Below are 115,343 nucleotides of genomic sequence, written 5' to 3'. Positions count from 1 at the left end.
CGCGAACGTCGACTGGTTGCGCCAGACCATGTCGGTCACCATGGCGATTCCCGAATCCGGTGGCCTGATGACGCATTCCAAGGTGCTGCTGTCGGGAGTGCAAGTGGGCGAGGTCGTTTCGGTCACCCATGCCGAGCAGGCCGTCCGGATCGGGCTCCGGATCGATGCGGGGTACCGGGTCCCGGCGGCGAGCCCGGCCCGCATCGAGGCCCTGTCCGGGCTGGGCGAGCCCTATCTCGACTTCCGTCCCACCAGCGGCGACGGGCCGTATCTGCGCGACGGTCAGAGCGTGCGGGCCGACCGGGTCGTCACCCCGCTGTCGATTCCGGAGGTCGCCAAGACCACCACGGAACTGTTGCGGCAGCTGGATCCGGCCGCGCTGACGTCGATTGTCGACACCTTCGATCAGGCGACGGACGGCACCGAGGCCATCGTGCCGCCGCTGTCGCGGGCCACCGATCTGCTGGCGGCCACCCTGCTCAGCCGGACGGTCGTGCTGCGGGAGATGCTGACAGCGGCGCAGGCGCACGCGCACGATATGGGGTGGACCGAACCGGCATTGCGGCGCGCCGCACAGCCCTGGGCCGATTTCGGGCCGGCTTTGTCCGACGTCGCCGCGGCCGTCGGCCGGTTCGCGCGGATCGGCACCGTCCCCGACGACTACCTGGTCGACAACGAGAACACCCTCGGCGCGCTTCCGCTGCTGCGCGAAATCGCCGAGATCATGAAAAAGACGGGGCCCCAGACGGAATCGATGATTCCGATGCTGCGGCCGGTGCTCGAATCGGCCACCCGGGCCGTCGGCACGCTCGACCTGAGCAGTCTCATCACGCAAGCGTTGCAGACCGTCGACCCCGACGGGGCGCTGCGGCTGCAGATTTCCGTCAAATAGCACCGATCACCGGGAATGCCCATGGATACCGATACTGACACCGCCCGGCCGGACGCCACGGAGGCGAGCAAGGCCGGCGAGACGACTACGGCGGACGACACGGCGGCCGCCGGAGCGGACCGCGAGCAGGCCCGCGACGAAGAGCGGCGCTCCGATGCCGCACCGGCCCGTCGGACTCCGAAATCACCGGCGCGCCGGTCGATCTCGATCTCGTTGCGCGGCGCGGTGTGGGTCGCGGCCGTCGCCGTGCTGGCCGTCACCGTGGTCACCCTGGCGGCCTTCCTGATCGCCGCCAGGCACGAGATCTCGGACCGTGCCGCCACCGACGCGGCCCATCGGCGCGCCGAACAGGTCGCCACCGATTACTCCGTCGGCGCCGCCACCGTCGACCCGGGTGACTTCAACGCGTGGGTGGCCCGCCTGAAGAACAACACCGCGCCGCCGCTGGCGAACAAGTTCGATGCGACGGCGCCGAAACTGCAGGAGATCCTCACACCGCTGAAATGGACCTCCACCGCCGGACCCATTGCCGCCAAGGTGATGTCGGACGCCGGCGGGGTGTACAAGGTCGACGTCTTCGTCAACGTCAGCTCCACCAACGTGCAGAACCCCGACGGCGCGCAGACCACCGTCACCTACAACATCACCGTCGACGGCAACGCCGACTGGAAGATCACCGACGTCGGCGGCATGGACGCCGCGCTACCCCAGAAGTAAGTGCCGACCGCACCTTTGGAGATACCTATGACTACACACCGTGTGCACGCCTTTCGCGACGATGCGCTGGCCGAGCACGACGCGGTCGCGCTGGCACAGCTGATCCGGACCCGCGACGTCAGCCCCGAGGAACTCGCCGCCGCGGCGGCCGAGCGCGTCGCCGCCGTCGAACCCTGCGTGCGGGCCATCGAATGTTCTTACGACACACCGCGATTCGCCGCCGACGGGCTCGGCTGCTGGTACGGCGTGCCGACCTTCGTCAAGGACAACACCGATATCCGCGGCCTGCCGACCACGCACGGCAGCGCCGCGTTCCGCGCCCACACCGTGGACCGGGACGACGCCTACACCCGGCAGTTCCTCAGCACCGGCGTGACCGTGCTGGGCAAGTCCCGGCTGCCGGAGTTCGGGCTGATCCCGACCACCGAATTCCGCGACGCCGATCCCGCCCGGAATCCCTGGAACCCCGAATATTCCGTCGGTGGCTCCTCCGGCGGCGCGGCGGCGCTGGTGGCCGCCGGCGTTGTGCCGGTCGCGCACGGCAACGACGGCGGTGGCTCCATCCGGATCCCCGCCTCCTGCACCGGCCTGGTGGCGCTCAAACCGAGCCGGTCTCGCCACCTCGACAACGCCCAGAATCGCCATCTGCCGATCCGGGTGATCTCGGAAGGTGTGCTCACGCGCACGGTCCGCGATACCGCCACCTATGTCGCGGCGGCCGAAAAGTATTGGCGCAACCCGGATCTGATCCCGATCGGCATGGTGGACGGGCCGGCCGAACGGCGCATGCGGGTCGCCCTGCTGACGACGACACCGACCGGTGACGAACCGGATACCGAGACCCGTGTCGCGGTCGAGCGCGCGGCCGATCTGCTGGAGAAGGCCGGGCACGAGGTCGAACCGATCGCGCAGCCGTTCTCGCCGCAGGTGGCCGAGGACTACATCGCCTACTTCGGCCTGCTCATGCAGGTGACCATGCTGGCGGGCAAGTACCTGCACGATCCGAGTTTCGACCGGAACCGGGTCGAGGACATCACCAGCGGGCTGGCCCGTTACTACCGCCGGCGCATCGCCCGGATGCCGGGCGGATACCTCCGGCTGCGCCAGTCGGCGCGGACCTACGCCGGTATCTTCCGGCGCTACCAGGTGCTGTTGTCTCCGGTACTGGCCCAGGCGGTTCCGCCGCTGGGGCAGCTCGGTCCCAACGGGCCCGCCGACGAACTGATCGAACGGCTGCTGCACTACATGGCCTATACGCCGGTCAACAATGTCACCGGGACGCCCTCGATCGCCGTGCCGATGGGTCTCGCGGAGAGCGGAGTTCCCTTGGGCGCCATGCTCAGTGCCGCCTACGGTGACGAGCGGACGCTCATCGAGCTGGCCTATCTGTTCGAGGAGGAGAACCCGTTTCCCCGGATCACCGACGGTGCGGGCGATCCCGCGCCGCCGGCCCGTGGTTCGTCGCCGCGCCGCCGCCCGTCCACCCGCCATCGCTGACCCGTTCCGCCGCGGTCCGATCGGAAGGGGCATGCCGGATGTCACGATTGTTTCCCGACTATCGAGCGGCCTGGGAGACCGACCAGCACTGTGAATTGCGCAGGCACGTCGCCGAATTCCTGCGCAAGGAGTCGACGCCGCAGCAGCAGCGCTGGGCCCGGCAGCACGCGGTCGATCGGGAGTTGTGGACCAAGGCCGGCGCCGCGGGCCTGCTGGGGGTGGAGCTGCCCCCGGAATTCGGTGGCACCGGCGGGGATTTCGGCCTGTGCGCGGTGATCGCCGAGGAGCTGCCGCTGGCTCACGACTCGGCGTTCGGGTGGATCGTGCACACCCCGATCGCCGCGCACTACATCGACTCCTACGCCGCCGCCGATCGCCGGCGCGCCTGGCTGCCCGGCATCATCAGCGGCGAGTCGGTGCTGGCCATCGCCATGACCGAGCCGGGCGCCGGATCGGACCTGCAAGGGGTGCGGACCACGGCGGTGCGCGACGGCGACCATTACGTCGTCAACGGCTCGAAGACCTTCATATCCAATGCGACGCATTGCGATCTGCTGGTGGTCGTGGCGAAAACCGATTCGTCCCAAGGTGCTTCGGGCGTCTCGCTGATCGTTGCCGAGACGCGCGACCTGGCCGGATTCGAGCGCGGCAGAATACTCGAGAAGATCGGGCAGCACGGCCAGGACACCCGCGAACTGTTCTTCTCGGATATGCGGGTACCGGTCTCGAACCTCCTCGGTGCGCAGGAGGGACTCGGATTCACCCAGCTGATGGCGCAGTTGCCGCGCGAACGCCTGATCATCGCCGCGATGTGCGCGGGTATGGCCGAGGCGGCGGTGCTCGAGACGATCCGCTACGCCAAGGAGCGGCACGCCTTCGGCAGGCCGCTGATCAAGTTCCAGCACACGAAATTCGAACTGGCGGAGCTGAAATCGGAGGTGCTGGGGATCAAGACGCTGGTCGACTACGCCATCGGGGAGTACATCGAGGGGCGGCACGACCATGCCGTCGCCTCGATCGCGAAACTGGCGGCGGCCGATCGGGCGGTGGCGGTGGTCGACCGGGCGGTGCAGATCTTCGGTGGCTACGGGTACATGGCCGAATACCCGATCGCCCGGATGTACGCCGCGGCACGAGTGAACAAGATCTACGGCGGCACCAGCGAGATCATGAAGGAGATCATCTCTCGCACGCTGTAGGAGTCGGGTGGAGTCAGGAGCCACCGCATCCGCTCGCTCGCGGGCAGCATCGACCTCCCGTACTGATCTGGTACCAAGTCGGCGGGAACGCGAAACACACTGTTTCACAACCGGTTTCCGTCGTTGTCCGGTCATGCCGTGAACCAGGCGAGCAATCGGGCGTCCAGGGCGGACCACCCCGGATAGGCGCACCCCGCAGCCATCTCGATTGGGGCGCACTGTGTGCCCCCTCTCGACGTGGCCAGGAGCGAGGGTTTGTGCCGCTCCCGCCGCCGGTTCGATGCAACGGACCAAACCCTGCCCGTGGCTCCCGGCGGCGGGAGCGACCCACACAACGATAGGGAGCAGGGGATTGACCATGGACGAACCAACCGCGACCGATCCGGTGCCGCTCGGATTGGTGAACCTGTCGTTCGTGCCGGGGCCATCCGCTACAGGGTGTGCCATACCCTCTTACCCGCACTCACGATGCGCCGCTGCGGCGCTCCAGGGCGGTCGTGATCAGCTCTCGAGCTGCGTCACCGTGAACCGCCTGCGCCGCCAGCAGAGCGAATGACCTCTCATACAGCGCGATCTCGGACGGCCGGGTGATCGTCAGCTCAGCCGCTACGGTTTCGACCAAGACCACCTTGCGGTCATGAATCACGAAGTTGGTCGCAGGAGCGTGGTACTCGGCCGTACACGGCAGGATCGCGACCACCAGGCGGGGCAGCGTCATCACAGCCAGGAGATGGCGCAATTGTCCGACCATGACGGCATCGCTACCCATCGACGTATAGAGCGCCTGTTCCTCGATCGCGTAGTGAATGCGGTGGTCGCCGTGATGCAGCACGTCTTGCCGCGCTATCCGGGCGTCTACCGCCGCCGTCACGTCATCCGGGGCGCGGTAGAACGCGGCCGTGCGGCGGAAGATCGCTTCGGCGTAATCGCGGGTCTGCACCAGTCCGGGAATGACGCGCGGGTGGTAGCCGCGTATCGATCGGGTGCCGGACTCCAGGCTGATCGCCTGGCGCTGGCGGTGAGCGTGCCTGGAGACGACGACGCGCCGCCACTCCATGTAGGCGGCGGCAAGATTGCGAAGCGTCGCTATCAGGTCCGGTACGGCGTAGTCCGCGCGGCACCAGTGACACCACTCGTGGATATCGGTCTCGGTCGGTGTCTGTCGGCCGTGTTCGATCTTGGAAACCTTGGAGCCCTGCCAGCCCGCAACCGTAGCCAATGCGACGCCGGAGAGTCCGGCGTCGCGTCGTAGCTCCCGCAGCCTGGCACCGAGTGCGCGGCGTGCGTCGTCGGGCGGTCCTGTCACTGCCGCCCGGCGTGCTCGGTTCGTAGGTAGTCCTCGTGCCTGATCGCCTGTTTCCAGGCCCGGAGATAGATATCCCGGCAGAGCTGGACTTGCCGTTCCTCGGTAGTGACCGCGATCCCAGCGGGTCCGCCGTTCTCGCTGAACAAGGTGTAGGCGACAAGCCGCCCATCGATCAGCCAGCAGTCGTCCGCCGCCTGGTCTTGCGGATCGGCGAGGTGTCGCGGCAGCCAGCGGATGTCTTCGCCGTTGGCGACGGCGTTGCCGGTCCGCGACAGCAACCACTCGACATACGCGCTGTGCGGTGTGGTGACGATCCGGGTCCGCTGAATCTGAACCCCGCGTGCCACGGTGGCTTGCACGAGCGGTGACCAGGGGTCATAGCTCGCGCCCTCGGCAGCACCGTAGTCGTCCTGGGTCTCCAGGTGCCAGGCGTAGGTGTGTGCTTCGGCGAACAGTCGGGTGAAGGTGTCCGGTGTATCCCGATGGATCATGCGGCGTCACGCCTCACCTGCCGACCGATCGGCACCTCTACTGCTGACTCGTGGCTCGGAAGCCCCATTCGTTCCAGCGCTTCGGCATCCGTGACCAGTTCACCGGAGAGCAGGAATGTCCCGCGGCCGGTGTCTTGCAGCAATGCACCCAGACAGGTTCGAGGCTGGAGGTAGGACAGCAGACCATGCGGAATCTCGATGGTGTCCGGCCGGTCCGTGCTCCACCCCTGCACGATGTACGCTGGCGGATTCGTGTCGCTGACGAAGAGTGTTGGCGAATGCCCGGATTCGGAATCTCCGCCCAAGCGCGTGAGTCTCATGTGCCTGCCTCCTGATTTGCTCGGCCTCTCATGATGCCGTCAATCGTCACTGGTCACACGAGACAGGGTCAATATCGGAAGCAAGATGGAGCAAGAAACTAGGCTGGGCGAACTTCGCACTCGTAGCGTGCTTTTCAGGTTCCCGCCGCTAGACCATTGCCGATCACCCCCGATCCGGCACCTTCCCCGGCACGGCGGGAGCCCCGGCACACGACGGAGGGGCACGCGATGCGACACCGGCCGACCGCGCTCGGATGGGTCGATCCGGCTGTGAGTTCCTGGCTGGAATGGGATGCGGCGCAGGTGCGGCGGTTGGCCCGTCGCCTGGGCTCTGTACTGGTGTGGCCTCCAGAAACAAGCCTGATTCCGCTGGTGGATCAGGTGCGGGCGGCAGGCGTCGATGCGGTGATCACGCCCGCGCCCAACCATCTGGACGTGATGACAATGCACGCGGTGATGTGCGTTGCGGATGTCGAAACCGTCTCTCCCCGAATGAGTTTCGCTCGCTGGGCAACGGTCCCGCCCCAAGGGGCGCGAGCGTGAATGCGGCGGACGCGGCGGTGCTGGTCGTGCTTGCGCCGAGCGGAATGCTGACCGCCCATCAGATACAGCGGGGCGCGCAGCTCACCAGTTGGTCCGTACGCCGAGCCATAGGACGGCTGGAATCACGTGGGCTCATCACCGCCAGTCCGATACGGGCACGGTGGTGGATCACAGCACCCGGCCGGGGCGTGCTAGCGGCGGCCACGGGAGGGCGGTAGCGGTGGGCGGTGATGGTTGGCGCGCTTTCGGATTCGTGATCGCGATCGGCTTGCCGCTGGCGGTACTGGTTGCGGCGATCTGCTGGCCCGTGCGAGTTCCGAAGGACCGCACCGTGGAAGCGATCCGACAGCGAATCGAGGACGGGCTGTAACAGACCACGCTCGGCGCGTGGTGTTGTTCTCCTGTGAGTTGCCCGGACGCTTGGCCTCCAGCCAGTTATGCGAAGACACGCACCGCCCCTGTACGCACTGCCAACCGCACTCCAGACCGCATGTGCGCTACCGACACCCCACCGTCAGCAACCGTCCGGCACGCCGACGGCACCCACACAACCAGCACCGCCACCCCGTAGTCCGGCTCCGTGCCGTCGCACGGAATTGAGTGCGTCCATCCCTGTGCGGCGTACGGACACGATGAATTCGGCCGTGACTCAGGCAGCTCGGGCGGCGTCGTGGGCACGGTATTGATCACCACACCACTGAAGACCGAGCACATCAACGAAATCCACCAGCTGATGGAACTCGGCGAACCCTACATCCGCGCCCGCGGCCTGTCCGACTACTGGCTCTACGCCACACTGTTCTCTTCGACCTGCCCGGTCGCATTCGGCGACAACAACACCATCACCGGAGCGGTGATCGCTTTCCGCAGTCAAGACGACCCCGCAGACGTGTACATCCAGGACGTCATGACCCATCCTCGGCATCGGCGGCGCGGCATCACCCGTGCGCTCATCGGCAGCGTGCGGTCACAGGCCGAGAAATGGGACTGTGAGCGGCTGTACCTGACATCCGAGCCGGACAACCGAGCAGCACACGCCAGTTGGGCCACGCTCGGTTTCGTCAATGTCCCGGGAGACCACGAGATCGACGGCATCTCGGTCATCACCGACTTCAAAGGCCCCGGCCGCAGCCGCGCGGTCTACGAATTGGCCCTCAGGCGCCCATGCTGAGTGGGGGTGCGCTCGACAACGAAATGGCGGTGGGTGTTCCTCGCCTCAGCGGCTCGTCACCATCCCCAAGAACTCGCGAACTTCCGGCACGCGAGTATGAGGCCGAACGCCACGCTCGATGCTGCCGAGGTGCGTCAAAGGCAGTCGTAGCCTGGCTATCCCCGCTCTGCCACCATCCCCAGAAACTCTCGCACCTCCGGCACCTTGTTATGCGGCCGCACGGTATGGGCAATACTGTTCAGCCTGGTATGTGACCTGGTGGAGGCAACGCTGCCGATCGCTTCAAAGTTCGTGCTCAGCAGGGCACATCCCTCGGCGACGTCACCGGCTTCGATCCAGTTCTCTGCAAGACCGAGCTGCCAACCGGTGCGTTGTCGCGGATAAGCGGTGGTGCCGTCAATGGCGGCTTGCAGGTGGGCGGCCGCCTCCTCATGGTCGCCTAGGCGCTTGAAAGCCAGGCCGATCAGCCCGTTCAGTGTGGTTTCTGGTAGCGATACAAGGTATTCGGGATCGTGTCCCCGGCTTGACGCGTACGCCCGATGCGCCCGGCTGACTGCGGCTCTCATGGCTTGTTTGTCGCCAACCGCCGCCTGGGCTTCAGCTTCACGGGTGGCGGCGAGTGCTCTCAGCTTCGGCCCGCCGTGACTCATGGCGGCCCGCTGAGCCGCCTCGGCCAGTTGGACACCTTCTCGTGGGCGGATGCCGTCCCGGTAGGAGAGCAGGCAGGCGTTGATCAGCGCATGCGAAACGGCGATGCCATCATTGGTGGCCGCCGCCGCTTGAGCAGCATCGGCGTAGTAGCGACGGGCTTGGTCCAGTCGGCCAGCGTCATAGCAGACCCAACCCGCGGCCGTCATCATCTCCGCTGCGGTGCTAGTGAGCTGGCGTCCAATGTCATCGTTGTAGCTGCCGGAATCGAGCAAATACTCGACATACCGGACTTTATGAGCAGCCAGTCGGCACAGTCGGTCGCCCCCAACGATCCGATCCAGTTCGTGAATCTGGGTGATATTTGCCGTGATCTCGGCAACATCGCCGGCACCAATTTTGACACTGTCCGAACGGGCAACGGCAGACGTGCTGCCCGCACCGTGACTGCCGCCGACCACTCCAGTACCGACAGCCGCTCCCGCCCCCATAGCCCCGGTTCGTAGGAAGTTGCGACGGTTCACATCCGCCTCCTCGTTCGACTCCACTACCAGTATGGCAAGCGGTACCTGCAGCGCTTTGGCCACACGACGTAGTACCCGCACATCGTGCACGGCGGCACCGTCGTGTTCCAGCTGCGAGATGGCGGGCTGGGTGTAACCGAGAACGGCCCCGAGTTCACTCTGGGTCATCCCGAGCGACTTACGAATCCGGCGGATGACCTCGCCGGTTGTCATGTGCATCCTGCTCTCCGCTCTTTTCTGATGAACGTGCCTACGCAAGATCGACGGAAACGCTCGGGACCCGTTGCCGGTCAAGAGGTTTCAACCCCCTGGGACGCACCTTATACGCCTCCAGCTATTTTTCAGAAGCTTTGCCGATTTCGGCCGGTAGCGGCCCGAAAACCGGGCTTACGGTCAGGCCGGTACCCGGCCCCAAGCTGACGCCGTAGCCCTCGGGCGGCGCACTGACCTCGGTGCCGGGGTTGGTGGCGAAAGAGCGCCGCACTCCACGTTCTCGTTGAAGCCGGCCGGGTCGTGTCCTCTTGTTGCTCGGGAATTGTCTCGCGCTGCTCGAGTCCCCGGCCACGGCGCCCCGGTCCCTTGAAGCCTCGAGTCGGCACCACGATGACGTCGGCAACTACGTGGCGGTCCTCGGCAAGCGCTGGGGCAGTGAACATGATCGTCATGCGCGGCGAGACTGTGTACTCTACCGGTGCGCGCGGTTGTGATTGCCGGCCCGGCGGGGCGGCCACGATGAAATCCGGTCCCGCACAGCAGAACTCATCGCAGATGCGGCACCGTGGCCTGGCGGCACGCTACCGTTCACGGGCGGGCATGCCCATCGAATCTGCGCGTCCGGCACTCGACGATTCGCACTGGAGGCTGATCCGACATGACAACCGCGGAAGACGAGACTGCCACACCGGTGACGGAGACGCTGCGCTCGGTGAATCCGGCGACCGGCGAGCCGATCACCGAATGGCCCGTCGACGACGAGGCGGCCGTGGTGGCCGCGGTCGAACGGGCCCGCGCCGCCGCCGCGCACTGGCGTGACCTGGGGTTCGACGCGCGCCGCACGGCGCTGCTGCGCTGGGCGAGCTATCTGGTGACACACACCGAGGAACTGCTGGCCCTGATGCGGCGGGAGAACGGGAAGCCGCGCGACGACGCCTCCATCGAACTGATCCTGGTGCTCGAACATCTCGACTGGGCGGCCCGCAACGCGAAGAAGGTGCTCCGGCCGCGGCACGTCGCGCCGGGGCTGTTCATGGCCAATCACGAAGCGGTCGTGGAACATCCGCCGCTCGGCGTGGTCGGGGTGATCGGCCCGTGGAACTACCCGATCTATACGCCCAACGGCTCGGTCGCCTATGCGCTGGCGGCCGGGAACACGGTGGTGTTCAAGCCGAGCGAGTACACCACCACGATCGGGGTGTGGTACGCCGAATCCTTCGCCCGGGCGAATCCCGAGCTGCCGGGCGGAATCCTCACCGCCGTCACCGGTTTCGGTGCCACCGGCGCCGCGCTGGTGCGGTCGGGCGTCGACAAGATCGCCTTCACCGGTTCGACGCCCACCGGCAAGCGCATCGCGGCCGCGGCCGCCGACAGCCTGACGCCGGTGCTGCTGGAATGCGGCGGGAAGGACGCCGCGATCGTCGCCGCCGACGCGGACATCCCTGCCGCCGCCGACGCGATCGCCTGGTCGGCCGTGTCCAACAGCGGGCAGACCTGCGTGGGCACCGAACGGGTCTACGTCGACCGGACCGTGTACGAGGAATTCCTCACCGAACTCCGGAACCGTGTGCGCACAGTGAAAGCGGGTGTCTCGTACGGCCCGATGACGATGCCCAAGCAGATCGATATCGTCCGCGATCATGTCGCCGATGCGCTCGCGCGCGGGGGACGGGCGGTGGTCGGCGGCCTCGATTCGGTCGGCGATCGCTATATCGAGCCGGTGCTGCTGGTGGATACCCCCGAGGATTCCCGCGCGGTGACGGAGGAGACGTTCGGCCCGACGGTGACGGTCACCGCGGTCGGCTCCGTCGACGAGGCGATCCGCCTGGCGAACGCGTCCGAATTCGGGCTCGCCTCCACCGTTTTCTCCCGGCGCCGCGGCATGGAGATCGCACGCCGGCTACGGGTCGGCGCGACGTCGGTGAACGCGGTGCTGTCCTTCGGCGCCATCTCCGCCCTGCCCTTCGGCGGTACCGGAGCCTCGGGCGTCGGGCGCATCCACGGCGCGGAGGGCCTGCTGGAATTCACCCGCACCCAGTCGATCGCCCGGCAGCGCTTCCCGATCGGCGTGGCGCTGTTGTCCTTTCGCCGCAGGGCGGCGGTGCTCGGGCTGATCGAGCGCGTGGTCAGGCTGCGGCACGGCCGCCATCGCTGAGGTCCGCGGGCGGTGGCGGCGACTCTTCGCCGGTTGCCGGCGCCGGGGCGGGGTCGTCGTCCGGAACGGCGGAACCGGGTGCGGTCACCAGATGCTGCTGGAGCCGGGCGTGCCGGTACTGGTAGACGGGCCCGGTTTGGCGCAGCACGCCGCGGCGGTGGGCGTCCTGCAGGAAGCGCATGATCCGCAGGGGAGCGTGGTGGCGCAGCGCCAACCAGATCCGGGCGAGCAGCAGGGCGCCCCAGGCGCGGGCGAAGACGATGGTCAACCCGCTCGCGACGCCGTAGAGGCCGCCGAGCAGCAGCCCGTGTTCGATCGTCTCCGCGCGCGGAATCACCGTGCTCGACGAGACGGCGACCGCGAGCCCGTAGGCCACGCAGCCGAGCCGGCCGAACACCAGGTAGCCGAGCAGCGCGCCGATCAGCCCGGCGGGCAGCAGGTATCCGAGGTTGAACATGCCGTCGAGCCCGGTGCTGATCAACTCGCCGTGGCTGGGGAGATCCGGTTTGTAGGTGGCCGCGGCGCCGTAGAAGGTCCCCAGGAACAACGCGCAGGACAGGGCGTGGGCCAGGGTCGCGAGGCGGTCCTGGCGGACGACATCGCCGGGGCCCGTGACCCGTTGGACGTCGGACGGGTCGGCCAGCCATCCCTGCAGGCTCAGGCCCAGTGCGAACAGGACGAACACCACCAGGAGCGGGCCGGCCGGTAGATCCCAGCCGAGGGCGAGGGCCGCGGCGGGGACGGCGCCGCGGGCGAACCGGCCGAGGGTGGCCCGGTTGAAATTCCATTTGGTGAGGCCGCTGTACCGGATCTGTACGCGCCGCGGGCTCGGCCGGGTACCGAACGCGTTGGTGACGCCGATGGACAGGCCGAAGGCCAGCGCATACACCAGCGCGACGCGCGGTCCGCCGGCGAGCCAGCCGGTGAGGGTGTAGAGCAGCGTGGGCAGCGCCGCGAAGAGGATGCCCCGGACCGGCCGGGGGATCGTGTCGACCAGGTGCCACCAGGTCAGATCCGGCGTCTGCCGGCGTTCCAGATGACCGGCGAGGAAGGTCAGCCAGCGCTGGGCCTGCCGCGGTGCGTAGGGGCGCCGCAGGCAGGTGCGGCTGCCGGGGGTCGGTGGCAGCGGATCCGGGGAGTACACCGCGGACAGATAGTTTCCGAGCAGGTGGTCCTCTATCGAGGCGCGATCGGCGAACCGTGTCGTATCGCAGAGTTCGGTGGGGTCGGTGCCGGGTGCGGCGTAGGCGGTGCTCGCCAGATCGACCATCAGCGGGGTCGACAGCGCTTGGGCGAGTGCGCCTTCGGGGTGTTGTTCGAGGTGGTCGATGACGGCCTGGCACCGGGTGTCGTCGCTGCGCTTGCGGGAGGCGAAGAAGCCGATGGCGTCCCGCACCGCGACCGGTTCGATCTCCACCACCGCGGCGCGCGCCAGGAAGGCGCCGCCGTGCCGGGCGGCCTGTTCGTATTCGGTGCTGCGGCAGGTGACCACCAGCGGACGCTCACCGGCGATCGCCTGGTCGAGCGCGTCGATCGCCGCGGCGCGCAGCTCGAGCGGCATCTCGTCCAGACCGTCGAGGATCGGGAGCACCCGGCTCTCGATCACCAGCCGGGTCGCGGCGTCGGGCCCGTAGGCGGCCGTATTCGCCAGGCCCGGATAGTTTTCCACGAGCTCGCGGGCCAGCCAGGTGTGCAGATGCTCGCGGCGCGGATTCCAGGACGACAGCGGCATCAGCACCGGAACCGGTTGGCCCGGCAGCGGATCGTCGAGCAGGCCGAGGGTAAGGAGTATCGCCAGGACCGTCTTACCGGCGCCGGCCTCGCCGAGCACCACCAGCTGCCGCGCGGGCAGCCGTCGGTACTGGTCGACCAGATCGCTGAGATCGCCGTACAGCTTCAACGGCCCGCCCCCGTCGGGGGCGGTCTTCTCGCCGAGCACCGCGGCGGCGGTGGCGCTGACCGGCCGGCTGGTGCTCGACCAGCGCAGGCGCACCGGCTCGGGCCGGCGCAGGGACCGGAACTCCGCCTCCGCCCGCCACTGCTGGGCCACCGCCGTCGCCAGTTCGCGGGCCGCCCGGTCCAGACGGGGATCGCTCAGGACGGTCGGTGGAAGCCCCTGGTCCGCTGAGGATTCGGTGGATTCCGACGATTCGGTGGATGCCGGTTCGGTGGATGCCGGTGGTTCGGTGGATGCCTGCGGATCGGAGGGCACCGGTTGCGGTTCGGATGTCTGTCGTGGTGCGCCGGCTGCCCGTGGTGCGCCGTCGACCGGTGGGTCGGGGACCGGCCTGGGGTCGGGGATCGGCCTGGGGTCGGGGATCGCCGGCATCCGGGCGGGTGCCCGTGCTTCGGCGGGCGCCGCCGGGGACGCAGCCGGCGCAGACTCGAGGACGGGCGGCCGTGCCGGCCTGGACGTATGGTCGGCCGGTTCGGGCATGCTCTCGAGGATGTGCTGATTCAGCCGGCGCAGTTCCGGTCCGGGATCGATGCCGAGTTCGTCGGCGAGGGCGCGACGGGCGTCGTGGAACTCGAGCAGGGCCTCGCTGCGCCGATCCGCGCGATACAGCGCGAGCATGTACAGCGCCCGAAACCGTTCCCGCAGAGGATGTTCGGACCGCAGGCGGGCCAGGTCGGCGATCGCCTCGAGATGCTCTCCCCGGTCCATCCGAAGCTGGGCGTTCAGCTCCACCGCGGTCAGGTACTCCTCGTGCAGCCGTTGCCGGTCGGCCTGGAACAGCGTGCTGTCGAGGCCGGTGAACGGTTCGCCATTCCACAGTGCCAGCGCCGCCTCGACCTCGCGCTGCGCTTGCCCGGACCGGCCGTGCGCCTGGTGATCTCGCGCCTGGGCGAGATGCCGCCGGAAGAGGGTGACGTCGACGGTGGCGGGGTGGCCGCGGAGCAGGTACCCGCCGTCGGCGAAGACCAGGGTCGCGTTCGGGGCGCCGGGGGCGCAGCCCGGCTGCAGCGTCTGGCGCAGCCGGCTGATGGTGGTCTGCACCGTATTGCGCGGGTCGCGCGGTGGGGAGCCCTCCCAGACCGCGTCGACGATCGTGGCCGGCGAAACCGGGCGGTTGATGTTGATCAGCAACACCGCCAACGTGATTCGTTGTTTGCCCGACCGTATCTCTATCTCCTGCCCGGCGCGCCAGGCCTTGAGCGGACCCAGCACTCGGTAGCGCAGGTCTTCCGCGTTCGCCGAATCGTCCATAGTGGTCGCCCCCTGGTCCCGATTCCGTGTGCGAACCCGAGTCGACCCCCTTGGCGTCGGGCTCCGGAAGATCATAACGACGAGCGGTGACACCTACGAGCCGAAAAAAATACGGGCAGGTGGCGGGCCTGGAAGGCGAGATGACAGCGATATGTACGCGGCCGTCACGATACTGCGATCGCGTGCTCAGCGCCGAGTCACCCCGCCGACATCCGCTAGGTGCCCCGCAGCCCGGGGCAGGATGGAGTCACCGATGCTCGACCGTCCGGACCGCACCTCTGGGTTATGCCCATCCGTGTTCGCTCACAATCACATTCAGGACATCGTTCGACGATCGACGTGCAGCCGAGCGTGCAGCGGCACGGCCGTTACCCGGCGGCACACGGCGGGCCGGCCCGGCGGGCGGGCAGAGGTGTGACAGCCGGCGGAGAGGTCTCACAGATCGGTTCGAATCTGGCCCATCTGCGGCCGGTGGACGGACCGAGCACGACGGAGTGGGTACGCATATCCGCGTTGGTGCTGTCGGATTCGCCTCGGCTGGCGGGGGAGGACCGGGCACACACGCTGCGCCTGGCCGAGACGGATGCCGAACTGCCGCCGATACTCGTGCACCGGCAGACCATGCGCGTGATCGACGGCGTGCACCGCGTGCACGCGGCCGTGCACAAGGGCTGGACGGAGATCGAGGCCCTCTTCTTCGACGGGTCGGCGGAGTCGGCCTTCGTGCTCGCCGTCGAGGCCAATATCGACCACGGGCTGCCGCTGTCGCTGGCCGACCGCCGCGCCGCGGCCGCCAAGATCATCGAGGCACACCGGGACTGGTCGGATCGGATGATCGCGCGGTCGACGGGCCTGTCGCCGAAGACGGTCCGGCACATCAGGGTGCGGCCAACCGAGGAAGATCCGCACTTGCACAACCGGATCGGTCAGGACGGACGGGTCCGGCCGCTGTCCGCCGCGGTCGGCCGGCGGCTCGCGGCCGAATTGATCGGTAACCGCCCGGATGCCTCGCTGCGAGAGGTGGCGCGGGCGGCGGGTATCTCGCCCGGCACCGTGCGCGACGTCCGGGAGCGCCTGCGGCGCGGCGAGGATCCGGCACTGCCGCGCGCGAACGGCGGCCGCCGCGCGGGCGGGGAGGAGGCGCAGCCGAGGCGACGGCAGTACGCCGAACCCGTCGAAATCGGCGAGGCGCTGCAGACGCTGGGCCGGGATCCGTCGTTGCGGCACAGCGATTCCGGCCGTCAGCTGCTGCGCTGGCTGCGCCTGCACATCGTCGACGCCGACGACTGCGCCCAGATCGTCGGTTCGGCGCCCGACCACAGCGTGCGGCTGATCGCCGACCTGGCCGGTAAATGTGCCGAGAACTGGGCGCACATATCGGCAGAACTCGAGAAGAGATTTCCGGACTGAGGGGGATCGGGACGTGGTAGCGACGAGTCAGCTGTTCATGCCGCAACTGCCGAGGCTGTTGCCGGTTGCCTACCATCCGAAGGCGGCGCAGATCGAGATCGCGTCCAACGGCTGGGTCCGGCGGATGCTGGGCGACTGCTTCGCCGGCGAGGGGGAGCTGCTGCGGTTCCTGCGGCAGCGCAACGGAATCTACGGTCCGCTGACGGTTCCGCACGCGGAGGCCCAGCGCGCACAGGACATCGCGGATTGGTACCAGTACGTCACGGTCATCGACAGTTCGGTCTCCGATCGTGCCGCGCTGGGGGAGAGCGATGAGCGGGCCGGTGCGGTCTTCGCCGGAATCGTGGCGGAATTCGGCGATCCTGTCGGCCCGGCCGATGCGGACGGTCCGGCCGATGCGCTCGCGTATCGGCGAGCGGCCAAGGACCTGTGGTCGCGGATCAGCCCGGGGCTCACCCCCGCCCAGGTGGGGCGCTTCGGGGAGAGCCTGGCGGCGTTCCTGCGGGGCTGCGCGGTGGAGATCCACGCCAAGCTGGCCGGGGAGGCGCCCGGCTACGAGGAGTGCCTGGCGGTGCGGCTGGACAGCTTCGGATGCGAATTCATCGAGCTGATGACGGAGTACGGCGCCGCCGTGGACATGAGCGAGCACCGAAAGGCCCTGGGGGAGGTCCATACCCACGGCATGCGGCAGATGATCATCGTCAACGATCTGCTGTCCTGGCGTAAGGAGCGCGCCCAGGACGACAAGATGACGGTGGTCCGCAGCCTGATCGAGCGGGAGGGCCTCGGCCCGCAGCGGGCCGTCGACAGGCTGGGCGAGCTCGTCGAGCGGCACGAGCGGGCGTATCTGCGGGCCCGGGACGAGATTCTGGCCGGGCCGCTCGGCGGCGATCGGGCGGTGCGCGCCTACCTGTCCGGGCTCGATCATCTGATCGGCGGCAGCCAGGAGTTCGAATATCTCACCCCGCGGTACTTCGGTGACGGGTCGGTGTGGGACGGAACCACGCACGGCTGGCTCGATCTCGACGCTCCGGTGACGCGCTTCCGGGAGACCCCGGAGCGGCCCGAGATCGCGCCCGAGATCGCCGCACCGGCGGAATGCCCGGTCTCCCACGGTGAGCCGAGCGTCCGGGAGAGGCCGTCCCCGCGGCCCGGCCGGAAGTCCCGGCGCGAGAACGCGGACCGGCACTGGACGTTCGCCACGGCGCCCGATGCGTTGCCGATGCTCGGTCACGCGCTGCGGCTGTGGCGCGATCCGCTGGAATTCGTTGCCTCCCTGCCCGCCCGGGGCGATCTGGTGGAGGTCCGGATCGGGCCCAAGCGGGCCTACCTCGCCTGCCATCCCGACCTGGTCAACCACGTCCTCACCGAATCGCGCACCTACGACAAGGGCGGCCCGCTGTTCGAGCGGGCCCGGATGCTGGTCGGGAACGGGCTGGTGAGTTCGAACTGGAGCGATCACCGGACGCAACGCCGGCACCTGCAGCCGGCCTTCCATCGGGCCCGGATCCCGGCGTACGCGGCCGTGATGGCCGAGGAGATCGATGAGCTGTCGGCGGAGTGGTGCGAGGGTGTGCCCTTCGATGTCAACGAGGCCATGCACGCGCTGACGCTGCGCGTTACCGCCCGGACCCTGTTCGGGATGACGGCCAGCCGTCGCGCGATTCAGGAAGTGGCGCACTGCATGCCGATCATCATGCGCGGCGTCTACCAGCGGATGGTCGCGCCGCTGGGGGTGAAGGAGCGGCTGCCCCTGGCGGAGAATCGGCGGTACGAGCAGGTTCGCGCCCGGATGCACGCCGTGGTCGGGGAGGCCCTCGGCAGCCTCCGCGCCGGCACCGGCGCATCGGACACCCTGCTGTCGATCCTGGTCGCGCCCCCGGAGCAGGACGCCGGGCCGGGCCTCTCCGACGACGAGATCTACGACCAGGTCATGACGCTGCTGATCGGCGGCACCGAGACCACCGGCAACATCCTGTCCTGGGCGTTCAGCATCCTGACCGAGCATCCGGTGGTGGAACAGCGCCTGCATGCCGAGCTCGATCGCGTACTGGACGGCCGCATTCCGACCGTCGACGACGTTCCCGCGCTCGACTACACCTGGCGCGTGCTCACCGAGGCACTGCGGATGTATCCACCGGCCTGGGTGCTGACCCGCACCACGACGCACGCCACCGAACTCGCCGGGCGCCGGCTCGAACCGGGCGCGATCGTCATGTACAGCCCGTACGCGATGGGCCGCAACCCGCGGTATTTCGAGGAGCCGGACCGGTTCGATCCCGACCGATGGCTGCCCGATCGGGTCCGGGCGCTGCCGCGGGGCACCACCGTCCCCTTCGGCGCCGGGTCCCGGAAATGCATCGGTGAGGATTTCGGTCAGGTCGAGACGACGCTCAGCCTGGCCATCATCGCGAGCCGGTGGTACCTGCGCCCGGTTCCGGGGCACGAACGCGGCGTATTACGTCCGCGGGCCTCGCTCGGCCCGGGCCCGCTGGTGATGCGCCCGTCCCGGCGCGTTCCCGGTCCCGTCCCGGCCGCGATCGGCTGAGGCCATGACGGAGCCCGAGACGCGGTACGCCGCATCGGAGCCGGCCTTCCCCGACACGCTCGAGCGCTGCCGCCGATTGGTGACGCCGGCGCTGGCCGAGGCCGTAGGGCGGCTGCATCCCGATCTCGGCCGCGTTGCCGGGTTCGCCTTCGGCTGGAACACCGTGGACGGCACTCGGCTGATCGGCAACGGCGGCAAGGGTCTTCGGCCCGCACTGGCGGTGCTGGCGGCGGAGGCGGTCGGTTCGCCGCCGGAGTCGGGTGTACCCGCCGCGGCGGCGGTCGAACTACTGCACATGTTCTCGCTGGTGCACGACGACATCATGGACGGCGACGAGCGACGCCGCCATCGCGCCACGGTCTGGAAGTCGTTCGGCGTCGAACCCGCGATCCTGGTGGGGGACGCGCTGCTCGCCCTCTCGATCGACGAGGTGGCGCGGAATCCGGCCGCGACGGTGCCGCCGGCGTTGCGCATGCTGTCCTCGACCCTGATCGCGGCGGTGAACGGGCAGGCCGAGGACGCCGCCTTCGAAGCCCGGCCGTGGCTGGGGCCCGAGGCGGTGACCGTCGAGCAGTACAACGCGATGGCCGCGGGCAAGACCGGTGCGCTGCTGGGATGTGCGATGGCGCTGGGCGCCCTGTTCGGTGGCGCGCCCGCGCCGACGGTCGCCGCGATGGACCGGCTGGGGCGCGACCTGGGGATCGCGTTTCAGGGTGTCGACGATCTCCTGGGCATCTGGGGCGATCCCGCGGTCACCGGCAAGCCGGTGTACAGCGATCTGCGACAACGCAAGAAGACGCTGCCGGTGGTCGCCGCGCTGTCGGGCGACGAGGCGACGGCACGGCGAATCATCCACTCGATCACGGCATCCGCGGGCGGAAACGAGGCGCTGCGCCGCGCGGCGGACCTGATCGGTGCGGCCGGCGGCCGCACCGTGGCCAGGGCTCAGACGCGGACGCATCTCCGTCGCGCGCTGGCGGCCGTCGACGAGATCGCGATCGATCCGGTCGCCGCGGCCGAACTGGTGCGGGTGGTGGAATTCGTCGGGCGGCGGGCGTGCTGACGGTCGCGCCGCCCGGGCCGAGCCGACCTCACGTCCGGTTGCGGAGGAAATTGTCCAGCGCGCGCGGGGCCACATAGCCCATCATCCGCATGAGCGCCGCATAGCGCGGGACCATTTCGGTGGGACGCGTCTCGACGGCCCGGACGAGCCATGTCGCCGCCTCCTCCGGGGTCAATTTCGCCAGCCTGTCGAAATCGCCGGTGGGTGCGCTCATCGGCGTGCTGACCAGCGGATAATGGATGGCGGTGACATATATTCCCCGGTTGCCGAGTTCGGCTTCGATGCACCGCCCGAATCCCGCCAGCGCCACCTTGGAGCTGTGATAGGCAGCGAATCTGGGGGCGGTATCGATGGCCACCGTCCAGGTGCCGACATTGATGATGTGACCCGTTTTCCGATCGAGCATCGCAGGCAATAGACCCATGGTCAGGCGCACGGCGCCGAAGTAGTTCACCGACATGGTTCGTTCGAAATCATGGAAGCGGTCGAACGAATCGACGAGCGGCCGCCGGATCGAGCGAGCGGCATTGTTGATCAGCACATCGATACCGTCGAAGGTGTCGATCACCCACTGCACGAGTTTGTCGACATCCGCCGTATCCGCGATATCGCAGGCGCGATATTCCGCCCGGCCGCCGGCCGCGACGATGTCGTCGCGCAACTCCTCCAGTTCGTTCTCCCGGCGGGCGACGAGAACGACCTCGGCACCCGCCTCGGCGAACCGCATCGCGGCGACCCGGCCGATGCCCGAGGAGGCGCCGGTGATCAGGATGCGCTTGCCGCCGATGGGTACGCGCGAGCGCGGGTTGATCGCCCCGGCGAGACGGCGCAGAGAGAACGTGGGCTCGAGATGTATCGCATTGGATCTCCCCATGACCTCAGTGAACCACAGCGATGGCGGTGATCGGGAGCGTGTCGATGCTCGCCGTTGACCTGTTAGTGAGTACTCGCTACCATCGGTCGCATGGCTCAGCGGAAGACCGCCGAACAGCGCCGCGCCGAGGTTGTCGAGGTGGCGTTGACCGAGTTCGCGCGCGGTGGCCTGCACGGCACGGCCACCCAGGTGATCGCGGATCGGGCGGGTATCTCGCAGCCCTATCTGTTCCGGCTGTTCCCCACCAAACACGCGATTTTCTGCGCGACGATCGAGTATTGTTTCGACCATATCGAGCGGGAATTGCGGGAGGCGGCCGGAAGTCTCGAGGGCGTCGAAGCGCTCAACGCAATTCGCGACCGTTATTGGATGCTGTTGAAGGATACGGCGCTGTTGCAATTCCAGCTGCACGTCTTCGCGCTGTCGGTCGAGGATACGGTGGTCCGGGATCGGGGCCGGGCCCGCCTTGCCGGATTGTGGCGATTGTTCTCCGAGGCCGACGAGGATCCGGAATTGGTTTTCACGTTCTTCAGTCGTGGCCTGCTGGCCAATTTGATGGTGGCCTTCGAGATTCCGTATCAGCACGGCGGCGATCTGGCGCTCGCGCTGCGGGACTGGGCCGACCGGAGCTGACGCCGGCGTCCGGCTGAACGACGTGCCGTAGGAAGGCAGGAGGGTGGGGGCGATGACAAAGACCCACGGCGGTGGCGTCACGAACGGCAGCGCCATCGGCGCCCTGATCGTGACGGGCATCGGCGTATTCATGGTCGGCCTGGACAATCTGGTGGTCACCAATGCGCTGCCGGTGATCCAGCGCGACCTGAATGCCGGGCTCGAGGGCCTGGAATGGACCGTCAACGCCTACACCCTGCCGTTCGCCGCGTTCCTGCTCACGGGCGCGGCCGTCGCGGATCGGTTCGGTCGCAAGCGGTTGCTGCTCGGTGGGCTGGTGGTATTCGTGGGTGCGTCCGCGGCGTGCGCGTCGGCGGGCACCATCGGTGAGCTGATCGCGGCCCGGGCCGTCCAGGGCGTCGGCGCGGCCGTCGTCATGCCGCTGACGCTCACCATGCTGTCGGCGGCGGTATCGCCGGAGCGGAGGACCCTGGCGATCGGCGGGTGGAGTGCCATGTCGGGGCTGGCCGCCGCGCTCGGCCCGGTGGTCGGCGGTGTCGTGACGGAACTCGCCAGCTGGCAATGGATCTTCTGGATCAATGTGCCGATCGGCGCCGTGCTCATCCCGATGACGTACCTGCTGCTGGCCGAATCCCACGGGCCGGCGAAGAAATTGGACCTGGTCGGCACGGCACTCGCCAGCATCGGACTGGCCGCCGTGGTGTACGGCGTGATCCGGGGCAACGGCGACGGCTGGACGAGCGTGAATGTGTTGTCCGCCTTGGTCGCCGGCGGCGTCTGCCTCGTCGCGTTCGTCGGTTACGAGATCATCCTCGACAACCGCGAGGGCGCCGATCCGATGATGCCGATGCGGCTGTTCCTCATCCGCGGCTTCAGCGCGACGAATGCCGCGTACCTGATCATGGGCTTCGCGATGTTCGGCGCGATCTTCCTGATCGTGCAGTTCCTGCAGAACGTGCAGGGCTACTCGCCGCTGGAGGCCGGCGTGCGTTCGCTGCCGTGGACCGCGGCGCCGGTCGTCGTCGCACCGCTGGCGGGGCTGCTGACCGGGTGGATCGCCGCGCGCACCGTGGTGGTGTGGGGGCTGGTGCTACAGACCATCGGAATCGGTTGGCTGGCAGCGATTGCCGTGCCCGATGTCGCCTACACGAGCCTCGTGCCCGCCTTCGTGGTCTGCGGCGCCGGCATGGGCCTGTTCTTCCCGCCGATGTTCGGGCTCGTGCTGGCCAACGCTCCGGAGAGGTTCGCCGGAGTGGCCTCGGGCGTCAGCAACTCCATGCGCCAGCTCGGTACCGTGCTCGGCATCGCGGTGCTGGGCAGCGTCTTCTCCGCCGCCGGAAGCCTCACCAGCAGACAGGGATTCGTCGACGGCATGGTGCCCGCGCTGTGGGTCGCCACGGCCGCGCTGGCCGTCGGCTCGGTCGTCGCCGTCCTCATCCCCGCCCGTCCGCTCGCGGCCGAGGAACCGGTCGCCGCGCCGGGTTCGGTTGTCGTCCGATGACTACCGGCGATCGCCGCCGCGGCTCAACGGGGGCGCAGCCCGTTGAGCAGCTGGCTGGTGACCTCCGCGACGAGTTCTTCGGCGCGGTCGGCGGTGACGAACCCGGACGTGACGAAGCTGACCAGCCCCTGCAGGTTGGCCACCGCGAGCAGTCCGATGGTGGTCGGGTCGCCGGGGGTGATCTCGCCGCGCTCCTGTGCCTGCGTGATCACCGCGAGCGGGGTCTGGAAGGCGCGCACCGCCGCGGCCGGCAGTTCGGCCGACGAGTCGTGCTTGCGGGCGAACATCAGATCGATGAGCGCGGGATTCTCCACGGCGAACCGCAGGTAGGTGCGGGCGAGGAGTTCGATGCGCCGGGCGGTGTCGGCTTCGGTGGCAGTGCCGGCCCCGGTAGCAGTGCCGGCTCCGGCGGCCGGGGCGGCCGCGGTGTCGGCCGGGTCGGCCACGGCCTCCACGGCCCGGTCGAATGCGGTACCGAGCCGCTCGAATCCGGTGAGCGCGAGGGCGTTCAGCAGCGCCTGGCGATCGCGGAAGTGCCGGCTCGGCGCCGCATGGCTGACGCCGAGGTCGCGGGCGATTTGCCGCAGCGAGAGGCCCTGGACACCGGTGGCGCGCAGCGCCACCTCGGCCTGTGCCAGGACGGCGTGGCGCAGGTCGCCACGCTGGTACCGAACGGGTCTGGACGGGTGCACGCTCATGACCACTGCACTGTAGCCCGGATTCGCCCCGGTCTGATGTCTGACCTGCTCCGGAGCTGATCAGCGGGCATTCGGGAACACCCTCTCATCATGTAGTCATTGCCTACAAAGTAGTCAGTGACTACACTGATGTCCGTGGCGACAACACGATGGACAGCATCCGACCTCCCCTCCCTTGCCGGTCGTACGGTCGTGATCACCGGTGCCAACAGCGGCCTGGGGCTGGTAGCCGCGCGCGAACTGGCCAGGGTCGGGTCCCGCGTCGTGCTGGCCGTCCGCGATCCCGACCGCGGTGCCGCCGCGGCGGCGACCATCTACGGCAAGACCGAGGTCCGCCCGCTCGATCTCGGCAATCTCGAGTCGGTGCGCCGCTTCGCCGACGGCTGGTCCGGGGAGATCGATGTCCTGATCAACAACGCGGGCATCATGATGGTCCCCCTGGGCAGGACGGCCGACGGTTTCGAAAGTCAGTTGGGCGTCAACCATTTCGGCCACTTCGCCCTGACGAATCTGCTGCTGCCGCACATCACCGACCGGGTGGTGACGGTCTCCTCGCAGGCGCACCGCCGCGGCGCGATCGACCTCGACGACCTCAACTGGGAGCGCCGGCCGTACGACAGGTCGGGAGCTTACGGGCAGTCGAAGCTGGCCAACCTGCTGTTCGGGCTCGAGTTGCATCGCCGGCTACAGGCGGCCGGGTCGCCGGTGCGGTCGGTGAACGCGCATCCGGGCTATGCCGCCACCAACCTGCAGAGCCATTCCGGCGACCGGATACTGCACTTCACCATGGCGATCGCCAATCGGCTCGTCGCGCAGAGCGCGAAGGCGGGCGCGCGGCCGCTCCTGTACGCCGCCAGTCAGGACATTCCCAGTGGTAGCTACGTCGGGCCGGACGGCCCGTATCAATGGCGTGGATATCCCGACCTGGTGGACCGGAGCGCGGCGGCCCAGGACATGACTCTCGCGGAGCGGGTCTGGGACGTTTCGGAGAAGTCGACCGGCGTGGCCTTCCCCGAGGAGCTTCAGGCGCGGTGAGATGATCCGCACACCGAGGCGGCGGCCGGGCGTGCAAGTGAGGAAGATCCTCGCTTGCACGCCCGGCCGCCGCGGTTGTCGAGTCGGCCGAATCCGCATCGTTCGAGCTGAGTGACGCGCGGCTGTTCAAAAACTGTTCAATAATCGGCACATCCGGCGGCTGCTCGAGGAATCGCGGTCGCCGGACAGTGCAGGTTGCGGACTGTTGACACCCCTATCCGCTGGCGTAGGGTGACCCTGTGAATTAGTTGCATGCCCGCCAATTCTTGGTATCGAGTTTTCCACTGATTTCGCGGCGATCCGCGCCCAGAGTCATGTCACGACGCACCTATGTGAAGAGTGTTATGCGAGAATTCAGAGATCTGGCAATTGTAGGTATGGCCTGCAGGTTCCCCGGCGCGTCGAATATCGACGAATTCTGGGCCAATCTCGACAACGGCCGTTCGGCCGTGTCGAACGCCTCGGCGGATCGGCTCCGTTTGATGGGCGATCCGGGCCTGATCAGTGCGTATGGTTCGGATCTGTGGCGCGGCGGGTTCATCGGGGAGGTCGACGAATTCGATGCCGATTTCTTCGGGATCTCGGCCACCGAGGCGAGGTATCTCGATCCGCAGCAGCGGATTCTGCTGGAACTGTGCTGGGAGGCGTTCGAGGACGGGAATATTCTCCCGGACAGTCTGCGCGGTGAACGCGTCGGCGTATATATGGGTGCGGCTACCGGGGATTATTCGCGCTATACCGACGGCTCCGTCTCGGATGCCTTCGCCTATATGTCGACCTCGCGTGCACTGATCGCGAATCGGGTTTCCTATTACTTTGATTTCAGTGGTCCCAGCATTTCCGTCGATACGGCACAATCGTCGTCGCTCACCGCATTCGATCTCGGGTGTAAGAGCCTGGCCCACGGCGATATCGACACGGCCGTCGTCGGCGGCGTCAATCTCATTCTGGCGCCCGAGTTCTCGGCGATCATGGCGGCGATGGGTGCGCTGTCGCCGCATTCCCGATGCGCCACCTTCGATGCGGCGGCCGATGGTTATGTGCGCGGTGAGGGCGCCGGCATCGTCGTGCTGAAGCGGCTGGACCAGGCCGTTGCCGACCGTGACGACATCTACTGCGTCGTGCGCGGCACCGCGGTCAACAACGACGGCAACGGGGAATCCCTGATCGCCCCGCGCATCGAAACGCAGAGCGCCGTCATCCGGGACGCATTGTCGGCGGCGCGGCTCGAACCCCACGAGATTCAGTACGTCGAGCTGCACGGCACGGGCACCCGGCGCGGCGACCCGGTCGAGGCGCGGGCGCTCGGCGCCGCCGTCGGAACCGCCGGGCGGTCCGGGCCGCTGCTGGTCGGCTCGGTGAAGACCGGTATCGGTCATCTGGAGGCGGCCGCCGGAATCGCGGGAGTGATCAAGACCGCGCTGTGCATCCGGCACGGGCGGCTGGTTCCGAGCCTGCATTTCCGTCAGGTCAATCCCGATATCCCGGTCGACGAGCTGGGATTGGAGTTGCTGACCGAGGCCCGGCCGTGGCCGGAGGGCGGCCGGCGGCGGGCCGGCGTGTCCTCGTTCGGTATTTCGGGCACGAATGCGCACGTCATTCTCGAACAGGCGCCCACGCCCGATCCGGCGCCGGCGGCGAAAACCGAAGTGGTGCCGGTGTTCTCGCCCGATGTCGAGACGGTGCCGTGGCCGGTGTCCGGAAAGAGCGCGGAGGCGGTGGCGGCGCAGGCACAGCGGCTGCGGTCGTTCCTGGAGGCCGGGGCGGATCTGTCGCCGGTGGACGTGGGGTGGTCGCTGGCCACCACGCGGGCGGCGTTCGACCATCGGGCCATCGCCGTCGGCGGCAATCGAGAAGAACTGCTGTCGCGGTTGACCGCGATCGCCGATGGCGGCGAGGCATCCGGTGTCGTTCGCGGGACGGCCGGGTCCGGTTCCGGGGGAGTGGTTTTCGTATTCCCGGGTCAGGGTTCGCAGTGGGTGGGCATGGGCCGGGAGTTGTTGATGTCGTCGCCGGTGTTCGCGGCGGAGATCGGGCGGTGTGAGGAGGCGTTGTCGCCGTTCGTCGACTGGTCGCTGACGGATGTGCTGACCGACGCCCCGGGCGCGGCGTCGCTGGAGCGTGTGGATGTCGTGCAGCCGGTGCTGTTCGCGGTGATGGTGTCGCTGGCGCGGGTGTGGCAGGCGTGTGGTGTGCGTCCGGCCGCGGTGGTCGGTCATTCGCAGGGTGAGATCGCTGCCGCATACGTGTGTGGCGCTTTGTCTTTGGATCAGGCGGCGCGTGTGGTGGCGTTGCGGAGCCGCGCGTTGACCGTCCTCGCGGGGACGGGCGGAATGCTGTCGGTGTCCCTGCCGCGGGAACGGGTGGAGGCATATCTCGGCCGCTGGTCCGGGCGGATCGCGGTCGGCGCGGTGAACGGCCCTGCGACCGTGGTGGTTTCGGGCGAGCAGGCCGCCCTGGACGAGTTGTTCGACGCGCTGTCCGCGGAGGAGGTGCGGGTGCGTCGGATTCCGGTCGATTACGCGTCGCATTCGCCGCAGGTGGATGCCGTTCGCGAGCGGCTGCTCGACGACCTCGCCGGAATCGCGCCGCTCGCTTCGGATGTTCCGTTCTACTCGACCGTCACCGCCGGGCTGTTCGATACGACGAACCTCGACGCGGGCTACTGGTTCACGAATCTCCGGCAGCCGGTGCGGTTCCACGAGACCGTCCGGTCGCTGGCCGAGCAGGGGGTGGATTGCTTTCTGGAGGCCAGTCCGCATCCGGTCACCACGCAGTCGGTGGAGGAGACCCTCGACGGTCTCCCCGCGACGATCCGGCCCGCGGTGGCCGGCACTCTGCGTCGCGATCAAGGCGGACCGGAGCGATTCATCACCGCGCTGGCCGAGATTTCGGTGCGGGGCATATCCGTCGACTGGGCCTCCGTCTTCGGCGGCCGCGGCGGCCGCGTCGTCAAGCTGCCCACGTATGCGTTTCAGCGGCAACGATATTGGCTCGAGCCCTCGGCCACCGCCGATGCCGGCGCGGTCGGGCTCGACACCGTCGACCATCCGTTCCTGAGCGCGATGCTGATCTCGGCCGACTCGCGCGAAACGGTGCTGACCGGCCGGCTCTCGCTGCGGACCCATCCGTGGCTGGCCGACCACGCGGTGCGGGGCACGGTCGTCGTGCCCGGTACCGCGCTGCTGGACACGGTGATCCGCGCCGGTGACGAAACCGGTTGCGGGACCGTGGAAGAGTTCACCGCCGAGACACCGCTCGTGGTTCCCCCGGCCGGAACCGTCCAGCTCCAGGTCGTCGTCAGTGCCGCCGACGCCCTCGGTCGCCGGGCGGTCGGCATTTTCGCTCGGGCCGAAGGCGAGCCGGAATGGGTTCGCCATGCCGGCGGCGTGCTGGTCGACGCGGCGCCGGTCGTCCCCGCGGACGAGAACAGATTGGCGGCCTGGCCTCCGGAGGGTGCGGAGACGATCGATGTCGATGCCGCGTACGAGCGCATGGCGGAGGCCGGCTTCGAGTACGGTCCGGCGTTCCGGGGCTTGCGTGCGGCGTGGCAGCAGGGCGGGGACCTGTACGCGGATGTGGCGCTGCCGGATTCGGCCCGCGCCGACGTCGCGCGGTACGGCCTGCACCCCGCGCTGTTCGATGCCGCGCTGCACGTACTGGTGGTGAGCGGATTCGGGTTTTCGCCGATCGCGTGGCGAGGCGTGTCGCTGTGCGCGACGGGCGCGGCGTCGCTGCGGGTGCGGTTGACCGTGGCCGGGGCGGATTCGGTGTCGGTGGTGGTGGCCGATCACACCGGCGGTGTGGTGGCGCTGGCCGAGGGGCTGACGGTACGGCCGTTGTCCGCCGCACCCGACTTCGTCGCCGAAATCGCTGCCGTGCAGGCAGATTCGGGCTACACGATTCCGGAACCGTCGACCGACGGCGTTCCCGCTCCGGCCTCCTCCCGGCGGGTCGTCGCCGACGCCGGCACCCCGGCCACCGGCTCGGAATGGGCGGCGAGGCTGGCCGCGACGGCCGAAGCCGATCGGCACGCCCGTGCCCTGGACCTGGTCCGCTCGCACGTATCCGTCGTGGCCGGGCGCGAACCGTCCCGAATCGACAACGATCTGGCGTTCACCGAACAGGGCTTCGATTCCCTCACCGGTGTCGAACTGCGTAATCGGTTGTCCGCCGCGACCGGGCTCGCCCTGGCAACGGGCCTCGTCTACGACTACCCGACACCCACCGCGCTGGCCGGACATCTGGTCGACCAGATCTGCGGCGGATCCGCCTCGGCCGCGCGCACGCCCGTGGCGGTCGCCGCGGACGAGCCGATCGCGATCGTGGCGATGGCATGCCGGTACCCGGGCGGGGTCACCTCGCCCGAGTCGCTGTGGGATCTGGTGGCGTCCGGCCGGGATACGGTGGGCCCCTGGCCGTCCGACCGTGGCTGGGACGCCGACGCGCTGTTCGATCCGGACCCGGACGCTTCCGGGAAGTCCTCTGTGCGCGAGGGCGGATTCCTCTACGACGCGGCCGATTTCGATCCCGGCTTCTTCGGCATGTCGCCCCGCGAGGCGCTGGCGACCGATCCGCAGCAGCGCCTGCTGCTGGAGACCTCGTGGGAGGTGCTGGAGCGAGCCGGAATCGACCCGTCGAGCCTGCGGGGCAGTGCGACCGGTGTGTTCGCCGGCGTCATGGATCAGCGCTATCTGGGCCGGGGGCACCGGATCGGCGAGGTGGACGGTTACGAGATCACCGGCGCGTCGACCAGCGTGGTGTCGGGGCGGGTGTCGTATTCGTTCGGGTTCGAGGGTCCGGCGGTCACGGTGGATACAGCGTGTTCGTCGTCGCTGGTGTCGATGCATCTGGCCGTGGGCTCGTTGCGGTCGGGTGAGTGTTCGCTGGCGCTGGCCGGTGGTGTGACGGTGTTGGCGACTCCGGGGTTGTTCGTGGAGTTCTCCCGACAGCGGGGCCTGGCCTCCGATGGCCGGTGTAAGTCTTTCGCTGCGGCGGCCGATGGTACCGGGTGGTCCGAGGGTGCCGGTGTCGTTCTGCTGGAACGTCTTTCGGATGCCAGGCGCAACGGCCATCCGGTGCTGGCGGTGCTGCGGGGCAGCGCGGTCAATCAGGACGGCGCGAGCAACGGATTGACGGCGCCGAACGGTCCGTCGCAGCAGCGGGTGATCCGGCAGGCGCTGGTCAATGCCGGAGTCGCGCCCGCCGACGTGGACGCGGTCGAAGCGCACGGTACGGGGACGACATTGGGCGATCCGATCGAGGCGCAAGCCCTGCTGGCGACCTATGGCCGTGATCGGGCGCCGGAGAACCCGTTGTGGCTGGGTTCGTTGAAATCGAATATCGGTCATGCGCAGGCGGCTGCCGGTGTGGCGGGTGTGATCAAGATGGTGATGGCGATGCGGGCTGGTGTGTTGCCGAAGACGCTGCATGTGGACGAGCCGACCTCGAAAGTGGAGTGGACCGGCGCCGTCGAGCTGCTGACCGAGGCGCGGTCGTGGCCGGAGGTGGATCGGCCGTGGCGTGCCGGGGTGTCGTCGTTCGGCATCTCGGGGACCAACGCCCACGTCATCCTCGAGCAGGCGCCGTCCGGTACGGCGGCCGAGCCCGAGGTCGTCCCCGGCACCATGGTTGTCGAGCCGGTGTTCGGCCCGGACACGATGGCCGTGCCGTGGGTGCTCTCGGCCCGGAGCGCGGCGGCGCTGGCGGGGCAGGCGCAGCGGTTGGCGTCGGTTGTCGATGCGGACGCGGGGTTGTCGGCGGTCGATGTGGGCTGGTCGTTGGTCTCCACTCGCAAGCTGTTCGAGCATCGGGCGGTCGTGTGCGGCGATGACCGGGAGGATCTGCTGGCCGGGTTGGCGGCGGTTGCTGGAGGCGGAGAAGCGGCGAACGTTGTCCGTGGTGTGGCGGGGTCCGGTTCCGGGGGCGTCGTTTTCGTGTTCCCCGGTCAGGGTTCGCAGTGGGTCGGCATGGGCCGCGAGTTGTTGATGTCGTCGCCGGTGTTCGCCGGGGAGATCGCCCGGTGTGAGGAGGCGTTGTCGCCGTTCGTGGAGTGGTCGCTGGCGGATGTGCTGACCGATGCGCCGGGTGCGGCGTCGCTGGAGCGTGTGGATGTCGTCCAGCCGGCGTTGTTTGCGGTGATGGTGTCGCTGGCGCGGGTGTGGCAGGCGTGTGGTGTGCAACCGGCTGCGGTGGTCGGTCACTCGCAGGGTGAGATTGCTGCCGCATATGTGTGTGGCGCACTGTCTTTGGAGGACGCGGCCCGGGTGGTGGCGTTGCGGAGCCGTGCGTTGACGGTGCTGGCGGGGTCGGGCGGGATGATGTCGGTGTCGTTGCCGCGGGACCGGGTGGAGGCGTATCTCGGTCGCTGGTCCGAGCGGATCGCGGTCGCTGCGGTGAACGGTCCGGCGACGGTGGTGGTTTCGGGTGAGAGTACCGCGCTGGACGAGCTGTTCGACGCGTTGACGGCCGATGAGGTCCGGGTGCGCCGGATCCCGGTGGATTACGGATCGCATTCGCCGCAGGTGGATGCCGTCCGCGAGCGGCTGCTGGACGACCTCGCCGGAATCGTGCCGGTGGCGTCGGATGTTCCGTTCTGTTCGACCGTCACCGGCGAACTGCTGGATACTGTGAACCTGAGCGCGGACTACTGGTTCACGAACCTGCGGCAGCCGGTGCGGTTCCACGAGACCGTCCGGTCGCTGGCCGAGCAGGGGGTGGATTGCTTCCTGGAGGTCAGTCCGCATCCGGTCACCACGCAGTCGGTGGAGGAGACTCTCGACGGCCTGCCGGGCGCCGCCCGCCCCGCGGTGGTCGGCACCCTCCGCCGCGACGAAGGCGGGCCGGCTCGTTTCCTGTCAATGCTGGCGCAGGTGTCGGTCCAGGGCGTGCCGGTGGCGTGGCAGGCGGTGTTCGCCGGCCGCGCCGTCCGTTCGGTGGTGCTGCCGACGTACGCGTTTCAGCGGCAACGGTATTGGCTGGACGCCGCCATCGAGGAACAGGCCGACGCCGGGGCGTCCGGCCTCGACAGCGTCGATCACCCGCTGCTGGGAGCAGCCCTGCTCGCCCCCGATTCCGACCGGCTGACCCTCACCGGCCGGTTGTCGCCGCACACCCATCCGTGGCTGGCCGACCACGCCGTGCGCGGCACGATCATCGTGCCCGGTACCGCGCTGCTGGAGATGGTGATCCGCGCGGGTGACGAAACCGGTTGCGGCGGCGTCGAAGAACTCATGCTGGAAGCGCCGCTGGTGATCCCGCCGACCGGCGCCGTACAGGTTCAGGTCGTCGTCGACGCCGCCGCGGACGGCCGCCGAGCGGTGAGCGTGTTCGCCCGCGTCGAAGGGTCCGCGGAGTGGGTGCGGCACGCCGGTGGCGTGCTCGCCGAGACCGCGGCGGGGATCGATGCGGCCGCCGCGGACGGGTTGGCGGTATGGCCGCCGGCGAATGCGGAGCGGATCGATGTCGACGGCGCTTACGAGCGCATGGCCGAGGGCGGATTCGAGTACGGGCCGGTCTTCCGAGGTCTGCGGTCGGCGTGGCGGCAGGGCGAGGATCTGTATGCCGATGTCGCACTGCCCGATTCGGCTCAGGACGAGGTCGAGCGGTTCGGCGTGCATCCGGCGCTGCTGGACGCGGCGTTGCACGTGCTGGTACTGAGCGGTTTCGGGGCCGGCGACGGGTTCGGATGCCTGCCGTTCGTGTGGCGGGGTGTGTCTCTGCACGCGACCGGTGCGGTGTCATTGCGCGTGCGTCTGGCGGCGACCAGCGGGGATTCGGTATCGGTCGTCGTGGCCGACCATTCCGGAGGCGTGGTGGCGGTGGCCGACGGGCTGACGGTACGACCGCTGCCGGCGACCTTCCGGACCGCACACGATCCGGTCGCCGACGCCCTGTTGCATACCGAATGGGTATCCATCGCGACACCGGACCGACCCGATACGGCCGGGTGGGCGGTGATCGAGACCGGAGGCGGACATCCGCCGATAGGCGAAATCGCGTCGCCGACCGGGGCATCTGCTTCAGGTACGGCTTCGTGCCCCGGGAGTTCGCCGGTCGCCGAGGAACCCGCCGACGAGCGGCCGTCCATAGCCGAGCGGTTGCGACATGCCGGGGTTTCGGTCTCGGCGCATGCGGGTCTTGCCGATGTTCAGGCGAACATTGATGCGGGACAACCGGTTCCGACTGTGTTGGTGGTGTCGTGTCCGGGCACCGAGAGTATGTCGCCGGACACCGCGCACCACGCGGTGGGCGAGGTGCTGGCGCTCGTCCAGCCGTGGCTCGCCGATCAGCGTTTCGGCGCATCGCGGCTGCTGGTGCTGACCCGCTCCGCGGTCGCGGCGGCGGACGAAACGGGGACAGACCTGGTGGCCTCGGCGGTACGTGGCCTGATCCGGTCGGCGCAGACGGAGAACCCGGGCCGGTTCGTCCTGGTGGACGTCGACGACGACGATCGCTCCTGGGCGGCGGTACCGGCCGCGGCGATGACGGGAGAGACCGAGGTCGCCCTCCGCGGCGGCGCACTGTCGGCCCCCAGATTGGCTCGCCGCGACGCCACCCGGCGGCCGCTGGTGCCCCCGGCCGCGGCCGAGTGGCGGCTGGACATCCCGAACAAGGGAACCATCGACAACATCCGGTTCGTACAGCCTTCCGGCAGTGGCGAATTGGCGTCCGGGCAGGTCCGTGTCGGTATCCGGGCGGCCGGGTTGAACTTCCGCGACGTCCTGATCGCGCTCGATATGTACCCCGGCGACGCACTGCTGGGCTCCGAGGGCGCCGGAATCGTGCTCGAGGTCGGCTCCGCGGTGACGAACCTGGCTCCCGGCGACCGCGTGATGGGGATGTTCACCGGCGCATTCGGCCCGGTCGCGGTCACCGATCACCGGATGCTCTGCCGGATGCCGGGCGACTGGTCCTTCGCGGTGGCCGCGTCGGCGCCGATCATCTTCCTGACCGCGTATTACGGGCTGGTGGACCTGGCCGGTCTGCGGTCCGGCGAATCCGTCCTCGTCCATGCGGCCGCCGGCGGTGTCGGCATGGCCGCCACCCAGATCGCACAGCATCTCGGCGCCACCGTCTTCGGCACGGCCGGACCGGCCAAGTGGTCGTACCTCCGCGACAACGGCCTGCCCGACGACCACGTGGCTTCCTCTCGCACCACCGAATTCAAGGACGCCTTCCTCGCGCTCACCGGCGGACACGGCGTGGACGTGATCCTCAACTCGCTCGCCTACGAGCTCGTGGACGCGTCGTTCGACACCCTGGCGCCCGGCGGCCGGTTCATCGAGATCGGCAAGACCGACATTCGCGACCCCGGGCAGCTCGGCGAACGCTACCCGGGCATCCTGTATCGCACCTTCGACCTGTTCGAGGTGGACCTCGACCGCATTCAGCAGATGCTGGCGGAGCTGTCGGCACTGTTCGAGCGCGGAATCCTGCACCCGATCCCGTTGACGACCTGGGACGTCCGGTACGCGCGCGACGCCTTCCGGTATCTGAGCCAGGCGAAGGGGGTCGGCAAGAACATCCTGGAAATGCCTCGGCCCTGGGGCGACGGGACGGTCGTGATCACGGGCGGGACCGGTGGCCTGGGCGCGGTGGTGGCCCGGCACCTGGTGGACACCTACGCGGTGCGCAGCCTGCTGCTGATCAGTCGCAGTGGTGACCGCGGTGCGGGTGTCGCCGAACTGGTGGCCGAGCTGTCCGGGCTCGGCGCGCGGGTCGAGGTGGCCGCCGGCGACGTGGCCGATCGTGCGGACCTGGCGCGGATCCTGGAACGGGTACCGGCGGAGATTCCGGTGACCGGAGTCGTCCACGCGGCGGGCGTCCTCGACGACGCGGTCGTGCAATCGCTGACCGTCGAGCAGCTCGAACGCGTTCTCGCGCCGAAGATCGCGGGGGCCTGGAATCTGCACGAGCTGACGCGGTCGGCGGATCTGGCCGCGTTCGTGATGTTCTCGTCGATCGCGGGCATCGTCGGCAATGCCGGACAGGCGAACTACGCGGCGGGCAACGTCTTTCTGGATGCGCTGGCGTCGCATCGCCGGTCGCTGGGCCTGCCGGCGGTGTCGATGGCGTGGGGCCTGTGGGAACAGGCCAGCGCCAGTGCGATGACCGGCGCCCTGCGGGATGCCGATGTGGCCCGGATGCGGCGGTCGGGGATCACCCCCCTCGCGGTCTCCGACGGGTTGGCGCTGTTCGATGCCGCCCTGGCCGGTGAGGATCCCGTGGCGGTGACCGCGCGGCTGAACCCGGTCGTCTGGGCGGGTTCGGAGGATTCCGGGCCGGTGCCGTCGATCGTGCGGGGGCTCGTTCGTACCCGGGCCCGGCGTGCCGCGGCCGACGTTCCCACCGCCGCCGGACCCGGGGGATGGGCGCGGCAACTCGTCGAAATCGCCGTCGGCGACCGCGAGGACCACGCACTGGAGTTCGTCCGTCACCACGTGGCGATCGTGCTCGGCCATCCCGATCCGTCCGGTATCGACACCGATCGCGCGTTCACCGAGCAGGGTTTCGACTCGCTGACCGCCGTGGAACTGCGCAACCGGTTGACCACCGCCACGAAGCTGACCCTGTCCGCCAGTACCGTTTTCGACTATCCGACCCCCCGGGCCCTGGCGCGGCACCTGGTCGAGGAGGCCTGCGGCGCCGAGGTGGCGGCGCCGGTGCCGCCGCCGGTCGCGGCGTCGGTCGCCGACGACGAGCCGATCGCGATCGTGGCGATGGCCTGCCGCTATCCGGGCGGCGTGACGTCGCCGGAGGACCTGTGGGATCTGGTGGCCTCGGGCCGGGATGCCATGGGGCCGTGGCCGTCCGACCGCGGCTGGGACGTCGACGCGCTGTACGACCCGGACCCGGACGCGATAGGCAAGTCGTATGTGCGCGAGGGCGGATTCCTCTACGACGCGGCCGATTTCGATCCGGCGTTCTTCGGGTTGTCGCCGCGGGAGGCGCTGGCGACCGATCCGCAGCAGCGGTTGCTGCTGGAGACCTCGTGGGAGGTGTTCGAGCGGGCCGGAATCGACCCGTCGAGCCTGCGAGGCAGCCAGACCGGTGTGTTCGCCGGGGTGATGTATCAGCACTACCTGACCCGGGGTCATCGCGCCGACCAGGTAGAGGGTTACGAGGTCACCGGCGGCTCGACCAGCGTGGTGTCGGGGCGGGTGTCGTATTCCTTCGGGTTCGAGGGCCCGGCGGTCACGGTCGACACCGCCTGTTCGTCGTCGCTGGTGGCCATGCATCTCGCGGCGGGATCGCTGCGGGCCGGCGAGTGCTCGCTCGCCGTGGCGGGCGGCGTCACCATCTACGCGACACCGAGCCTGTACGTGGAGTTCTCCCGCCAGCGGGGGCTGGCTCCCGACGGGCGTTGTAAGTCCTTCGCCGCCGCGGCGGACGGCACGGGCTGGGCCGAGGGCGTGGGAGTCCTTCTGCTGGAACGGCTGTCCGATGCCCGGCGCAACGGGCACCCGGTGCTGTCGGTGATGCGCGGTAGCGCGATCAACCAGGACGGCGCGAGTAACGGCCTGACCGCGCCGAACGGACCGTCGCAGCAGCGGGTCATCCGGCAGGCTCTCGCCAATGCGCGCGTCTCGGCCGCCGAGGTCGATGCGGTCGAAGCGCACGGCACGGGAACGACTCTGGGCGATCCGATCGAGGCGCAGGCGTTGCTGGCAACCTATGGCCGGGACCGCGCGCCGGACAACCCGTTGTGGCTGGGTTCGCTGAAATCGAATATCGGTCATGCGCAGGCGGCCGCCGGTGTGGCGGGCGTGATCAAGATGGTGATGGCCATGCGGGCCGGTGTGCTGCCGAAGACGTTGCATGTGGACGAGCCGACCGCCGAGGTGGACTGGTCCACCGGTTCGGTGGAACTGCTCACCGAGTCCCGGGCCTGGCCCGAGGCGAACCATCCACGCCGAGTCGGGGTTTCGTCGTTCGGTATTTCCGGCACCAACGCCCACGTCGTTCTCGAACAGGCGCCCGCGGTCGACATCGTCGATGCGGCACCGGTCGAGGACGAGCCGTCGGTCATCGGCGCCGGCGTGGTTCCGTGGCTGATCTCCGCCCGTAGCCCGGAAGCGCTGGCGGCACAGGCGCAGCGGTTGGCGGCACTTGTCGAGGCAGACCACGAGGTGCCGATCGCGGATATCGGATGGTCGCTGCTGAACTCCCGCAAGGTATTCGAACAGCGTGCCGTGGTGTGGGGCGACGGCCGCGAGGAAGTGCTGGCGGCGCTGTCCGCGCTCGGGCGGGGTGCGGAGGCACCGCGTGTCGTTCGTGGTGTGACGGGATCCGGCTCGGGGCCGGTGGTTTTCGTGTTCCCCGGTCAGGGTTCGCAGTGGGCCGGCATGGGCCGCGACCTCTACGAGTCGTCGGCGGTGTTCCGGGAGGCGTTCGACGAGGTCTGCGCGGGTCTGGACGCGAACCTGGCGGGGCACGTGCCTGCCGCCGTCCGGGAAGTCGTTCTCGCCGAGCCGGGTTCGGACCCGGCCGGACTGGTCGATCGAACCGTGTTCGCCCAATCCGGATTGTTCGCGGTGGGAGTCGCGTTGTTCCGGTTGTTCGAGCATGTGGGTGTCCGGCCGGATTATCTGCTGGGGCATTCGATCGGGGAGTTGACCGCGGCGCATGTGGCCGGTGTGCTGTCGCTGCGGGATGCGTGTGCGCTGGTGGCGGCCCGCGGCCGGTTGATGCAGGCGCTACCGGCCGGCGGCGCGATGATCGCGGTGGCGGCGGGCGAGGACGAGGTGCTCCCGCAGGTGGCCGGTGCCGAGGACCGGGTGGCCGTGGCGGCTGTGAACGGTCCGGCTTCCGTGACGATCTCCGGCGACGAGGCCGCGGTGGAAGAGATCGCGGCGCGGTTCGCGGACCGTAAGACCAAGCGGTTGCCGGTCAGTCACGCCTTCCATTCCCCGCACATGGCGCCGATGCTGGCCGAGTTCGCCGCGCTCGCTGCGGGATTGGCGTTCGAGGAGCCTCGCATCCCGATCGTGTCGAATCTGACGGGTTCCCCGGACGCCGACCACACCGACCCCGGGTACTGGGTGCGGCATGTGCGGGAGCCGGTGCGTTTTTCCGACAGTGTGCGCTGGTTGCAGCAGCGGCGGGTGGCCGGGTTCGTCGAGATGGGCCCGGGCGGCGCGCTGTCGGCGCTGATCCAGGAGTGCGTGACCGGGGAATCGCATCAGCCCTGGTGCGCAACGACCCTGCGCACCACCGATCCGGCCGTCGACACGGTCGTCTCGGCCCTGGCACAGCTCTCGGCGGCCGGAGTCCCGGTGTCCTGGAACGCTTTCTACCCCGGTAACCACCGCCGAGTCCCGTTGCCGACCTACCCCTTCCAGCGCCGGCGTTACTGGCTGGAAAGCCCCGCCCCCCAAGCGGACGAGGCCGGCCTGGAGACGGTCGACCATCCGCTGCTGGGATCCGCGCTGGCGGCCGGTACCGACTCGGTGATCCTGACCGGCCGGTTGTCTCTGCGCACCCACCCGTGGCTCGCCGACCATGCCGTCCGGGACACCGTCCTGGTGCCCGGCACCGCCCTGATGGAGATGGTGATCCGCGCCGGCGACGAAATCGGTTGCGGCGCCGTCGAAGAACTCACCATGGAGACTCCGCTCGCCCTGCCCGAATCCGGGGCCGTGCAGGTCCAGGTGGTTGTGGACCGGCCCGAGGGCGGCCGCCGTCCGGTCGGCGTCTACGCCCGCGCCGGGGACACTACGACGTGGACCCGGCACGCGAGCGGCATCCTGGCCGACGTGCCGCCCGCCGCTGTCGGAGGGGACGGCGACTCGGCGGTCTGGCCGCCGACGGGCGCGGAACCGATCGATGTCGACACCGCCTACGAACGCATGGCCGACGGCGGATTCGACTACGGGCCGGTATTCCAGGGACTGCGGGCGGCCTGGCGGCACGGCGAGGACCTGTATGCCGATGTCGCACTGCCGGATTCGGCGCGCGAGGACATCGAGCGGTACGGCCTGCACCCGGCGCTGTTCGACGCCGCGCTGCACGTCCTGGTGCTGGCGGGCGAGACCGGGCGCCTGCCGTTCTCCTGGCGGGGCGCCGCGCTGCACGCCACCGGGGCGACTTCGCTGCGGGCTCGGCTGACGGCGACCGGCGCGGACACGGTCTCGATCGTGCTCACCGACCCCGACGGTCGCCCGGTCGCCACCGTCGACGCCCTGACCGTCCGCCCGATACCGGAGACCCAGCTGCGGCCGGGCCGGGCCGTCCTGGCCGAAGCGCTGCTGCGTACGGAATGGCCGGCTCTGCCGGCCCCCACGCTGTCCGCGGAGGCCGAGTGGACTGTGCTCTCCGAGGATCCGGCGCTCCTGAGCCGCCTGTCGGGAGCCGGGGTGACGGTGGCGGGGTGCGCGGAGTTCGCCGACTTCCGGACGAGTATCGATGCCGGACAACGGATTCCGGATGTCGTCGCGGTGCCGTGCACCGATATCGACGGCGGCAGCGACTCGGCGGCTGCGGCGCGCCGGGCGGCCGGCCGAGTCCTGAGCCTGGTCCAGTCCTGGCTGGCCGACGAGCGCCTCGCCGAATCGGCACTGGTGCTGCTCACCAACTCCGAGGAGTCGGCGGGCCTGGTGGCCGCCACCGTGCGGGGCCTGATCCGCTCGGCGCAGACCGAGAATCCGGGCCGGATCGTCCTGGTCGACATCGACGAGGCCGAAGAGTCCTGGGCGGCACTGCCTTCCGCGGCGGCAGCGCAGGAGACCGAGGTCAGGATTCGCGGTGGCGAACTGTCGGCCCCGCGGCTGACCCGCGACCGTGGCGCACGGCCCGGGACACCGGGGCAGGCCTCGTGGGGCGACGGCACCGTGGTGATCACGGGCGGCACCGGCGGCCTGGGCGCCGTCGTCGCCCGGCACCTGACCGCCGCGCACGCCGTCCGCAACCTGCTGCTGATCAGCCGCAGCGGTGACCAGGGAGCCGGCGTCGCCGAGCTGGTGACCGAGCTGACCGAGCGGGGTGCCCGGGTGGAGGTCGCCGCGTGCGACGTGGCCGATCGAGCGGCGCTGGAACAGGCGTTGGCCCGGGTGCCCGCATCGGCACCGGTGACGGGGGTCGTCCATGCCGCGGGCGTCCTGGACGACGCGGTGGCGGCCTCGATGACACCCGAACAGCTGGAACGGGTGCTGGCGCCGAAGATCGCGGGCGCGTGGAACCTGCACGAGTCGACGCGCGGCGCGAACGTGGCCGCCTTCGTGCTGTTCTCGTCCGTCTCCGGCGTCATCGGCGGTGCGGGACAGGCGAATTACGCGGCGGCGAACGGATTCCTGGACGCCCTCGCGACCCACCGCCATGCCCTCGGGCTGCCCGCGGTGTCGATGGCCTGGGGACTGTGGGAACAGGCCGGCGGCATGACCGGCGCCCTGCGTGACGCCGATCGGGCGCGGATGCGGCGGGCCGGAATCGCGCCGCTCGCGGTCTCCGACGGTCTGACGCTGTTCGATGCCGCACTCACCCTCGGCGAGCCCGAGGTGGTGACCGCGCGGGTGAGCGCGTCGGTGTGGGACGATGCGGCACAGGTTCCGTCGATCCTGCGGGGCCTGGTCCGCGCCCGCACCAGGCGCACCGCCGCCGAGGCGACCGGAAGCGGCTCGTGGGCAGAGCAATTGACCGCGCTCGCCGAGCCCGATCGGGAACCGCGCGCCGTGGAACTCGTTCGCGGCCACGTCGCCGTCGTGCTCGGCCACACCGACCCGAACGGCATCGACGTCGAGCGCGCGTTCACCGAGCAGGGTTTCGACTCGCTGACCGGCGTCGAACTGCGCAACCGGCTGGCCGCGGCCACCGGAATCACGCTGCCGGCCACGACGGTGTTCGACTACCCGACCCCGCGCGCCCTCGCCGGTCACCTGGTCGACCGGATCTGCGGAACCGGCACGGCACGGGTCGCGGTCGCGGCGGCCTCGGCGGCCGCCGACGAACCGATCGCCATCGTGTCCATGGCCTGCCGGTATCCGGGCGGGGTGGCCTCGCCGGAGGATCTGTGGGACCTGCTGGCCGCGGGTGGTGACGGCATCGGGCTGTGGCCGTCCGACCGCGGCTGGGACGTGGACGGGCTGTACGATCCGGATCCGGACGCGGCCGGCAAGTCCTATGCCCGCGAAGGCGGATTCGTCTACGACGCGGCCGATTTCGATCCCGATTTCTTCGGCATGTCACCGCGTGAGGCCCTGGCCACCGATCCCCAGCAGCGCCTGCTGCTGGAGACCTCCTGGCAGGCGCTGGAGCGCGCGGGAATCGACCCGGCGAGCCTGAAGGGCAGCCCGACCGGTGTCTTCGCCGGTGTGATGTACGCGGAGTACGGTTCTCGGTTCTCGGGTGTCGGACTGCCCCCGGAGATGGAGGGCTTCTGGGGCAGCGGTACGCCGGCGAGCGTGGTCACCGGCCGGGTGGCGTACTCGTTCGGCTTCGAGGGCCCCGCGGTTACGGTGGATACCGCGTGCTCGTCCTCGCTGGTGGCGATACATCTGGCGGCCGGGGCGCTGCGGTCGGGCGAATGCTCGCTGGCATTGGCCGGCGGTGTGACCGTGCTGGCGACGCCCGGTCTGTTCGTGGAGTTCTCCCGGCAGCGCGGCCTGGCGCCCGACGGCCGGTGCAAGTCGTTCGCCGCGTCGGCGGACGGCACCGGGTGGTCCGAGGGCGCCGGAGTGCTGCTGCTGGAACGACTCTCGGACGCTCGCCGCAACGGCCATCCGGTGCTGGCGGTGCTCCGGGGCAGCGCGGTCAACCAGGACGGTGCGAGCAACGGCCTGACCGCGCCGAACGGTCCGTCGCAGCAGCGGGTGATCCGGCAGGCGCTGGCCAACGCGGGCGTCTCCGCCGCCGAGGTGGACGCGGTCGAGGCACACGGCACGGGAACGACTCTCGGCGATCCGATCGAGGCGCAGGCCCTGCTCGCCACCTACGGTGCGGTCCGGCCGGCCGAGCGGCCGCTGTGGCTGGGGTCGCTGAAATCCAATGTCGGCCACACGCAGGCCGCGGCCGGTGTGGGCGGCGTCATCAAGATGGTCATGGCCATGCGCGCCGGCGTATTGCCGAAGACGCTGCACGTGGAAGAGCCGACGCCGCAGGTGGATTGGGACTCCGGCGCGGTCGAGCTGCTGACCGAGCAGCGGCCGTGGCCCGAGGCGGAGTATCCGCGTCGCGCGGGGGTGTCGTCGTTCGGGATCTCCGGAACCAACGCGCACGTCATCGTCGAGCAAGCGCCGGAGAGCCAGAATGCCTCGGCCCGAACCGTTGTCGAGCCGGTGTTCGACACCGAGGTCGTGCCGTGGATGGTTTCGGCCCGCACCTCCGCCGCACTGGCCGACCAGGCGCGGCAGTTGCGGTCGATGCTCGAGGACGATCCAGAGTTGTCGCCGGTCGATGTCGGATGGTCGCTCGCACACAGTCGTACCGCGTTCGAGCACCGCGCGGTGGTGTGGGGTGACCGGCGGGAAGATCTGCTGGCCGGTCTGTCCGCGGTTGCCGGAGAGGAGGATTCGGCCGGTGTCGTCCGGGGGCTGGCCGGAACCGGCTCCGGGGGCGTCGTTTTCGTGTTCCCCGGTCAGGGGTCGCAGTGGGTCGGCATGGGACGCGAGCTGCTGGCGTCGTCGCTGGTGTTCGCCGCGGAGATCGCCCGGTGTGAGGAGGCGTTGTCGCCGTTCGTGGAGTGGTCGCTGACGGATGTGCTGACGGATGCCCCGGGTGCGGCGTCGCTCGACCGTGTGGATGTCGTCCAGCCGGCGTTGTTCGCGGTGATGGTGTCGCTGGCGCGGGTGTGGCAGGCGTGTGGTGTGCGTCCGGCTGCGGTGGTCGGTCATTCGCAGGGTGAGATTGCTGCCGCATACGTCTGCGGCGCACTGTCTTTGGAGGACGCGGCCCGGGTGGTGGCGTTGCGGAGCCGTGCGTTGACGGTGCTGGCGGGTACGGGCGGGATGATGTCGGTGTCGTTGCCGCGGGACCGGGTGGAGGCGTATCTCGGTCGCTGGTCCGAGCGGATCGCGGTCGCTGCGGTGAACGGTCCGGCGACGGTGGTGGTTTCGGGTGAGAGTGCCGCGCTGGACGAGCTGTTCGACGCGTTGACGGCCGATGAGGTCCGGGTGCGCCGGATTCCGGTCGATTACGGATCGCATTCGCCCCAGGTGGAGCCGATCCGTGAACAGCTGGCGCGGGATCTGGCCGGAATCGCGCCGCTCGCTTCGGATATCCCGTTCTACTCGACCGTCACCGCCGGCCTGCTGGACACGGCGAATCTGGACGCGGACTACTGGTTCACGAACCTGCGGCAGCCGGTGCGGTTCCACGACATCACGCAGGTACTGGCCGAACAGCGCATGCGCTGCTTCATCGAAATGAGCCCGCACCCGGTAGCGACCGCGAGCGTGGAGGAGACGCTGGACGCGCTTGCCACGACCGGTCCCCGGGCCGGTGTCGTGGGCACGCTGCGCCGCGACGAGGGCGGCGTCGGCCGGTTCGTGTCCGCGCTGGCGCAGGTGTCGGTCCGGGGCGTGCCGGTGGAATGGGACGCTCTGTTCGCCGGACGGTCCGTGCGGCGGGTGCCGTTGCCGACCTACGCTTTCCAGCGGCGGCGGTACTGGCTCGATATGACGGTGGGTGCGGACGCGGCCGCCTCCGGCCTCGATGGCGTCGATCATCCGCTGCTCGGTGCCGCGCTGGTGGCCGCCGGATCCGACAGCGTCACCCTCACGGGGCGGTTGTCGCTGCGGACCCAGCCCTGGCTGGCCGACCACGCCGTCGCCGGAACGGTGCTGGTGCCGGGGACCGGACTGCTGGAGATGGTCGTCCGCGCGGGCGACGAAACAGGATGCGGCGCCATCGAAGAACTGACGCTGGAAGCGCCGCTGGTGATTCCGGCGGCCGGATCCGTGCAGGTGCAGGTCACCGTGGAGCAGCCCGACACCGCGGGCCGCCGCCGGGTCGGCGTGTACGCGCGCACCGAGGGCGCCTCGGAGTGGACCCGCCACGCGAGCGGAACCCTCGGCGAGGCGACCGCGATGACCGACGGTGAGGATTTGGCGGCGTGGCCCCCCGCGGGCGCGCAACCGGTCGACGTCGACGCCCTCTACGACGCGATGGCCGACGCCGGGTTCGAGTACGGGACGGCGTTCCAGGGCCTGCGGGCGGCATGGCGCCAGGGCGACCAGCTGTATGCCGATGTGGCGCTGCCGGATTCGGCCCGGGCCGACCTCGAGCGGTTCGGGCTGCACCCGGCGCTGTTCGACGCCGCCCTGCACGCCCTCGCGCTGACCGGAACCGAGCCCGCGAGCGGCAACGGTAATGGCAATGGGAACGGCAACAGCAATGGACATGCCCCCGCACCCGGTCCGGTGCGGGCCAGGCTCCCGTTCTCCTGGCAGGGTTTCGCCCTGCACGCCACGGGCGCGGCGGCGCTGCGGGTGCGATTGACCGTGACCGGCGACGACACCGTCTCGATACTGGTGGCCGACCAGACCGGCGCCCCCGTCGCCACCGTCGACACCCTGACCGTGCGACCGCTGCCCACGACTCTCCAGGCGGACCGCTCCGTCGTCGCCGACGCACTCCTGCGCACCGACTGGCTGCCGGTCCCGGCCCCGCACCAGGCCGCCGACACCGCCGCCTGGGTCGTGGTCGCGACTCCGAGCGAGGCGTCGGCCGCCGCCGAGCGATTGGCGGGTGTGTCGCAGACGGTCTCCGCGTGCACCGACTTCGCCGACGTTCAGGCGGGCATCGGTGCGGGACAGGCAGTTCCGGATGTCGTGGTGTTCTGCGTGGATCCGGGCGGCGACTCGGTCGAGGCGGCACGCCGGGTGACCGCCGATGCGCTGGCGTCGCTCCAGGGCTGGCTGGCCGACGAGCGGTTCGGCGAGTCGCGCCTGCTGGTGCTGACCCGCGGAGCAGGGGGGCTGCCCGGACTCCTCGCCGCTCCGGTGCGGGGGCTGATCCGCTCGGCGCAGACCGAGAATCCGGGCCGGATCGTCCTGGTCGACATCGACGAGGCCGAAGAGTCCTGGGAGGCACTGCCTTCCGCGGCGGCGGCGCAGGAGACCGAGGTCAGGATTCGCGGTGGTGAGCTGTCGGCGCCACGGCTGGCCCGGCACGGCGGCACGGATCCCGAGGCGGCCGAACCGGTGTCGTGGGGTGACGGCACGGTGGTCGTCACGGGCGGCACCGGCGGCCTGGGCGCGGTGGTGGCCCGGCATCTGGTGTCCGGCCACGGCGTTCGCCGCCTGCTGCTGGTCAGCCGCAGCGGTGAGCGCGGCTCCGGGGTCGCGGAACTGGTCGCGGAGCTGGCCGATGCGGGCGCGGAGGTCGGGGTCGCCGCTTGTGATGTGGCGGATCGCGAGGCGCTCGAACAGGTTCTGTCCGGGGTGCCGGTGACCGGCGTCGTGCACGCGGCCGGCGTTCTCGACGATGCCGTGGTCCAGTCGCTGACGGCCGAACAACTGGATCGGGTGCTGGCGCCGAAGGTCGCGGGCGCGTGGAACCTGCACGAGCTCACCCGAACCGCGAATGTCGAGGCGTTCGTGGTGTTCTCGTCGCTGGCCGGCGTCATCGGTGGTGCGGGACAGGCGAATTACGCGGCCGGGAACGTCTTCCTGGACGCCCTGGCGGCCTACCGGCGGTCGCTGGGCCTGCCCGCGGTGTCGATGGCGTGGGGGCTCTGGGAACAGGACAGCGCCAGCGGCATGACCGGCGGCCTGAGCGACGCGGACCTGGCCCGGATGCGGCGGACGGGAATTGCGCCGCTGACCGTGTCGGACGGGCTCACGCTGTTCGATGCCGCCCTCACCGCCGGCGAGGCCGCAGTGGTGACCGCACGGCTGAACTCGGCGGCCTGGAGCGGCGCCGACGCGGCGGCAACGGTGCCCTCGGTGCTGCGCGGCCTGGTCCGCGGCCGAACCCGCCGCACCACCGCCGTACCGGCCGCCACGACCGGCAACGGCCAGGACTGGGGGCAGCAGCTGGCCGCACTCACCGAATCCGATCGCGAGGCCCGGGTGCTGGATCTGGTGCGCGGCCAGGTGGCCGTCGTGCTCGGCCACCCCGACCCGTCCGGGATAGATATCGATCGCGCCTTCACCGAGCAGGGTTTCGACTCGCTGACCGGTGTCGAACTGCGCAACCGGCTGACCGCGGCCACCGGGCTCGCGCTGCCCGCCAGCGCGGTCTTCGACCATCCGACCGTGCGGGCCATGGTGCGGCACCTGATCGGCCGGATCTCCAGCGAAACGGGTATCGGCGTCGTCCTGCGCACGATCGATCGGCTGGAGGCCGACATGGTGTCGATCCCCGCCGGAAGTTCCGAGATCGGTTCGGTGGAGGCGAGATTGAAGACCCTCCTGTCGCGGCTGCAGGACCGGCCGGGCGCCGCGGAACAGAACATCGAATGGATCGACGGCGCCGAGGACGACAACCTGTACGACTTCATCGACGAACAGCTCGGAAAAGACTAGCGGCGGCGGCGTTTCCGTCTGGGAAGAGGATGCAGATGTCCGAGACCGAAAAGATGCGCGACTACCTCAAGCGCGTAACCGCGGACCTCGTCAAGACCCGCGGTCGGCTGCGTGAGCTCGAGGAGGAGAGCCGCGAGCCGATCGCGATCGTGGCGATGGCGTGCCGCTATCCGGGCGGCGTGAACTCGCCGGAGGAGCTGTGGGATCTGGTGGCCTCGGGCCGCGACGCCGTCGGGCCGTGGCCGTCCGACCGCGGCTGGGACGTCGACGGAATGTTCGATCCGGATCCGGACGCGCCGGGCAAGTCGTACGTGCGTGACGGCGGATTCCTGTACGACGCGGCCGATTTCGATCCCGGCTTCTTCGGGATGTCGCCGCGCGAGGCATTGGCGACGGATCCGCAGCAGCGGTTGCTGCTGGAGACGTCCTGGGAGGCGTTCGAGCGGGCGGGCATCGATCCGTCGACGTTGAAGGGCAGCGCCACGGGCGTCTTCGCCGGCGTGATGTACGGGGAGTACGGATCGCGGTTCGCCGGTGTCGGTCTGCCCGCGGAGATCGAGGGATTCTGGGGGAGCGGCACCGCGGCGAGCGTGGTGTCGGGGCGGGTGTCGTATTCGTTCGGATTCGAGGGCCCCGCGGTCACCGTCGATACGGCATGCTCGTCGTCGCTGGTGACGATGCACTTGGCCGCGAGTTCGCTGCGGTCCGGCGAGTGTTCGCTGGCGCTGGCCGGTGGTGTGACGGTGCTGGCGACTCCGGGGCTGTTCGTGGAGTTCTCCCGGCAGCGGGGGCTGTCTCCCGACGGGCGCTGCAAGTCTTTCGCTGCCGCGGCCGATGGCACCGGCTGGTCCGAGGGTGCGGGTGTCGTTCTGTTGGAGCGTCTTTCGGATGCCAGGCGCAACGGGCATCCGGTGCTGGCGGTCATGCGCGGCAGCGCGGTCAATCAGGACGGCGCGAGCAACGGATTGACCGCGCCGAACGGTCCGTCGCAGCAGCGCGTGATCCGGCAGGCGCTCGCCAACGCGGGCCTGTCCGCCGCCGAGGTCGATGCCGTCGAAGCGCACGGTACGGGAACGACATTGGGCGATCCGATCGAGGCGCAGGCTCTGCTGGCGACCTATGGCCGGGATCGTTCGCCCGAGAACCCGTTGTGGCTGGGTTCGTTGAAATCGAATATCGGTCATTCCCAGGCGGCCGCTGGTGTGGCGGGTGTGATCAAGATGGTCATGGCGATGCGGGCCGGTGTGTTGCCGAAGACCCTGCATGTGGACGAGCCGAGCCCGCAGGTGGATTGGACCGAGGGCGCGGTCGAGCTGCTCACCGAGTCGCGGCCGTGGCCCGAATCGGAACATCCCCAGCGGGCGGGCGTGTCGTCGTTCGGCATCTCCGGCACCAATGCCCACATCATCCTCGAACAGGCCCCCGAGGACCTTGAAGCCCCCGAGGCCGAAACTGGCGGCGGGGAACCGGATTCCGGCCTTGCGCCCGTATTCGACACCGAGGTCGTGCCGTGGGTGCTTTCTGCTCGTGGTCCGGAAGCGCTGGCAGAGCAGGCGCAGCGGTTGCGGTCGTTCGTCGAGGCCGATCCGGGGTTGTCGCCGGTGGATGTCGGGTGGTCGTTGCTGCACGGCCGCAAGCTGTTCGAGCATCGAGCCGTCGTCTGCGGCAGTGACCGAGGCGAACTGCTGGCCGGGTTGGCGGCGGTTGCCGAAGGTGAGGAAGCGCCGAATGTGGTCGGTGGTTCGGCCGGGTCCGGTTCCGGGGGTGTGGTTTTCGTCTTCCCGGGGCAAGGTTCGCAGTGGGTCGGCATGGGTCGCGAGCTGCTGGTGTCGTCGCCGGTGTTCGCCGCCGAGATCGCCCGGTGCGAGGAGGCGTTGTCGCCGTTCGTGGACTGGTCGCTGACCGAGGTGCTGACCGATGTGCCGGGCGCCGCGTCGGTGGACCGTGTCGATGTCGTGCAGCCGGTGCTGTTCGCCGTCATGGTGTCGCTCGCGCGGGTCTGGCAGGCCTGCGGCGTGCAGCCGGCCGCGGTGGTCGGCCATTCCCAGGGCGAGATCGCCGCGGCATACGTGTGTGGCGCACTGCCTTTGGACGATGCCGCCCGTGTGGTGGCGTTGCGGAGCCGCGCCCTGACGGCCCTGGCGGGCACCGGCGGCATGCTCTCGGTATCGCTGTCGCCCGCCGACGCCGAACCGTACCTCGCCCGCTGGGAAGGCCGGCTGGCGATCGCGGCGGTGAACGGGCCGACCTCGGTCGTCGTCTCCGGCGAACAGGTCGCACTGGATGAAGCATTCGAGGCGCTGTCGGCCGACGGGATCCGGGTCCGCCGCATCCCGGTGGACTACGCGTCGCACTCGCCCCAGGTGGAGCCGATCCGGGAGCAGCTGCTGCGCGATCTCGCCGGCATCACGCCCGTCTCGACGGAGATCCCGTTCCACTCCACCGTGACCGGTGACGTGCTGGACACGGCCGATCTGAACGCCGGCTACTGGTACACCAACCTGCGCAGTCAGGTGCGGTTCCACGACGTCACGCGCGCGCTGGCCGAACAGGGTATGCGCTGCTTCGTCGAGGTCAGCCCGCACCCGGTGGCCACGTCCGGCGTGGAGGAAACCCTCGACGACCTGGGCGCGGCCGCGCGAGCGGGAGTGGTGGGCACGCTGCGCCGCGACGAGGGCGGCGTGGGCCGGTTCGTGTCGGCACTGGCGCAGGTGTCGGTGCGGGGCGTTCCCGTCGAGTGGGACGCGGTCTTCTCGGGGCGGGCCACCCGTCGAGTGGAGTTGCCGACCTACGCGTTCCAGCGCCAGCGGTACTGGCTCGATATGACGGTCGGCGCCGATGCCTCCGCCGCCGGGCTGGACACTATCGACCACCCCTTGCTGGCGGCGATGGTGGTGGCCGCCGACAGCGACGCGGTCATCCTGACCGGCCGGTTGTCGCTGCGGACGCACCCGTGGCTGGCCGATCACGCGGTCGCGGGCACGGTGCTGGTGCCCGGGACCGGCCTGCTGGAGATGGTCGTCCGCGCCGGAGACGAGATCGGTTGCGGCACAGTCGAAGAACTGACCCTGGAAACACCGCTGATCATCCCCGCGGGAGGTGCGGTCCAGATCCAGGTCGTCGTGGACCGTCCCGGCGCCGACGAGCGCCGCCAGGTCGGCGTGTACGCGCGCACCGAGGGCGTACCGCAGTGGACCCGGCACGCGAGCGGCATCCTCACCGGCACAACGGTTCCGCTCGCCGGCGACACCCTCGACGTGTGGCCGCCGGCGGGCGCGCGGCCGGTGGACCTGGAGTCCGCGTACGAGCGCATGGCCGAGAGCGGTTTCGAATACGGCCCGGTCTTCCGTGGCCTGCGGGCGGCGTGGCGGCAGAACGATGTCGTGTATGCCGAAGTGGCGCTGCCGGATTCGGCGAGCGATGAGGTCGAGCGCTTCGGCCTGCATCCCGCGCTGTTCGACGCCGCGCTGCATCCGCTGGTACTCACCGGATTCCGTCCGGGCGACGGGGAAGGCGGCCGTCTGCCGTTCTCCTGGCAGGGCTTCGGCCTGCACGCGGTCGGCGCCGCCGCACTGCGGGTGCGCTTGACGGTGACCGGTGACGACACCGTCTCGATCCTCCTCGCCGACCAGTCCGGCGCCCCGGTCGCGACGGCCGAATCGCTCACCGCCCGGCCGATTTCCCCGGAACAACTGCGGCAGGGCGGCGATATCGTCGCCGACGCACTGCTGCACACCGAATGGGTACCGATCGCGGTCCCGGCGGTATCCGACGGACGCGACCGCTGGGCGGTGGTCGGCACGGAGCCGCCGGTTCTCGAGCGCCTGGCGCAGTCCGGCGTGACGGCCACGGCGTATGCCGATGTCGCCGCCGTCCGATCCGATAGTGCGGCGGGACAGGACGTTCCGGACGTCGTAGTCGTGTCGTGCCTCGGCATCGACGACCCGGACGCGGCGGCCCCGACGGCGCGCGCGGTCCTGGACGCCGCCCAGTCCTGGCTCGCCGACGAGCGTTTCGGCGATTCGCGCCTGTTGCTGCTCACCGACGGCGGACTGGCGTCCGCCCCGGCCCGGGGCTTGATCCGGTCGGCACAGACCGAGAATCCGGGCCGGTTCCTCGTGATCGATATCGATGCGGCCGAGCAGTCGTGGGCCGTGCTGCCCGCCGCCGCGACGACGGCCGAGACCGAACTCGCGATTCGCGGCGGCGAACTGTCGGCTCCCCGGTTGACCCGCGGCGCTGCGCCGGAGACGCCCGAGCCCGTGTCCTGGGGTGACGGCACCGTGGTCGTCACCGGTGGCACCGGCGGCCTGGGTGCGGTGGTGGCCCGGCATCTGGTGTCCCACTACGGCGTTCGCAGCCTGATGCTGATGAGCCGCAGCGGCGACCGGGCGGCCGGTGTCGCGGATCTGGTTGCCGAGCTGACCGGACTGGGTGCCGAGGTCGAGGTGGCCGCCTGCGATGCGGCCGACAGGGCGGCGCTGGAGCGGGCTCTGGCGCCGGTGACGGTATCCGGCGTCGTCCACGCGGCAGGCGTGCTGGACGACGCGGTCTTCCCCTCGCTGACGGCCGAGCAACTGGATCGGGTACTGGCGCCGAAGGTGGCGGGCGCCTGGAATCTGCACGAGCTGACCCGTGGCCCGGACCTCTCCGCCTTCGTGTTGTTCTCGTCCCTCGCCGGAGCCATCGGCGGTGCGGGACAGGCGAATTACGCGGCCGCGAACGTCTTCCTGGACGCCCTCGCGACCCATCGCCGGTCGCTGGGCCTGCCCGCCGTCTCGATGGCCTGGGGGCTCTGGGAGCAGGACAGCGCCAGTACGATGACCGGCGGCCTGCGCGAGGCCGATTTCGCGCGGATGCGGCGATCGGGTGTCCGGGCGATGAGCGTCACCGAGGGCCTGGCCCTGTTCGACGCCGCCCTGGCCGCCGGGAGGCCGGAGGTCGTCACCGCGCGCCTGAACGCCGCCGCCTGGACGAGCGCCGATGCCGTGCCCTCGAAGCTGCGCGGCCTGGTCCGCGCCCGGACGCGGCGCGTGACGGCCGTGGACGGCGCCGCCGGTGCGGGCTGGGCGCAGCAACTGATCGCGTCCACCGAGGCCGAACGGCGTTCGCGCGCCGTGGATCTGGTGCGTGCGCAGGCGGCGGTCGTCCTGGGCCACCGCGATTCCGCCGGCATCGATGTCGAGCGCGCGTTCACCGAACAGGGCTTCGACTCGCTGACGGGTGTCGAACTCCGCAACCGCCTGTCCGCCTCGACAGGCCTGAAGCTGCCGGCCAGCACCGTCTTCGATTACCCGACGCCGCGGGCGCTGGCGGACCATCTCGTCGACGAGATCTGCGGCACGGCGGCCCCGGCCACCCCGGCCACGGTGGCGGTGGGCACCGACGAGCCGATCGCGATCGTGGCGATGGCCTGCCGCTATCCGGGCGGCGTCAGCTCACCGGAGGAGCTGTGGGAGCTGGTGGCCTCGGGCCGCGACGCCGTCGGGCCGTGGCCGTCCGATCGTGGCTGGGATGCCGAGGCGCTGTTCGACCCGGATCCCGACGCGCTCGGGAAGTCGTATGTGCGTGAGGGCGGATTCGTCTACGACGCAGCACATTTCGATCCCGGCTTCTTCGGGATGTCGCCGCGCGAGGCGGCCGCGACCGATCCGCAGCAGCGGTTGCTGCTGGAGTCGTCGTGGGAGGTGTTCGAGCGGGCCGGTATTGATCCGTCGACCCTGAAGGGCAGCCAGACCGGGGTCTTCACCGGTGTCATGTACGCCGACTATTCCTCGCGGTTCGCCGGGTCGCTTCCGCCGGAAATGGAGGGATTCTCGGGGAGCGGCAGCGCGGGCAGCGTGGTGTCGGGGCGGGTGGCGTACTCGTTCGGATTCGAGGGCCCCGCGGTCACGGTGGATACGGCGTGTTCGTCGTCGCTGGTGTCGATGCATCTCGCGGCGAACTCGCTGCGGTCGGGTGAGTGTTCGCTGGCGCTGGCCGGTGGTGTGACGGTGCTGGCGACTCCGGCCCTGTTCGTGGAGTTCTCGCGACAACGGGGCCTGGCCTCCGACGGTCGGTGCAAGTCGTTCGCCGCGGCGGCCGACGGCACCGGGTGGTCCGAGGGCGCCGGAGTGCTGCTGCTGGAACGACTCTCGGACGCTCGCCGCAACGGCCATCCGGTGCTGGCGGTGCTGCGGGGCAGCGCGGTCAATCAGGACGGTGCGAGTAACGGGTTGACGGCTCCGAACGGTCCGTCGCAGCAGCGGGTGATCCGGCAGGCGCTGGCCAATGCCGGAGTCGCGCCCGCCGACGTGGACGCGGTCGAAGCGCACGGCACGGGAACGACACTGGGCGATCCGATCGAGGCGCAAGCCCTGCTGGCGGCGTACGGCGGCGACCGTGCGCCGGACAATCCGCTGTGGCTGGGTTCGCTGAAATCGAATATCGGTCATGCGCAGGCGGCCGCTGGTGTGGCGGGTGTGATCAAGATGGTCATGGCCATGCGGGCAGGCGTCCTGCCGAAGACCCTGCACGTGGACGAGCCGACACCGCAGGTGGATTGGTCGGCCGGCGCGGTGGAACTGCTGACCGAGTCGCGGTCGTGGCCGGAGGTCGAGCGGCCGTGGCGTGCCGGGGTGTCGTCGTTCGGCATTTCGGGCACCAATGCCCATGTCATCCTCGAGCAGGCGCCGTCCGGCACGGCGGCCGAGCCCGAGGTCGTCCCCGGCACCATGATTGTCGAGCCGGTGTTCGCGCCGGATACGGCGGCCGTGCCGTGGGTGCTCTCGGCCCGGAGCGCGGCGGCGCTGGCGGGGCAGGCGCAGCGGTTGGCGTCGGTCGTCGACGCGGACGCGGGGCTGTCCGCGGCCGATGTGGGCTGGTCGTTGGTCTCCACCCGCAAGCTGTTCGAGCATCGGGCGGTCGTGTGCGGTGCTGACCGGGAGGATCTGCTGGCCGGGTTGGCGGCGGTTGCTGGAGGCGGAGAAGCGGCGAACGTTGTCCGTGGTGTGGCGGGGTCCGGTTCCGGGGGCGTCGTTTTCGTGTTCCCCGGTCAGGGTTCGCAGTGGGTCGGCATGGGCCGGGAGTTGCTGGTGTCGTCGCCGGTGTTCGCCGCGGAGATCGGGCGGTGTGAGGAGGCGTTGTCGCCGTTCGTGGAGTGGTCGCTGGCGGATGTGCTGACGGATGCCCCGGGTGCGGCGTCGCTCGACCGTGTGGATGTCGTCCAGCCGGCGTTGTTCGCGGTGATGGTGTCGCTGGCGCGGGTGTGGCAGGCGTGTGGTGTGCGTCCGGCTGCGGTGGTCGGTCATTCGCAGGGTGAGATTGCTGCCGCATACGTCTGCGGCGCACTGTCTTTGGAGGACGCGGCCCGGGTGGTGGCGTTGCGGAGCCGTGCGTTGACGGTGCTGGCGGGTACGGGCGGGATGATGTCGGTGTCGTTGCCGCGGGACCGGGTGGAGGCGTATCTCGGTCGCTGGTCCGAGCGGATCGCGGTCGCTGCGGTGAACGGTCCGGCGACGGTGGTGGTTTCGGGTGAGAGTGCCGCGCTGGACGAGCTGTTCGACGCGTTGTCGGCCGATGAGGTTCGGGTCCGGCGGATTCCGGTGGATTACGGATCGCATTCGCCGCAGGTGGACGCTGTTCGCGAGCGGCTGCTGGACGACCTCGCCGGAATCGTGCCGGTGACGTCGGACATCCCGTTCTGTTCGACCGTCACCGGCGAGCTTCTGGATACGGTGAACCTGAGCGCGGACTACTGGTTCACGAACCTGCGGCAGCCGGTGCGGTTCCACGACACGACCGCATTGCTGGCCGAGCAGGGCATGCGTTGCTTCATCGAAATGAGCCCGCACCCGGTGTCGACCGCGAGCATCGAGGAGACGCTCGAGGCCCTCGACGGTCCCGCGAAGGTCGTCGGCACGCTGCGCCGCGACGAGGGCGGCCCGGTCCGCTTCCTCTCGGCGCTGGCTCAGGTGTCGGCCTGGGGAGTCCCGGTCGACTGGGATGTCCTGTTCGCCGGCCGCTCCGTCCGCTCGGTGCCGTTGCCGACGTACGCGTTCCAGCGGCAGCCGTACTGGCTGGATGTGCCCGCGGCCGAGGCGGACGCCGCCGCGGCGGGACTGGACGCCATTGATCACCCGCTCCTGGGCGCGGCCCTGACCGCCGCCGATTCCGACGGACTGACCCTCACCGGACGGCTGTCTCTGCGCGCCCATCCGTGGCTGGCCGACCACGCCGTGCACGGCACCGTGATCGTCCCCGGCACCGCACTGCTGGAGATGGTGGTGCGTGCCGGTGACGAAACCGGTTGCGGCAGTGTGGAAGAACTCACGATGGAGGCGCCGCTGGTGATACCTCCGGCGGGGGACGTGCAGATCCAGGTCGTCGTCGATGCCGACCGCGGCGGGCACCGGACCGTCACGGTGTTCGCCCGGACCGGCGGCGCCGCGGGATGGGTCCGCCACGCCGGCGGTGTCCTCGTCGCCACGGCGCCGATCGGCGCGCCGGACGACCTGACGGCATGGCCGCCGGCCGACGCGGACCCGCTCGATCTCGACGCCGCCTACGACGAGATGGCCGCGGGCGGTTTCGAGTACGGCCCGGCATTCCAAGGCCTGCAAGCGGTCTGGCGGCGCGACGGCCGGCTCTACACCGAGGTCGCACTGCCGGAAACCGCCCGCGACGACGTCGACCGGTTCGGGCTGCATCCGGCGCTGTTCGACGCGGCGCTACAGGTGCTGGTGCTGAACGGGTTCCGCGCCGCGGGTGGCGCGGTCGCGGGCCTGCCGTTCTCGTGGCGAGGCGTGTCGCTGCACGCCACCGGCGCGGTGGCACTGCGGGCCCGGCTCACGGTGACCGGCGACGACACCGTGTCGATCCTGGTGGCCGATCAGGCCGGCAGTCCGGTCGCGACCGTCGAAAACCTCACGGTGCGAACGGTATCCCCGGAGCAGTTCCGGCAGGGCGGCGACATCGTCCGCGAGAGCCTGCTGCACACCGACTGGCTCCCCGTCCCCGCTGCCACGCCCGCCGCCGACACGCGCTGGGCGGCAGTCGGGGAACGGCCGTTCAATCCCGAGCTGTCCCGGATCGCCGCGCAGACCAGTGCCGATCTCACCGGTCTCCGGTCGGATATCGAGGCGGGACAACCGGTTCCGGACGTCCTCGTGTTCTGCGCGGACCCCGCCGAGGAGACGATCGACGGGGCGCGGCGGGTGACCGGGGACGCGCTGTCCTCGGTGCAGGCATGGTTGGCCGACGAACGGTTCGCCGAATCGCGTCTACTCGTCGTCGTCCGTGGCGCGGCGGACGACCTGCCGGGCCTGCTGTCGGCGCCGGTGCGGGGCCTGATCCGCTCGGCACAGACGGAGAATCCGGGCCGGATCGCCCTGGTGGACATCGACGACGCCGACGAGTCCTGGGCGGCGCTGCCCGCGGCGGCGGTCGCACCGGAGACCGAGATCAGGATCCGTCGCGGCGACATGTCGGCGCCGCGGCTGGCCCGCCGCGGCGGCGAGCGGGTCTCCGAGCCGGCGTCCTGGGGCGACGGCACCGTGGTGATCACCGGTGGCACCGGCGGGCTCGGCGCGGTCGTGGCCCGGCACCTGGTCTGCGCCCATGACGTCCGCGGCCTGTTGCTGATCAGCCGCAGTGGCGGCCGGGCGGCCGATGTCGCGGATCTGGTCGCGGAGCTGACGGAACTGGGCGCCGAGGTCCAGGTCGCCGCCTGCGATGTGGCCGATCGGGAGGCGCTCGGCCGCGTTCTGACCGGGGTGCCGGTGACCGGGGTCGTGCATGCGGCGGGAGTTCTCGACGATGCGGTATTCGAGTCGATGACGCCCGAGCACCTCGATCGGGTACTGGCGCCCAAGATCGCGGGTGCGTGGAATCTCCACGAACTCACCCGAACCGCGAATGTGCGGGCGTTCGTGCTGTTCTCGTCCATCGCCGGGACCATCGGCGGTGCGGGACAGGCCAATTACGCGGCCGCGAACGTCTTCCTGGACTCCCTCGCGGGCTATCGCCGATCGCTCGGGCTGCCGGCCGTATCGATGGCGTGGGGCCTGTGGGAACAGGACAGCGCCAGCGCGATGACCGGCGGCCTGCGCGACGCCGACCTGGTGCGCATGCGGCGAGCGGGAATCGCCCCGATGACCGTCCGGGACGGCCTGGCGCTGTTCGATGCCGCCCTCACCGCCGACGAGGCCGCGCTGGTGACCGCCCGGCTGAACCCGACGGCCTGGACCGCCACGGATATCGTCCCGTCGGTCGTGCGCGGGCTGGTCCGGAGCCGGACCCGCCGAACTGCGGCGGGCACGGCATCGGCCGACGGCGGGTGGGTGCAGCGGTTGCTCGGTATGGCGGAGGACGAACGCCATGCGCACGCCCTGGCATTGGTGCGCGGAGACGGCGCGGTCGTGCTCGGCCACCCCGACGCCTCGGGCATCGACGTCGACCGCGCCTTCACCGACCAGGGTTTCGACTCGCTGACCGGCGTCGAACTGCGCAACCGGCTGTCGGCGTCGACCGGCGTGAAACTGCCCGCCAGCGCGGTCTTCGACTACCCGACCCCGCGCGCACTGGCCCGGCACCTGGTCGAGGAGATCAGCGGAACCGATTCGGCCGCACCGACACCGGCCGCGGTGCCGGCGGCCGCCGCCGACGAACCGATCGCGATCGTCGCGATGGCGTGCCGCTATCCGGGCGGCGTGACCTCGCCGGAGGCCCTGTGGGATCTGGTGGCGTCCGGCCGGGATGCGGTGGGGCCGTGGCCCTCCGACCGCGGCTGGGACGTGGACGGGCTGTTCGATCCGGACCCCGAGACCACCGGGAAGTCGTATGTGCGCGACGGCGGATTCGTCTACGACGCGGCCGATTTCGATCCCGGCTTCTTCGGGATGTCGCCCCGCGAGGCATTGGCGACCGATCCGCAGCAGCGGTTGCTGCTGGAGACGTCCTGGGAGGTGTTCGAGCGGGCGGGCATCGATCCCTCGACCCTGAAGGGCAGCCAGACCGGCGTCTTCGCCGGCGTGATGTACGCCGACTACGCGTCACGGTTCTCCTCGACCGGCCTTCCCGCGGAGATCGAGGGATTCTGGGGCAGCGGCAATGCGGGCAGCGTGGTGTCGGGGCGGGTGGCGTACTCGTTCGGGTTCGAGGGCCCGGCGGTCACGGTGGATACGGCATGCTCGTCGTCGCTGGTGTCCATGCATCTCGCGGCGAACTCGCTGCGGTCCGGTGAGTGCTCGCTGGCGCTGGCCGGTGGCGTGACGGTATTGGCGACTCCGGGGCTGTTCGTGGAATTCTCCCGGCAGCGCGGACTGTCCCCCGACGGGCGATGCAAGTCCTTCGCCGCGGCCGCGGACGGCACGGGATGGTCCGAAGGCGCGGGAATCATTCTGCTGGAACGCCTTTCCGACGCCCGCCGCAACGGCCATCCGGTGCTGGCGGTGCTGCGGGGCAGCGCGGTCAACCAGGACGGCGCGAGCAACGGCCTGACGGCGCCGAACGGTCCGTCGCAGCAGCGGGTGATCCGGCAGGCGCTGGCCAACGCGGGACTCTCACCCACCGAGGTCGACGCGGTCGAAGCGCACGGCACGGGAACGACATTGGGCGATCCGATCGAGGCGCAGGCTCTGCTGGCGACCTATGGCCGGGATCGTTCGCCGGACAGTCCGCTCTGGTTGGGTTCGCTGAAATCCAATATCGGCCATTCCCAGGCCGCTGCCGGTGTGGCGGGTGTGATCAAGATGGTCATGGCGATGCGTGCCGGGAGCCTGCCGAAGACGCTACATGTGGACGAGCCGACACCACAGGTGGATTGGACCGACGGCGCGGTGGAGCTGCTGACCGAGGCGCGGTCGTGGCCGGAGGTGGATCGGCCGTGGCGTGCCGGGGTGTCGTCGTTCGGCATCTCGGGCACCAACGCCCACGTCATCCTCGAGCAAGCGCCGCCGGTCGAAACCCCCGCCTCGGCAATCAATCCGCGGCCCGCGTTCGACGCCGGCATGGTTCCGTGGGTTCTCTCGGGACACAGCGCGCCGGCACTGCGGGCTCAGGCGCAACGGCTCGCCGCGTTCGCGGGCGAGGATCGGGAAGCGTCCGCGACCGATATCGGCTGGTCGCTGCTGAACGGCCGCAAGCTGTTCGAGCATCGCGCGATCGTCTGGGGCCGTGGCCGCGACAACCTGCTGGCCGGATTGTCGGCGCTGGCGCAGGGCGAGGAGGCACCCGGCGTCGTCCACGGCACCGCCGCAACCGGTTCGGGCGCAGTGGTGTTCGTGTTCCCCGGTCAGGGTTCGCAGTGGGCCGGTATGGGCCGCGACCTCTACGAGTCGTCGGCGGTGTTCCGAGAGGCGTTCGACGAGATCTGTGCGAGCTTGGACGCGGAGCTGGCCGGCCATGTGGCTGCCCCGGTTCGCGATGTGGTCTTCGCCGAACCGGGATCGGACCTCGCGGATTTGGTCGACCAGACGGTCTTCGCGCAGTCCGGGCTGTTCGCGGTCGGTGCGGCGCTGTTCCGGTTGTTCGAGCATGTGGGTGTCCGGCCGGATTATCTGCTGGGACATTCGATCGGGGAGTTGACCGCGGCGCATGTGGCCGGTGTGCTGTCGCTGCGGGATGCGTGTGCGCTGGTGGCGGCGCGCGGCCGGCTGATGCAGGCCTTGCCGACCGGCGGCGCCATGGTGGCGCTCGCCGCCGCCGAACACGAGGTGCTTGCGGTGCTGGCCGGGCACGAGGACGAGGTGGCCATAGCGGCGATCAACGGCCCGGAGTCGGTGACGATCTCCGGTGACGAGGGCGCGGTGGCACGGATCGCGGCCGAGTTCGCGGATCGCAAGACCAAGCGGTTGCCGGTCAGCCACGCCTTCCATTCCCCGCACATGGCGCCGATGCTGGCCGAGTTCGCCACGCTAGCTGCGGGATTGGCGTTCGAGGAGCCTCGCATCCCGATCGTGTCGAATCTGACGGGTTCCGCGGATGCCGACCACACCGACCCCGGGTACTGGGTGCGGCATGTGCGGGAGCCGGTGCGGTTCGCCGACAGCGTGCGGTGGCTCGAGCAGCAGCGAGTCGGCGGGTTCGTCGAAACGGGTCCCGGAGGCGCGCTGTCCGCGCTGATCCAGGAGTGCGTGACCGGAGAATCGCACCAGCCGTGGTGTACGACAACTCTGCGCACCAAGGCCCCCGCCGTCGACACGGTCGTCTCGGCCCTGGCACAGCTCTCGACGGCCGGAGTCCCGGTGTCCTGGAACGCCTTCTACCCCGGTAACCACCGCCGAATCCCGTTGCCGACCTACCCCTTCCAACGCCAGCGGTGCTGGCTGGAAGCCCCCGCGGACGACCCCGACGCCGCCGCGGCCGGGTTGAACAGAATCGATCACCCGCTGCTCGGCGGCCTCCTCGCGACCGCCGACTCCAGCGGCCTGATCCTCACCGGACGACTGTCCCTGCGCACTCACCCGTGGCTGGCCGACCACGCCATCCAGGGCACCGTCCTGGTGCCCGGCACCGCCCTGGTCGAGATGGTGATCCGCGCCGGCGACGAAACCGGTTGCGGCGGACTCGAAGAACTCACCCTCGAGGCACCCCTGGTGCTGCCCCCGGTCGAGGCCGTGCAGATCCAGGTCGTCGTGGACGGCGGCGACACCGACGGTCGCCGGACTGCCGGTATCTACTCCCGCGCGGGCGACGGCGCCGCCGACGAACCCTGGACGACCCACGCCAAGGGCATTCTCACGGCCGCCACGCCGCCCGCGCCCGAGCTGCCGGAGTGGCCACCGGCGGCGGCCGAGCCCGTCCCGGTCGACGGCCTCTACGAGACGTTGAGCGACAACGGTTTCGGATACGGACCCGCCTTCCGGGGACTGCGCGCCTGCTGGCGACGCGGCCAGGACATCTTCGCCGAGGTCACCCTCCGCGACACCGACCGCGACGACCGATTCGTCCTGCACCCGGCGCTGTTCGACGCCGCCCTGCACGCCCTCGTGCTGGGCCGCGACGACGACCGGACGATGCTGCCGTTCTCCTGGGAGGGCGTGAACTTCCACGCGGCCGGCGCCACCCGGCTGCGGGTGCGGATCACACAAACCTCCGACACGTCGGTCTCGGTGACGGCCGCGTCGGACGCCGGTGAACCCGTGGTCTCCGTGAGAAAACTTGTCGCACGGCCACTCTCGCCGAACCAGCTGGACAGTCGGCGCAGTGCCCCCCTGTTCGACCTGGAATGGACCCGGCTCGACACCGAACCCGAAGCGGCCTCCTATCGCTGGACCACTCCGGCGGTGAACGGGAGCGGCAACGGCTCGGGACCGAAGACCGAGATCGTGGAACCGGCCGACGGCCGCGCCGCGGCGGTACTGCGAATCACCGGGTCGCACAACGACATCGAGTTCGCGACCGCACTGCGAGGCCGGGTCGGCGACCTGCTGGCACACGTCCGGTCGCGGCTGTCCGGCGACACCCCGGCCGCACGGGTCGTGGTGGTGACCCAGCGCGCGGTGGCCGTCCATCCCTCGGAACAGGTCGATCTCACCGGTGCCGCGGTCTGGGGCCTGCTCCGCAGCGCCCAGCACGAAGCCCCCGGCCGCATCGTCCTGGTCGACATCGACGACCGCACACCCTTGCGCGAGGCCGTCGAACGAGCCCTGGACGTCGACGAACCGCAGACAGCCCTGCGGCACGGCGACATGCACGTGGCCCGCCTGGCCCGCAAGGAGTCCGACGTGGTCGGCCCGGTCGAACGGCTCCGCGGCTCGGAGTGGCGGCTGACGCCGCTGGGGAAGGGCACGACCACCGCCGACAACCTGGCGCTGGCCGACGATCCGGACGCGCACCGCCCGCTCGACCCCGGCCAGGTGCGCATCTCGCTGCGCGCGGTGGGCGTGAACTTCCGCGACGCCCTGATCGTGCTCGGCATGTATCCCGACGCCGACGCCGCGATCGGCGGCGAGGGCTCCGGCGTGGTGCTCGAGGTGGCCCCCGACGTCACCGAGTACGCCCCCGGGGACCGGGTGATGGGCTTCATGCCGGGCCTCCGCTCCACCGCCGTGGTGGACCGGCGCATGGTGGTCCCGATGCCGACCGGCTGGTCGTTCGCGCAGGCCGCCGCCGCACCGGTGGTCTACGCGACGGCCTTCTACGGGCTGGTGGACCTGGCGAAGGTCCGCCCCGGCGAGTCGCTGCTGCTGCACGCGGCCACCGGCGGCGTGGGCATGGCGGGCGTGCACCTGGCCCGCCACCTCGGCCTGGACCTCTACGTCACCGCGAGCACCCCGAAGTGGAAGGTGCTGCGGGAGATGGGATTCGGCGACGATCGGATCGCCGACTCGCGGACCCCCGGATTCGAGGAGAAGTTCTCGGTCGGCACCGGCGGACGCGGCGTGGACGTCGTGCTGGCCTCGCTGGCCGGCGAACTGGTCGACGCCTCGCTGCGGCTGCTCGCCGACGGCGGACGCTACCTCGACATGGGCGTGAACGATCTGCGCGACCCGGCCGAGGTCGCCGACCGGCACCCCGGCGTGGAATACCGCAACTTCCACCTGATGAGCGCCGATCCCGATCGGGTCCACGAGATCATGGTCGAACTGGCCTGCCTGTTCGAATCCGGGGAACTGCCACCGCTTCCGGTGACCTCGTGGGATATCCGGGAAATGCCGGAGGCGCTGCGATTCATGAGCCAGGCCCGGCACATCGGCAAGAACGTGCTCACCATTCCGGTGCCCCTGAATCCGGAAGGGACGGTGCTGATCACCGGCGGGACAGGCGGTCTCGGTGCCGCGGCCGCCCGCCACCTCGTCGCGGCGCACGGTGCGCGGCACCTCGTGCTCGCGAGCCGCCGGGGCCCCGACGCCGAGGGCGCCGCCGAACTCGCGGCCGAGCTGACCGAATCCGGCGCCGAGGTCGATATCGTCGCCTGCGATACGGCGGACCGAAACGCGGTGACGGCGTTGATCGACGCCGTGCGGCGACCCCTGACCGCGGTGATCCACACCGCGGGTGTCGTCGCCGACGGAACGTTCGAATCGATGACACCCGAACAACTCGACACGGTGTTCCGGCCGAAGGTCGACGCGGCATGGAATCTGCACGAGGCCACCGGACATCTCGATCTGTCGGCGTTCGTGGTGTATTCCTCGGTCGCCGGCGTCCTCGGCGGTCCCGGACAGGCCAACTACGCCGCGGCGAACGCCTTCCTGGACGCCCTGTGCCGCAACCGCCACCTGGCCGGCCTGCCCGCGCTGTCGCTGGCGTGGGGCCCGTGGCGGCAGAGCGGAATGGCCAGCCGCCTCGGACAGCAGGACCTGCAACGCATGCGCCGCCAGGGTTTCCTGCCCCTGTCCGACGCCGAGGGAATGGCGCTCTACGACACGGCGCTGGAGACCGGCACCGCCGCGGCCGTCGCGGTGCACATCGACCGCGCGGCGCTCGCGGCCCTGGCCCCGGAGGATCTGCCGCCGGTGCTGCGCGGACTGTCGCGCGGATCCCGGCCCGTGGCGGAAGGCGGCGCCGCGGTCACCGCCGAATCCGGGGTGCGCTTGACCGGACTGACTCCCGAGCAGCAGATCGAAACCATTCTGGGCGTAATCCGCTCGCACGCCGCGACGGTGCTCGGTCATCAGTCGGCGGAGGCGATCAGTTCCCACAAGCCGTTCAACGAGATAGGCTTCGATTCGCTCGGAATCATGGAATTCCGCAATCGACTCCGGCCGGCGCTGGGCATCATGCTGTCGGCCGCGGCCATGTTCGAGTATCCGACCCCGGCCGCCCTCGCCGAATACATCCGTCAGGAAATCGCCCCCGACGAGAATCCGACCGACCAACTCATGTCCGAGATCGAGGCCCTGGCACAGCGCTGTGCCGCGGCGGCCTTGGGGGAGCGGGATCGCACCGAAGTAGCGACCCGGCTCGGCGCCGTCCTGCGTGAACTCGAAGGGGAGAACGACGGCGGTATGGCCGACAAATTGGAAGGCGCCGACGACGGCGAGCTTTTCGAGTTCATCGATCAGATGAGCTGACGTAGCGCACGAGGTGGGAAATATGGCCAGTGACGAGGAACTCCGCAAATACCTGAAGAAGGCGGCGCGCGAACTCTACGAGACCAGGCAGCGATTGCAGGACGTGCAGTCGCGGCTGTCCGAGCCGATCGCGATCGTGGGCATGGCCTGCCGGTACCCGGGCGAGGTGAACTCGCCGGGGGACCTGTGGGACATGGTGTCCTCCGGCCGCGACGTCGTCTCCGAATTCCCGGCCGAGCGCGGCTGGCCGAGCGCGGCCGACCTGACCGCCGACCCCACCATGCCGACCGTCGGATACGGCGGGTTCCTCACCGGCGCCGCCGAATTCGATGCGGGCTTCTTCGGCATCTCGGCGCGCGAGGCGCTGATGATGGATCCGCAGCAGCGCCTCGTGCTGGAGGTCGGCTGGGAGGCGGTCGAGCGGGCGCGGATCGACCCGACCTCGTTGCGCGGCACCGACACCGGCGTCTTCATCGGCTGCGGTCACTACGGTTACGCGGGCTGGTCGGAGCTGGCCGATCAGGAGACGGTCGGCGCGGAAACCTATGCGTTCCTTGGCAATACGCCCAGCATTCTGACCGGCCGTATCTCCTATCTGCTCGGCCTGGAGGGCCCGGCCGTCGCCGTGGACACCGCCTGCTCCTCGTCGCTGGTGGCGATCCACCAGGCCGTCCGGGCGCTGCGGTCGGGGGAGTGTTCGCTGGCGCTGGCCGGCGGCGTGACCATCATGCCGACTCCGGGCCTGTACGTGATCTTCTCGCGGCAGGGCGCGCTGTCCCCCGACGGCCGCTGCAAGGCGTTCGCGACGGCCGCCGACGGCACCGCATGGTCGGAGGGCGTGGGAATCCTTGCGCTGGAACGCCTGTCGGACGCTCAGCGCAACGGCCGGCGCATCCTGGGCGTGCTGCGCGGCTCGGCGCTGAACCAGGACGGCGCGTCGAACGGCCTGACCGCACCGAACGGCCTTGCGCAGCAACGGGTAATCCGCCAGGCCCTGGACGACGCCGGACTGCCCGCGTCGGCGGTCGACGTGGTGGACGGCCACGGCACCGGCACCATGCTGGGCGATCCGATCGAGGCGCGGGCCCTGCTCGCGACCTACGGGCAGCGCCAGGGCGCGCAGCCGCTGGTGCTCGGATCCATCAAATCGAATATGGGGCATACCCAATTGGCCTCGGGCGTCGCGGGCATCATCAAGATGGTCCTGTCGATGCGGCACGGCGTCGTGCCACAGACGCTGCACGTGGACGAGCCGTCGACGCACGTCGACTGGTCCCGGGGCGAGATCCGGCTGGCCACCGAGTCGATGCCGTGGCCGAATCCGGGCCGGGTGCGCCGGGCAGCCGTGTCGTCGTTCGGGTTCAGCGGAACCAACGCTCATGTCATCGTCGAATGCGATCCCGATGTGGTGGAGCTGCCGGCCGATCCGGCCCTCGCGCAGGCCCGCCTGCCCGCGATGACGCCGTGCGTGCTGTCCGGCAAGACCGCCCGCGCGCTGCGCGGCCAGGCGCAGCGGCTGCTCACCCGCATCTCGGCCGATCCGGCGCCCGACCTCGCCGACATGGGTCTGTCGCTGGCCACGACCCGCGGCGCGTTCGACCACCGGGCCGTGCTGCTCGCGGATTCGCCGAACGCGTTGCGGGACGCGCTGACCGCGGTCGCCGAGGGCACGACGTCCGCGTCGGCCGTCGCCGCCACCGTGGCGGGGGAGAAGACGACCGTGGCCCTGATGTTCCCGGGGCAGGGCAGCCAGCTGCCGGCCATGGGACGGCAGCTCTACGACGCCTTCCCGCGGTTCTCCGCGGCATTCGACGAGATCTGCGCCGCGTTCGCGCCGCATCTCGACCGGCCGCTGCGCGAGATCGTCTTCGACGACGCCCCGGACGCGCTGGACGACACCGAATTCGCCCAGCCCGCGCTGTTCGCGGTCGAGGTGGCGCTGTACCGGCTGCTCGAATCCTGGGGTGTCACCGGCGATTTCCTGGTCGGCCACTCGATCGGCGAGCTGTCCGCCGCGCATATCGCCGGCGTGTTCGGCCTCGACGACGCCGCTGCCGTGGTCGCGGCCAGGGGACGCCTGATGCAGCGGCTGCGGCCGGGTGCGATGGCCTCGGTGCGCGCGTCGTTCGACGAGATCTCGGAGTCGCTGGGCGACTACGACGGCCGGGTCTCGATCGCGGCGAACAACGGACCGAACTCGACCGTCGTCTCCGGTGACGAGGACGCCGTCATCGAACTCGCCAAGAGCTGGCGCAAGCGCGGCCGCCGCATCAAGCGACTGCGGGTGCAGCGCGCGTTCCACTCGCCGCACCTGGACCCCATGCTCGACGAGTTCCGTAAGGTCGTGGGCGAGGCGACGCTGCACGCGCCGTCGATTCCGTTGCTGTCCAACGTCACCGGCGTGCTCGCCGACCCGGAGGAGATCCGCACCCCGGACTACTGGGCGCGCCAGGCCCGGCAGGCGGTGCTGTTCCACGACTGCGTCCGATCCCTGCTCGCCGCGGGCGTCGACACGGTCCTCGAGCTCGGCCCCGGCGACGTGCTGTCCGGCATGAGCTACGAATGCCTCACCGACAGCCGGTGTGTCGCGATCCCGACGCTGCCGCCGGGCAAGGACGAATCCCTCGGCCTGATGCGCGCGCTGGCCGAGGCGTGGGTCCGCGGCGCCGGCGTGCACTGGGCGGCGGTCTTCGACGGCACCGGGGCGCGCACGGTGGACCTGCCCACCTACGCCTTCCAGCACCGCACCTATTGGCGCGGCATCCAGATGACCGTGTCGACCTCCACCGTCGGCACCGAGATCTGCGATACGGAAACCGATTCCGAGATCGACCCCGATGCCGCGGCGCGGTTCCGCGCGGACCGCGACGCGCTGCCGCAGAGCGAGAGAACGGATTTCGTGCTGGCGATGCTGCGCGGCCAGCTCCAGGAGATGATGGTCGATTCGGGCGAGGTCGACGTGGACGTTCCGCTCATGGAGACCGGTCTCACCTCGCTGTCGGTGTTCGAACTGCGGAACAGACTGAACAACAGCACCGGCATGGTCCTCGAACTGGCGAGCTTCCTGGCCAATCCGACCACGCGCGCCCTGGCCGAACTGATCGACACGGAAATGGACCGGGACCGCGTCACGGTCTGATGGAGCCGAACACCCCTCGGAGGATGAGATGACCGAAGACCTGCTCACCGCACCCGCCGCCCAGCACGGCGACCTGAGCTTCGCGCAGACCGTCCCGTGCTGGCAGGCCCATCGGCGCAGCCTGGGTGAGGTTTTCGTGGCCGACACCGCACAGGTCGGCACGGAGGAATTCCTTGCCGCCATGCAGATTCCGCGCGCCCACTCGCTGTGGTTCGACCGCCTCGCCGACTATCACGACCCGTTCGCCGCGGTCGAGGCCGTTCGCCAGGCCATGACGGTCATCGGCCACCGCCATCTGCAGGCGCCGCGCGGCACGTCGCTCAGCCTGCAGCGGCTGGAGATCGAGGTGGAGGATCAGAGCGCCTTCCGGGAGCAGGGCATCGAACCGCTGGAGGGCGTGGTGCGGCTGCGCATGGACCGCTCGGCGGGCCGAGAGTACTTCGTGGAACACACGTTCGCCGCGACCGTGACGGTCGGCAACGCCCTGGCGATGATCGTGCGCGGCGGCGGCATCGCCTTCCCGCCGGAGGCGTACGAGCAGTTCCGCCGGCACCAGCAGGCCGATCGGGAAGCCGACGCGGCTCCGGTCGCCGAGCCGGTCGACCCGCAGCGGGTCGGACGGCGCGACCCGCGCAACGTCGTCGTGGGTTCCCCTCGCGCCGAGGCGGATTCGCGACAGGTGCTGCCGCTGGTGGTGAACCGGCGGCACCCGTCGTTCTTCGATCACGAATACGACCACGTCCCCGGGCCGCTGATGCTCGAGGGCTTCCGGCAGGCTTCGCTCATCGTGGCCTGCGAGGCGGGCGCGCTGGAGTCGCCGGTGGCCATGGCGACCGCGGTCACCGGAAAGTTCAGCGGTTTCGCCGAATTGGACGCGGCCGTCGAACTGTCCTGCCGCGTCGACCACGACCCGGATTTCGGCGACGCGCACGTCGACATCGAGATGTTCCAGTTCGGCACTCGGATCGCCGAGAGCCGCGTCGAAGTCTCGCCCTACTCGCCGTAGTACCAGCCGCAGTACCAGGGCCGAAAAACCCTGAACCGAAAGGAATTTCACACATGAGCACGCAGAACAGCAGTGCCGGTAAGCAGGTCGCCGTGGTCGGCGCCGGGATCGCCGGCCTGGCCGCCGCCTTCCATCTCCAGAAGGCCGGCTGCCGGGTGGATCTCATCGAGCGCGACCAGCTCCTGGGCGGCCGGATGGGGCTCGATCGGCTCGGCGACCGCCGGGTGATGATGGGCGGCAAGAACATGGGCAAGAAGTATTCCGCGATCCGGGAATTCCTCGCCGATCTCGGGAACCCGCGGCTGGAACCGTTCGGCATCAACACCTCCCGGGTGATCGACGGCAAGCTGCTGACCTACGACAGCGATCAGACCGTGCTCGGCCGGTTGCAGCGGCTGCGCCAGATGGCGGCCGTCTCGGATCTGGGCAAGACGGCCTCGCTGGCGCTGCGGGTGCGCTCCAAGGAGGAGAACAGGTTTCTCGGCTCCGAGACGTTCACCAAGCTGGGCGCCCGCAACGACCACAAGCCGCTGAGCGAGCATTTCGGCCCGGCCATCCAGCGCAACATGTTCCGCGCCGTGACCGTCCGGATGAACGGCGCCGAACCGGACGAGGTGTATCTCGGCACGTTCGGCACCAATCTCGGCATGCTGATGGACACCTACGATCAGCTGACCGACGGCATCGCCCCGGTCATCGACGCACTGGGAGAACGGGTTTCGGTTCTGGCGAACTCGAGCGTGGAGGGCCTGATCGTGCGGGACGGCCGCGTGAGCGGGCTCGAGGTATCGGAAAACGGTGGCCCCGTGCGTGAACGCGACTACGACGGCGTGGTGCTCGCGGCGCCCGCGCACGCGGCGGCCGACATCGTGAAGGGCACCATGGCCGAGCTGAGCAACCTGCTGATGAACGTCCGCTACTTCCCCGCGGCCGTCGCGCTGGTCGAATACGATCGCCCGTTCTTCACCTCGGATGTGCGGGCCATCCTGCTCGACGACGGACCGTGCAGCAACGTCGGCGCCTACGGGGTCGACGACCTGCACATCGCCCGGTACACCTTCAGCGGCAGGGCGGCTCGCTCCGGGCTGTCGGAGGGCCGGCTCGACGAATGGATCGACGACGCCGAGGCCCGGGTCAAGGGGCTGCTGGGCATCGGGCAGATCGAGCGCGTCCGCTCGGTGAGCAAGGTGTGGGACGCGGCGTACTGCGCGTATCTGCCGTACCACGGCGAATTCCTGAAGAATGTGCGGGCGGAGGTGCGCGACGCACCCGGACTGGAACTCGCGGGAGACTACATGCGCGGCGCCCCGATCGAGGCGGCGTTCCGCTCGGGTGCCGAGGCAGCCCGCCGACTCGTCGGCACACGGTAGCCTCGGCGCACGATGGGCTTCCCGGCACCCGAGAGCGGTCAGCCGATCGGCTCGATCAGGGCCAGCGCCCGCGCCGTACCGTCGACCTCGACCTGAATCCGTCGTGCGGAGCCGGCATCCGTGCTCCGCACCTCCACCTTGTCCCCCGCGGTGACGGCACCGACGTGTTCCACCACACCGCGGTAGGGGCCCGCAGCGGCCCAGGACGGCAGATGCTCCTCGACCACCTCCCAGTACACCGCGTTGTTGACGTGGCGCAGCCAATCGAAATCGGTGACCCGCAACGGAAACGGATGCGTCTCGTCCGCCGCGGCGCCGGGGAACTCGCGCAGCATCGCCTTCCACCGCAGCCGATGGTCGGTGGTGTGGGCCAGCATCGGCGCCTTGAAGCGGTCGGTCATCCGGGCAGGCCGCCCCGCCACGGGGTCGATGTGGATCCCGAAGGACGTGGTGTCGATGACGCCGCCGTTCTCGCCGTCGAGCCGCACCCGCACGTCGACCCAGTGCTCCGACAGCCCACCGGCCCAGCGCCGCAACCGCACCTGCTCACCGAATTCGATGGGGCCCAGCACATCCATGACGGTGCGCCGGATCAGCCAGGCCTGATGCAGACGGCCCTCGGGAGCCGTCTTCAGATTGTCGTAGGCGGCGTCCTGGAGATACCGCGCCACCGCGTCCAACCGCAGGCGGCCGTCGGAGTCGGTGTCGCCCAACCGAACCGGCCAGCTCGTCTCGAACACCTCGGCGCCGTCGGGAAACGGCGCGAGCCGGAACCCGACGGTCGACAGGTGCTCCTCGGGAGCGGCGGTATTGCCACTCACTGCGGTACGCCCGGCAGCTTGACCACCTGCGCGGTGTACGTGAGTCCCGCGCCGAACCCGATGAGCAGGGCGACATCGCCGGGTTTCGCGGTGCCGTCGCGCAGCACGCCCTCCATCGCCAGCGGAACCGAGGCCGCCGAGGTGTTCCCCTGCTCGACGATGTCGTTGGCGACGGTGCAGTCGTCGGGTACGTTCAGCATCCGCGCCACCGCCTCGGTGATGCGGCCGTTGGCCTGGTGCAGGATCAGGGCGTCGAGGTCCTCGATCGGCACCTTGGCGCGGTCCAGGGCCTCCCGGCAGATCTTCTCCACCGACCCCACCGCCCACCGGAACAGGGCCGGGCCGTTCATCGTGAAGTACGGGCGCTTGGCCTCGCGGCCGACCTCCTGCACCTCCCGTGCCCAGTCGAAGAAGCCCTTGTCCTGTCCGAGCATCGTCCAGTTGGTGCCGTCCGAACCCCAGACGGTCGGGCCGATGCCGACATCCTCGGACGGCCCGACCACGACCGCGCCCGCGCCGTCACCGAACAGGAACGCCGTCGACCGGTCGTCCATGTCGACCAGATCGCCGAACTTCTCGGCGCCGATGACCAGAACCTTTCGCATCGTGCCGGCGCGCACCATATCGGACGCCAGGGTCAGCCCGGCGCAGAAACCGGCGCAGGCATTGATGAGATCGAACGCCGCCGCGTTCTCGATGCCCAGCTGGGTGGCGATCAACGGCGCCGCGGCCGGCGTGATGAACTGGTGCGTCATCGTGGCCAACACCAGGCAATCGATATCCTCCGGTCCCACACCGGCGGATTTCATCGCCTGCTGCGCGGCCGCCACGCTGATATCGAACAGCGTCTCCTCCTCCTCGCAATACCGGCGACTGCGAATTCCGGAGCGCTGCTGAATCCATTCGTCGCTGGAATTCAGCCGCACGGCGATCTCGTCGTTGGTCACCACCTTGCCGGGACGGTAGACGCCCAGCCCCAGAATTGCGGTGTGGGGGAGTGTGGGTGTCTGTGTCGGCGCGATGTCAACGGGCATGATGTCCCCTTAGTGTGCTCAGCGATGGTCCCTGGCCGGGCCCGACAGATGACGTGACGCTATTTCGGCTTCTTCGGTGTTGTCAACACATCCGATTGCGCTGTGCGCGTGTGCAATCGAGTGCATCGACGGGTGCGCCGCGAAACGATAAACTTCCGGCGAATCGGCACGGGTGATGCGACCTCGGACGGAGCAGAGATGAGAGTTGATCACGAGATTGTGGTCATCGGGGCCGGCCCGGGCGGTATCGGGGCCGGCGCGCTGCTGAAGCGAAGCGGGATAACGGATTTCGCGATCGTCGAGCGTGCCGGTGACGTCGGTGGTAGCTGGCGCGACAACACGTATCCCGGTATCGGAGTGGATATTCCGTCCGTGGCGTATCAGTACTCCTTCGCCAAGAAAGCGGACTGGTCCCATCTGTTCGCCCGCGGGGGCGAGGTGAAGGCCTATCACGAGAATGTCGCTCGCGCCCACGACCTCTACCCGCACTTCATTTTTCATGCCGATATCGTCCGGGAGGTCTGGGACGAGGCCGGCGGGCACTGGAAACTGCATACGGCCGACGGACGCACCCTGACCGCCCGGTTCGTGATCAGTGCCGTGGGCGCATTCCTGCGGCCCAAGATCGGGGTCGGCCTCGACGGTGTGGAGGAATTCGGCGGCAAGATTCTCCGGCCGTCGGAGTGGGACCATTCCTACGATTTGTCCGGAAAACGGGTGGCGGTCATCGGAACCGGCGCCAGCTCGGTGCAGATCACCCCGTCCATTGCCCCCGAGGTGGCGCATCTCGACGTCTATCAGCGCACGCCCGCATGGTGCCTGCGCAAGAAGGACATCGAGCTTTCCCCGCGGTTTCAGCGGGCGCTGCGAATACCCGGTTTCGCCGCGCTGCTGCACGGTATTATGCTGTCCGGCGTCGAGGTGGCAACCCGATTTCTCAGCAGCGCCCCGCTGGCGCTCGCGAAACCGATCGTCGCCGTGGTCGACGCGAGATCCATTCGCGCGTACCGCAATTACGTGCACAGCGTGGTCGACGATCCGGAGACCGCCGAGAAGCTGGTGCCGTCCTACGGCCCGATGGGTAAGCGGCCCACCGCGTCGAGAACCTATCTGCCGACCTTCAACCGCGACAACGTCGGCCTGATCACCGAGGGCATCGACCGCATCACGCCGGCCGGAATCCGGACCGTCGACGGTGTCGAGCGCCCGTACGACGTGGTGGTGCTGGCAACCGGCTACGAAATGTTCTCCGACCCCGAGAGTTACCGTCCCGGCGCCGTCGTCGGGCGGGACGGATTCGACCTCTCGCACCTGTTCGCCACCGAGGGATTGCAGGCGTACGAGAGCGTGGCGATTCCCGGCCTGCCGAACCGGTGGATGCTCGCCGGGCCGTACTCGTGGACCGGCACCGGATGGCACACGCTCGTGGAAGCCGCTGCGCACCATGTGATTCGGGTACTCCGCGAGGCTCGCGTCCGCGGTGCCGGGGTCGTCGAGGTGCGGCGCTCCGCACACGTCGCATACCACGCTCAGGTGCGGCGGCGCGGCCGCGTGATCAAGCACTACTACAACGTCCAGAATCGGGGCCTTCGCACGTATTACGTGAACTCCCAGGGCGATATGCCGTACATCCGGCCGTCGTCGTTCCTCGAAGCCCTCTGGCACAGCAGGCATTTCCCCATCGATGACTACAGCTTCGAGACGCAGGAGGCACAGGCCGTCATGACGCGCGAGTTCGGGGTTCCGACGGACTATTCCGTCCCCGCAGATATCTCCATGGCGGACAACGTGTTCGCCTACGGCGAGGAGGAGCCGGGCCGGGTCGTCTTCCAGGTGGCGACCGGCCGGGCGGTCTGGCGCGACGTGACCGCCGCCGAGTTCGCCGCCACCGTGTCGGCGGTCGGCAAGGGGCTCATCGCCTCCGGCGTGGAGGCCGGCGACCGGGTGGCGATCATGGCGTCGACCCGCTACGAGTGGACCGTGCTCGAGTACGCCGTCTGGGCGGTCGGCGGCTGTACGGTGGCGATCTACGACAGCTCGTCCGCCGAGCAGACGAAGTGGATCCTCGAGGATTCCGGCACCAGCCTGCTCGTGGTCGAGACGCCCGCGCATCGGGCCCTCGTCGCCGAAATCGAGGACGGCCTACCGGGTTTGGTGGAGACCCTGCAACTGGAGTCCGGGGCCGTCGACGAGTTGCGCGCCCGCGGTGCGGGTGTCTCCGACGATATGCTGCGCGATCGGCGGGCACTCGTCGATTCGGCCGCGCCGGCGACGCTGATCTACACCTCGGGCACCACGGGGAAGCCGAAGGGCGTGCCGCTGAGCCACGCGAATCTGAAGGCGGAGTCGGTGATCCTCTACTCCGTCTTCGAGGGAGTGTTCTTCGAGGGCAACCGGACGCTGGTGTTCCTGCCGATGGCGCACATCTTCGCCCAGCTGGTCACGTCGGTCGCCTTCGACGGCAAGGTCGTCGTCGCGCACACCGCGGACTGGAGCACCCTGGTCGAGCAGTTCGCCGCGTTCCGGCCCGACTTCCTCACGGCGGTCCCGCGCGTCTTCGAGAAGGTGTACGACAGCGCCCGGCAGCGCGCCCACGACGGCGGCAAGGGCCGCATCTTCGACGCCGCCGCCGCGACCGCCATCGCCTACAGTAAGGCGCTCGACAACGGCCGCCCCGGGATCGCCCTGAAGGCGCGGCATGCCCTCTTCGACCGGCTCGTCTACGCCCGGCTGCGATCGGCGATCGGCGGCCGTTGCGGCACAGCGGTTTCCGCGGGCGGACCGCTCGGCGAGCGGCTGGGGCACTTCTTCCGCGGCGCCGGCATCCCGGTCTACGAGGGCTGGGGTCTCACCGAGACGACGGCCGCCATCACGGTGAACAACGCCGCGCATCAGCGCATCGGCTCGGTCGGCCGCCCGATCCCCGGGCACACCGTGCGGGTGGCCGACGACGGTGAACTGCTGGTGCGCGGCCCGGTCGTGTTCGAGGGGTACCGCAACAACGCCACCGCCAACGAGGAGGGCTTCACCGACGGCTGGTTCCGCACCGGCGACCTCGGCACCATCGACGAGCAGGGTTACGTCACCATCACCGGCCGCAAGAAGGAAATCATCGTCACCGCGGGCGGCAAGAACGTCTCCCCGATGGTCCTGGAGGACTCCCTCCGGGCGAACCCGCTGATCAGTCAGTGCATGGTCGTCGGCGACGGCAAGCCGTTCATCGGCGCCCTCATCACCCTGGACGCCGAAACCCTGACCGGCTGGAAGGAACGCAACGGCCTGTCCGCCGACCTCTCGGCCGATCACCTGATCGACAACTCCGCGCTCTACGCCGAGATCGAGTCCGCCGTCACCGAGGCCAACACGAAAGTCTCACGCGCGGAGTCGATCCGGAAGTTCCGCATCCTCCCCACCGACTGGACCACCGAGGCCGGCGAACTCACTCCCAAGATGTCCCTCAAACGCAGCGTCATTCTCAAGCAGTACGCCGCCGAGGTCGACAAGATCTACAACTCGGAGGTGGGCTGAGGGCTGCGGCCGGAACGGCCGACGCGACAGCGGCTGCCGCCGCTTATTGCTCGGATGCGTCGTCGCCGGGTTTCGGGACGGTGTCGCGGGGCTCGACATCGATGCGGACGGAGCCGGATCTGACCGAGCGCAGCACCAGAGGGAACGCTGCGATCAGCGCGATGGCGGCCAGGATGAGGACTGCTGGCGCTGTGATGATGTGACCTCCCCGTTATTCATCCGCGACGGCTGTCATAGTAGCAGCGGATCATCGCGTCACCGAGGCCGCCGCGGAACCTGCGGCTACGGTGGCCGGAATTCGCCGCCGGGCATCACGATGCGGAGAGGTCGAACTTCGCCTTCCCGTCGGACGTGAAGACGCCCCAGTGCGTGGTACCCGAGGGGCTTCCGGTGCTGTCGGCGACAAACGGCTCCCGTGCTTCGTCGAAGGCCTCGAAGACCAGACACGGTGTGCCCCAATTGATCAGGCCCATGATGGATTCACGGAAGTACCGTTCCTGGTTCTCCGTCCCTGCCTTCGCATTGCCATGGCTTTCTCCGCCGTCGGAAGGCCAGCCGGTCTCGACGACGGTCTTCACCGACTCCCGGCCGTCGGCCTGGATGTGCGCCGTGGCCTGGGCGACGTCATCGAGCAACACCGGCGTCGCCTCGCTCACGGCCTTGCCTTCCCAATACGGGAACGCGGCGATCAGTGCGTAGTCCAGCGGTCGGGCGAGCACGGGGTCCGCGGTGCCGTCGGCCCACTTGCTCCACGCATCGGCGACGCCGACCGGAACGGCGGGGAACTTCGATGCGACCGTACCGACCTTGTCGGCCAGCTCCGCGCCGGTCGATACGCCCCGGTACAGCGCGCCGTTGCCGACGATGATCGCCGCCACCGCGCTCTCGTTGCCGGGTATCGCCGCCGCCAGGGCCGACATATCCGCCTCGAACGGCGAGCCGCTGTCGGCCGGCGGACTGTCCCACACGCCCGGCCGGGTTTCGGACGCATCCTCCGGCGTCGCACCGATGAACACCTTCGTGCCCGTCTTTTTCGCGACGGGCAGCAGGGTGACCGCGGCATTGCAGTTGGACGCGGACTCGATGCGAACCATTCCGGCAACCGGCTTCAGCACACCGAGATCCGCCTCGTAGTCGGCCATCTTCTTACAGCGCCCATCCGGTTTCTCGACGCCGAGAACATATCCCGGAGGCGGAGCATCCGGCGCGGCCTCCGCCACCGGCGACCAGAGCGCAAGTCCCGTCACGAAAAGCACCGTGGCGGCAGAAGCAACGATCCGCGCAGAACTCCGAGGCATTGTCTCTCCTGTGTTCTCCGAACGATCCGTGAGACAGCGTCGACAGGTAGAAAGTCCCGGGCGCCGGACTGTGCGGCCCCGGCAACCGGGCACAGCAGCCCCATCCTAGGAACCAACCGGTATGAATACTCGGTGGTGGCACGGCGTGTTGCTTTCCGGAGTTCGCCGTCGCGGACCGGTGAGAACCGGCCCAACCGCGTGGTGCCGGCCTCAGCTGCCGGACGGCGGTCTCAGGCCGTCACGCAGCCGGACGGGCACCGGATCACCGCGATCGACGAGCGCGAACTCGACGGTCACTGTCCGTAATCCCGAGCGGCACCGGAAATCTGCGCCACCACCGGACACCCGCGTGGGCCGAACAGCCCTGGTGGGACAGAGCCGCTGGCTCGACAGTCCCGCGTGTCGCGGCCCCTGGAGGGGATAGGTCGATCGACCGATGACGGTGGTCTGCCGGGATGACAGCCTGAGCTTTCTGGGGGACGTCACTGGATTCGCTTGCTTCATGTTCGCGAGGACGCCCAGGTGGGCGTGCGCGACGTCGCGGGGTCGGCCAGGCAATCGGAAGGACGGAAGATGACGGTTTCGGTCGAGGATGGCGAGGTGCCCACCGCGGCTGCGCACCTCTCGGGTACGGCGACCTCGGGCGGCGACGATGTGGGAGCTCCGCGCTCGGTGGAAGATGTGGGAGCTCTGCACCCGGTGGAAACGGTGTCGACTACCGCGTTGCGGGAAGCCGACTCGCCCCGGTCCGAAGGCGTGAATGCGGCGCACGCGCGGATGCTCTCGGAGGTGCAGGGGCCGCTGCCGCCGATCGTCGTGCAGCGGTCGACCATGCGGGTCATCGACGGCATGCACCGGCTCCGGGCCGCCGCGCTGCGCGGAGAGGACCACATAGCGGTCCATTTCTTCGACGGTGGTGACGAGGACGCGTTCCTCCTGGCGGTGCGGTTGAACACCGCCCACGGGCTGCCGCTGTCCGCGGCGGACCGCGCCGCCGCCGCGACGCGCGTCCTCGAGTCGTCTCCCGAACTGTCGGACCAGGCGATCGCCGCGGCCACGGGAATCTCGGACAAGACCGTCGCCGCGATGCGCCGGCGAACGATCGCCGAATTTCCGGAGCCGAACTACCGGATCGGCCGGGACGGCCGCAGGCGGCCGGTCAACGCCGCGGAGGGCCGTATTCGAGCGGGCACGCTGTTCGCGGAGGACATGGACGCTCCGCTGCGTGATGTGGCGGAGAAGGCGGGGATCTCGCTGAATACCGCCAGGGACGTCCGGGAACGACTACGCCGCGGCGAGGAGGCCACCCGGGAGCGAGGCCGCGGCCCGGTGCGCGGCGACGGCACCGGCGACACGGATGAGGATCCGTCCGGTGGCAGGCCGTTGGAGACGAACGACGCCTTGACGGTGGCGCCGGGGTGGAAGGCGAAATTCGGTGTGCTGGCGCGGGATCCGGCGCTCCGGTTCAACGACGAGGGTAGAACCCTCCTGAGGCTGCTGCACAGCCAGATGATCGGCGCGCCGGCCTGGGAACGTCTCATCGAGAATGTTCCGCCGCATTCCGTCGCCGCGGTCGCCGAGGGCGCCCGCCGCTGCGCCCAGGCGTGGCAGCAGTTCGCCCGCAGGCTCGAGGACCGCCAGGCAACGCGGGAGTGATGTCGCTCGCGCCGGCCGGATTCGGTTCTGTCAGACGGACTTCCGCACGACGAGCTGCTCGAGCACGAGAATGTCCATTCCCGAGGCGTAGAAGGTGCGCAGCGCGTCCAGCGGAGTACAGACGATCGGTTCACCCGCGAGATTGAAGGACGTGTTGAGCAGGATGGGAACACCGGTGATCCGGCCGAACTCGGTGAGCAGGCGGTGCAGGCCGGGATTGTCCGCGCCCACCACTCGGTGAACACGGGAGGTTCCGTCGACGTGCACGACGGCGGGTGCGTCGGCACGGAGGCGGTCGTTCGCGCGGACGGACATCATCATGAATCGGAGATCTCCGGTGTGGTCGGCGTAGCGATCGGAGTCCTCTGCCCGGATCGACGGCGCGAACGGCCGCCACGGTTCGCGGTGCTTGATCACCGCGTTGACTCGATCGCGCATGGCCGCTGTGCGCGGATCGGCGAGAATGCTGCGATGCCCGAGCGCCCGCGCCCCGGCCTCCATGCGTCCGCAGAACCAGCCGACGACCGCGCCGCGAGCGAGATCTCGCGCGATCACCGGCGCCACGTCGTCCGGGTGCTCGAACGTCGTTCGCACGCTGCGCAGGATGTCGGCGATCTCGGCCGCCGAATATTCGGGACCCAGGGCCACCGAGTGCAACGGCTGCGGCAGCGCACCGGTGTCGGCGTGCCACGCGGCCAGCGCCGCTCCGGCGGCGGCACCGTTGTCGGCGCAGCCCGGATGGGCGAACAGGCCCGCCACCTCGGGCAACGCCGCGATCGCGGCGTTCGCCTTCACGTTCATCGCGACACCGCCGCCCACACACACGGTGCGCACCCCCGTTTCCTGCACCGCCCAGGACACGAGCCGGCACGCCGCCCGTTCCGTGGCGGTCTGCGCGGCGAGCGCGAGATCCCGGTGCCACTGTTCGACCGGCTCCCGGCGAGATCGCGGTGGCCGTCCGAACAGTTCGGCCAGCCGATCGGTGAACCGCCCGGAGTACGTGTGCCGACCGTAGTGGATGAACTCGGTCGCGAGGCGGTAGTCGATGCCGTTGCCGGCCGGGTACAGCACCGTGCCGACGAGCGCGTCGAGCCCGGGATCGGGCCGGCCGTACGCGGCCAGGCCCATCACCTTGTATTCGCCGTCGGAGGAGTCGAATCCGAGATACTCGGTGATCGCGGCGTAGAACCAGCCGAGCGAGTGCGGCATCTCGATCTCGCGCAGCAGCGCGAGGTCCGGTCCCGTTTTCAGCCAGACGGTTCCGGTGTGGGTGTCGCCGGAGCCGTCCAGGACCACCACGACGGCGTCCGTGAACGGGCCTTCGTGCCCGGCCTGGAACGCATGGGTGTAGTGATGCCCGGTGCCGACGATCTCGGGGACGGCACGCGCACCGAACGTCCGCCCGAGCTCCCGCCCGAACAGCGCCTCCAGGTTGTCGCGGCCGAACAGGGACAACTGCCGCCGCTGCCAGTCCTTCGTCGCGGCGTCGACCGGTTCCGTGTCGTTCATGCGCCGGTAGAAGGCGGCGATGCGGCCGTCGCTGTACCCCGTGACATCCCACGGCACGGCGATCCGGTGGATATCGGGCAGGTCGGCCTTCGCCGCGTCCAGGCAGTACCGGACGGCGTTGATCGGGAAGCTGCCGAACGCATGCTTGTGCCGGTTGAACCGTTCTTCGTCGGCGAGCGCCAGCACCCGGCCGTTCCGGACGACGGCCGCGGACGGATCGTGCGGTCCGGTCATGATGCCGAGATAGAGTCGTTCCCGGGCCGGTACGGGATCGATGCGGGTAGCGGATGTCGTCTTGGTCTTCGGTGGCGTCATGGTCGTCAGTAACTCCGCACGTCCCGGCGTTCGCGGCTGTCGAGGGAGCGGGCGTACAGATCCAGCCGGCGCAGGTGCCGCCGCATGACACCGGTCTTCGGGTCCCACTTGGCGGCCCACTGCTCGAACGTTTCCGGCGGCTGCCCTGCGGACGAGACGCGGAATCCGCCCGGGGACTTGGCCCGATGGGCCGGATCGTCCGAGGCGAACCGGATATCGATACTCCAGCGCACCCGGTCGGAGACGTTGTCGAGAGATCGGTGCAGGACCAGATCGTCGAACAGCAGCGCGTCCCCCGGCCGCAGCGGTACCGGTTCTCCGGTGTGCGCCAACGGCTCTCGCAGCCTGGTGATCCCGTACTCGTCGGTGATCTTGGGCAGCACTCCGTGCCGATGCGATCCGGGCACGACGGCTAGGCAGCCGGACTCGGCGTCGACGGGCACGAGCGGAATCCAGCAGGTCAGTATCCGGCTGTCGGCCTCGTCCCAGGAGTCGCTGTTGAACGCGTCCTGATGCCAGTCGATGGTCTGCCGCCGATCGCGGGGTTCTCGGGGCCGGCCGTTGAACAGGTGGTAGGCCCGGATCTCCGGGCCCAGGATCGACTGTGCCGCGCCGAGCAGGCCGGGCTCGAACCACAGGTCGTAGACGGCGGGATCGATGAGGATCCGACGCCAGACGATCGGCCTGGACGCCGGGACCTCGGCCCGGATCGCGGCCCAGCGCCTGTCGAAGGGCAGCTCCTCGTACAGCCGCGACAATTCGCCGTCGCGGACCATGGCACGCGCGAATTCGTCGACGATCTCCCGAAAAAGCGCGATCACCCGGTTGCGTGCTCGTATCGATACGACATTCTCGAGGACGAGAAAACCGTCTCGCTCGTACGCGGCCCGCTGCGCTGTCGTCAGGGATTCGCTCATGCCCGAGTCTCCTATATATTTCGATCCTATTATCGAGACTTCGTCGTATCGTTTCACCACGGCGAAAATGTCACAAGAATCGGCCGGTATCGAGGAGTTCTTCGCACATGAAAATTGTCATCGCCGGTCGCGGGCGACTGGCCGTCCGGGGCGCGCATCTGTTCGACCTCCTGGCGCGGGTCACGCGAGACGACGCCTCCCTCGAATGTCTTGTCGCGCAGGGCGACAACGGTACCGGCGGCAGCTCCGACGGCGGCCGGCCGTCGCTGCGCCGTGCGGCCCTGGACAACGGCTGGCCGATCCATGAGAACCTCTCCGAAATCGGCTCGGGGCCCTCGGATCTGCTGGTATCCCTGCAATATCCGGCGATTGTCCGGATGCCCGAACTCGGCGGTGCGCGGGCCGTGAACCTGCATTTTTCGTTGCTGCCGCGTCACCGGGGGAGTCTCACTTGCTATTGGCCGGTCATCGGCAGGGAAAAGACTGCGGGAGTAACGTTGCACGTCATGACCCGGGGTGTGGACGAGGGCCCGATCATTGCCGCACGATCGTTTCCGCTCCCGGAGTTCACGTCCGCCGGTGCCATATTCGAGATGTTTCAGGACCACGCCTTCGAACTGCTCGCCGCGCACGCTCGGGCCGTGCTCGACGGCACCTACGCGGCGGTTCCGCAGGCGGACCCCGGGACGGCCGCCCACCGGCGCGCCGATGTGGACTTCGGCGCGACCGAGATCACCGACTTCGCACGCCCCACCGCGGTGGTCCGCGCCGAAATTCTCGCCATGGTCTTCCCCGGTCACCAGCTGCCCACTGTTCGCGGCCGGTCCGTGCGAAACGCCTACCCGCTGCCCGATATCGGCCGGCCCGGCCGGAATCCGATCGGTGCGATTCTCGCGGAGACGAAGGAGGTGGCGGTCGTCTCGTGCGCCGATGGTCTTCTCTGCGTCGAGTATCTCGGGGAATAGCCGCCGGGACTCAGGCCGCGCGCCGGGGCGCGAGGTCGGTGATCTCCGACGCCATCAGCCGCAGCTCGTCCTCGGTCAGCCGAGCATGGAACGGAATGGAGAAGACGGTGCTCGCGATCTGCTCGGTCCGGGGCAGCCGGATTCCCCGGGCGGCGAAGACCGCGTCGAGGTGGGCGGGCGGGAAGTAGATCCGGGCCTCGATGCCGCGATCCAGCAGACCGGCGACGAGGGCGTCGCGGCGGGTGGCGGACCGGAGCGTCATCAGCATGAAGGTGGGCGTCCGGTCGGACCGGCCGGGCGGAAAGACCACATCCGCGGCGTGCAGCAGGCCGGCCAGCAGGTCGGCGTTGGCTCGTTTGCGTTCCAGTATGCCGTTCAGTTTCTGCAGCTGCGCCCGGCCCACCGCCGCCTGTATCTCGGACAGCCGCCAGTTGTAACCGACCGAGGTGCGGGGAATGCCTTCGGCGACACCGTGATTGCGCAGCCGGCGCAGGCGGCGGGCGCAGCCCGCGTCGTGGGTGGTGATGAGCCCACCCTCGCCCATCGTGATGTTCTTCGTCGGCGTGAAACTGAACATGCCGCCGTCCGCCAGGCCCCCGACCGGGCGGCCGCGGTAGGTCGCGCCGTGCGCCTCGGCCGCATCCTCGAACAGGAGGACCCCGGCGCGCTCGGCGACGGCCCGCAGTTCGGTCATATCGGCGGCCTGGCCGGCGTAGTGGACGGCGATGACGGCCTTCGTCCGCGACGTGATCAGGGCGGCCGCGTGCCCGGCATCGAGGGTCAGGGTGTCGGGGTGTATCTCGGCGAATACCGGTAGCGCTCCGACGTGCAGCACGGCGGTGGCCGTCGAGATGAACGTGAAGGACGGCACGACGACCTCATCGCCGGGACCTATTCCGTGGGCCAGCAGCACGGCGGCCAGCGCCACCGTGCCGTTCGACAATGCCACGGCGTACGGAACTTTGTGGGCCCGGGCGAATTCCTCCTCGAATGCCTCCGTTTCCGGACCATTCGTGAGAATTCCGGACGCCAGCACTCGTTGGACGGCTTGCAGCTCCGAATCTCCCATGATTGGCTGTGCGAGCCGGATTTTCGGATTCGTCATCGGCAGTGCCATGAATCAGAATGATTGTCTTTTCTTCGATTATTTTCAAGCCTGGAGGACCGCGATGGTCAACTCTGTTCCGCAGACCGTGGTAAATCTCGGCGCGGCCGAACGGCGCGCGGTCGACCGAGTACTCCGCAGCGGCAAGCTCGTTCAGGGTGAGGAGGTCGCGGCATTCGAGAACGAATTCTCCGCGATCGTCGCCGGGCGGGGCTGCGCGGCCGTGAACTCGGGTACGAGCGCACTCCACCTGGGCATGCTCGCCGCGGGGATCGGCCCGGGCGACGAGGTGATCGTCCCGGCATTCACCTATGCGGGGACGGTGAACGCCGTCCGATTGACGGGGGCGCGGCCGGTCTACTGCGATATCGACGAACGGACGTACTGTGCCTCGGCGGAATCGGTCGGGGCGCTGATCGGTCCGCGCACCGCCGCCATTCTGATCGTGCACCTGTTCGGCCATCCGGCCGATATGGACGCCTTGTCTTCGCTGGCGGAGAGGGCCGGAGTCGCGCTGTTCGAGGACGCATGTCAGGCGCACGGCGCGGCCTGGCGCGGCCGCCCGGTCGGTAGTTTCGGAACATTCGCCGCATTCAGTTTCTATCCGACCAAGAATATGACCACCGGCGAGGGCGGAATGATCGTCTCGGCGGACGCCGGCGTGCTGGACCGGGCGCGGTTGCTGCGGAACCAAGGCGCCCGGCAGGCCTATCAGCATCAGATCGTCGGATTCAACAATCGGATGACCGAGTCCGCCGCCGCGATCGGCAGGGTGCAGCTGCCGAATCTGGCGCGCTGGAACGCCGCCCGTCGTGATCTCGCCCGGCGGTATTCCGCGGTGTTGTCGAATGTCCGTGCGCCGCATGTGGATCCGGCCGCCGACCATGTCTTCCACCAGTACAGCGTGCGGGTGCCCGACGGGATCAGCAGGGACGGTGTGCGCGAGGAACTGCGCGCCCGGCAGGTCGGCACCGGCGCCTACTACCCCGTTCCCTGCCATCGGCTCGAGCCCCTGCGAGCGCCGGTCGACCTTCCGGTCACGGACGCGGTCGCCGAGACGATATTCGCGCTGCCGATCTTCCCGACGCTGCGCCGGAAGGATCTGCTGCGGGTGGCCCGCGAGGTCGACGACCTGACCGCGGCCACCGGCTACGACCGCGCCTCCGCACATGTCTGAGAGCGCGACGCTCGGCCGCGGCGAGCGCCCCTATGCGGAGGCGGAGGCGCTACTCCGGGATGCCTACGACAAGCTGCGGGAGCGGGAACCGGATCCGCTGGTTTCGGCGGCGCGTCACCTGGTGCGGTGCGCCATCGACGTGGTGGCGGTGCTCGGCCGCCCCGGATCGTCCGGGGCCGAAGAGATTCTGGGCTGTGCCCGGGCGGCCGTGACGGTCGCCACGTATGCCGTGCGCGAGGCCGACGGCAGGCACCGGCGGGCGGGTCACCCGGGGCGGGGCTAGCTCGACCCGCCGAGCGGGACGAACGGCAGACCGTCGAATTTCGCCGCCATGAACTCGCCGACGGTCCGGTGGATGTTCTCGGGCCGGTACCGTTCCGCCGTGTGACGGCCGGCGGTCCGCAGCCGATCGGCCAGTGCGGGATCGTCGCGCAGGCGGCACACCGCGGCGCGCAGGGCCTCGGCATCGCCGAAAGGCACCTGCACGCAGTTCATTTCGGGTACCGCGTACTCCGCCGAACCACCGTTGGCGCAGAGCACCGCGGGCACGCCGAGGGCCATCGCCTCCAGCGGAGGGTTTCCCAGCCCCTCGACGCTGCTGGGGAACACCAGGGCATGGCCGGACGCGAGGGTGGCCGCCACTCCCTCCGCGTTCAACCCCGTGTGCACCTCGTCCACCGTGTGCGCGAGACTCTCCGACGGCGCCTGCGGCGATATCCAGACGATGTGGAATCCCTGCTGCCGCAACGGCATCAGCGCCCGCAGCGCGCCCGGTATCCCTTTCGTCGTGATGTGCTCCGGGCCGACGACGACGACCCGGAACGGCGGTTGCGGCGGCGCGGCGAAGTCGCGGTCGAACATCTCCCTCGCGATCGGAACGGAGATGAGTTCGGCGGTTCGATGGAACCGGTCCCGGAAGATGTTGCGCACCGACCGGGAACCCGCCCACAGCGTCACCGGCAACTGATGCATGCGGTACGCGAAATCGAGGAAGCTCCGGTCGAATCCGGCGGGTTCGGCTCGCAACGTCGGCTCGCCGGCGGAGTATCCGATGACCGGGCCGGCGCCGGACTCCACCGCGGCGAAGTAGTCGATCCAGCAGCCGACGAGCAGCGTCGCCGGAGCGAGGTCGCGCAGCGCCGCCGCCAGGTGGCGCGGATCCGCCAGCGGCACCCGGGAGGTGAACCCGAGATCGTCGTACCTGCCGGCCACGCAGTCGTCGCCGCGCACCTGGCGCACATGCACCTCGGCGCCCTCGTCCCGCATCATCTTCGCCAGCTGGAGCTGGACCCGCATGCCGCCCGTCTGGATGGGAAAGGGCAGGACGAGCACGACCCTGCGGTTCGGGACGGGGACGGAATCCGTTGTCGGCCGGGCCTTTCCGGCGGCGAGGGCTTCGGCGGCGCACCTTCCGTCGTCGAGTCGCGCGTGGTCGGCCGCCGGGAGCGCGTCGAGCGCCCGGGTGACCCGGCGGATCTCGCGCCGCGTATGCACCTGCCACCGGGCCGGGAAGCCGAACCGGTCGAGAACGGGCGGGCGGTCCTGGTTCACGGCGGATCCGATCCTTCCGAGCAGGTCGCGTATTTGCCGTAGATCAGCTGGTGCAGGGCGGCGTGGTCGGCACTGTGGTGCGACGCTCGCCACGCCCGGCGGCCGGTTCGGTCCGGGGTGTCCGTCTGGTCGGTCCAGCCGACGTCGATCGCGGTCTGCCCGAGCTCGTTGATCCGCCACGGTGGCGCCGCGTCGATATTTCGCTCCAGAGCGGTGACGGCGAGTTCGGAATAGATGCGGCGCGCCGCCTGGATCGAGAACCGGTCCTGGACATGTTGCCGGCCCGCCCGCGCCATCCGGTCGTACCGCTCCGGGTCGGAGAGCACGTCGGCCGCGGCACGGGCCGCCGGCAGCCAGTCGACGCGCACGGACCCGTCGGTCTGCAACGTGGTCGGCATGAAGAGGCCGGTCTTCCCGTCCAGCACGCTGTCGCGGTAACCACCCCAGTCGGTGACGATCGGCGGGGTACTCGTGGCCTGAGCCTCGATCGGGATGTAGCCGAAGTTGTTGTCGTAGATGGTGGATGCCGACGTGACCAGGGCCGCCCTGGCATACGCCGCCGCGACCTCGTGGGTCGGCAGGAACGGCAGGAATACCGCGGAATCGGTCAGCCGGGTCGCCGCGAGCTGCGCCTCCAGCTCGGCCTGGTACGCCGTCTTCGCCGCGTCGGCGCCGCCGTTGAGAAAGACCACCATCGGGTCGTGGCCGTGATCACGGAGGTAGGCGACCAGCGGGATGACGTGATGGATGCCCTTCTCCGAGTTCATCCGCTCGGCGCTCAGAATGATCGGACGCCGCGGATCGACGCCCGCCAACGCCTCGGCCACCACGGTGGGCGCCTGTCCCGTCGGCGCGATTCCCTCCAGCTCCGTCGGCATGGGTGCCACGTCGACGCTGGACTGCCACGGCGTATCGAGGAACATCCGCAGGATGTCGCGGTCGGCGGAGCAACTGCACACGAGCGTGTCGTTGGACTGGAACTGCCGCATGAACGCGGCGCGCCAGGGCACCGCCCGGGTCGCGTCGCCCATCACGAGCGCGAGATACGGCGGCCGATGCCGGGCGCGGGCCCGGGCGTTCATCAACCGGATGTCCGGGATGCCCACCAGCACGTCGACCCGGCCGACGAATTCGTCCGCGGTCTCGTGCTCGTCCCAGATCTCGAAGGCGGTGTCCTCGAGGGCGGTGTCTTCGAAGGTGGTGTCCTCGCCCCCGTCCCGGCCCGTCGGCGCCGCGCCGATCGCGTCGAAGCCCCGGGAGCAGCGGAACACGCTGCTGTATGCCGCCTGCCCGCCGTACTTCTCGGCGGCGCGCAGGAGGCGGTGTCTGAGGAAGTGAATGCCGATCCGGACGGTCATCGTTTCCGGCCTTTCAGTGATCGATCGAGGGAAGGAAGTCTTCGAACCGCACCGATGCGGGGTCGAGGGGTTCGACCTGCACCCGGACGAGGCCCGCCGTGGCCGGGTCGCGCACCGGGGACTCCGAGTCGTCGAGGTAGTCCTCGTGCAGTTTTTCTCCCGGCCGCAGGCCGACGATCTCGACGGGCAGGTCCGTTCCCGCGTCGTCGATCAGGGAGCGCGCGACATCGATGATGCGGACCTGTTTTCCCATATCGGTCAGCAGCGTTTCACCGCTGCGGCCGTGCCGGGCCGCGAGCATGATCAGTTCGACCGCATCATCGGTACTCATGAGATATCGGGTGACTTCCTCGTGGGTCACCCGCAGGGGCTTGTTGTCCCGGATCTTCTCGAGAAAATCCGGGAGAAACGAGCCGCGGCTGCCCAGCACGTTGCCGAATCTGACATTGACGAATCGCCGGTCGTATGCGGTGGCGAAATGGGATGTCAGACGTTCGCCCAGGCGTTTCGTGATACCGAGCACCGACGTCGGGTTGGACGCCTTGTCGGTCGACACGTTCACGAAGACTTTCGTATCGCACATCGCGGCGACCGACAAGACCGTCCGGGTGCCGATGACATTGACCCGGTATGCCTCGGAGGGGTGTTCCTCGAGGAGCGGGACATGTTTGAGCGCCGCGGCGTGCACCACTATTTCCGGGCGTTCCCGGCGAAATACCTCGGCGAGCGCCTCGGCGTCGCAGACGTCGCGCAGATAGTAGCCGAGCGCGGGCACGCTCCCCGGCTCGGCGAGGCGTAGCCGCAGCGCATGCAGCGCCGAGTCGTCCCGGTCGAGCATGACGAGCGCGGCGGCGGGCGTCGCCGCGGCGGCCCGGCAGAAGGCCGAGCCGATCGATCCGCCGGCGCCGGTCACGAGCACACGCCTGCCCGCCAGGGTATCGACATCGGAGGAGGGGGAACCGATACGAGTCAAGTATTTCCCGTGACCGTTCGGAATCATTTCGGGAACGTAATTCACGGTCATCAGAATCGCATCCTTGACTACATTTTATCCAGCCGTGCACATTGAACGACATGGTTGCACATGAAATGAATGAATCGGTATCCCACCAACGGTCGGTGTATTACCGACCGGACGATACAGCGCGCGAACGCATGAAGCGCAGTTTCGAAGTCCTGTCCGCCGAGATCGATGCCCAAGCGCCGATTTACGGCGTTTCCCGGGGCTTCGGCCCGCTGGCCGAGTTCGATGCCGACCCGGATGCCGGCCGGCACGGTCTGGGTCTGATCGACCATCTGTCGGCCGGGCAGGGCGAGGATCTCGATATCGAGACGACGCGGTTGATGCTCGAGCTGCGGCTGAGCGGAATGACACGCGGATACTCCGGCATAGATCCGGAACGCTGGGAAGAAATCGCCGAGGTGCTGCGCGCCGGATTCCTCCCGGTGGTCCCGGCGACGGGAAGCGTGAGCGCGAGCGGGGACCTGATCCCGCTGGCACACGCGGCGAGCGCGATGTCGGGCAACGGCCTGGCCTGGGACCTCGACGGGGGCACCCCGGTGCGGGTTCCGGCGGACCGCCGGCTGCGTCAGCTCGGACTGGAGCCCCTTACCTGGAGGTCCCGCGACGGACTGGCATTCGTCAACGGCACGAGTGCGAGCCTGGCCGCCGCCCTGGGCAACCAGGCCCGGCTCCGGGAGCAGTGCTGGATCGCCGCGACGCTCACCGGCGTGATCGCCGATCTGCTGCGGGTGAACGCCGAGGCGTATCACGACGAGGTGGGTGTGGCCCGCGGCGGTTCGCCGGGGCACGCCGTGGCCGCGCGGTGGATCCGGGCCCAGATCGCCCAGCCGCGCGAGGCGAGATCGGCACGGCGACTACAGGAGCCGTACTCGCTGCGGTGCGCGCCACAGATCATCGGAACGGTCCTCGACTTCCACGACGCGTTCGCCGCGCTGCTGGCGCGGGAGCGCGCCGGCTGTTCGGACAACCCCGTCATCAGCGAGCACGGCATCTACCACGCCGGCAATTTCTACGCGATCACGGCCGGACTGGTCTCCGATCAGCACGCCACCCTGGTGCACCAGCTCGCCTTCCTGGCCGAGCGTCAGCTCGCCGTGGTCCTGCATCCGGCGAGCAACGGCGGACTGCCCCCGCTGCTCGCGGGCCGGCCGGGCGCGACGAGCGGACTGGCCGGAGTGCAGATCGCCGCGACCGCTCTGCTCGCCGAGATCCGGCAGCTCTCGGCGCCCGCGACGACCACTCCGGTGCCGACCAACCTCGACAACCAGGACGTCGTGCCGATGGCCCTGATGGGCGCGTTGCGGGCGGCTCGCCAGGTGCGCCACGCGGACCTGGTGCTGGGCTCGCTGGCCCTGGGCGTCGCCCAGCTGGCCCATGCCGGGGGACAGCGACCGGTCGCCGGCCGCCCGTGGTTCGCGGAGTTGCTGGACGCGACACCGCTGCTGGTCGCCGATCGGCCGCTGGCCGCCGAGGTGCGCGCGCTCTCGGCGATCCTGCGGCGGGAGGCACGGGGGCGGTTCCGGGACGGGGACCACGCGCTCGACGATCGAGCGGTGGGGAGCGAGCCGTGATCGTTCTCGGCATCGGCGGCTCGACGCACGACTTCGGCGCCTGCGTCGTCGTCGACGGGAAGGTGTCGTTCGCGGTCGAGGAGGAACGCCTGTCGCGGATCAAGCACCACTCCCTCGAGCGCCTGCGGGTCCCGCGGATGCGGTTGCGTTCGGTCGACTACTGCCTGCGCGAGATCGGCGCGACCCTCGACGACGTCGATCTCGTGGTCGCCAACGACCTGGTGTACCGCGGCGCGCTGCGAGGCCTGCCCGCGGTCGTGCCGGTCAACCACCACCTCAGCCACGCCGCCCTGGTCAGCTACACGTCGCCCCGTGCCGTGCAGGCGATTCTGGTCGTCGACGGATTCGGCTCGATGCGCGACGGGCACGCGGAGACGGTGTCCTACTTCGTCACCGGCGACGACCGGGTGCCGCGGCCGGTCCACCGGGAGACCAACCGGGTGCGCCGCCGGTCCGCCGATCGCCCGTTCAGCTGGAAGAACTTCGACTTCGTCGAGCATTCGCTCGGCGAGCTGTACTCCTTCGTGACCGAGAGCATCGGCTTCGGCCTGCACGACGCGGGAAAGACCATGGGGCTGGCGCCCTACGGTTCCGAGCGGCTGGTCGCGGACATGCGGCGGATCACCGGAAGCGATCCGGCCGGCCGGGTGCGTTTCGATGCGGCCGCCCGCGGCGAGCTGGCGGAGCTGATCGCCGTCGAGCTGGCCGGTGAACAGGGCTGGAAGCCGCGGGCGGACGTGGCCCGAGGGATGCAGGCCGTCCTGGAGGAGGCGTTGCTGCGGCGTGTGCACGATCTGCACCGCCGCACCGGCCGGGACGCGCTCGCGGTCGGCGGCGGCGTCTTCCTGAATTCGGTGGCCAATCGGCGGATTCGCGAGGAAGGACCGTTCCGGGACTTCTACGTGCACGGTGCGACGGGCGACAGCGGAACCGCCATCGGGGCCGCCCTGTACGCCTACCACCGCCACACCGGGGAGCTGCCCTGCGGCGAGGAACCGGTCTATCTGGGCCGGTCCTACCCTCGTGCGGAAATCCTGGCCGCGCTGCGGGTTTCGGCCGCGGTGGCGTGGACGGAGGGCGGGGACGTCTGTGCCCGGGCGGCCGCCGTGCTGGCGGACGGCGGCATCGTCGGCTGGTTCCAGGGGCGGTCGGAGTTCGGCCCGCGCGCCCTGGGGAATCGCAGCATTCTGGCGGACCCCGGCCGGCCCGGGATGAAGGACCGGATCAACTCCGTCGTCAAGCATCGCGAGGGTTTCCGGCCGTTCGCCCCCGCGATTCTGGGAGCCCGGCAGGCCGAGGTGCTCGATACCGCCGCGCCGTCCGGATTCATGTGCGTCAACGGCACCGTTCGAGAAAGTGCCCGGCGCGATTTCGCCGCCGCCACGCATATCGACGGCAGCGCCAGGTACCAGACGGTGACCGAGCGGACGAACCCCCGATTTCACGAGCTGATCAGCAGATTCGAGGCGCTGACCGGCGTCCCCGGCCTGCTGAACACCTCGTTCAACGACAATGAACCGATTGTCGAAACCCCCGGCGAGGCGATCGAATGCTTCCTGGGCAGCGATATCGACTGCCTCGTCGTCGAGGACTTCTTCGTTACCAGGCGCTGAGCGGAGTTTCTGTCCAACCTCGGAATTTCCGAGGTTGGACCGGTCGGCCCGGGCGTCGCGATCGAATTTGCTCGTCCGCGCGGGTGCGTCATGATTCGATACGGCCCCGATCCGGGAGGAGTTTCCTTTGGAATCGCAGACGAAGACAAACAATGTTTCCACCGTGGACAAGCTGGTGACCATCATTCTCGATGGGCTGGAATGGCCGGCCGACGAGCCACCCGGACTGGAGACCCGAATAGGGGAGGGCGGCCTCGGGATGGATTCTCTGATGGTGGTGGAGCTCGCCTTGGATGTCGAGGAGGAGTTCGGCGTGGAGATCGACGAGGAAGAGATGTTCGAAATCGGCGGAATGACCCTGGGGAATCTGGTGGCATTCGTCGACACGAGGGCCGCGGCCCCGGCTCCGGTGGCCGCCCCAGCGGCCGAGGGAGGCTGATATACCGTGGACACAGGGTTGCCGGAGACGGAGAGTCCGGTGCGTACCCACACCGAGTGGGACCCGCTCGAGGAGATCATCGTCGGTACGCCGTATCACCTCGATTATCACGACGATCGGTCGTTCCGGATCTTCTTTCACCTGAACCGGTCGACGATGAACGATACCGGCGATATGCGGAGGATACGTCCTTCGAACCGCATGAAGGAGGAGTGTCTCGAGGACGTCGCCGAACTGATCGGCATACTCACCGATTTCGGGGTGACGGTCCGGCGTCCGGAGTGCTCCGACCGCGTCCCCATCGTCCAGGCGCCGCACTGGAAATCGCCGATGGGGCACGCGCTGATGAGCCGCGACATCTTCCTGGTGATCGGCGACGAGATCATCGAGACCGCGCCGATGATGCGGGCCCGCTATTTCGAGCCCGACCTGTACAAGGAATTGTTCACGGAGTATTTCCGGCGCGGTGCCAAGTGGACCGTGGCGCCCAAGTCGCGCCTGTTGGACCACAACTTCGACACCAGCTATCTGCAGCGGCTCGGATTCTCGGAGAATTCCTCCCGGGACCCGTTCTACGAGATCATGTTCGACGGTGCGCAGGTGATGCGCGTGGGCCGCGATCTGGTGTTCAACGTCTCGTCGGAGAACCACCGCATGGGCGCGACCTGGCTCGAACGGCACCTCGGTGATCGCTATCGGGTCCATCGCACCCGGATCACCGACACCCATATCGATGGAGAGATACTGCCGCTCCGGCCGGGGCTGCTCCTCGCCCGCGATGCCGTGGACGTCGATCTGCTGCCGGCCCCCATGCGGAGCTGGGACGTCCTCAGATACACCTGGCTCGATCGACCGCTGGAGATCGCCCAGGACGGGGTTCCCCTGCTGGCATCGCAGTCGATCGGAATGAACGTGCTCTCGCTGGACCAGGAGCACGTCGTGGTGCAGGACATCCAGGAACCCCTGATGCGGGATCTCGAGAAGTACGGTCTCACCCCCATCCCGTGCCGGTGGCGCCACGGCCGCAGCCTGGGCGGCGGCTTCCATTGCGTGACTTTGGACATCCGCCGCACAGGCGAACTCGAGGACTACTTCGCGGGCTGAGCCGCCCGGTCGCCCTCGCCCAGGGAGTGATGAATGTTGTCGGACGAAACCCTGTCCACCCAGGTGATCGGGTGGTTACCGAGCTGGGGGCCCGACGTGATCGGGGACCTCACCGCCACCCTCACCGGGCGCGAGGATCCGTTTCCGTGCACCTTCGCCGTCTCCGCGGTCCGAAAATCCAGCCTGAGGTTCGGATTCGTCGGTGATGTCGACGACGCGCGGACCTGGTCGGCGCTGCCCGGCATCCTCACCGAATACCTGCGCGGCTACCGGCGGATCGACAGGGAGACGTCGCTCGTCGTGTTCTTCGGCCCGCAGCGGCCGGTCGCCGACCTCGGCGCCTACCGGCGCCGATTCTGGGATGTGCTGCGATTTCTGCACGACCGCGACACGGCGCCCTGGCCCGGCGAGATCCCCCGGGATACCGAGAATCCCGCCTGGGAGTTCAGTTTCGGCGGCACACCGCTGTTCGTGGTGTGCAATACGCCCGCGCACCTCGCGCGCAGGAGCCGGTACAGCCCGGTATTCATGATCTCCTTCCAGCCCCGATGGGTGTTCGAGGAGATCGGCGCGGACACGCCGCGCGGTGCGACGGCCCGGCGAGTCATTCGTCAGCGACTGCGCGCCTTCGACAATCTGGAACCCGCCTCCGCGCTCGGCGGATACGGCGATCCCGGCAATCGGGAGTGGCGGCAGTACTTCCTGTCCGACGCCGTCGACGACGCCGAACCGGTCTGCCCGTTCCGGCACCGGGACAGCCGGTAGCCGGAACTATTGCGGGCCGTGCCGCCGGAGCCGTTCCAGGTCCGGCTTGCCCGAGGCGAGCAACGGAATGGCGGCGATCCGTATCGAGGCCGGCCGCTTGTATGCGGCGAGCCGCCGGTCGCAGAGCGTGCGCAGTTCGGAGACCACGCCCGCCTCCGCCGCCGAGTCCCGGAGCTGGACGACGGCCGTGACGGTCTCGCCGACAACCGGGTGGGGGCGGCCGACCACGACCGCGTCGGCCACCGCCGGATGATCCCGCAGGACCGACTCCACCTCGCCCGGATACACGGTGGCCCCGGACACGATGATGATGTTCTTCTTCCGGCCCGCGAACCAATGATCACCGTGCTCGTCCCGGCGTACCTGATCTCCGGTCCGCAACCAGCCGTGCACGATTCGCTCGGCGGTGTCGGCGGGACTCTCGAAATAGCCGCGCATGACGTTCGGGCCGGAGATCAGCAGCTCGCCGATGTCGCCGTCCGGCACCTCGTGCCCGGCGTCGTCGACGATTCTCGTGCGGACGCCCTCGTACGGCCTGCCCAGCGAACCGGGCGAACAGGTCCGCTGATCGTTGTACAGCGCGCACGGTGAGGTCTCGGTGAGCCCGTACCCCTCGTGCAGCGGGAACCCGAATCGGTCCAGCCAGGTCTCGGCGGTCCGGCGGGGCAGCGGGGCCGCGGCCGACAGGGCGTAGCGGAGCCGGGGGAGCAGGTCCCGCCCGGCTCCGAGATCGAGCAGCAGGCGGAATACGGCGGGCACGCTCGGCAGCGCGGTGACCTCGTAACCGGCCAGGTCCGCGACCAACTGCCCGCGCCGGCGCGGATTCAGCAGTATCACGGTAGCCCCTCCGGAGAAGGCGGCGTTGAGCACGGCGTTCTGGCCGTAGGCGTGATGCATCGGGGCTATCAGGGCGACGGCGTCTCGCTCGGTGGGGCGCATCCGGGCCGCTTTGGCCCGCGCCGCCCAGACGACGTTCCCGTGGGTGAGCACCACGCCCTTCGGCCGGCCGGTGCTGCCCGAGGTGAACAGAATCGAGGCCGGGTCGCCGGACCACATCGAGACGATCGCCTCGCCCGCCGGTGCGGTCGCGGCCAGGATCTCCGGGATCGAGGCGACTCCGTCGGCCGGTGTGTCGCTGATCAGCTCGACCGGGCCGGACAGCCGCGACAGCGCGTGGCGCACCCGGGGCACCGCGGCCGCCTCGGCGACAACGACGCCCGGCCGGGTCGCCTCGAAGGCCCGCGACATTTCCGCCACCGTGGATTTCGGGTTCACCGAGACGGCGACATATCCTCCGGCGACCGCCGAAAAATATGTGAGTATGTGAGCCGCGGTGTCGGACTGAACGATGCCGATTCGATCACCCGGAGTCTGTTTCATCGCACGGTATGCGGTCGACAGGCGTGCCACGTCGTCGAGTAATTGTCCATAGGTCGACGTACCGTCCGCACCGGAAATGGCAATCGACTCGCGATTCGGGCGGTGCAGGAAATCGGCGATGTTCAAGGGATGCTCCGAAGGTTTCCGATGTCAGTTACGGAACTGGAGCGTACGTAGGACGGGCTGTATCTTCATCAATCATCCGAATGGATTCACGAGCCGATATTTCGGCGGAAACCGGCAGAGAGGAACCGTCTGTGACGAGAGTTGTCGTAGTCGCTCCGCATACCGACGACGAGTGCCTCGGTGCGGGCGGGACAATCGCGTTGTTCGCCCGCGCGGGCGCGGCGGTCACCGTCGTCACGGTCTGCTCCGAACTGGAGCCCCAGTTCGCGGCGGGGGATCGACTCATGATCCAGCGCGAGGCACAGCACGCCCACCAGGTCCTGGGGGTGCACGAATCGATCTTCTTCGACTACCCCACCACGGCGGTGAACCAGGTTCCGGTCGCGGAGCTGAACGGTCGCATGCAGCGAGTGATGGACGAGATACGGCCGGAGGTCGTCTTGCTTCCCTTTCCGGACCGCCATATCGATCACCGGGTCGTGTTCGAATCGGCGGTCGTGGCGACGCGCCCCTACCGCAACGGCCGGGAAATCCGCCTGACCGCGATGTACGAGACGATTTCGGAAACCTACTGGAACGTGCCCGGGGCGGAGCCGGGATTCACTCCGCACTGGACCGTCGATATCACCGAGTCCATGCACACCAAGCTGGACGCGTTCGGCGAGATGCCCTCCAGGAATACCGAGTTACCGGGTCCGCGCACGCCCGAGGCACTGAGCGGGTTGGCGCGGTTCCGCGGTAGTCAGGCCGGTTGCGCATACGGCGAGACATTTCAATTCGTCAGAACCTCGATCGGCCCGGCCGAACTCGCGCGGGTGCTGACATGACCGTGACGGATTCGGGTTCCCGGACAACGGCATTGGTCACGGGCGCGGCGGGCTTCATCGGTTCGCACCTGGTCGAGTACCTGCTCGCCGCCGGGTGGCGGGTGCGGGGACTCGACGATTTCTCGTCGGGAACCGTGGAGAACCTGCGCGGGCCGCTGCTGTCGCGGGACTTCGCGTTCACGGAGGGCTCGGTGCTCGACGAACGTCTCGTCCGGTCGGCGGCGGCCGGGGCCACGCACGTTTTCCATCTGGCCGGCCGGGTCGGCGCGCTGTATGTCGAACAGCATCCGGAACGGACGATTCGCGAAGTGGTGCAGGCGACCCGGACGATGCTCGCGGTGGTCGACGAGATCCGCGCGCCGCTGTTCTTCGCCTCGACGAGCGAGATCTATGGGGATTCGGGCGTCCAGCCGCTCGCCGAGGAGGCCGACATCATCATCGCGCCGCCCACCAACCCGCGATCGTCCTACGCGTTCGGTAAGGGAACCGGCGAGCTGCTCGTCAACGACTACGCGCGCCGGACCGGGGCACCCGTGGTGATCGGCAGGCTGTTCAACACCATCGGGGTGCGCCAGTCCGGCCGGTACGGGTCGGTGGTACCGCGATTCGTCGGGTGGGCCCAGCGGGACCGGCCGATCGTCGTGTACGGGGACGGACGGCAGACGCGCAGCTTCACCTTCGTCGGCGACGCGGTACGAGCGATCGCCGCCGGTCTCACGACGTCGTCGGCGTACGGGCACACCATCAACATCGGCAGCGACCAGGAGACCTCGATCGGCGACCTGGCCCGGCTGGTGATCCGGCTGACCGGATCGTCGTCGACGGTTCGCCACGAGTCCTACGACCGTGTCCACGGCCGCGGGACCAGGGATATCGCCCGCCGGGTCCCGGACACCACCCGATTGCGGCAGCTGGTCGGCTGCCGGTGCGCCACACCGCTGGCGACGGCGATCGGAACCATCATCGAATCCCCGTCGAGGGTCGTAGCCGGAGAGTCGGACTGATATGGCCGTGCCATCCACCGAAGTCATCACAGTGAACGTCGTCGGGGTGGGCTACGTCGGCGCGGAGATATGCCTGGCGGCGATGTCGGCCGGCCACCGGGTGGCGGCGATCGACAACGACGTGCGGCGGATCGCCGATCTGCGCGCGCCGCGCGATGACCTCCGCGCGCGGCGACACCCCGACGAGTGGGCGGATATCCGCCGCGCCATCGCGGACGGCGCGGTCGAGCTCTACGACAGCATCGAGGCGGCCCCCACCGCCGAGCTGTGGATCGTCGCGGTCCCGACCCCGCTGGACGCCGACGGCCGGCCGGACACGTCCGATATCGACAAGGCCGCACGGGCGATCGCCGCGGTGGTCACCCGGAACGCGGTCGTCGTCCTGGAGAGCACGTCCTATCCCGGAACCACGGAGAACATCTTCCTGCCGCCCTTCCTCGAGGCCGGCTGGACGCCCGGTATCGACCTGTTCGTCGGATTCTCTCCGGAACGCATCGATCCGGGCCGCCGCGACTGGACGATGAAAACCACTCCCAAGCTGGTGTCCGGGTGCACCGACGAATGCCTGAAGGCGGTCACGGAGTTCTACCGCACGATCGTGGACACGGTGTGGCCGATGTCGAGCACCGGCGCCGCCGAGATGGCCAAGGTGTACGAGAACAGCTGGCGGCTGATCAATATCGCGTTCGCGAACGAGAACGAGACCCTGTGTGTCTCACTAGGTCTCGATCCCTGGGAGGTCAGCGCGGCCTGCCGGACCAAACCGTTCGGCTACCACGGTCTCGACCCCGGTCCGGGAGCCGGCGGGCACTGCATCCCCGTGGACGCGACCTATCTGGCACACCTCGCGAGCTCCCGCCACCTGGAGACTCCCGTTCTGGATTCGGCGATCGCCGCCAACAACGCCCGGCCGTCGGTCATCGCCCGCCGCATCCGGCAGCGGCTCGCCGGTGCGGCGACGGACGGGCCCGCCCGCGTGCTGTTGATCGGCGTCGCCTACAAGGCGAACGTCGGCGACACCCGGGAGTCCCCGGCCCTCGCCATCCTGCGCACGCTGACCGAATCCGGAATCGACGTGGACTACCACGATCCCCACGTACCGGTCGTGCGGACCGCCTCCGGCCCGCTCCGGTCGGTCCCGCTCACCGCCGCGACGGCCGCGGCCTACGACTGCGTCGCGGTGGTCACCGCGCACGACGCGGTGGACTGGGCGGCGCTGCGGAACTGCCCCGCGCCGATCGTCGACACCCGCAACGTCGCCACCGCGATCGGAGCCACCGTGATCGGCGCCGCCGGATGAATATCGTCGTGCTCGGCCAGGGGACCAGGGGTGACCTGTACCCGCTGCTGGGCATGGCGCGCGCCCTTCTCGCGCGGCGGCACCGGGTGACCGTGCTGGAGTACGACGAGTACGCATCGGATGTCGAAGACGCCGGACTCCCGTTCCTGCCGGTGGGCACCGGAAGCCAGTGCGCGCACGTCTTCGAGAACGTACCCGCCGGGCCGGCGACGCCGAGCACCGAATGGACGACCGATCGGCTCTATTTCGAGGCGTCGCTGCGCAGTGCCCGGCCGTTCGCCACCGCGCTGGCGGGGTTGCGGCCGCGGCCGGATGCCATCGTGTCCCCGGCCCTGCACATCGGCGCGGCCCTGGGCGGTGAACTGATCGGCGCCCCGGTGACGGCGACCTTCCTCGGCATGTCGATGCCCTCCGCGTTCGACACCCGGACCGCGAGCGGCATGCGCGCACGGTCGGAGGAACGACGGGTCAGGATCGTCGACCGGCTCGTGCTGCCCGGAATCGCCGCCGCCCGGCGAGATCTCGGGCTGGGCGCCGAGCCGGGGGAGGCGACCTTCGCCCGGGTGGATCGGGCCGGTGGGCTGGTGCTGGCCGCGGGACCGCTGGCGACGGCGCCGACGGCGCTGCCCCGGACCTTCGAGATCGCCGGATATCCCGACTATTACGGTCCGCGGCGGTGGCAGCTCGACGAGCCGACCAAGCGGTTTCTCGTCGACAGCGGTCTCCCCGTCGTCGTCTGCTCGCTCGGCGACGGCTGGGCGAGGGCACTTCCCGAGCCGCTGCGGCGGCTGGTCGAGCACGCCGGCCGCGGGCGGTACCGCCTGCTCGTGATCGGCGGGCGCATGCCCGCGCTCGAGACGGGACCGGGCGCTCGCCTCGTGGCCCGGGCCGACCTGCGGGAAGTCCTGCAATACGCTGACGTGTCGGTCAACCACGGCGGTATGGGGACCCTGGTGGCGGCGCTGCGCGCGGCCGTGCCCTCGGTGATGACGACCCAGTGGCCGGACGGGCGACGCAACGCCGCCGCCCTCGCCGCGCACGGACTCGGTGTCGATCTGGGAAGTGCCCCGGCCCCCGAGGAACTCCTCGGTGCCGTCGACGCCGCGATCGGCGGTCACACGATGAAGGCGCGACTGCGCGCCGCACGCGCCGCGATGCGGTCCGAACGCGATCCGGCCGACGCGCTGCTGGATCGGCTGCATCGACAACGAGAGGGCAGGACGAACGATGCCGAGACAGGTGCTGGTGGTGGCGGCTCATCCCGATGACGAGATCCTCGGCATGGGAGGCACGATCGCGCGCCACGCGAAGAAGGGCGACGAGGTCACGGTGCTGTGGGTGACCGACGGGAGCAGCACGCAGTATCCCGGCCGCCCGGACATCGCCGAGCTGAAGTACCGGGAGGCCCGGTCCGCGCTGGAAACGCTGGGCGTCCACCACCGGATCGCGGGCGAGCTCCCCGATATGCGGCTCGACACCGTGGCGCATGTCGAGGTCAACCGGGTCGTCGAGCAGGCCCTGGACCGGACCGGAGCGGACACCGTCTACAGCGTGCACCCGGACCTGAACCGGGACCACCGCGCCGTGTTCGAGTCTGCCGCGGTGGCCACCCGCCCGCGGCCGGGGAGCCGGGTCCGGCGCTTCCTGACCTACGCACCGCTGTCGAGTAACGAATGGACCCCGGCGTCGGAGAACACCTTCGCCCCAACCTGGTTCGTCGATATCGGCGCCGAGATCGACGCGAAGCTGCGCGCGTTCTCCTGCTACACCACCGAGAACCGCGACTGGCCACATCCCCGGTCCGCCCGTGCCCTGCGCGCGTCGGCGGAGTCGTGGGGGTCCGTCATCGGCGTGGAGGCCGCCGAGCCCTTCCACCTGATCCGCGCAAGAGAAGGATGACGATCACCATGGGTAGCACCCGCCCCGTCACCGCGGCCCTGGTCGGATACGGCTACTGGGGCGCCCGCCTGCTCGACATCGCGAGCCGGGTGGACGGCCTCCGGATCACCCGCGTCGTCGACATCCGTTGCGGCGCAGCAGATTTCGCCGGTCCCGCGTCGATACCGTGCGGGAGCGACCTCGACGCGGCCGTGGCCGACCCGCGAATCGATGCGGTGATCGTCGCGACCACGGCCTCGGCGCACGACGGCCCGATACGGCAGGCCTTGTCGGCGGGCAAACACGTCTTCACCGAGAAGCCGTTCACGCTGACCACCCGGCACGCCACCGAACTGCTGCGGCTCGCTCGCGACCGGAACCTCATGGTGACCGTCGATCACCAGTACTGGTGGAGCCGCGAGATCGCCGCGCTGGGTGCGGCTTTGGACCGCGACGCGATCGGCGAGGTGGTCGCGGTGTCGATCGAGCGCGCGGCCGACGGGCCGGTCCGCTACGACGTGAACGCGCTGTGGGATCTGGCGATCCACGATGTCGCCGTCCTGGTGCGGCTGGGCATCCTCGGCGACGGCCCGGGCCTGCACGTCGAGGACTGCCGGGAGACGGGGAACGGGCCGGTGGCCGGGTGCGTGGCGCTGACCGCGCGGGCGCCGGCGGGGATCGAGGTACGGCTGCACGCGTGCTGGCTCAGCCGCGGCAAGCGTCGCGCGCTGGTCATCACCGGCGAGCGAGGCAGCCTCCGCCTGGAGGAGTCGGATCGCACTCTGTCGGCGTGGCTGGTCGAGGATCGGCGGCGCAGTCTGCTTTCCCGGACCGCGAAATCGGCGCCGGGGACACCCATCGAGCTCGCGCTGGGCGAGTTCGTCCGGGGCGTCCGGGGCGGGCCCGACCTGCGCCCGGCCGCCGACGCCGCGCGTGTGGTCACCGTTCTCGAAGATATGCACGGTTCGGCCGGAGCCGTCACGCAACTCGTTCGATCCGATCGCTGTTTGAAGGAATGAGCATCGGCGGAACAATAAACCGGTGCACTCGAATATTGCGGCCGGTTCCGGTCGGACCGAATTGGTCGCCACCGGAGTTCCCGGAATCGGGCTCGGCAACGGCGAGTTCGATGCGGTTGTCGCGGGCCTGCGAAATTATCTCCTGAAATGTGCGGGGCCGGAGCCGGTCCCCGTCGCCGTACCGCCGGTCATTTCGAGGCGGCTCCTGGAGCGAGGGGGTTATGTCGACGCATTTCCGAACCTGCTGGGGACGATTCACTCGTTCACCGGCGATCGGCATCGCTGGCGCGAGCTGACCCGCGTCGGCCGGTGGCACGACGATCAGGAGATCAGCGATCTCGCGGTTCTGCCCGCCACGTGTTATCACCTGTATCCGCTGTTCGAGAACGAAAAGCTGGATACGGCGGTCGAACTGACCGCGGAATCGTATTGCTACCGGCACGAGGCCCGGCAGGAACCGGGACGGTTGCGGAGCTTCCGGATGCGTGAGTTCGTGCGGATCTCGACCCCGGACGACTGCCTCGACTGGCGCGACCGATGGGTGACCCGGGCGGTCGGCCGGCTGACCTCGCTCGGGCTGGCGGTATCCGTCGAGGCCGCCGACGATCCGTTCTTCGGTGACGCCGCGCGCCTGATGCGCGCCTCGCAGCTCGAGCAGGAACTCAAGTGGGAGCTGCGGGTCGCCGTCGCCGATCGGAAAGACCAGGCCGTGGCGAGCCTGAACTATCACAAGGACCATTTCGGCACCGCGTTCACCATCCGGGTGGACGGCGCCCAGGCCCACACCGCGTGTGCGGCATTCGGCTTGGAACGCATCACCCTGGCGCTCGCCCACGCGCACGGCCCGGTCCTCGCGCAGTGGCCGGCGGAGGTGCGCAGCGCACTGTGTCTCGACAACTCTCTCTGATTCGAGGATGTACGGAGCATGTCAGATGATCTGACGAGTCGTGCGGCGGACGTATTCGAGCGACTGTGTGAAATCGAGAGTTTCTTCGACGATTTCACGGTCACGCCCGGAATCGCGAGTTCATACGGTTTCGATGAGTCCGCACTGCGCGACCTGGAGAACAAGGGCATCCGGTACGAGCGGGTGGACGGCGTGAAGGTCTACTCGAGGAAGATGCTGAGAACGCTGTCGCTGTACCTCGATATGAAGTCTCCGCACGTACTCGCGATGCGGTACTGGCTGCGTACCGCCGCCCGGTTGCACGCTTCCGGGGAGCTGCGGGTGGCCATCACGCTCCAGGCCAACATCGCCGACGAGTACGCCGCCGACCCGGAAATCATCCGCGCGTGGCGGCCCGACGGGACGGTCGGCCGCCCTATCTTCGACGGGGATTTCGTCTCGGCGGAACACGTGGTCCGGCTCGCCGGCCGCGAAGGCCGGCCGACCTCGCCCGGTCGCGCACTGCTGGACCGATACGAGGACCTGCGGTACGTCTACCTACCCGAATGCCTGGAGCAGGATATCGAGATATTCGAAGGTCTCCGGCTCGCCAATTGCAGATCGTTCGCCTACCATTTGGAACGGCTGAGTAACGCGAATGGAATCGAGTCCCGGGTATCCACCGGGCTGTTGGTTGCCATTCCGTATTGCACTCAACATTCATGGCTCGAGTTCCGATCAGGCGGTGATTGGGTCCCCGTCGAACCCTTGCTGGCGGCGCTCATCGCGTCGAGAGGCGAGAACGAGCCGCGTGATCATATCGAACGCCGGTTGGTCGGCCTGTTCACCCGCTGGGGTGACGTGCACAGAAGTTTCTTTCAGCCGGCCGACTCGTTCTACGAACTCAGGGCGACCGCACGCGTCCTCACATCGCCGTCCGGCGATTGACGGCGAGCGGTCGCCCGGCGACCCACTGAAACCAGTGAAAGGAGGTGAATAATGGATTCCCAGTTCAAGAAGGTGACGATCGAAACTCTCGAGGAGAGCGAGCTCGACGCCGTTGTCGGCGGCATCGGCTTCTGCCCGCCGGAGGTGGATGCGTCGTAAGGAATAGCGGCAACGGTCCGCGCTGAAGGCTCTGGGCGCTGCGCTGCGGCGTCCAGAGTCGGCCCCGATGATAGGTATGGCAATGTATTTTCCGGTCACGTCCGGTCAGGCCGACGTTCTCCGATCTCAGGAGCGAGACGGCCGTTCCGGATTCGCGCTCGGAGCGACCTTGACGTTTTCGCCCGCCGTGCGTGCCGATCACATCGTGCACGGGGTAACGGCCGTGGTCGAAGGTCACGCCGCGCTGCGGTTGCGATTCTCCGGTTCGGCCGAGAACGGGTACGAGCAGGAAGTGCTGCCCTGCGACGCCGGGGATATCGCGATGGAACTGCTGGACGTGGCGGACGCCGACGAGGATCGCGCACGGCGCTATATCGATACGCTCCTCCGCAGGGACGCGACGGAATGGGATCCGAGCCGCCGCGGCGTGTACTACTTCAGGGTCGTCAAGATCGCGCGGGGCAGGCACTGCCTGGCGATCTCCCTGCGCTCCGCGGCCTTGGACGGATATTCCGTCAAGGCGGTGATCGCGATGCTCCGAGACGCCGTGCTGGACTTCTCCCGCGGCATCGAGCCTGCCTTCGCGCCGGATCGGTATCGCGCGGCGGTCGAGGCGACGCTGCCGACCGAACCGGAGGAGCGGGCCGCTCGTCGATACTGGAAGCGCGAATTGGGCCTTCTCCCCGAAGCATTCGGAAGCCGTGACCCGCACACCGCCGCCCCGGTCTTCCTGCGCTCCGCGACCGTCGCGGGTGACGACTACCGCAAGATCCGGGACTCCGGTGCCGGCGAAAGCTGGGGAGCCGCAACCGTCTTCCTGCGCCGCCTGCTCGAGGTATGGCGAGATCATCGGCCGGGGCCGTGCCTCATCGATACGCATTTCGGTTCCCGGCCACGAGGTTTCGGCCGGCAGATCGGAATGTTCTCGACGGTCCGGCCGCTCGTGCTCGACCTGGACGACGATGCTTGGCACCGCCGGGTCGGCGCCAAGCTGATGCGGGCAGCGGCCCATCAGAACGTGGACAGCATCGCGCTGCGCCGGCTCGAGGAGGAACGGGGAATCCGGCAGCGCCCGTTCCCGCATTTCGATTTCGTCCATGAGTTCGTCCATGAATTCGCTGATGACTTCGCCGATGAAGCAGCACCCGCCGAGCCGGACGACACCTCCGCGCTCGAATCGAGCAACCTGTCGCTCCCGCCGATGGCGTCGTTGCGGCCGGTCGGCGTGCACGTCACCGACACCGGAAACTCGTTCGTGCTCACCGCGTCCCCGAACGCCGAGAGTTTTTCGCCGGCGGACGCCGACCGCCTCGTGCAGCGGCTGGTCGCCGGATGAACCGGCGACAGCGCCTGCGCATTCCCTTCTACCCGCAGGCGGGCCACAGCGACTGCGGCCCCGCATGCCTTCGTATGGTGCTGGCCGGTCACGGCATCGACGTCCCGTTCGACCGGATCCGCACGGAGGCCGACGGGGGGAGAAACGGTACGTCGGCGTCGGTCCTGTTGCGTGTCGCACGGCGGCACGGCCTGAACGGCCGTGGCGTCCGGTGCGATGTGCGAGGGCTTCGCCTGCTGGCTCCCGGCGCCGTGCTGTTCTGGCGGTTCGACCACTACGTCGTCCTCGAGCGAGTGACGAGGTCGCATCTCGTCATCGTCGATCCCGCGATGGGCCGGCGAACGGTGGCGCTGAACCGCGTGGACGACGAATTCACCGGCATCGCACTCGAATTCGTGCCCCGCGACGCACCCGCGGGCCGCCGCGGCCGGTGGCGGCACGGCCTCCGCCGACTGGGTGTCGTCGCGGAATTCTCTCCACCCGCGAGCACGTGGCTGCCGGTCCTCGCCGTCTCCGCGATTCTGCTCGCCTACACCCTCGCATTTCCCCTGGCCCTGGGATGGCTGATCGGGCGACGCCCGTCGACCGGCTCCGTCGGCCCGTGGCTCCCGGGCGGCCTCCTGGCGGGTGCGATACTGTCGTACGCCGGGTTGCAGGCAGTTCGCTCGCGCCTGATTCTCGCGGGCCAGAGCGTCGTCGAAAAGCAGACCGCGCAGGGTGTGATGACCCGCCTGCTGCGATTGCCGATCGGATTCTTCACCACCTGGCATCCCAGTGCCTCGAGCCGGCAACTGCACGCTGCAGCGCATCTGCGGCAGGTCGTTTCCGTGACGACGGTGGGCGCGGTATTCGACGTAGCGCTCGTGCTGGGATTCGGCGCGGTGGTCGCCTTCCACGACATATGGCTGGGCCTGGTGGTCCTGGCCGCTCTGCTGATTTTCGTCGCCGGAATCGGGCTCACCTGGTCGCGTCGGAGATATCTGGCCGCACACGTCTACGGCGCCCGGGCCCGGGTGTCCGGCGAGGTGCACGAGATATTCACGGCGATGCGGTCGATCAAGGCGCTCGGCGCGGAGGACAGCGTGTACGCCGGATGGGCGGATTCGTTCGCGGGAGAAATGGCGGCCGAGGCGCGGCAGCGGCGATTCTCCGGAACGATGTCGGCCTTCCTGTCCGCGATGCAGTTCGGCGTTCCGCTGACGATACTTCTCGTCGGCCTGGTATCCGCCGCCGACGGGCGTTCGAGTCCGGCCGCCGCGGTCGCGCTGGCCACCGCGAGTACCGGCCTGTTCCTCGCGCTGTCGAACCTGTCGTCCGCGGCGACGGTGCTGCTCGACCTCGGCCCGCATCTGATCCGGATGAAGGACCTGCCGGAATACCCCGCCGATCCGGCAGGCACGGCGTCCGGCCGGTTGGCGGGGCCGCCCGCGGTCCGTCTCGAGGACGTGTCGTTCAGCTATCCGGGTGCCGTCGAGCCGGCGGTTCGCGGGGTGAGCGCACAGGTCGACGCCGGTTCCGTGCTGGCGGTCACCGGCCCCTCCGGATCCGGTAAATCGACGATCGGGATGCTGCTGTCGGGTCTGCTGGTACCGACCGGCGGGAAGATATTCATCGATGACAGGAATCTGGCCGAACTGGATTCCGCGGAGTTCCGGAAGGGCATCGGATACGTCGATCAGAACAGCGTCCTGATGTCGGGAACGATCGCCGAGAATATTCGGCTCGGTCATGCCGATGCGGCCCCGGAGGATGTGCGCGAGGCCGGTCGAACGGCGCAGATCGACGAATTCGTCCGGGCGCTGCCCATGAAATACGATACTATTCTCGGGGACGGGGGCTCAGGAATTTCCTACGGACAGCGCCAGCGGATAGCCCTGGCGCGTGCGCTGGTGAAGAAGCCGCACCTTCTGATACTCGACGAGGCTACGAACGCGATCGACGCCGACACGGAGCGGCGGATATTCGACAATATCGGGGAATCGGGAGCGACGCTGGTCGTCCTGGGGTGCGGAGCATCCTCGGCGCGCGGCGCCACATCGATTCTCGAGATCGGCTCGGAGCGTAATACGAAAGTGGACGTCATGGACGAAGAACCCGGCGAGTGGGAACGCCGATTGGAGAAGATCGTCATCATGCATCTGGAGGGCGTGGACACGGCGGCCCCTCTCGACCGCGCGGCCGATCTCTCGAAACTGGGCCTGGGTTCGCTCGAGACGGTTCGCCTGCTGGTCGATATCGAGGAGCACTTCGGTATCGAAATATCCGATCAGGATTTGACGTCGAGCGCCTTCTCTTCCTTCGCGCGGCTCAGCGCGACGATCGAACAGACCTTGGGGGCCGGGACGCGTCCGGAAGTCCGGTCGCCGCAGCCCACGCCGGGAGGGGAGAGGCAGTGAACGCCAGCCGCCCAATCGAATTCCGGGTCTTTTCGACCTGCCCCTACTGGACGCCGGACGAGAGCGACTACCTGAAGCGCATCCACCGGATCGCGAGATGGTGCGAGAACGCCGGCCATGAGGGCGCGCTCGTCTACACGGACAACTCCACCGCGGACCCGTGGCTGGTGGCGTCGGAGATGCTGCGCGCCACCGAGCGGCTGGTCCCGCTGATCGCGGTGCAGCCCGCCTACCAGCATCCGTACACCGCGGCGAAGCTGATCTCCACGTTCGCCACGCTGCACCGCAGGCGCGTCGCGCTGAACCTGGTGGCGGGCGGGTTCACGAACGACCTGGCGGCATTGGGCGACCGGACCCCGCACGACGACCGGTACCGCCGCCTCACGGAGTACGCGCAGATCGTGGCCCGGCTGCTCGCGGGGAACGAGCCGGTGACCATGGCGGGCAGGTACTACCGCGTGCAGGACCTCACGCTGGCGCCCGCGCTCCCCGCCGAGTTCCGCCCCGAGATGCTCATCTCCGGCTCCTCGGCGTCCGGTCTCGCCGCCGCGGCGGAGATCGGCGCGATTCCGGTCCGCTACCCGGAGCCGGCGGCCGATGATGGTGCCGTGCTCGATACGGCTGCAGCCGTTCCCGGAATGTCGGCCGTTCGCGTCGGCATCGTCGCACGGGAAACCTCGGACCTGGCGTGGCGCGCCGCCCGCCGGCGGTTCCCGCGTGACCGCGGCGGCCGGATCGCCCACGCCATGGCGCGCAACGCCTCGGATTCCGTGTGGCACGAACGGCTTTCGGAGCACGACGAGCATCCGGCGGGCCTCGGCAGCCCGTACTGGCTCGGTCCCTTCCGGAACTATCGCTCCTTCTGTCCCTACCTCGTCGGCGACTACGAGACGGTCGCCGCCGAGATCGTGCGGTATCTGCGGCAGGGCTGCCGGATCTTCGTCCTGGACGTTCCCGCGGACGAGGCGGAGATCATGCACACAGGAGTGGTCTTCGGCCGTGCTCGCGCGCTCGGGATCGGCGGCGGCACAGTGGCGAACGAGGTGAGTGGCTGATGGGTACCGGCCGGCGGATGCTCGGGTTGTTCGCCACCTTCTGGCGCGCGCTGCCGGGGATCACCGTCCTCTGGTGGGGCATACTCCTCGTCGGTGCGGTGCTGCCTGCGATATTCGCCGTCCTGACCGGCCACGTCATCGGCGTGATCAACGATCCGGGCGAGGGGCGGGTCGTTCCCGCGCTGATCGCGCTCGGCGGTTGTTTCCTGCTGATGCAGGTACTTCCGCATGCCGACGCGATCGTCAGCATGTCCCTCGGTGCCCGGCTCTCGAACTGGTTGAACGACAGGCTGGTGCGCGCCTGCGTGGCGCCCACCGGCCTGGCCCATCTGGAAGATTCCGAGCTGGGCGCGATTCGCGACGTCGACCGCAACACGAGCGGCCCGCCGCTCGCGCTCGCCGTCTTCTTCGTGCGCGACTCGCTGCACCGGCTGCTGGTCGGTGTCGTGTCCACGATCACGCTGGCCTGGTACAGCTGGTGGGCGGCGCTCGCGCTGAGCGTCGTCTGGGCGTCGACACACCTGCTGTTGCGGGAGAGCTCGGTGTGGAAGGACCGTGGCAGCGCCGAGGTCAATCTGGCTCAGCAGCACGCCGAATACGCCTACCAGCTGGCCATGGAGCCGCAATTCGCCAGGGAGGTACGGCTTTTCGGCCTGCACGACTGGGTCGTGGACCGCTTCGCCCGGTGGCGTCTCGAGCTGTACGACGCCCAGTATCGGGCCGTACGGTTGCGGGAACGGCCCGTTGTCGGCGCGGCCGCCCTGGTGATCGCCGGCAATGTCGCGGTCCTCGGCTTCATGGGTTATCTGTTCACGAGCGGTCAGTGGTCGCTGCCGCATCTCGTCTCCGCCGTGCAGCTGGCCGCCGGTGTGCAATGGCTCGCATTCGGCGGATTGAGCTGGGCGACAGACGATGCCGCGACCGGCGTGGCGGCGGTCGACCGGCTCGAGCCGTTACTGGGGCAGGCCGGCCGGTTGCCGTCCGGATCGCGGCGGGTGCCCGATCGGCGGGTGGAGGTGGAGCTGCGCGATGTGAGCTTCGGCTATCCGCATTCGTCGCACTCGGTCTACACCGGCCTGAATCTCCGCATCCCGGCGGGAAAGTCGCTGGCGATCGTCGGGGCGAACGGTGCGGGAAAGACGAGCCTGATCAAGTTGCTGTGCCGGTTCTACGATCCGGACGCCGGCCGGATACTCGTCGACGGCACCGATCTGCGCGATCTCGACGTGGACGACTGGCGCCGGGGAATCGCCGCGGTGTTCCAGGATTTCGCCCATTTCGAACGGAGCCTCCGAGACAATGTCGACCCCGGCGGCCGATGCGACGACGAGCGCATCCGAGCGTCGCTGCGTGATGCGGGCGCCGACGACCTCGCCGATCTGGAGGCTCCGATGGCCAAGGGCTATCCCGGCGGGACGGACCTCTCGGGCGGGCAGTGGCAACGCCTGGCCCTCGCCCGCGTGCTGTGCGGCCTGCGGTCGGGCGCGCGCCTGGTGATTCTCGACGAGCCGACGGCGAATCTGGATATCGCGGGGGAGGCGACGGTGTTCTCCCGGCTGCTCGCCGAGACCGAGGGCACCACCACAATCCTTATCTCCCACCGGTTTTCGACGGCCCGGCTGGCCGACCGGATCGCCGTCGTGGTCGACGGGACGGTCGCGGAGTCGGGGACGCACGAGGAACTGATGGCCGCCGACGGCTACTACCGGCGCAGGTTCGAACTCCAGGCGAGCCGGTTCGCCACCGAATACGACGAGGACGGCCGACTGTATGACGTACTCGACTGATCGACCGCGCGACCCGGGCTCCGAGGTTCCCCTGCCGAGCGGCCCGGTCGCGATGTGGCATCTGATGCGACTGTGCTACCGGTTCGAACGACGACTGATGATCACGTCACTGGTGATCCAGGTCCTGGCGGGTGTTCCCCGCCCGCTCACCGTGCTGTGGCTGGGGATGCTGACCGCCGGAGCCACGCAGGGGCGGTGGGCACTGGTCTATGCGGCCCTAGCGGCCATGGCGCTGTCCATGTGTTCGAGCTGGCTGCTCGGCATCGCGGGCGAGCGTGCCGGGCGCCGGTTCCGCGATCGGCTGGCGATCTCGCTGGAGACGCACGTGGCCCGGCTGTACGCCTCGATCGACACGATCGAGCACCAGGAGCGGCCGGAACACCTGAACCGGCTCGCCGTGCTGCGCAGGCAGGTCTACATGGTCGACCACCTGTACGAGTCGATCGTCATCAGCGCCATCTGGATCTTCCAGCTGATCATGATCATGTTGTTGCTCGCCACGGTCGACCCGCTGCTGCCGCTGTTGCTGGTCTTCGCGATCCCGGTGCTCGTCGCGGCGATCGTGCGGCCCGGCAGGGAGCGCCGCGTGGAAGAGACCGCGGCGGTACACAATCGGCTGGCCGACCACCTGTTCTCCCTGGCGACCAGCCCGGCGTCCGGGAAGGATGTCCGGCTGGCCGGGATCGGGGCGCGGCTGGCCGGGGACCGGGCCGCGGCCTGGGCCGAGTGGTACCGCCCGATCGGCCGCGCCCGGGCGATATCGGCCGGCTGGAACGCCGGGGCGTGGGCGGTGTTCGGATGTGGTTACGGCCTGATGCTGCTCTATGTGGTCGAGGTCGCGCAGGCGTCCGCGGCGGGCGTGGTGCTGGTGCTGTCGGCCGGAATCCAGATGTCGGACTACGTCTCCGCGGCCATCGGCGAGGTCGGATTCATCCGCGGGGTCTTCCTGGACGCGGCGCGGCGGCTGCTCTGGCTGGAGAACTATGCCCGGGCGGTCGCCGAGCCCGGTGAACTGCCCGCGCCGGAGCGGATCGGCCACGGAATCACCCTGCGGGACATCGAGTTCCGGTATCCGGGCGCGTCCGAACCGGCGCTGGTCGGCGCCGATCTCACGCTGCCCGCCGGTGCCGTGATCGCGGTGGTCGGTGACAACGGGGCGGGCAAGACGACCTTGGTCAAGCTGCTGGCGAAGTTCTACGCGCCGACCGCGGGCCGGATCGAGGTCGATGGCGTGCCGCTCGACCGGATCGATACCGAGCAGTGGCGCCGGCGGATATCGGGCGCGTTCCAGGATTTCGCGGCGTTCGAGTTCGCCGCTCGAACCACCGTCGGCATCGGCGATCTCGCAGCGATGGACGACGATGCCGCGGTCGAGCGGGCCGTCGCCCGGGGCGGCGCCGACGATGTGATCGCACACCTTCCCGACGGACTGGCCACGCAGCTCGGTCCGCAGTGGCCGGACGGGGTCGGTGTCAGTTTCGGCCAGTGGCAGAAGCTGGCGTTGGCCCGGGGCTTCATGCGGACCGGTCCGCTGCTGGTCGTCCTGGACGAACCGACGGCGGCCCTCGACGCGGATACGGAATACGCGTTGTTCGAGAGCTTCGCCCGGGCCGCCCGGTCCGCGAGCGCGGTCGGCACGATCACCGTCCTTGTCTCGCATCGCTTCTCGACGGTCCGGATGGCCGACCTGATCGTGGTCCTCGAGGATCGTCGCATCGCCGAGATGGGCGATCACGAATCGCTGATGCGCTCCGACGGCACCTATGCCCGCCTGTATCGGACCCAGCAGCGGGCCTACAGCACTACTGAACGACGGAGTGTCGAAGCATGAACGTATTCGAGGACGTGGATTTCGCGGACGGAGATCTGCAAGCGGAACTGACGGCCGGGCGGGAAACCGTGACGCTCCGGCGATGCGTCTTCGCCGGCGCCGACCTGAGCGAGCTGGACCTCGCCGGCGCCGTCATCGACCGGTGCACATTCGACGACGCCACCCTGCGGGACTGCCGCCTGGACGACACCGAAGTCATCGGCGGGAGCTTCCTGCGCGCCGATTTCACCGGCGCCGACCTCACGGGCGCGGTGTTCGAGAACGTCGACCTGTCCCAGGCGAAATTCAACGATGCGATGCTGGCGGAGGCCCGGTTCTCCGGCTGCAAGATGACCGGCGCGGATCTCACATCGCTGCGCGGCCTGGCGGTGACGCTCGGTTTCGAGAACTGCAACCTGCAACTGGCCAACCTGGCCGAGACCCACCTCCGCGGCCTGCGCATCACCGGCTCCGATCTCAGCGAGGCCGACCTCTACCGCACGGACCTGCGCGAGGCCGTGTTCGAAGACTGCAAACTGCGCCAGGTCGATATCTCCGAAACCCGGCTCTACCGCGCCGATCTCCGCGGCGCCGACCTCGCCGGAGTGGTCACCAACGCACCGCACATGCTGCGAGGTGTCATCATCTCTCCCGAGCAGGCAGCGGAGATCTGCGGGGCACTGGGGATGACCGTGATGCCGGGCTGAGGCTGCCGCACTACCGGCCAGCCGGCAGAGACGATTGCCCGCAACAGTCCCGTCCCTGGTATGCGGCGCGTGCATGGGCATGATGCGCGTCGTGGGGTTCTATTTCGGTAGCCGACGCGGGATAACTGAAGTCTGCATTCGACACGGTACTGCCCGTGCGGATATCTGCAGCTCAATCCTATTCTCATGGTGGAAATGAAGGGATCTGTGCGTTTTATGCTGGCGGAGACATTAGGGTTCCGGCCCAGGAACAATCCCGACAAAGGGCGGGCTTACCGTCGTGAGAAGGCTTGGAAGATCCGATACGGGGCCATCGACGAGCCGAATATGGGCAGACGGTTCGAGCACTACGAACCGGCCAAGATGATCGCCTACACCTTCTCGACCGCTCGGGGCGCGGCTTATGACACTGCCGTAGATATGAGCTGCTTCTTCCTCTACCTCGATCGAATTGTGGACGACGCCTGCTGGGACCAGCCGGCGCAGGCCCGAGAATTGCTTCAGAACCTGGTTGACGTGCTGAACGAGGACACGGAGGAGAATCTCTCGATTCCGGTGGTCGCAATGTTCTCCGACGTCTGGCGGGCAAGCAGCCGGGGTATGTCCTGGGAGTGGAGGCATCGAGCGGCGAAGAACTGGATCGACTACCTGTGGGCAAACCTCACCGAGGTCTACCAGAGGCACCAACGTAGTACCCCGGCCGAACTGGCTTCATTCCTTCCGAACCGCCGCCTGTCCGGTGGTCCTCTGCCGACCTTCGACATGTATGAACCCGCTAACGGGTTCGAAGTGCCTTCCTGTGCTTATCACAACCCGCATCTGGCGCAGATTCTCACCCTGACCTGTGACCTATGTGTACTGGGCAACGACCTCGCATCCTACCGGCGCGAAGACGCCACACGTGATCCTTTCAACGCTGTCCTCATCCTGCGAGACCGCAAGGGATTGACTCTGGACGAGGCCAGCCAACACGTTTTCGACATCCTTGTCGAAAAGGCTGGGCAATACCACCTGCTCAAGGAATACGTGCCGGAGGTCTGCCGGGTACTCGGCCTCGACAAGAAGGCTACGGATGCCGTTCAGCAATGGAGCCGATGCTTGGACGACTGGAACGGGGGGTTCTTCACCTGGCAGTTCGAACAGATCCGTATGGCCGTCTATTGAGCCGAGGTGCCCATGAACGAACGTTCGTGAGACACCCTCGGGGCAGGCTGTTTCCGCGGTTCACACCGTGCCCGCCCTAGGTCTGCCGCGCCTACGCCTCCCCCGCGGCGCCCGCATGGGGCGGTCGTGACACGCTCCACGTCGTTGGTGTGAGGGTGGTCGGAAACTCCTCGCCGCGAAGCACCTGCACACGCCAGGGGTCCAGGCGGAGTGGGGTGAATGCGGCATCCTGCGGGCCGGTGACGCCGAACTTTGTCAGGTCGTAGCCGATCGGCTCCGGAGTCGTCGTGAACAGCGCCCACACCTCCTGCTTCGCGTCCGCTTCCTCGGTCCAGGTCGCCACACATTCTCCGAGGACAACGTGCTGCGCCGGGCTCCAATACGAGAACGCCACGTTCGGGTTGGCCGCTAGATGCGCCGTCTTCACCGGCGTCTTGGCCGTCGCTACCCAACCCACCGGACGCCCCTCGACAACCTGCCAGATCGGGTGCACGACCCTCGATCTCGGCCGACCGCGGGTGTCGACCGTGGTCATCGTGCACCAGATGATCTCCCGGGTGAGTTCCAGAAAGTCGCTCTCCAACTCGGCAAAAGACATGCCGCACCTCCTCTTTCGTCAACTGCGTCCGAACGGTTTCCCCGACCGGCCGAGGTTACTCGGCCCCTCCGACATCGTCGGGCCGGGCCGCCGGCGCTCCGCGGGGCCGATCCGGACCGACCGGATCGCCGTGGCGGGGGAGCGATTCGAGGAATCCGAGCGGCGCGGACAACAGCGGCACCGCCGGAACTCGGCGAATTGTCTCCGCGGGCGTCATGCTCGATTCCTGGCGAGTATGCGTTGCGGCGCAACGCCTTCGGCAGCCGAGGTTTATCCCGGGTCGGCTATAGGTGCCGGTCCCACCACCAGGCGATCGTGGAGGCAGGTGGTTCGGTGCCGGTGTCGTGGGGCCGGTCGGCCCAGCTGCCGGGCGGCGTGGAACCCGGCACCCGGTACCTCGGGGTGCTGAACCCCCAATCGAGATTTCCTCGCACGACATGACCCAGGTCCGCCAGATACCGGCGGGTGGGCGCGGACTGGTGTCGGGTGGTCTTCTCACGCAGTTGCAGGAACCGGCACATGATGCGATCGCGGACGGCGACGGCGCCGCGAACGGCCTCGCTGCGAGGGCATCGCCACTGGTGCACGAGCACGTTGACGATATTCTGGTCGGCCTCGTTACGGTGCTGGTCCTTGGCGTAGGACTGAATGTCGTTGTCCAGAGAGGCCAGCATCTGCGCCATCTCGGTGCACGCCCGCACTGCGGGACAGTCCAGTTCGTTCGCCGGGATCTGCGGACCGGTCACCAGTTCGATCATGGCGATGACGGGTTCCCCGGCGGCGCTGTTGATCCGCATGGCCAGGTAGTCGTCGAGCGACGGCATCAACGCGTCGGACTGGTTTCCGATCTGCCAGAGCACTCCGGTCAGCCAGGCCCGGTGAGCCAGCACCCAGCGGCGATATTGCACGGGAGTGCCGACCTCGGCGAACTTGTGCGCGATGTCGGCCAGAGGCCGCATGCAGTCGTGGGGTTCGGGGATGTCCGAGCCCGGCGATTCCAGCATGCGCAGGATACGTCCGGTGAGCCGCGCGAACTCGGCGGTGCGAGTGTTCCAGGGAGCGCTGTCGCAGTATGCGTCGTCGAATACGAAACCCAGGTACGTCCATTCGACCGCGATCTGTAATCGGTCGGCCTGGCCGTGCGGCACCATCCGGGCGTAGAACTCGGCGCTTCGGCTGTCGAGCACTCGATCCGGGCGCTTGTCGAAGTAATTCCACCGTGCCAGCCACCCGTGGGCCTTCGTCTCGATGGAGGCGGTGTCGGGATGAATAGCCGGCTCGATCGGGCAGTAGAAGCCGGGCATGTCCATGATCGGATGTTCTGGCGCCGTCGTCATTCTGGTATCCGTTCCTTCGTCGGGGCTGTTGCGGCGTCGTACAGCTGGGAATTCGTATTTCCAGGCCCTCTGCTGGTTCATGATCGTGCTCAGCCGTAGCGGCCGGAAGGTTCCGCTGCGCATCGGAGGGATGCGTGCGCTACATGCATGCGAGCGGCGAGGTCAGCGCGGCGTCCGATTGCTCATGAACGCCTTGGGCCGCACCGACTTCGAGGTCGTTGCCGGTCACGAACTCGCGACCCCGCACCGCCCGCCCGCATCTCGCCGAACAGATCCAGGTCGTCGGCACCTGCGGTACGGGTTGGCTCCCGTGCCGGATCGGCCTGGCTCCGGTCAGGCTGCATCGTTGGTGGTACGGGTGCTCAACCACCGTCGGTGTTGTTGACGCTCGTGCTCGTTGCGCCGGTGGATGCGTGCCAGGACCTCGGCGAGGAGTTCGTTGGCGTGGTGGCGGTGGTTTCCCCGGTTCGGGCGGTGGTGCGGTCGGCGGCGGTGTATGCGCGGATCTTCGCGGCGTTCGCGGCCGAGGAGTCCGGCCGTAAGTCTGCTCGTGCCAGGCGGAAGGTGAGGCAGAACGCGCAGGCGGGCAAGCCGCACGGCCCGAACCGCCCGTTCGGGTACGAGGCCGATCAGATCCCCGTGCGTGACGGGGAGGCCGATATTGTGCGGGCACTGGTGCGGCGCACCGTCGCCGGGGAATCGATGCGTTCGCTGGCCGCGTGGTTGAACGAGCAGGCGTATCGACTGCCGGCGGGCTGAACGCTGGCAGACGACCACCGTGAAGAACATCGTGTGTTCCGGGCGTATCGCCGGGTTGCGCACCCATCACGGTGAGGTGGTCGGTCCGGCGATCTGGCCCGCGATCATCACCCCGGCCGAGCATGATCAGGTGCTGGCGCGGTTCGCTGTCAAGGCCCGCTCGGGCCGCCGCGCACCCCGTACCTATTTGCTGTCCGGGTTGTTGCGGTGTGGGCGGTGTGAGCACACGCTGTTGTCGGCCGCCCGTTATGAGCGTAACCCGCGCAACGCTGTGCGCTCGCCCTCCGCTCCGCTCCCGGGCGGGCACCCCGGCGCAGAACCAGGATGAGGACCGAACCGCGCACCACGCCAGCGTCGCTCAGGTCGAAGTACTGCCGCACCATCCCTCAACGGGATGGCTTGCCACGGATCTCCCGGTTACGACGCGCGATATGCGGCAAGACCTGTCACGCGTGCGGTCGATCCGCCGGATGTTGCAGCGCCCGGTATTCGCCGGGC

The 115,343-nt window shown here is 69.1% G+C and carries 64 protein-coding genes and 1 pseudogene (2 of these 65 cut by a window edge); 45 read left to right on the top strand and 20 right to left on the bottom strand.

All coding sequences use genetic code 11. The features are described from left to right. The 4 genes in view from D892_RS0138485 to D892_RS0138470 are tightly spaced (at most 38 nt apart) and all read left to right on the top strand, a layout consistent with a single transcriptional unit that may run on beyond the window. Nucleotides 1-892, top strand: partial view of an MlaD family protein gene (locus D892_RS0138485; protein WP_024806355.1) — the 3' portion only. It extends 80 nt beyond the left edge of the window; 892 of the gene's 972 nt are visible here — the last part of the coding sequence; its start codon lies beyond the left edge, outside the window; the stop codon is at nt 890-892. A gap of 21 nt (nt 893-913) precedes the next feature. Beyond that, nucleotides 914-1,609 carry a hypothetical protein gene (locus tag D892_RS43190; RefSeq protein ID WP_024806354.1) on the top strand — a complete coding sequence of 232 codons (696 nt, stop codon included), beginning with the start codon at nt 914-916 and terminating at the stop codon, nt 1,607-1,609. A 27-nt stretch (nt 1,610-1,636) separates the two neighbouring features. Beyond that, nucleotides 1,637-3,106 carry an amidase gene (locus D892_RS0138475; protein WP_024806353.1) on the top strand — a complete coding sequence of 490 codons (1,470 nt, stop codon included), beginning with the start codon at nt 1,637-1,639 and terminating at the stop codon, nt 3,104-3,106. Between the two features lie 38 nt (nt 3,107-3,144). Beyond that, a complete protein-coding gene (locus D892_RS0138470; protein WP_024806352.1) occupies nt 3,145-4,305 on the top strand; it encodes an acyl-CoA dehydrogenase family protein in 1,161 nt (386 codons plus the stop codon). A gap of 463 nt (nt 4,306-4,768) precedes the next feature. Here the strand turns inward: D892_RS0138470 and D892_RS0138465 are convergent, their stop codons facing one another. From D892_RS0138465 to D892_RS0138455, 3 genes are read right to left on the bottom strand one after another with little or no spacing between them, the layout of a single operon-like run. Next, complete coding sequence (locus D892_RS0138465; RefSeq protein WP_024806351.1) at nt 4,769-5,611, bottom strand: helix-turn-helix transcriptional regulator; 843 nt, start codon at nt 5,609-5,611, stop codon at nt 4,769-4,771. Further along, entirely contained in the window at nt 5,608-6,102 is a 495-nt protein-coding gene (locus D892_RS43185) for a DUF6879 family protein (RefSeq protein ID WP_024806350.1), read from the bottom strand. Before D892_RS43185 ends, D892_RS0138465 begins: the two co-directional genes overlap by 4 nt. Further along, entirely contained in the window at nt 6,099-6,422 is a 324-nt protein-coding gene (locus tag D892_RS0138455) for a hypothetical protein (RefSeq protein ID WP_024806349.1), read from the bottom strand. Before D892_RS0138455 ends, D892_RS43185 begins: the two co-directional genes overlap by 4 nt. Nucleotides 6,423-6,692: 270 nt before the next feature. Between D892_RS0138455 and D892_RS46035 the strand changes: the two genes are divergently transcribed. Beyond that, complete coding sequence (locus D892_RS46035) at nt 6,693-6,965, top strand: hypothetical protein (RefSeq protein WP_232236266.1); 273 nt, start codon at nt 6,693-6,695, stop codon at nt 6,963-6,965. 580 nt (nt 6,966-7,545) lie between these two features. Then, the gene (locus D892_RS0138445) at nt 7,546-8,136 is read left to right on the top strand and encodes a GNAT family N-acetyltransferase (protein ID WP_198037104.1); all 591 of its coding nucleotides are present in this window, start codon (nt 7,546-7,548) and stop codon (nt 8,134-8,136) included. Nucleotides 8,137-8,291: 155 nt separating this feature from the next. On the opposite strand, the gene D892_RS0138440 is transcribed toward D892_RS0138445, so the two are convergent. Next, nucleotides 8,292-9,521 (bottom strand): helix-turn-helix domain-containing protein, encoded by a 1,230-nt coding sequence (locus tag D892_RS0138440; protein WP_036567784.1) that lies wholly within the window; start codon nt 9,519-9,521, stop codon nt 8,292-8,294. A gap of 658 nt (nt 9,522-10,179) precedes the next feature. On the opposite strand from D892_RS0138440, the gene D892_RS0138435 reads away from it, so the two are divergent. Continuing rightward, a complete protein-coding gene (locus D892_RS0138435) occupies nt 10,180-11,676 on the top strand; it encodes an aldehyde dehydrogenase family protein (protein WP_024806346.1) in 1,497 nt (498 codons plus the stop codon). Here D892_RS0138435 and D892_RS44335 read toward each other — a convergent pair. Then, nucleotides 11,648-14,884, bottom strand: a complete 3,237-nt coding sequence (locus D892_RS44335) for an AfsR/SARP family transcriptional regulator (RefSeq protein ID WP_024806345.1) — start codon at nt 14,882-14,884, stop codon at nt 11,648-11,650. The two genes, D892_RS0138435 and D892_RS44335, sit on opposite strands and share 29 nt — an antisense overlap. Nucleotides 14,885-15,298: 414 nt before the next feature. Here D892_RS44335 and D892_RS0138425 point away from each other — a divergent pair, with 414 nt between their 5' ends. Genes D892_RS0138425 through D892_RS0138415 form a run of 3 tightly spaced genes read left to right on the top strand, consistent with a single transcriptional unit; the run spans nt 15,299 to nt 19,905 of the window. Continuing rightward, a complete protein-coding gene (locus D892_RS0138425; RefSeq protein WP_198037103.1) occupies nt 15,299-16,294 on the top strand; it encodes a ParB N-terminal domain-containing protein in 996 nt (331 codons plus the stop codon). Between the two features lie 13 nt (nt 16,295-16,307). Beyond that, a complete protein-coding gene (locus tag D892_RS48185; protein ID WP_198037102.1) occupies nt 16,308-18,842 on the top strand; it encodes a cytochrome P450 in 2,535 nt (844 codons plus the stop codon). Nucleotides 18,843-18,846: 4 nt separating this feature from the next. Further along, nucleotides 18,847-19,905: a polyprenyl synthetase family protein gene (locus D892_RS0138415; protein ID WP_024806342.1), complete on the top strand. Its 1,059-nt coding sequence runs from the start codon at nt 18,847-18,849 to the stop codon at nt 19,903-19,905. 28 nt (nt 19,906-19,933) lie between these two features. Here the strand turns inward: D892_RS0138415 and D892_RS0138410 are convergent, their stop codons facing one another. Further along, nucleotides 19,934-20,953: an SDR family oxidoreductase gene (locus tag D892_RS0138410; RefSeq protein WP_232236265.1), complete on the bottom strand. Its 1,020-nt coding sequence runs from the start codon at nt 20,951-20,953 to the stop codon at nt 19,934-19,936. On the opposite strand from D892_RS0138410, the gene D892_RS0138405 reads away from it, so the two are divergent. After that, nucleotides 20,918-21,412 carry a TetR/AcrR family transcriptional regulator gene (locus D892_RS0138405; protein ID WP_198037101.1) on the top strand — a complete coding sequence of 165 codons (495 nt, stop codon included), beginning with the start codon at nt 20,918-20,920 and terminating at the stop codon, nt 21,410-21,412. The genes D892_RS0138410 and D892_RS0138405 overlap by 36 nt on opposite strands. Before the next feature lie 52 nt (nt 21,413-21,464). Next, a complete protein-coding gene (locus tag D892_RS0138400; protein WP_024806339.1) occupies nt 21,465-22,913 on the top strand; it encodes an MFS transporter in 1,449 nt (482 codons plus the stop codon). Nucleotides 22,914-22,936: 23 nt separating this feature from the next. Here D892_RS0138400 and D892_RS0138395 read toward each other — a convergent pair whose 3' ends face one another. Further along, nucleotides 22,937-23,611: a TetR/AcrR family transcriptional regulator gene (locus D892_RS0138395; protein ID WP_024806338.1), complete on the bottom strand. Its 675-nt coding sequence runs from the start codon at nt 23,609-23,611 to the stop codon at nt 22,937-22,939. A gap of 129 nt (nt 23,612-23,740) precedes the next feature. Between D892_RS0138395 and D892_RS0138390 the strand changes: the two genes are divergently transcribed. The 6 genes from D892_RS0138390 (at nt 23,741) to D892_RS0138365 (ending at nt 68,619) form a co-directional block, all read left to right on the top strand. Next, nucleotides 23,741-24,646: an oxidoreductase gene (locus D892_RS0138390; protein ID WP_024806337.1), complete on the top strand. Its 906-nt coding sequence runs from the start codon at nt 23,741-23,743 to the stop codon at nt 24,644-24,646. 314 nt (nt 24,647-24,960) lie between these two features. After that, the gene (locus D892_RS49050; RefSeq protein WP_369801797.1) at nt 24,961-46,107 is read left to right on the top strand and encodes an SDR family NAD(P)-dependent oxidoreductase; all 21,147 of its coding nucleotides are present in this window, start codon (nt 24,961-24,963) and stop codon (nt 46,105-46,107) included. Nucleotides 46,108-46,142: 35 nt separating this feature from the next. After that, nucleotides 46,143-63,104 carry a type I polyketide synthase gene (locus tag D892_RS0138380; protein ID WP_198037100.1) on the top strand — a complete coding sequence of 5,654 codons (16,962 nt, stop codon included), beginning with the start codon at nt 46,143-46,145 and terminating at the stop codon, nt 63,102-63,104. A gap of 22 nt (nt 63,105-63,126) precedes the next feature. Beyond that, nucleotides 63,127-66,243: a type I polyketide synthase gene (locus D892_RS0138375; RefSeq protein ID WP_024806334.1), complete on the top strand. Its 3,117-nt coding sequence runs from the start codon at nt 63,127-63,129 to the stop codon at nt 66,241-66,243. Between the two features lie 28 nt (nt 66,244-66,271). Further along, nucleotides 66,272-67,249, top strand: a complete 978-nt coding sequence (locus D892_RS0138370; RefSeq protein WP_024806333.1) for an AfsA-related hotdog domain-containing protein — start codon at nt 66,272-66,274, stop codon at nt 67,247-67,249. Between the two features lie 53 nt (nt 67,250-67,302). Further along, nucleotides 67,303-68,619, top strand: a complete 1,317-nt coding sequence (locus tag D892_RS0138365) for an FAD-dependent oxidoreductase (protein WP_024806332.1) — start codon at nt 67,303-67,305, stop codon at nt 68,617-68,619. A 38-nt stretch (nt 68,620-68,657) separates the two neighbouring features. On the opposite strand, the gene D892_RS0138360 is transcribed toward D892_RS0138365, so the two are convergent. Both D892_RS0138360 and D892_RS0138355 read right to left on the bottom strand, forming a co-directional pair. Further along, complete coding sequence (locus D892_RS0138360; protein WP_024806331.1) at nt 68,658-69,440, bottom strand: acyl-[acyl-carrier-protein] thioesterase; 783 nt, start codon at nt 69,438-69,440, stop codon at nt 68,658-68,660. After that, on the bottom strand, nt 69,437-70,474 hold the full coding sequence (locus D892_RS0138355; protein WP_024806330.1) for a beta-ketoacyl-ACP synthase III: 1,038 nt from the start codon (nt 70,472-70,474) through the stop codon (nt 69,437-69,439). The genes D892_RS0138360 and D892_RS0138355 overlap by 4 nt, the downstream gene beginning before the upstream one ends. 198 nt (nt 70,475-70,672) lie before the next feature. Here D892_RS0138355 and D892_RS49045 point away from each other — a divergent pair. Further along, a pseudogene (locus tag D892_RS49045) lies at nt 70,673-71,332 on the top strand (flavin-containing monooxygenase); the annotation flags it as partial. An 864-nt stretch (nt 71,333-72,196) separates the two neighbouring features. After that, complete coding sequence (locus tag D892_RS49040) at nt 72,197-74,002, top strand: long-chain fatty acid--CoA ligase (RefSeq protein ID WP_024806329.1); 1,806 nt, start codon at nt 72,197-72,199, stop codon at nt 74,000-74,002. A 311-nt stretch (nt 74,003-74,313) separates the two neighbouring features. On the opposite strand, the gene D892_RS0138340 is transcribed toward D892_RS49040, so the two are convergent. Beyond that, entirely contained in the window at nt 74,314-75,249 is a 936-nt protein-coding gene (locus D892_RS0138340) for a glycosyl hydrolase family 17 protein (RefSeq protein WP_198037098.1), read from the bottom strand. Nucleotides 75,250-75,873: 624 nt separating this feature from the next. On the opposite strand from D892_RS0138340, the gene D892_RS0138330 reads away from it, so the two are divergent. Then, nucleotides 75,874-76,956 carry a ParB/RepB/Spo0J family partition protein gene (locus tag D892_RS0138330; RefSeq protein ID WP_024806327.1) on the top strand — a complete coding sequence of 361 codons (1,083 nt, stop codon included), beginning with the start codon at nt 75,874-75,876 and terminating at the stop codon, nt 76,954-76,956. Nucleotides 76,957-76,986: 30 nt separating this feature from the next. On the opposite strand, the gene D892_RS0138325 is transcribed toward D892_RS0138330, so the two are convergent. Together D892_RS0138325 and D892_RS0138320 are read right to left on the bottom strand one after the other, a co-directional pair. Beyond that, complete coding sequence (locus D892_RS0138325) at nt 76,987-78,780, bottom strand: carbamoyltransferase C-terminal domain-containing protein (RefSeq protein WP_024806326.1); 1,794 nt, start codon at nt 78,778-78,780, stop codon at nt 76,987-76,989. Between the two features lie 5 nt (nt 78,781-78,785). Next, complete coding sequence (locus D892_RS0138320; protein WP_024806325.1) at nt 78,786-79,697, bottom strand: phytanoyl-CoA dioxygenase family protein; 912 nt, start codon at nt 79,695-79,697, stop codon at nt 78,786-78,788. 107 nt (nt 79,698-79,804) lie between these two features. Between D892_RS0138320 and D892_RS0138315 the strand changes: the two genes are divergently transcribed. Next, nucleotides 79,805-80,662, top strand: coding sequence for a formyltransferase family protein (locus D892_RS0138315; protein ID WP_024806324.1), 858 nt, complete (start codon nt 79,805-79,807; stop codon nt 80,660-80,662). A 10-nt stretch (nt 80,663-80,672) separates the two neighbouring features. On the opposite strand, the gene D892_RS0138310 is transcribed toward D892_RS0138315, so the two are convergent. Continuing rightward, the gene (locus D892_RS0138310) at nt 80,673-81,731 is read right to left on the bottom strand and encodes a DegT/DnrJ/EryC1/StrS aminotransferase family protein (RefSeq protein WP_198037097.1); all 1,059 of its coding nucleotides are present in this window, start codon (nt 81,729-81,731) and stop codon (nt 80,673-80,675) included. Nucleotides 81,732-81,831: 100 nt separating this feature from the next. Between D892_RS0138310 and D892_RS0138305 the strand changes: the two genes are divergently transcribed. Continuing rightward, complete coding sequence (locus D892_RS0138305; protein WP_024806322.1) at nt 81,832-82,944, top strand: DegT/DnrJ/EryC1/StrS aminotransferase family protein; 1,113 nt, start codon at nt 81,832-81,834, stop codon at nt 82,942-82,944. Continuing rightward, complete coding sequence (locus tag D892_RS43170) at nt 82,937-83,227, top strand: hypothetical protein (RefSeq protein ID WP_024806321.1); 291 nt, start codon at nt 82,937-82,939, stop codon at nt 83,225-83,227. Before D892_RS0138305 ends, D892_RS43170 begins: the two co-directional genes overlap by 8 nt. Here the strand turns inward: D892_RS43170 and D892_RS0138295 are convergent. From D892_RS0138295 to D892_RS0138285, 3 genes are read right to left on the bottom strand one after another with little or no spacing between them, the layout of a single operon-like run. Beyond that, nucleotides 83,224-84,495 carry a glycosyltransferase family 4 protein gene (locus D892_RS0138295; protein WP_024806320.1) on the bottom strand — a complete coding sequence of 424 codons (1,272 nt, stop codon included), beginning with the start codon at nt 84,493-84,495 and terminating at the stop codon, nt 83,224-83,226. The two genes, D892_RS43170 and D892_RS0138295, sit on opposite strands and share 4 nt — an antisense overlap. Next, nucleotides 84,492-85,853, bottom strand: coding sequence for a glycosyltransferase family 4 protein (locus D892_RS0138290; protein ID WP_024806319.1), 1,362 nt, complete (start codon nt 85,851-85,853; stop codon nt 84,492-84,494). Before D892_RS0138290 ends, D892_RS0138295 begins: the two co-directional genes overlap by 4 nt. Before the next feature lie 13 nt (nt 85,854-85,866). Beyond that, a complete protein-coding gene (locus tag D892_RS0138285; RefSeq protein ID WP_024806318.1) occupies nt 85,867-86,877 on the bottom strand; it encodes a polysaccharide biosynthesis protein in 1,011 nt (336 codons plus the stop codon). Nucleotides 86,878-86,927: 50 nt separating this feature from the next. On the opposite strand from D892_RS0138285, the gene D892_RS0138280 reads away from it, so the two are divergent. The 5 genes from D892_RS0138280 to D892_RS0138260 all read left to right on the top strand — a co-directional run bounded on the left by D892_RS0138280 (nt 86,928) and on the right by D892_RS0138260 (nt 92,369). Further along, nucleotides 86,928-88,448, top strand: coding sequence for an aromatic amino acid ammonia-lyase (locus D892_RS0138280; RefSeq protein WP_156959883.1), 1,521 nt, complete (start codon nt 86,928-86,930; stop codon nt 88,446-88,448). Further along, nucleotides 88,445-90,061: a carbamoyltransferase C-terminal domain-containing protein gene (locus D892_RS0138275; RefSeq protein ID WP_024806316.1), complete on the top strand. Its 1,617-nt coding sequence runs from the start codon at nt 88,445-88,447 to the stop codon at nt 90,059-90,061. The genes D892_RS0138280 and D892_RS0138275 overlap by 4 nt, the downstream gene beginning before the upstream one ends. Before the next feature lie 127 nt (nt 90,062-90,188). Continuing rightward, complete coding sequence (locus D892_RS43165) at nt 90,189-90,500, top strand: acyl carrier protein (protein ID WP_024806315.1); 312 nt, start codon at nt 90,189-90,191, stop codon at nt 90,498-90,500. 39 nt (nt 90,501-90,539) lie between these two features. Then, complete coding sequence (locus D892_RS0138265) at nt 90,540-91,604, top strand: hypothetical protein (protein WP_036571393.1); 1,065 nt, start codon at nt 90,540-90,542, stop codon at nt 91,602-91,604. 33 nt (nt 91,605-91,637) lie between these two features. Beyond that, complete coding sequence (locus D892_RS0138260; protein WP_024806313.1) at nt 91,638-92,369, top strand: YqcI/YcgG family protein; 732 nt, start codon at nt 91,638-91,640, stop codon at nt 92,367-92,369. Between the two features lie 6 nt (nt 92,370-92,375). On the opposite strand, the gene D892_RS43160 is transcribed toward D892_RS0138260, so the two are convergent. After that, nucleotides 92,376-93,875, bottom strand: coding sequence for a class I adenylate-forming enzyme family protein (locus D892_RS43160; RefSeq protein WP_024806312.1), 1,500 nt, complete (start codon nt 93,873-93,875; stop codon nt 92,376-92,378). Between the two features lie 131 nt (nt 93,876-94,006). Here D892_RS43160 and D892_RS0138250 point away from each other — a divergent pair, with 131 nt between their 5' ends. The 15 genes from D892_RS0138250 (at nt 94,007) to D892_RS0138175 (ending at nt 112,151) form a co-directional block, all read left to right on the top strand. Continuing rightward, on the top strand, nt 94,007-94,702 hold the full coding sequence (locus tag D892_RS0138250) for a PIG-L deacetylase family protein (protein WP_024806311.1): 696 nt from the start codon (nt 94,007-94,009) through the stop codon (nt 94,700-94,702). Then, complete coding sequence (locus D892_RS0138245) at nt 94,699-95,706, top strand: NAD(P)-dependent oxidoreductase (RefSeq protein ID WP_024806310.1); 1,008 nt, start codon at nt 94,699-94,701, stop codon at nt 95,704-95,706. The genes D892_RS0138250 and D892_RS0138245 overlap by 4 nt, the downstream gene beginning before the upstream one ends. A 7-nt stretch (nt 95,707-95,713) precedes the next feature. After that, nucleotides 95,714-97,006: a nucleotide sugar dehydrogenase gene (locus tag D892_RS0138240; RefSeq protein WP_198037095.1), complete on the top strand. Its 1,293-nt coding sequence runs from the start codon at nt 95,714-95,716 to the stop codon at nt 97,004-97,006. Further along, complete coding sequence (locus D892_RS0138235; protein ID WP_024806308.1) at nt 97,003-98,274, top strand: glycosyltransferase; 1,272 nt, start codon at nt 97,003-97,005, stop codon at nt 98,272-98,274. The genes D892_RS0138240 and D892_RS0138235 overlap by 4 nt, the downstream gene beginning before the upstream one ends. Then, on the top strand, nt 98,234-98,905 hold the full coding sequence (locus tag D892_RS0138230) for a PIG-L deacetylase family protein (protein ID WP_024806307.1): 672 nt from the start codon (nt 98,234-98,236) through the stop codon (nt 98,903-98,905). The genes D892_RS0138235 and D892_RS0138230 overlap by 41 nt, the downstream gene beginning before the upstream one ends. An 8-nt stretch (nt 98,906-98,913) precedes the next feature. Further along, entirely contained in the window at nt 98,914-99,903 is a 990-nt protein-coding gene (locus D892_RS44330) for a Gfo/Idh/MocA family protein (RefSeq protein WP_198037094.1), read from the top strand. A 22-nt stretch (nt 99,904-99,925) separates the two neighbouring features. Further along, nucleotides 99,926-100,810: an aminoacyl--tRNA ligase-related protein gene (locus tag D892_RS0138220; protein WP_024806305.1), complete on the top strand. Its 885-nt coding sequence runs from the start codon at nt 99,926-99,928 to the stop codon at nt 100,808-100,810. Between the two features lie 18 nt (nt 100,811-100,828). Then, nucleotides 100,829-101,737 carry a transglutaminase domain-containing protein gene (locus D892_RS0138215; RefSeq protein ID WP_024806304.1) on the top strand — a complete coding sequence of 303 codons (909 nt, stop codon included), beginning with the start codon at nt 100,829-100,831 and terminating at the stop codon, nt 101,735-101,737. A gap of 328 nt (nt 101,738-102,065) precedes the next feature. Then, complete coding sequence (locus D892_RS0138205) at nt 102,066-103,232, top strand: hypothetical protein (protein WP_198037093.1); 1,167 nt, start codon at nt 102,066-102,068, stop codon at nt 103,230-103,232. Then, complete coding sequence (locus D892_RS0138200) at nt 103,229-105,628, top strand: ATP-binding cassette domain-containing protein (protein WP_084161399.1); 2,400 nt, start codon at nt 103,229-103,231, stop codon at nt 105,626-105,628. The genes D892_RS0138205 and D892_RS0138200 overlap by 4 nt, the downstream gene beginning before the upstream one ends. Further along, nucleotides 105,625-106,683 carry an LLM class flavin-dependent oxidoreductase gene (locus tag D892_RS0138195; RefSeq protein WP_024806301.1) on the top strand — a complete coding sequence of 353 codons (1,059 nt, stop codon included), beginning with the start codon at nt 105,625-105,627 and terminating at the stop codon, nt 106,681-106,683. The genes D892_RS0138200 and D892_RS0138195 overlap by 4 nt, the downstream gene beginning before the upstream one ends. After that, on the top strand, nt 106,683-108,470 hold the full coding sequence (locus tag D892_RS0138190; RefSeq protein WP_024806300.1) for an ABC transporter ATP-binding protein: 1,788 nt from the start codon (nt 106,683-106,685) through the stop codon (nt 108,468-108,470). The genes D892_RS0138195 and D892_RS0138190 overlap by 1 nt, the downstream gene beginning before the upstream one ends. Continuing rightward, on the top strand, nt 108,454-110,301 hold the full coding sequence (locus tag D892_RS0138185) for an ABC transporter ATP-binding protein (protein ID WP_024806299.1): 1,848 nt from the start codon (nt 108,454-108,456) through the stop codon (nt 110,299-110,301). Before D892_RS0138190 ends, D892_RS0138185 begins: the two co-directional genes overlap by 17 nt. Continuing rightward, nucleotides 110,298-110,987, top strand: coding sequence for a pentapeptide repeat-containing protein (locus tag D892_RS0138180; protein ID WP_024806298.1), 690 nt, complete (start codon nt 110,298-110,300; stop codon nt 110,985-110,987). Before D892_RS0138185 ends, D892_RS0138180 begins: the two co-directional genes overlap by 4 nt. Nucleotides 110,988-111,173: 186 nt before the next feature. Next, a complete protein-coding gene (locus D892_RS0138175) occupies nt 111,174-112,151 on the top strand; it encodes a terpene synthase family protein (protein ID WP_156959880.1) in 978 nt (325 codons plus the stop codon). A 91-nt stretch (nt 112,152-112,242) separates the two neighbouring features. Here the strand turns inward: D892_RS0138175 and D892_RS0138170 are convergent, their stop codons facing one another. Together D892_RS0138170 and D892_RS0138160 are read right to left on the bottom strand one after the other, a co-directional pair. Continuing rightward, on the bottom strand, nt 112,243-112,749 hold the full coding sequence (locus tag D892_RS0138170) for a pyridoxamine 5'-phosphate oxidase family protein (RefSeq protein ID WP_024806296.1): 507 nt from the start codon (nt 112,747-112,749) through the stop codon (nt 112,243-112,245). A gap of 284 nt (nt 112,750-113,033) precedes the next feature. Beyond that, nucleotides 113,034-114,086: a terpene synthase family protein gene (locus tag D892_RS0138160; protein WP_036567782.1), complete on the bottom strand. Its 1,053-nt coding sequence runs from the start codon at nt 114,084-114,086 to the stop codon at nt 113,034-113,036. Nucleotides 114,087-114,461: 375 nt separating this feature from the next. On the opposite strand from D892_RS0138160, the gene D892_RS49915 reads away from it, so the two are divergent. Then, nucleotides 114,462-114,845: a hypothetical protein gene (locus D892_RS49915; protein WP_024806294.1), complete on the top strand. Its 384-nt coding sequence runs from the start codon at nt 114,462-114,464 to the stop codon at nt 114,843-114,845. 446 nt (nt 114,846-115,291) lie between these two features. On the opposite strand, the gene D892_RS0138145 is transcribed toward D892_RS49915, so the two are convergent. Continuing rightward, nucleotides 115,292-115,343 carry the end of a helix-turn-helix domain-containing protein gene (locus D892_RS0138145; protein ID WP_024806293.1) on the bottom strand. 935 nt of this gene lie beyond the right edge of the window, so 52 of the gene's 987 nt are visible here — the last part of the coding sequence; its start codon lies beyond the right edge, outside the window; its stop codon occupies nt 115,292-115,294.

This window comes from Nocardia sp. BMG51109 (assembly GCF_000526215.1).
Taxonomy (GTDB): domain Bacteria; phylum Actinomycetota; class Actinomycetes; order Mycobacteriales; family Mycobacteriaceae; genus Nocardia.
Note: the sequence above shows the minus strand (reverse complement) of the source record. Positions and strands in the feature narration are given on the sequence as shown.

Coding starts and splice junctions, on each gene's coding strand:
- D892_RS0138375 (WP_024806334.1), top strand. CDS start 63,127: ATGGCCAGTGACGAGGAACTCCGCAAATACCTGAAGAAGGCGGCGCGC.
- D892_RS0138315 (WP_024806324.1), top strand. CDS start 79,805: ATGAAAATTGTCATCGCCGGTCGCGGGCGACTGGCCGTCCGGGGCGCG.
- D892_RS0138245 (WP_024806310.1), top strand. CDS start 94,699: ATGACCGTGACGGATTCGGGTTCCCGGACAACGGCATTGGTCACGGGC.
- D892_RS0138395 (WP_024806338.1), bottom strand. CDS start 23,611: ATGAGCGTGCACCCGTCCAGACCCGTTCGGTACCAGCGTGGCGACCTG.
- D892_RS0138180 (WP_024806298.1), top strand. CDS start 110,298: ATGAACGTATTCGAGGACGTGGATTTCGCGGACGGAGATCTGCAAGCG.
- D892_RS43185 (WP_024806350.1), bottom strand. CDS start 6,102: ATGATCCATCGGGATACACCGGACACCTTCACCCGACTGTTCGCCGAA.
- D892_RS0138175 (WP_156959880.1), top strand. CDS start 111,174: ATGGTGGAAATGAAGGGATCTGTGCGTTTTATGCTGGCGGAGACATTA.
- D892_RS49050 (WP_369801797.1), top strand. CDS start 24,961: ATGTCACGACGCACCTATGTGAAGAGTGTTATGCGAGAATTCAGAGAT.
- D892_RS0138440 (WP_036567784.1), bottom strand. CDS start 9,521: ATGACAACCGGCGAGGTCATCCGCCGGATTCGTAAGTCGCTCGGGATG.
- D892_RS0138355 (WP_024806330.1), bottom strand. CDS start 70,474: ATGCCCGTTGACATCGCGCCGACACAGACACCCACACTCCCCCACACC.
- D892_RS0138230 (WP_024806307.1), top strand. CDS start 98,234: ATGCCGAGACAGGTGCTGGTGGTGGCGGCTCATCCCGATGACGAGATC.
- D892_RS0138285 (WP_024806318.1), bottom strand. CDS start 86,877: ATGACCGTGAATTACGTTCCCGAAATGATTCCGAACGGTCACGGGAAA.
- D892_RS0138390 (WP_024806337.1), top strand. CDS start 23,741: ATGTCCGTGGCGACAACACGATGGACAGCATCCGACCTCCCCTCCCTT.
- D892_RS0138200 (WP_084161399.1), top strand. CDS start 103,229: ATGAACCGGCGACAGCGCCTGCGCATTCCCTTCTACCCGCAGGCGGGC.
- D892_RS0138190 (WP_024806300.1), top strand. CDS start 106,683: ATGGGTACCGGCCGGCGGATGCTCGGGTTGTTCGCCACCTTCTGGCGC.
- D892_RS44335 (WP_024806345.1), bottom strand. CDS start 14,884: ATGGACGATTCGGCGAACGCGGAAGACCTGCGCTACCGAGTGCTGGGT.
- D892_RS0138310 (WP_198037097.1), bottom strand. CDS start 81,731: ATGGGAGATTCGGAGCTGCAAGCCGTCCAACGAGTGCTGGCGTCCGGA.
- D892_RS0138435 (WP_024806346.1), top strand. CDS start 10,180: ATGACAACCGCGGAAGACGAGACTGCCACACCGGTGACGGAGACGCTG.
- D892_RS0138370 (WP_024806333.1), top strand. CDS start 66,272: ATGACCGAAGACCTGCTCACCGCACCCGCCGCCCAGCACGGCGACCTG.
- D892_RS0138475 (WP_024806353.1), top strand. CDS start 1,637: ATGACTACACACCGTGTGCACGCCTTTCGCGACGATGCGCTGGCCGAG.
- D892_RS43190 (WP_024806354.1), top strand. CDS start 914: ATGGATACCGATACTGACACCGCCCGGCCGGACGCCACGGAGGCGAGC.
- D892_RS0138330 (WP_024806327.1), top strand. CDS start 75,874: ATGACGGTTTCGGTCGAGGATGGCGAGGTGCCCACCGCGGCTGCGCAC.
- D892_RS0138325 (WP_024806326.1), bottom strand. CDS start 78,780: ATGACGCCACCGAAGACCAAGACGACATCCGCTACCCGCATCGATCCC.
- D892_RS0138400 (WP_024806339.1), top strand. CDS start 21,465: ATGACAAAGACCCACGGCGGTGGCGTCACGAACGGCAGCGCCATCGGC.
- D892_RS49040 (WP_024806329.1), top strand. CDS start 72,197: ATGACGCGCGAGTTCGGGGTTCCGACGGACTATTCCGTCCCCGCAGAT.
- D892_RS0138305 (WP_024806322.1), top strand. CDS start 81,832: ATGGTCAACTCTGTTCCGCAGACCGTGGTAAATCTCGGCGCGGCCGAA.
- D892_RS0138470 (WP_024806352.1), top strand. CDS start 3,145: ATGTCACGATTGTTTCCCGACTATCGAGCGGCCTGGGAGACCGACCAG.
- D892_RS0138235 (WP_024806308.1), top strand. CDS start 97,003: ATGAATATCGTCGTGCTCGGCCAGGGGACCAGGGGTGACCTGTACCCG.
- D892_RS0138160 (WP_036567782.1), bottom strand. CDS start 114,086: ATGACGACGGCGCCAGAACATCCGATCATGGACATGCCCGGCTTCTAC.
- D892_RS0138415 (WP_024806342.1), top strand. CDS start 18,847: ATGACGGAGCCCGAGACGCGGTACGCCGCATCGGAGCCGGCCTTCCCC.
- D892_RS0138320 (WP_024806325.1), bottom strand. CDS start 79,697: ATGAGCGAATCCCTGACGACAGCGCAGCGGGCCGCGTACGAGCGAGAC.
- D892_RS44330 (WP_198037094.1), top strand. CDS start 98,914: ATGGGTAGCACCCGCCCCGTCACCGCGGCCCTGGTCGGATACGGCTAC.
- D892_RS0138185 (WP_024806299.1), top strand. CDS start 108,454: ATGACGTACTCGACTGATCGACCGCGCGACCCGGGCTCCGAGGTTCCC.
- D892_RS0138170 (WP_024806296.1), bottom strand. CDS start 112,749: ATGTCTTTTGCCGAGTTGGAGAGCGACTTTCTGGAACTCACCCGGGAG.
- D892_RS43170 (WP_024806321.1), top strand. CDS start 82,937: ATGTCTGAGAGCGCGACGCTCGGCCGCGGCGAGCGCCCCTATGCGGAG.
- D892_RS0138290 (WP_024806319.1), bottom strand. CDS start 85,853: ATGACCGTCCGGATCGGCATTCACTTCCTCAGACACCGCCTCCTGCGC.
- D892_RS0138455 (WP_024806349.1), bottom strand. CDS start 6,422: ATGAGACTCACGCGCTTGGGCGGAGATTCCGAATCCGGGCATTCGCCA.
- D892_RS0138260 (WP_024806313.1), top strand. CDS start 91,638: ATGTTGTCGGACGAAACCCTGTCCACCCAGGTGATCGGGTGGTTACCG.
- D892_RS0138380 (WP_198037100.1), top strand. CDS start 46,143: ATGTCCGAGACCGAAAAGATGCGCGACTACCTCAAGCGCGTAACCGCG.
- D892_RS0138280 (WP_156959883.1), top strand. CDS start 86,928: ATGGTTGCACATGAAATGAATGAATCGGTATCCCACCAACGGTCGGTG.
- D892_RS0138365 (WP_024806332.1), top strand. CDS start 67,303: ATGAGCACGCAGAACAGCAGTGCCGGTAAGCAGGTCGCCGTGGTCGGC.
- D892_RS0138215 (WP_024806304.1), top strand. CDS start 100,829: ATGTCAGATGATCTGACGAGTCGTGCGGCGGACGTATTCGAGCGACTG.